The organism is Sphaerisporangium siamense (assembly GCF_014205275.1).
GTDB lineage: Bacteria > Actinomycetota > Actinomycetes > Streptosporangiales > Streptosporangiaceae > Sphaerisporangium > Sphaerisporangium siamense.
Genome location: NZ_JACHND010000001.1, coordinates 2,959,843 through 3,075,185 on the forward strand (window position 1 = coordinate 2,959,843; position 115,343 = coordinate 3,075,185).

98 protein-coding genes (2 of these 98 only partly in view) are annotated in these 115,343 nt (G+C 72.2%); 56 read left to right on the forward strand and 42 right to left on the reverse strand.

The window, feature by feature from the left end:
* Positions 1 to 2,470, forward strand: the 3' portion of a protein-coding gene (locus tag BJ982_RS13660; RefSeq protein WP_184880125.1) for an AfsR/SARP family transcriptional regulator. 608 nt of this gene lie to the left of the window's left edge; the window shows 2,470 of its 3,078 coding nt (coding positions 609–3,078); the start codon falls outside the window, past its left edge; it ends in the stop codon at positions 2,468 to 2,470.
* Positions 2,471 to 2,549: 79 nt separating this feature from the next.
* Here the strand turns inward: BJ982_RS13660 and BJ982_RS13665 are convergent, their stop codons facing one another.
* The 5 genes from BJ982_RS13665 to BJ982_RS13685 all read right to left on the reverse strand — a co-directional run bounded on the left by BJ982_RS13665 (position 2,550) and on the right by BJ982_RS13685 (position 6,723).
* A complete protein-coding gene (locus BJ982_RS13665) occupies positions 2,550 to 3,200 on the reverse strand; it encodes an SRPBCC family protein (protein ID WP_184880127.1) in 651 nt (216 codons plus the stop codon).
* 3 nt (positions 3,201 to 3,203) lie between these two features.
* Positions 3,204 to 3,560 carry an ArsR/SmtB family transcription factor gene (locus BJ982_RS13670; RefSeq protein WP_184880129.1) on the reverse strand — a complete coding sequence of 119 codons (357 nt, stop codon included), beginning with the start codon at positions 3,558 to 3,560 and terminating at the stop codon, positions 3,204 to 3,206.
* A 61-nt stretch (positions 3,561 to 3,621) separates the two neighbouring features.
* Complete coding sequence (locus BJ982_RS13675; RefSeq protein ID WP_184880131.1) at positions 3,622 to 4,701, reverse strand: prenyltransferase; 1,080 nt, start codon at positions 4,699 to 4,701, stop codon at positions 3,622 to 3,624.
* Positions 4,698 to 5,411 (reverse strand): class I SAM-dependent methyltransferase, encoded by a 714-nt coding sequence (locus BJ982_RS13680; RefSeq protein WP_184880133.1) that lies wholly within the window; start codon positions 5,409 to 5,411, stop codon positions 4,698 to 4,700. Before BJ982_RS13680 ends, BJ982_RS13675 begins: the two co-directional genes overlap by 4 nt.
* Positions 5,412 to 5,448: 37 nt before the next feature.
* Entirely contained in the window at positions 5,449 to 6,723 is a 1,275-nt protein-coding gene (locus BJ982_RS13685) for a glycosyltransferase family 4 protein (protein WP_239123367.1), read from the reverse strand.
* A gap of 305 nt (positions 6,724 to 7,028) precedes the next feature.
* Between BJ982_RS13685 and BJ982_RS13690 the strand changes: the two genes are divergently transcribed.
* Positions 7,029 to 8,054 carry a GDP-mannose 4,6-dehydratase gene (locus tag BJ982_RS13690; RefSeq protein WP_184612336.1) on the forward strand — a complete coding sequence of 342 codons (1,026 nt, stop codon included), beginning with the start codon at positions 7,029 to 7,031 and terminating at the stop codon, positions 8,052 to 8,054.
* 21 nt (positions 8,055 to 8,075) lie between these two features.
* Here the strand turns inward: BJ982_RS13690 and BJ982_RS13695 are convergent, their stop codons facing one another.
* The 4 genes from BJ982_RS13695 to BJ982_RS13710 form a co-directional block, all read right to left on the reverse strand.
* On the reverse strand, positions 8,076 to 9,341 hold the full coding sequence (locus tag BJ982_RS13695) for a mannosyltransferase family protein (protein WP_184880135.1): 1,266 nt from the start codon (positions 9,339 to 9,341) through the stop codon (positions 8,076 to 8,078).
* A gap of 127 nt (positions 9,342 to 9,468) precedes the next feature.
* Positions 9,469 to 11,589 carry a multicopper oxidase family protein gene (locus BJ982_RS13700; RefSeq protein WP_184880137.1) on the reverse strand — a complete coding sequence of 707 codons (2,121 nt, stop codon included), beginning with the start codon at positions 11,587 to 11,589 and terminating at the stop codon, positions 9,469 to 9,471.
* Positions 11,586 to 12,038: a DUF6220 domain-containing protein gene (locus BJ982_RS13705; RefSeq protein WP_184880140.1), complete on the reverse strand. Its 453-nt coding sequence runs from the start codon at positions 12,036 to 12,038 to the stop codon at positions 11,586 to 11,588. Before BJ982_RS13705 ends, BJ982_RS13700 begins: the two co-directional genes overlap by 4 nt.
* 216 nt (positions 12,039 to 12,254) lie before the next feature.
* A complete protein-coding gene (locus BJ982_RS13710; RefSeq protein ID WP_184880142.1) occupies positions 12,255 to 13,457 on the reverse strand; it encodes a cytochrome P450 in 1,203 nt (400 codons plus the stop codon).
* 351 nt (positions 13,458 to 13,808) lie between these two features.
* Between BJ982_RS13710 and BJ982_RS13715 the strand changes: the two genes are divergently transcribed.
* Positions 13,809 to 14,408 carry a superoxide dismutase family protein gene (locus BJ982_RS13715; RefSeq protein ID WP_184880144.1) on the forward strand — a complete coding sequence of 200 codons (600 nt, stop codon included), beginning with the start codon at positions 13,809 to 13,811 and terminating at the stop codon, positions 14,406 to 14,408.
* A 6-nt stretch (positions 14,409 to 14,414) separates the two neighbouring features.
* Here the strand turns inward: BJ982_RS13715 and BJ982_RS13720 are convergent, their stop codons facing one another.
* From BJ982_RS13720 to BJ982_RS13750, 7 genes are all read right to left on the reverse strand, one after another.
* Complete coding sequence (locus BJ982_RS13720; RefSeq protein WP_184880146.1) at positions 14,415 to 15,884, reverse strand: serine/threonine-protein kinase; 1,470 nt, start codon at positions 15,882 to 15,884, stop codon at positions 14,415 to 14,417.
* Positions 15,885 to 15,936: 52 nt separating this feature from the next.
* Positions 15,937 to 16,353: a DUF6157 family protein gene (locus BJ982_RS13725; RefSeq protein WP_203959323.1), complete on the reverse strand. Its 417-nt coding sequence runs from the start codon at positions 16,351 to 16,353 to the stop codon at positions 15,937 to 15,939.
* A 94-nt stretch (positions 16,354 to 16,447) separates the two neighbouring features.
* A complete protein-coding gene (locus BJ982_RS13730) occupies positions 16,448 to 16,915 on the reverse strand; it encodes a hypothetical protein (protein ID WP_184880150.1) in 468 nt (155 codons plus the stop codon).
* A complete protein-coding gene (locus BJ982_RS13735) occupies positions 16,912 to 17,472 on the reverse strand; it encodes a helix-turn-helix domain-containing protein (protein WP_311772273.1) in 561 nt (186 codons plus the stop codon). Before BJ982_RS13735 ends, BJ982_RS13730 begins: the two co-directional genes overlap by 4 nt.
* On the reverse strand, positions 17,442 to 17,741 hold the full coding sequence (locus BJ982_RS13740; RefSeq protein WP_184880154.1) for a hypothetical protein: 300 nt from the start codon (positions 17,739 to 17,741) through the stop codon (positions 17,442 to 17,444). Before BJ982_RS13740 ends, BJ982_RS13735 begins: the two co-directional genes overlap by 31 nt.
* A 460-nt stretch (positions 17,742 to 18,201) precedes the next feature.
* Positions 18,202 to 18,873: a FadR/GntR family transcriptional regulator gene (locus BJ982_RS13745; RefSeq protein ID WP_184880156.1), complete on the reverse strand. Its 672-nt coding sequence runs from the start codon at positions 18,871 to 18,873 to the stop codon at positions 18,202 to 18,204.
* Positions 18,874 to 19,017: 144 nt separating this feature from the next.
* Positions 19,018 to 19,659: a TetR family transcriptional regulator gene (locus tag BJ982_RS13750; RefSeq protein WP_184880158.1), complete on the reverse strand. Its 642-nt coding sequence runs from the start codon at positions 19,657 to 19,659 to the stop codon at positions 19,018 to 19,020.
* A 695-nt stretch (positions 19,660 to 20,354) separates the two neighbouring features.
* On the opposite strand from BJ982_RS13750, the gene BJ982_RS13755 reads away from it, so the two are divergent.
* A complete protein-coding gene (locus BJ982_RS13755; protein ID WP_221482310.1) occupies positions 20,355 to 20,762 on the forward strand; it encodes a hotdog family protein in 408 nt (135 codons plus the stop codon).
* A gap of 23 nt (positions 20,763 to 20,785) precedes the next feature.
* Here the strand turns inward: BJ982_RS13755 and BJ982_RS13760 are convergent, their stop codons facing one another.
* On the reverse strand, positions 20,786 to 22,414 hold the full coding sequence (locus BJ982_RS13760; protein ID WP_184880160.1) for a hypothetical protein: 1,629 nt from the start codon (positions 22,412 to 22,414) through the stop codon (positions 20,786 to 20,788).
* Positions 22,415 to 22,813: 399 nt separating this feature from the next.
* Here BJ982_RS13760 and BJ982_RS13765 point away from each other — a divergent pair, with 399 nt between their 5' ends.
* The 9 genes from BJ982_RS13765 (at position 22,814) to BJ982_RS13805 (ending at position 29,458) form a co-directional block, all read left to right on the forward strand.
* Positions 22,814 to 23,854, forward strand: a complete 1,041-nt coding sequence (locus tag BJ982_RS13765) for an ABC transporter ATP-binding protein (protein ID WP_184880162.1) — start codon at positions 22,814 to 22,816, stop codon at positions 23,852 to 23,854.
* Complete coding sequence (locus BJ982_RS13770; RefSeq protein WP_184880164.1) at positions 23,847 to 24,512, forward strand: ABC transporter permease; 666 nt, start codon at positions 23,847 to 23,849, stop codon at positions 24,510 to 24,512. The genes BJ982_RS13765 and BJ982_RS13770 overlap by 8 nt, the downstream gene beginning before the upstream one ends.
* Complete coding sequence (locus BJ982_RS13775; protein WP_184880166.1) at positions 24,509 to 25,180, forward strand: ABC transporter permease; 672 nt, start codon at positions 24,509 to 24,511, stop codon at positions 25,178 to 25,180. Before BJ982_RS13770 ends, BJ982_RS13775 begins: the two co-directional genes overlap by 4 nt.
* 35 nt (positions 25,181 to 25,215) lie before the next feature.
* Positions 25,216 to 26,133 (forward strand): ABC transporter substrate-binding protein, encoded by a 918-nt coding sequence (locus BJ982_RS13780; RefSeq protein ID WP_184880168.1) that lies wholly within the window; start codon positions 25,216 to 25,218, stop codon positions 26,131 to 26,133.
* Between the two features lie 87 nt (positions 26,134 to 26,220).
* Complete coding sequence (locus tag BJ982_RS13785) at positions 26,221 to 26,700, forward strand: flavin reductase family protein (RefSeq protein WP_184880170.1); 480 nt, start codon at positions 26,221 to 26,223, stop codon at positions 26,698 to 26,700.
* A gap of 121 nt (positions 26,701 to 26,821) precedes the next feature.
* Positions 26,822 to 27,976 carry an inorganic phosphate transporter gene (locus BJ982_RS13790; RefSeq protein ID WP_184880172.1) on the forward strand — a complete coding sequence of 385 codons (1,155 nt, stop codon included), beginning with the start codon at positions 26,822 to 26,824 and terminating at the stop codon, positions 27,974 to 27,976.
* On the forward strand, positions 27,973 to 28,176 hold the full coding sequence (locus BJ982_RS13795) for a hypothetical protein (protein WP_184880174.1): 204 nt from the start codon (positions 27,973 to 27,975) through the stop codon (positions 28,174 to 28,176). The genes BJ982_RS13790 and BJ982_RS13795 overlap by 4 nt, the downstream gene beginning before the upstream one ends.
* Positions 28,177 to 28,275: 99 nt before the next feature.
* Entirely contained in the window at positions 28,276 to 28,752 is a 477-nt protein-coding gene (locus BJ982_RS13800; protein WP_184880176.1) for an RrF2 family transcriptional regulator, read from the forward strand.
* A gap of 235 nt (positions 28,753 to 28,987) precedes the next feature.
* Positions 28,988 to 29,458, forward strand: a complete 471-nt coding sequence (locus BJ982_RS13805) for a carboxymuconolactone decarboxylase family protein (protein WP_184880178.1) — start codon at positions 28,988 to 28,990, stop codon at positions 29,456 to 29,458.
* A 40-nt stretch (positions 29,459 to 29,498) separates the two neighbouring features.
* On the opposite strand, the gene BJ982_RS13810 is transcribed toward BJ982_RS13805, so the two are convergent.
* Entirely contained in the window at positions 29,499 to 29,969 is a 471-nt protein-coding gene (locus BJ982_RS13810) for a MarR family winged helix-turn-helix transcriptional regulator (protein WP_203959321.1), read from the reverse strand.
* Positions 29,970 to 30,029: 60 nt separating this feature from the next.
* Here BJ982_RS13810 and BJ982_RS13815 point away from each other — a divergent pair, with 60 nt between their 5' ends.
* A complete protein-coding gene (locus tag BJ982_RS13815; protein WP_184880180.1) occupies positions 30,030 to 30,437 on the forward strand; it encodes a cupin domain-containing protein in 408 nt (135 codons plus the stop codon).
* A 92-nt stretch (positions 30,438 to 30,529) separates the two neighbouring features.
* Here BJ982_RS13815 and BJ982_RS13820 read toward each other — a convergent pair whose 3' ends face one another.
* From BJ982_RS13820 to BJ982_RS13845, 6 genes are all read right to left on the reverse strand, one after another.
* Entirely contained in the window at positions 30,530 to 32,221 is a 1,692-nt protein-coding gene (locus tag BJ982_RS13820) for a S49 family peptidase (protein WP_184880182.1), read from the reverse strand.
* Between the two features lie 92 nt (positions 32,222 to 32,313).
* Positions 32,314 to 34,659, reverse strand: coding sequence for a 1,4-alpha-glucan branching protein GlgB (gene glgB / locus BJ982_RS13825; protein WP_203959326.1), 2,346 nt, complete (start codon positions 34,657 to 34,659; stop codon positions 32,314 to 32,316).
* 152 nt (positions 34,660 to 34,811) lie between these two features.
* On the reverse strand, positions 34,812 to 35,258 hold the full coding sequence (locus BJ982_RS13830) for a hypothetical protein (RefSeq protein WP_184880184.1): 447 nt from the start codon (positions 35,256 to 35,258) through the stop codon (positions 34,812 to 34,814).
* A 47-nt stretch (positions 35,259 to 35,305) separates the two neighbouring features.
* On the reverse strand, positions 35,306 to 36,712 hold the full coding sequence (locus tag BJ982_RS13835; RefSeq protein ID WP_184880186.1) for a maltokinase N-terminal cap-like domain-containing protein: 1,407 nt from the start codon (positions 36,710 to 36,712) through the stop codon (positions 35,306 to 35,308).
* Complete coding sequence (treS, locus tag BJ982_RS13840) at positions 36,709 to 38,421, reverse strand: maltose alpha-D-glucosyltransferase (protein WP_184880188.1); 1,713 nt, start codon at positions 38,419 to 38,421, stop codon at positions 36,709 to 36,711. Before treS ends, BJ982_RS13835 begins: the two co-directional genes overlap by 4 nt.
* Positions 38,422 to 38,473: 52 nt before the next feature.
* Positions 38,474 to 40,501, reverse strand: coding sequence for an alpha-1,4-glucan--maltose-1-phosphate maltosyltransferase (locus tag BJ982_RS13845; RefSeq protein ID WP_184880190.1), 2,028 nt, complete (start codon positions 40,499 to 40,501; stop codon positions 38,474 to 38,476).
* Positions 40,502 to 40,929: 428 nt separating this feature from the next.
* Between BJ982_RS13845 and glgP the strand changes: the two genes are divergently transcribed.
* The 16 genes from glgP to BJ982_RS13925 all read left to right on the forward strand — a co-directional run bounded on the left by glgP (position 40,930) and on the right by BJ982_RS13925 (position 62,207).
* Positions 40,930 to 43,533 carry an alpha-glucan family phosphorylase gene (gene glgP, locus BJ982_RS13850; RefSeq protein WP_184880192.1) on the forward strand — a complete coding sequence of 868 codons (2,604 nt, stop codon included), beginning with the start codon at positions 40,930 to 40,932 and terminating at the stop codon, positions 43,531 to 43,533.
* Between the two features lie 164 nt (positions 43,534 to 43,697).
* The gene (locus tag BJ982_RS13855) at positions 43,698 to 44,471 is read left to right on the forward strand and encodes an enoyl-CoA hydratase/isomerase family protein (RefSeq protein WP_184880194.1); all 774 of its coding nucleotides are present in this window, start codon (positions 43,698 to 43,700) and stop codon (positions 44,469 to 44,471) included.
* 656 nt (positions 44,472 to 45,127) lie between these two features.
* Positions 45,128 to 45,445, forward strand: a complete 318-nt coding sequence (locus BJ982_RS13860) for a hypothetical protein (protein WP_239123365.1) — start codon at positions 45,128 to 45,130, stop codon at positions 45,443 to 45,445.
* Between the two features lie 201 nt (positions 45,446 to 45,646).
* Entirely contained in the window at positions 45,647 to 46,723 is a 1,077-nt protein-coding gene (locus tag BJ982_RS13865; protein WP_239123364.1) for a DUF6395 domain-containing protein, read from the forward strand.
* 8 nt (positions 46,724 to 46,731) lie between these two features.
* Positions 46,732 to 47,562 (forward strand): M55 family metallopeptidase, encoded by an 831-nt coding sequence (locus tag BJ982_RS13870; protein WP_239123358.1) that lies wholly within the window; start codon positions 46,732 to 46,734, stop codon positions 47,560 to 47,562.
* A gap of 4 nt (positions 47,563 to 47,566) precedes the next feature.
* Positions 47,567 to 49,222: a flavin monoamine oxidase family protein gene (locus BJ982_RS13875; protein ID WP_239123356.1), complete on the forward strand. Its 1,656-nt coding sequence runs from the start codon at positions 47,567 to 47,569 to the stop codon at positions 49,220 to 49,222.
* Between the two features lie 9 nt (positions 49,223 to 49,231).
* On the forward strand, positions 49,232 to 49,750 hold the full coding sequence (locus tag BJ982_RS13880; RefSeq protein ID WP_184888816.1) for a YbaK/EbsC family protein: 519 nt from the start codon (positions 49,232 to 49,234) through the stop codon (positions 49,748 to 49,750).
* A gap of 394 nt (positions 49,751 to 50,144) precedes the next feature.
* Entirely contained in the window at positions 50,145 to 52,520 is a 2,376-nt protein-coding gene (locus BJ982_RS40400; RefSeq protein WP_203959319.1) for a serine/threonine-protein kinase, read from the forward strand.
* A 7-nt stretch (positions 52,521 to 52,527) separates the two neighbouring features.
* A complete protein-coding gene (locus tag BJ982_RS13890; protein ID WP_184880202.1) occupies positions 52,528 to 54,681 on the forward strand; it encodes a protein kinase domain-containing protein in 2,154 nt (717 codons plus the stop codon).
* Positions 54,682 to 54,769: 88 nt separating this feature from the next.
* Positions 54,770 to 55,993: a serine/threonine-protein kinase gene (locus BJ982_RS13895; protein WP_184880204.1), complete on the forward strand. Its 1,224-nt coding sequence runs from the start codon at positions 54,770 to 54,772 to the stop codon at positions 55,991 to 55,993.
* 331 nt (positions 55,994 to 56,324) lie between these two features.
* Entirely contained in the window at positions 56,325 to 57,104 is a 780-nt protein-coding gene (locus BJ982_RS13900; RefSeq protein ID WP_184880205.1) for an electron transfer flavoprotein subunit beta/FixA family protein, read from the forward strand.
* Between the two features lie 10 nt (positions 57,105 to 57,114).
* Positions 57,115 to 58,068, forward strand: coding sequence for an electron transfer flavoprotein subunit alpha/FixB family protein (locus BJ982_RS13905; protein ID WP_184880207.1), 954 nt, complete (start codon positions 57,115 to 57,117; stop codon positions 58,066 to 58,068).
* Positions 58,069 to 58,292: 224 nt separating this feature from the next.
* Complete coding sequence (locus tag BJ982_RS13910; protein WP_184880209.1) at positions 58,293 to 58,868, forward strand: RNA polymerase sigma factor; 576 nt, start codon at positions 58,293 to 58,295, stop codon at positions 58,866 to 58,868.
* Complete coding sequence (locus BJ982_RS13915) at positions 58,865 to 59,746, forward strand: hypothetical protein (protein ID WP_184880211.1); 882 nt, start codon at positions 58,865 to 58,867, stop codon at positions 59,744 to 59,746. The genes BJ982_RS13910 and BJ982_RS13915 overlap by 4 nt, the downstream gene beginning before the upstream one ends.
* Before the next feature lie 270 nt (positions 59,747 to 60,016).
* Positions 60,017 to 61,390, forward strand: a complete 1,374-nt coding sequence (locus tag BJ982_RS13920; RefSeq protein ID WP_239123354.1) for a hypothetical protein — start codon at positions 60,017 to 60,019, stop codon at positions 61,388 to 61,390.
* 52 nt (positions 61,391 to 61,442) lie between these two features.
* Positions 61,443 to 62,207, forward strand: coding sequence for an SDR family NAD(P)-dependent oxidoreductase (locus BJ982_RS13925; RefSeq protein WP_184880213.1), 765 nt, complete (start codon positions 61,443 to 61,445; stop codon positions 62,205 to 62,207).
* A gap of 38 nt (positions 62,208 to 62,245) precedes the next feature.
* On the opposite strand, the gene BJ982_RS13930 is transcribed toward BJ982_RS13925, so the two are convergent.
* Together BJ982_RS13930 and BJ982_RS13935 are read right to left on the reverse strand one after the other, a co-directional pair.
* Positions 62,246 to 63,445 carry an MFS transporter gene (locus tag BJ982_RS13930; RefSeq protein WP_184880215.1) on the reverse strand — a complete coding sequence of 400 codons (1,200 nt, stop codon included), beginning with the start codon at positions 63,443 to 63,445 and terminating at the stop codon, positions 62,246 to 62,248.
* Positions 63,446 to 63,720: 275 nt separating this feature from the next.
* Positions 63,721 to 64,230: a TetR/AcrR family transcriptional regulator gene (locus tag BJ982_RS13935; RefSeq protein WP_184880217.1), complete on the reverse strand. Its 510-nt coding sequence runs from the start codon at positions 64,228 to 64,230 to the stop codon at positions 63,721 to 63,723.
* Between the two features lie 59 nt (positions 64,231 to 64,289).
* Here BJ982_RS13935 and BJ982_RS13940 point away from each other — a divergent pair, with 59 nt between their 5' ends.
* Positions 64,290 to 65,450: a cysteine desulfurase family protein gene (locus tag BJ982_RS13940; RefSeq protein WP_184880219.1), complete on the forward strand. Its 1,161-nt coding sequence runs from the start codon at positions 64,290 to 64,292 to the stop codon at positions 65,448 to 65,450.
* A gap of 13 nt (positions 65,451 to 65,463) precedes the next feature.
* Here BJ982_RS13940 and BJ982_RS13945 read toward each other — a convergent pair whose 3' ends face one another.
* Positions 65,464 to 66,405, reverse strand: a complete 942-nt coding sequence (locus BJ982_RS13945) for a helix-turn-helix domain-containing protein (RefSeq protein ID WP_184880221.1) — start codon at positions 66,403 to 66,405, stop codon at positions 65,464 to 65,466.
* Between the two features lie 55 nt (positions 66,406 to 66,460).
* Here BJ982_RS13945 and rplK point away from each other — a divergent pair, with 55 nt between their 5' ends.
* On the forward strand, positions 66,461 to 66,886 hold the full coding sequence (gene rplK / locus BJ982_RS13950; protein ID WP_184880223.1) for a 50S ribosomal protein L11: 426 nt from the start codon (positions 66,461 to 66,463) through the stop codon (positions 66,884 to 66,886).
* 90 nt (positions 66,887 to 66,976) lie between these two features.
* Here rplK and BJ982_RS13955 read toward each other — a convergent pair whose 3' ends face one another.
* From BJ982_RS13955 to BJ982_RS13980, 5 genes are all read right to left on the reverse strand, one after another.
* On the reverse strand, positions 66,977 to 67,357 hold the full coding sequence (locus tag BJ982_RS13955; RefSeq protein WP_184880225.1) for a hypothetical protein: 381 nt from the start codon (positions 67,355 to 67,357) through the stop codon (positions 66,977 to 66,979).
* Between the two features lie 41 nt (positions 67,358 to 67,398).
* The gene (locus tag BJ982_RS13960) at positions 67,399 to 68,133 is read right to left on the reverse strand and encodes a hypothetical protein (protein ID WP_184880227.1); all 735 of its coding nucleotides are present in this window, start codon (positions 68,131 to 68,133) and stop codon (positions 67,399 to 67,401) included.
* A gap of 1 nt (position 68,134) precedes the next feature.
* Positions 68,135 to 68,458 carry a hypothetical protein gene (locus BJ982_RS13965; RefSeq protein ID WP_184880229.1) on the reverse strand — a complete coding sequence of 108 codons (324 nt, stop codon included), beginning with the start codon at positions 68,456 to 68,458 and terminating at the stop codon, positions 68,135 to 68,137.
* Between the two features lie 10 nt (positions 68,459 to 68,468).
* Entirely contained in the window at positions 68,469 to 69,446 is a 978-nt protein-coding gene (locus tag BJ982_RS13970; RefSeq protein WP_184880231.1) for a hypothetical protein, read from the reverse strand.
* A gap of 476 nt (positions 69,447 to 69,922) precedes the next feature.
* Complete coding sequence (locus BJ982_RS13980; protein WP_184880235.1) at positions 69,923 to 70,969, reverse strand: DUF695 domain-containing protein; 1,047 nt, start codon at positions 70,967 to 70,969, stop codon at positions 69,923 to 69,925.
* Between the two features lie 119 nt (positions 70,970 to 71,088).
* Here BJ982_RS13980 and mnmA point away from each other — a divergent pair, with 119 nt between their 5' ends.
* Positions 71,089 to 72,159: a tRNA 2-thiouridine(34) synthase MnmA gene (gene mnmA / locus BJ982_RS13985; RefSeq protein WP_184880237.1), complete on the forward strand. Its 1,071-nt coding sequence runs from the start codon at positions 71,089 to 71,091 to the stop codon at positions 72,157 to 72,159.
* Between the two features lie 24 nt (positions 72,160 to 72,183).
* Here mnmA and BJ982_RS13990 read toward each other — a convergent pair whose 3' ends face one another.
* From BJ982_RS13990 to BJ982_RS39315, 3 genes are all read right to left on the reverse strand, one after another.
* A complete protein-coding gene (locus tag BJ982_RS13990; protein ID WP_221482314.1) occupies positions 72,184 to 72,828 on the reverse strand; it encodes an MBL fold metallo-hydrolase in 645 nt (214 codons plus the stop codon).
* Positions 72,825 to 75,002, reverse strand: a complete 2,178-nt coding sequence (locus BJ982_RS13995; protein WP_275411741.1) for a peptidase domain-containing ABC transporter — start codon at positions 75,000 to 75,002, stop codon at positions 72,825 to 72,827. The genes BJ982_RS13990 and BJ982_RS13995 overlap by 4 nt, the downstream gene beginning before the upstream one ends.
* Before the next feature lie 111 nt (positions 75,003 to 75,113).
* Positions 75,114 to 75,242, reverse strand: a complete 129-nt coding sequence (locus BJ982_RS39315) for a hypothetical protein (protein ID WP_260413769.1) — start codon at positions 75,240 to 75,242, stop codon at positions 75,114 to 75,116.
* A gap of 189 nt (positions 75,243 to 75,431) precedes the next feature.
* Here BJ982_RS39315 and BJ982_RS14000 point away from each other — a divergent pair, with 189 nt between their 5' ends.
* From BJ982_RS14000 to BJ982_RS14035, 8 genes are all read left to right on the forward strand, one after another.
* The gene (locus tag BJ982_RS14000) at positions 75,432 to 76,442 is read left to right on the forward strand and encodes a methionine synthase (RefSeq protein WP_184880239.1); all 1,011 of its coding nucleotides are present in this window, start codon (positions 75,432 to 75,434) and stop codon (positions 76,440 to 76,442) included.
* Positions 76,443 to 76,535: 93 nt separating this feature from the next.
* Positions 76,536 to 77,024 (forward strand): hypothetical protein, encoded by a 489-nt coding sequence (locus tag BJ982_RS14005; RefSeq protein ID WP_184880241.1) that lies wholly within the window; start codon positions 76,536 to 76,538, stop codon positions 77,022 to 77,024.
* A 253-nt stretch (positions 77,025 to 77,277) separates the two neighbouring features.
* On the forward strand, positions 77,278 to 79,494 hold the full coding sequence (ligA, locus tag BJ982_RS14010; protein ID WP_184880242.1) for an NAD-dependent DNA ligase LigA: 2,217 nt from the start codon (positions 77,278 to 77,280) through the stop codon (positions 79,492 to 79,494).
* A 447-nt stretch (positions 79,495 to 79,941) separates the two neighbouring features.
* Positions 79,942 to 82,014 (forward strand): putative bifunctional diguanylate cyclase/phosphodiesterase, encoded by a 2,073-nt coding sequence (locus BJ982_RS14015; protein ID WP_184880244.1) that lies wholly within the window; start codon positions 79,942 to 79,944, stop codon positions 82,012 to 82,014.
* A 122-nt stretch (positions 82,015 to 82,136) separates the two neighbouring features.
* Positions 82,137 to 82,436, forward strand: coding sequence for an Asp-tRNA(Asn)/Glu-tRNA(Gln) amidotransferase subunit GatC (gatC, locus tag BJ982_RS14020; protein WP_184612401.1), 300 nt, complete (start codon positions 82,137 to 82,139; stop codon positions 82,434 to 82,436).
* Positions 82,433 to 83,923, forward strand: coding sequence for an Asp-tRNA(Asn)/Glu-tRNA(Gln) amidotransferase subunit GatA (gene gatA, locus BJ982_RS14025; RefSeq protein WP_184880246.1), 1,491 nt, complete (start codon positions 82,433 to 82,435; stop codon positions 83,921 to 83,923). Before gatC ends, gatA begins: the two co-directional genes overlap by 4 nt.
* A 17-nt stretch (positions 83,924 to 83,940) precedes the next feature.
* A complete protein-coding gene (gene gatB / locus BJ982_RS14030) occupies positions 83,941 to 85,428 on the forward strand; it encodes an Asp-tRNA(Asn)/Glu-tRNA(Gln) amidotransferase subunit GatB (RefSeq protein WP_184888824.1) in 1,488 nt (495 codons plus the stop codon).
* A 218-nt stretch (positions 85,429 to 85,646) separates the two neighbouring features.
* Positions 85,647 to 87,986 carry a VanW family protein gene (locus tag BJ982_RS14035; protein ID WP_184880248.1) on the forward strand — a complete coding sequence of 780 codons (2,340 nt, stop codon included), beginning with the start codon at positions 85,647 to 85,649 and terminating at the stop codon, positions 87,984 to 87,986.
* Between the two features lie 84 nt (positions 87,987 to 88,070).
* Here BJ982_RS14035 and BJ982_RS14040 read toward each other — a convergent pair whose 3' ends face one another.
* Positions 88,071 to 89,195, reverse strand: coding sequence for a PQQ-dependent sugar dehydrogenase (locus BJ982_RS14040; protein WP_184880249.1), 1,125 nt, complete (start codon positions 89,193 to 89,195; stop codon positions 88,071 to 88,073).
* Between the two features lie 81 nt (positions 89,196 to 89,276).
* Between BJ982_RS14040 and BJ982_RS14045 the strand changes: the two genes are divergently transcribed.
* From BJ982_RS14045 to ilvC, 5 genes are all read left to right on the forward strand, one after another.
* The gene (locus BJ982_RS14045) at positions 89,277 to 90,185 is read left to right on the forward strand and encodes a 2-hydroxyacid dehydrogenase (RefSeq protein ID WP_184880251.1); all 909 of its coding nucleotides are present in this window, start codon (positions 89,277 to 89,279) and stop codon (positions 90,183 to 90,185) included.
* A gap of 276 nt (positions 90,186 to 90,461) precedes the next feature.
* Positions 90,462 to 93,050, forward strand: a complete 2,589-nt coding sequence (locus BJ982_RS14050; protein ID WP_184880253.1) for a putative bifunctional diguanylate cyclase/phosphodiesterase — start codon at positions 90,462 to 90,464, stop codon at positions 93,048 to 93,050.
* A 299-nt stretch (positions 93,051 to 93,349) separates the two neighbouring features.
* Positions 93,350 to 95,140: an acetolactate synthase large subunit gene (locus tag BJ982_RS14055; RefSeq protein ID WP_184880255.1), complete on the forward strand. Its 1,791-nt coding sequence runs from the start codon at positions 93,350 to 93,352 to the stop codon at positions 95,138 to 95,140.
* Positions 95,141 to 95,198: 58 nt separating this feature from the next.
* On the forward strand, positions 95,199 to 95,723 hold the full coding sequence (gene ilvN, locus BJ982_RS14060; protein WP_184880257.1) for an acetolactate synthase small subunit: 525 nt from the start codon (positions 95,199 to 95,201) through the stop codon (positions 95,721 to 95,723).
* A 31-nt stretch (positions 95,724 to 95,754) separates the two neighbouring features.
* The gene (gene ilvC / locus BJ982_RS14065) at positions 95,755 to 96,750 is read left to right on the forward strand and encodes a ketol-acid reductoisomerase (RefSeq protein WP_507763470.1); all 996 of its coding nucleotides are present in this window, start codon (positions 95,755 to 95,757) and stop codon (positions 96,748 to 96,750) included.
* An 86-nt stretch (positions 96,751 to 96,836) separates the two neighbouring features.
* On the opposite strand, the gene dacB is transcribed toward ilvC, so the two are convergent.
* Positions 96,837 to 98,408, reverse strand: coding sequence for a D-alanyl-D-alanine carboxypeptidase/D-alanyl-D-alanine endopeptidase (gene dacB / locus BJ982_RS14070; RefSeq protein WP_239123351.1), 1,572 nt, complete (start codon positions 98,406 to 98,408; stop codon positions 96,837 to 96,839).
* 239 nt (positions 98,409 to 98,647) lie between these two features.
* On the opposite strand from dacB, the gene BJ982_RS14075 reads away from it, so the two are divergent.
* The gene (locus BJ982_RS14075) at positions 98,648 to 99,190 is read left to right on the forward strand and encodes an RICIN domain-containing protein (RefSeq protein WP_184880259.1); all 543 of its coding nucleotides are present in this window, start codon (positions 98,648 to 98,650) and stop codon (positions 99,188 to 99,190) included.
* 54 nt (positions 99,191 to 99,244) lie between these two features.
* On the opposite strand, the gene BJ982_RS14080 is transcribed toward BJ982_RS14075, so the two are convergent.
* On the reverse strand, positions 99,245 to 99,784 hold the full coding sequence (locus BJ982_RS14080) for an FHA domain-containing protein (RefSeq protein ID WP_184880261.1): 540 nt from the start codon (positions 99,782 to 99,784) through the stop codon (positions 99,245 to 99,247).
* A 132-nt stretch (positions 99,785 to 99,916) separates the two neighbouring features.
* On the opposite strand from BJ982_RS14080, the gene BJ982_RS14085 reads away from it, so the two are divergent.
* From BJ982_RS14085 to BJ982_RS14095, 3 genes are read left to right on the forward strand one after another with little or no spacing between them, the layout of a single operon-like run.
* Entirely contained in the window at positions 99,917 to 100,492 is a 576-nt protein-coding gene (locus BJ982_RS14085; protein ID WP_184880263.1) for a PadR family transcriptional regulator, read from the forward strand.
* Entirely contained in the window at positions 100,482 to 101,210 is a 729-nt protein-coding gene (locus BJ982_RS14090; RefSeq protein WP_307784653.1) for an ABC transporter ATP-binding protein, read from the forward strand. The genes BJ982_RS14085 and BJ982_RS14090 overlap by 11 nt, the downstream gene beginning before the upstream one ends.
* Positions 101,207 to 103,909 (forward strand): FtsX-like permease family protein, encoded by a 2,703-nt coding sequence (locus BJ982_RS14095; RefSeq protein ID WP_184880265.1) that lies wholly within the window; start codon positions 101,207 to 101,209, stop codon positions 103,907 to 103,909. The genes BJ982_RS14090 and BJ982_RS14095 overlap by 4 nt, the downstream gene beginning before the upstream one ends.
* A gap of 2 nt (positions 103,910 to 103,911) precedes the next feature.
* On the opposite strand, the gene BJ982_RS14100 is transcribed toward BJ982_RS14095, so the two are convergent.
* From BJ982_RS14100 to BJ982_RS14110, 3 genes are all read right to left on the reverse strand, one after another.
* Positions 103,912 to 105,264, reverse strand: a complete 1,353-nt coding sequence (locus tag BJ982_RS14100) for an MFS transporter (protein ID WP_184880267.1) — start codon at positions 105,262 to 105,264, stop codon at positions 103,912 to 103,914.
* Positions 105,265 to 105,560: 296 nt separating this feature from the next.
* A complete protein-coding gene (locus BJ982_RS14105; RefSeq protein ID WP_184880269.1) occupies positions 105,561 to 106,181 on the reverse strand; it encodes a GNAT family N-acetyltransferase in 621 nt (206 codons plus the stop codon).
* A 45-nt stretch (positions 106,182 to 106,226) separates the two neighbouring features.
* Positions 106,227 to 107,186, reverse strand: coding sequence for a hypothetical protein (locus BJ982_RS14110; protein WP_184880271.1), 960 nt, complete (start codon positions 107,184 to 107,186; stop codon positions 106,227 to 106,229).
* 231 nt (positions 107,187 to 107,417) lie between these two features.
* Here BJ982_RS14110 and serA point away from each other — a divergent pair, with 231 nt between their 5' ends.
* Together serA and BJ982_RS39320 are read left to right on the forward strand one after the other, a co-directional pair.
* Positions 107,418 to 109,007 carry a phosphoglycerate dehydrogenase gene (gene serA, locus BJ982_RS14115; RefSeq protein ID WP_184880273.1) on the forward strand — a complete coding sequence of 530 codons (1,590 nt, stop codon included), beginning with the start codon at positions 107,418 to 107,420 and terminating at the stop codon, positions 109,005 to 109,007.
* A gap of 357 nt (positions 109,008 to 109,364) precedes the next feature.
* Positions 109,365 to 109,487: a hypothetical protein gene (locus tag BJ982_RS39320; protein ID WP_260324659.1), complete on the forward strand. Its 123-nt coding sequence runs from the start codon at positions 109,365 to 109,367 to the stop codon at positions 109,485 to 109,487.
* Between the two features lie 17 nt (positions 109,488 to 109,504).
* On the opposite strand, the gene BJ982_RS14120 is transcribed toward BJ982_RS39320, so the two are convergent.
* Positions 109,505 to 110,431, reverse strand: a complete 927-nt coding sequence (locus tag BJ982_RS14120; protein ID WP_221482319.1) for an ROK family protein — start codon at positions 110,429 to 110,431, stop codon at positions 109,505 to 109,507.
* A gap of 438 nt (positions 110,432 to 110,869) precedes the next feature.
* Between BJ982_RS14120 and BJ982_RS14125 the strand changes: the two genes are divergently transcribed.
* The 4 genes from BJ982_RS14125 to cimA form a co-directional block, all read left to right on the forward strand.
* Positions 110,870 to 111,802 carry an ROK family protein gene (locus BJ982_RS14125; protein ID WP_376697707.1) on the forward strand — a complete coding sequence of 311 codons (933 nt, stop codon included), beginning with the start codon at positions 110,870 to 110,872 and terminating at the stop codon, positions 111,800 to 111,802.
* Between the two features lie 77 nt (positions 111,803 to 111,879).
* Positions 111,880 to 112,944, forward strand: coding sequence for a 3-isopropylmalate dehydrogenase (locus BJ982_RS14130; protein WP_184880277.1), 1,065 nt, complete (start codon positions 111,880 to 111,882; stop codon positions 112,942 to 112,944).
* A gap of 213 nt (positions 112,945 to 113,157) precedes the next feature.
* Entirely contained in the window at positions 113,158 to 114,255 is a 1,098-nt protein-coding gene (locus BJ982_RS14135; protein ID WP_184880279.1) for a branched-chain amino acid aminotransferase, read from the forward strand.
* Between the two features lie 316 nt (positions 114,256 to 114,571).
* Positions 114,572 to 115,343, forward strand: partial view of a citramalate synthase gene (gene cimA / locus BJ982_RS14140; RefSeq protein WP_184880281.1) — the 5' end (the start) only. 803 nt of this gene lie beyond the right edge of the window; only the first 772 of its 1,575 coding nucleotides appear in the window; it begins with the start codon at positions 114,572 to 114,574; the stop codon falls past the right edge of the window.

The window sequence follows — 115,343 nt, forward strand, 5'->3', positions numbered from 1 at the left end:
CGAGGCGCTGGAGGCGTTCGACGAGGCGCGGCGCCTGCTCGCCGACGAGCTGGGCGTCGACCCCTCGCCCGAGCTGGCCGCCGTCCACCTGGACGTCCTGCGCGCCGAACGTCCCGCCACGCCGCGGCGGCCGGGCGTCGCGGCCCAGCTCACCAGCTTCGTGGGCCGCGACAGGGAACTGGAGCGGCTCGCCGCGCTGCGCGGCTCCCGCCTGGTCACGATCGTCGGCCCCGGCGGCACCGGCAAGACCCGGCTCGCCGTCGAGGCGGCCGGCCGCGACGCGCGCGAGTCCTGCTTCGTCGACCTCGCGCCGCTCGGAAGCGGCGACGACCCCGTGCAGGCGGCGCTGGGCGCGCTGGGGCTGCGCGAGTCGGGGCTCCAGCCACGTCCCGGGGCGGAACCCGCCGAACGCCTGGCGGCGGCGCTCGGCGACCGCGAGACGGTGCTCGTGTTCGACAACTGCGAGCACGTCGTCGGCGCCGCCGCGGCGCTGGCCCGCAGGCTGCTCGCCGAGTGCCCGAGGCTCCGCGTGGTCGCCACCAGCCGCGAACCCCTCGGCCTGACCGGCGAGACGCTGGTCCCGCTCGCCCCGCTGCCCACCCCGCCGCCGGGGACCTCCGCCTCCGGCGCGCTCGCCTACCCGGCCGTGCGGCTCTTCGCCGACCGCGCGGCGGCCGTGCGCCCGGGCTTCGCGGTGTCGGACGGCAACGTGGCGGCGGTCACCGAGGTGTGCGCCGCGCTCGACGGGCTGCCGCTCGCCATCGAGCTGGCGGCGGCGCGCCTGCGGTCGTTCACCGTCGAGGAGGTCGCGACCCGGCTGGCCGAGCACGGCCGGTTCCGGCTGCTGTCGCGCGGCGACCGCACCGCGGCGGCCCGCCACCGGACCCTGCGCGCGGTCGTGGAGTGGAGCTGGGACCTTCTGGACGCGCACGAACGCGCGCTGGCCGCCCGGCTCGCCGTCTTCGCCGGAGGCGCGTCCCTGGAGGCGGTCGAGGCGGTGTGCGGCGGGGACGACCCGGTCGAGACGCTGGCCGGGCTGGTGGACAAGTCGCTCGTCGAGGCCGACGGCGGACGCTACCGCATGCTCGACACGATCCTGCTGTTCTGCGCGGAGAAGCTCGCGGAATCGGGCGACGAGGACGCGTTGCGCGCCCGGCACGCCCGCCACTTCCTCGAACTGGCCCAGCGCGCCGACCCGCACCTGCGCCGCGCGGAGCAACTGGAGTGGCTGGCCCGGCTGTCGTCCGACCACGGCAACCTGATGGCCGCCCTGCGCTGGAGCGTGCGCGAGGACAGGGAGACCGCGCTGCGGCTGGTCGCGGCCCTGGGGGCGTACTGGTGGCTGAGCGGGCGGCATGGCCAGGCGGGAGCGGCCGCCGCCGACCTGCTCGGCACGCTCACGGGGCCCCCGGACGGTCTGGAGGAGGAGTACGTCGCGTGCGTGACCCACGCCGTCCCCCGGGCCTCGCCCGCCCACTGGAACCGGGCCGTGGAGGTCATGCGGGCCCTGGACCGGCCGCTGCGCCACCCCTTCCTCGCCGCCCTGTGGGGCATGGTCGCCGGGCCCTCGGACACGATGGACCCCGGGGACGCCGAGCGCGTGTTCGGCCAGGACGCGTGGACGTGGGCCCTGGCCCTGCTGAGCCAAGGGCTGCTCGCCGTCATCGACGGCCGTCCCGCCGAAGGCGAGCAGGTGCTCTCCGATGTCCTGACGCGTTTCCGTGCGCTCGGCGAGCGCTGGGGCACGGCCCAGGCGCTCGACTGGCTCGCCATGGTCGCCGGCCGCCGCGGCGAGTGGCCCCGCGCCCGCGCCCTGTGGACGGAGGCGCTCGGCCTGTTCGACCGGCTCGGCGCCCTGGAGGAGAGCGTGGACGTGCTCACCCGGCGGGCCGGCTGCCTGCTGAGCGAGGGCGACCCGGCCGCGGCGGCGGCCGACCTCGCCGTGGCCGAAGACCTCGCGCGCCGCGCCGGGCAGGTGGGCACGCCCGCCGTGGTCCTGCTCCGCCAGGGCGAGCTGGCCCGTCACCAGGGGGACCTGCCCGAGGCCCGGCGCAGGCTCGACGCGGCCCTGCGGGCCGCCGAGGGCGGCTCCTTCGGGACCGAGGCGCTGCGCGCCCGCGTCCTCGCCACGCTGGCCCGCGTCGCGCGTGAGGAGGGCCGGCTCGACGAGGCACGGCCGCGGTACCGTGAGGCCCTGGAGTGCGGGCGGACGTCCGTCCTCGCGTCGGATCTGGCCGACGCCGCCGACGCCGAGGCGGAGGCCGCCCTCCTGGACGGCGACGGCGCCCGCGCCGCCCAGCTGCTCGGCGCCGCGGTGGCCCTGCGCGGCACGACCGTGGCCGGCGATCGGGACGTGGCCCACGCCGTCGCGGCGGCCCGCGCCCTCCTGGGCCCGGGTGCGTTCACCGCCACCTACACCGAGGCCGTCGCCTTTCCGCACCCGCGGGCGCGCGCCCTGCTCGCCCCCTGACCCGAGCCGGCGGCGAGGCCCGTCCGAGTGGCGGGGTCGCCGGACCACGACCTCCGCCTCCTCGTGGGCGCCTGTTCGGTCAGGACTCCGCGGGCGCCTCGGGGGAGGCGGTGTAGGCGGCCGTGGAGCGGTCGGCGGCGGCGGTGGCGGCGGCCTCGTCGGTGCCGAAGGCGACGCTGGCGTCGCGCCAGCGCAGGCTGCTCTCGGCGACGAAGCTCTTGCCCTCGTCGGACAGGAGCCAGGCGGGGGCGTCCTCGGGCTTGAGGCTCTCGCCCGAGCCCAGGTGCAGGGCCAGGCCGAGCACGCCGAGGTCCCAGCCGATGCCCACGGCGCCGGGGCCGAAGGTGTCCCAGAACTCGTCGGAGCCGGCGACGGGGGCGATGTGCTGGAGCTCGAAGCGGGTCCCGTCGCCGTCCGGGGTCAGCCGGACCTCGATCCAGGACATGCCCTCGCCGTACTCCCAGGTGGCGGAGAAGAACTTCGGCGGGTCGCACCGCTCGATCGTGCCCCCGGCGTTGCCTTCGAGCTGGTAGCGGCCTCCGACGCGCAGCTCGCCGCTGATGGGCATGAACCAGCGGGGGATGCGCTCGGCGTTGGTGAGGGCGTCCCAGACGTCCTCGGGGGCGGCGTCGTAGGTCTGGGCGATGGTGAGGACGCGCCCCTCGCCCGCCTCCAGCGCGCGGTCGCCGATCCGGCGGTGGACGGCGTTGATCTGGCCGGTGACATCCATGGGTCATTCCTTCGTGTCGTTTGCTTGTTCCCGCAGCTGCCGTTCGCGCTTGCCGCGGGCCAGTTCGGTGCCCAGCGCGTCGAGCCGGGGGGCCCAGAAGCGGCGGAACCGGTCGAGCCAGGCGTCGATGTCGCGCAGCGGCTCGGTGTTCACCGCGTACAGCCGGCGGACGCCGTCGGGCCGCACGGTCGCGAAGCCGTTGTCCCGCAGGACCTTCAGATGCTGGGAGACGGCCGGCTGGGAGATGTCGAACTCCTGCTGGATGGCGGCGCAGACCGCCCCGGAGGTCCGCTCGCCGTCGGCGAGCAGCTCAAGGATCCTGCGCCGCACCGGGTCGCCGAGTACATCGAACGCGTGCACGAATACGTTCTACAGGCGTCGCCTTATATAAGTCAAGGCTTATATGTGCTCGTCGGAGCCCTCACGTCCGGCTCGGCGCGTGCGAGCAGCCGCAGCTCGCCGCGTCCACGACGGGGACGGCGTACCGTCCGGCCCGGCGGAACAGGCCCGCGCCCGGCGTCGTGTCCGACAGCGCGTCGGCCGCCAGGACCACCGCGGCGGCCGTGTACGCCGACTGCTCGTGGGGGAACCACGCCTCGTTCACGAACTGCCAGCCGGTCCAGTACGACCCGTCCTCGTGGCGCATGTGCTGCATGTCCGCGAAGACGGCGAGCGCCCGCGCGCGGTCCCCGGCCGCGTCCAGGGTCAGGGCCAGCTCGCAGGACTCCGCGCCCGTCACCCACGGCTGGTCGGAGACGCAGCGGGCTCCGAGGCCCGGCACGACGAACGTCTCCCAGCCCCGCTCCAGCCGCTCCCGCGCGGCTGGCCCGCGCACCGCGCCGCCGAGGATCGGGTAGTACCAGTCCATCGAGAACCGGCTCTTGTCGGCGAACGCCTCGGGGTGCGCGGCGAGCACGTGGCCGAGCCGGTCGGCGGCGAGCTCCCAGTCCGGGTGCGGGTCGCCGAGCCGCTCGCCGAGCAGCACCCCGCACCGGAGCCCCTGGTAGATCGAGGAGCAGCCGGTGAGCAGCGCGTACGCCGCGGGCGCCCCGGAGGCCGCGCGTTCCCACACGATCTCGCCGCGCGGGGTCTGCAGGTCGGCGGCGAAGTCCAGCGCCCGCTCCACGACCGGCCACATGGCGCGGGTGAAGCGCTCGTCCCCGGTCACCAGCAGGTCGTGCCACACCCCGACCGCGAGGTAGGCGGCGTGGTTGCTCTCGCCGTTCCCCTCCACGGCCACGCCGCCCGCCGTCTTCGCCGGCCACGAGCCGTCCTTCCGCTGGTGGCGGGCCAGCCAGTCGTACCCCTTCCTGGCCTCGGCGCCCAGCCCGGCCACGGTCATGGCCATCAGGCACTCGACGTGGTTCCAGGCGTCGACGTGGCCCTCGGGCCACGGCACCCCGCCGTCGGCGTCCTGGACCGCCGCGATGCTGCGCGCGGTCGCGAGGACCTGCTCCGCCGTGATGATCCCGGGGACGGCCGGCGTCCGGCCGGCGGTCAAGCGGGCTTCCGGACGTAGACGACCACGCTCTTGCCGATCAACGGGTTGAGCGCGGACTCCGCGATCCGGGTCAGCGCCGGGCGCTTCATGATGTCCCAGACGAGCAACCGGTGGTACGCCTTGACCAGCGGGTGGTCGTCGTCGTCCACGCCGACCGCGCACTTGAGCCACCAGTACGGCGTGTGCAGGCCGTGGGCGTGGTGGTGCGGGCCGACGCGCAGGCCGGTGGCCTTGAGCTTGGCCTTCAGCTCGGCCAGCGTGTAGACGCGCACGTGGCCGCCGGGCGCGGTGTGGTACGCCTCCGACAGCGCCCAGCAGACGCGCTCGGGCAGGAAGCTCGGCACGGTGACGGCCGCGACCCCGCCCGGCTTGAGCACCCGGTGGATCTCCCGCATCGCCGCCATGTCGTCGGGGATGTGCTCCAGCACCTCCGCCGCGATCACCCGGTCGAAGGAGGCGTCGGGGAACGGCATGGCGAGCGCGTCGCCCGTCACGGTCTCGGCGGTGGCCTCCAGTGGCGCCTCGCCCGCCGTCTCCATGGCCGCGAACATGGCCGCGACGCTCTTCAGCTCGTCGGCGTCCTGGTCGAAGGCCACCACGTCGGCCCCGCGCCGCAGCACCTCGAAGGCGTGGCGGCCGGCGCCGCACCCGAGGTCGAGCACGCGAAGGCCCGGTCCCACCGGCAGCCTCCGGAAGTCGACGGTCAGCACCTGCCGGTCCCCTTTCCCTCGGACGCCCGGGGCGTCCTCACCGCTTAGCCCGCCCGCCGGTGTGGGCGGCGATCGCCTCACGGTAGGCCTCGACCGTGCGCTTGGCGACGACGTTCCAGGTGAAGCGCTCCATCACCCGGTCGAATCCGGCCTTGCCGACCCGCTCCCGCTCGGCGGGGGAGTCGTGCAGCCGGCGCAGCACGGCGGCCAGCTCCTCGGCGTCGCCCGGCGCCACCTGGACGGCGGCGTCCCCGACGACCTCGGGCAGCGCGCCCGTGCGGCTGGCGACCAGCGGCGTGCCGCAGGCCATGTGCTCGACGGCCGGCAGCGAGAACCCCTCGTACAGCGACGGCACGACCGAGATCTCGGAGGTGGCGATCAGCTCGCCGAGCTCGTCGTCGGAGATGCCGTGCACGAAGCGCACCCGCTCGCCGAGCGCCAGCTCCTGAACCAGCTTCTCGGTGGGGCCGCCGGGGGTCGGCCTGCTGACCACGGTCAGGTTCACGTCGCGCTCGGTGGCGAGCTTGGCGACGGCGCGCAGCAGGGTGGCGACGCCCTTCATCGGGGAGTCGGCGCTGGCCACGGCGACGATCGAGCCGGGGCGCTTCGGCAGGTGCGGGCGCGGGTGGAAGTAGCGGGTGTCCACGCCGAGCGGGATGAGCCGCATGCTGCTCTGCGGCACGTTGAAGTCGCGGTGGATGTCGGCGAGGCTCGACTCGCTGACCGTGAGGATCGGCTTGAGCCGCGGCGCGACGATGGACTGCATGCGGACGAAGCCGTACCAGCGGCGCAGCGAGAGCTGCTTGCGCGGCGGCGCGGCCTCCAGCTCGATGCGCCGGTCGACGCTGATCGGGTGGTGGATGGTCCCGACCACGGGGAACAGCTTCTGGATGCCGAGCAGGCCGTAGCCGAGGGTCTGGTTGTCCTGGACGACGTCGAAGTCGCCGGCGCGCCTCTTCATCTCGCGCAGCGCGCGCAGGCTGAAGGTCAGCGGCTCGGGGAAGCCGGCCGTCCACATCGTGGCGACTTCGAGCACGTCGATCCAGTCGCGGTACTCGGCGAGCCGCGGGGTGCGGAACGGGTCCTCGTCGCGGTAGAGGTCCAGGCTCGGCACCCGGGTGAGGACGACGCCCTCGTCCAGCTCCGGGTAGGGCGGCCCGGAGAACACCTCGACGTGGTGTCCGAGGGCGACGAGCTCGCGGCTGAGGTGGCGCAGGTAGACGCCTTGGCCGCCGCAGGTGGGTTTGCTCCGGTACGACAGCAGGGCCACGCGCAGCCTGCCTTCGGACGCCTCGCCGTCTGGAACCCGCACGGACACCCCTTCCGGGAGCGGTGCTCGGCAGCCGCCCACGAGAGCCGATCTTATCCGTGACCCTACCATCCAGCAGCGGACCCACACTTAATATGGAATTGTGCCTCAAACCACCACGGCACCCCGCGAACTGGGCACTTACCCGGACCGAGCGGCGCTCGGTAGAACGTGTTCTACTCAGGTTCCGTCCCCGATCACGAACGCCCCATGGCGCTTGCCGGGGGCCATCGAGGTACATTCGCGTCTTACAGCTCATAGTTCGGGCGAAGCATGCCAAGCCGCATAGCCCGGAGAAGGAGGACCCGTTGGCCAGGCGTGCGCTGATCACCGGCATCACCGGGCAGGACGGCTCCTACCTCGCCGAGCACCTGCTGGACCGGGGATACGACGTCTGGGGTCTCGTGCGCGGGCAGGCCAACCCCCGCGTCGCCCGGGTGCGCCGGCTGCTGCAGAACGTCGAGCTGGTCCGGGGCGACCTGCTCGACCAGGGCTCGCTCATCTCCGCGGTCGAGCGCGTCCGGCCGGACGAGGTCTACAACCTGGGCGCCATCTCGTTCGTCCCCATGTCGTGGGAGCAGGCCGAGCTGACCGCCGAGGTCACCGGCATGGGCGTGCTGCGCATGCTGGAGGCGATCCGGGTCTGCTCGGGCATCACCTCCTCCCGCACCCCCGGATCCGGGCAGATCCGCTTCTACCAGGCGTCGTCCTCGGAGATGTTCGGCCAGGTGCGCGAGACGCCGCAGAACGAGCGCACTCCCTTCCACCCGCGCTCCCCGTACGGCGTCGCCAAGGCCTACGGGCACTTCCTCACCCAGAACTACCGCGAGTCGTACGGCATGTTCGCCGTCTCCGGCATCCTCTTCAACCACGAGTCGCCCCGGCGCGGCGCCGAGTTCGTCACACGCAAGGTCTCGCTGGGCGTCGCGCGGATCAAGCTGGGCCTCGCCTCGGAGCTGCGGCTCGGCAACCTGGAGGCCCGCCGCGACTGGGGATACGCCGGCGACTACGTCCAGGCCATGCGCCTGATGCTCCAGGCCCCCGCCCCCGAGGACTACGTGGTCGGCACCGGCAGGACCCACTCGGTGCGCGAGCTGGTCGCCGCGGCGTTCGCGGCGGCGGACCTGGACTGGGAGCGGTACGTCGCCGTCGACCAGGGCCTGCACCGGCCCGCCGAGGTGGACCTTCTGTGCGCGGACCCGAAGAAGGCCCGCGCACAGCTCGGCTGGGAGCCCTCGGTGTCGTTCGAGGAGCTCGTCGCGATGATGGTCGACTCCGACCTGCGCCTGCTGTCGGACGGCGGCGACCCGGAGCAGGACTCCTCCTGGCCGTGACCGCCTCCGGCGTCCGCTCGGTCAGCCGATCCACGCGCCGGTCGTGAAGTTCCCGACGTTGATCGCCATGACTGGCACCATGACGCCCATCGCCGCGTACCAGACCCACGGCCGCCGCACCCCGACCACGCCGAGCGCGATCCACAGCGGGATCCACGTCAGCGACGCGCGGCCCACCGACATGTAGAAGCTGGACAGCGTGAGGAACGACAGCGCCTGGGGCGCCATGTACGCCAGGCCGGGCCAGCGGCCGCGCACGGCCAGGTAGAGGGTGATGACGAGCAGCAGGGCCGCCGCGGCGATCTCCTCGTAGTAGGAGACCGTGAGTGTGGGCACGTCGTCGGACATGCTCAGGGTGTTGGCCAGCGCGTCCCACGGCCAGACGGCGTGCCGTCCCCAGTACCGGTCCTGGACGGTGTTGTAGGCCAGCCAGTCGCCGGTGCGCAGCCACTGGTAGAGGCTGTAGGCCACCGCCGGCACGCCGGGCAGCAGCAGCCAGGGGGCCTTGCGCCGGCCGCCCGGCGCCTTGCGGCCGTTCGCGGCCACCAGGTACATGACAAGGATGCCGAAGGCGAGGAACAGCCCGGAGATCCGCACGGTCACCGCCAGGGTGGCGCAGATCGCCGCGTCCTCCCACCTGCCCTTGCGGGCCAGCGCCCAGGCGGGGATGGCGAGCGCGAGGAACAGCGACTCGGAGTACCCCGCGTAGAGGAACGCGGCGAACGGGCTGAGGAACAGCGCCGCGACGGCGAACTTTCCGGCGCCCTCGCGGTAGGACTCGGCCAGCCGCGACAGCGAGACGGCGACGACCGCGCTCGCGACCAGGGAGATCAGGACGGTGGCCAGGCGGCCGTCGTGGACGACCGGGCTGAGGATCCTGATCAGCAGGGCCATGCCGGGGAAGAACGCGGGCAGCTTCTCGACGTCCGCCATGCCCGGCGGGCCGTCGTAGCCGTACTGGGCGATGGCGATGAAGTTCTCCGCGTCCCAGCGCGTCAGCCGCTGGAGGAACGGGTCGGTCGTGCGGCCCGGGCCCGCCAGGTAGGTGTAGATGAGGAAGCCGATGTGGGAGACCAGCCAGATGAGCAGGGCCCGCAGGTCCGCGGCGTCGGTGAGGAAGCGCGGCGGCCATCGGCGGCCGGCCGGCCGCCCGGCGTCGCCGGCTAAGTCGCCGGGGGTGGCTGCTGCCTGGTCCTCGGCCTGGGGGGTGGCCAGGGAGCCCTGGGAGGGGGTGTCCGTGCCGTCCGCCTCTGCGGCCTGACTGGGGGGTGGCGTGCGCTCCGTCACGGGCAAATACTGATATACACGGGAAAATCCTGGCAAGAGGGACGAGTCAGGACGAGCCATAGCTCATGGTCACGAGCCGGCGATCTCCGCGCGGGCCCCCCGGCGACCCGGCGTCAACGATCGAGGGTCAGCCGCCGTGCGCGCCGTGGAAGGGGCTCGTCACGCCGTCGTAGGCCAGGTGCAGGGCCATGCCGAGATCGGCGTGGCTGAGGTTGTGACAGTGGTTCATCCACAGGCCGGGGTTGCCGGCGCGGAACGCGACCTCCCAGACCTGGCCGGGCTGGACGTCGAAGGTGTCCAGCCACAGCGGCGCGCCCGCCGGGCGGCGGCCGTCGCGGGACAGGACCAGGACCGTGTGCCCGTGCAGGTGCCACGGATGGGTCTCGCGGCTCCTGTTCACCACGGTCAGGCGGACCAGGTCTCCCTCGCGCACCGTCTCGGTGGGGATGGACGGGAAGGCGCGGCCGTTCGCCGTGTGCGCGTAGGCCGGGCGGCCGTCGGTGATGGCCAGCCCCCGGTCCAGGACGAGGTCGAAGTCCCTGTCGAACCGGCTGGACGCGGTGAACGGCGTCGCGGCGGGCCGGCCGTAGGTCAGCGGGTCGAACTCGGGCCAGCCGGAGGTGTCGGCCACGGACATGGCGGCGCCCGGCGTCGCACCTGGCCCGAGACGGAGCCCCGGGCGACCGTCCACGAGCAGGACCACCGTGGCGGACGGCATGGGGAAGACGAGGTCGTAGCGCCCGCCGGCCGGCAGGCGCAGCAGCGCGCGGTCCAGAGGGCCCGGCTGGTTCAGGTTCCTGCCGTCGATGGCCGCCACCTGGTACGTCGTCCCGGTCAGCGCGAAACGGCGCGGGGTGTTGTCGGTGTTGATCAGCCGCAGCCGTACGGGAGCGCCGGGCTCGGCGGCGCGTTCGATCGGCCGGTCCTGATCGCCGAGCACGGTCGTCCCCGCGAACGTGTGAACGGGAAGGACCAGGTCGAGCTCCCCGGAAGCGCCGGCCTGCGAGGACATGGTCGCGCCGGATGGGTCCTTCTTGTCGGTCGCACCGGGCGTACCGGTCGCCGCCTCGCCCGTCGGGCGGGGTGAGACGATCAGGGTGCCGTACAGGCCCATGCGGACGCCCAGGTCGGAGACCTCGTGCGTGTGGTACCAGTACGTGCCCGCCTGCAGCGCGCGGAACCGGTAGACGAACTCCTGGCCGGGCATGACCGCGTCCTGGGTCAGGCCGGGGACGCCGTCCTCGCCCGAGGGGACGTCGTAGCCGTGCCAGTGCAGGGTCACCCCGGAGGCGATGTCGTCGTTGCGCAGCCGCACCTCGATGAGGTCGCCCTGGACGGCGGTGATCGGCGGGCCGGGCACGCGGCCGTTGAACGTCCACGCCTCGACCTGCTTGCCGGACGCGAGCCGGATCGTGGCGGTGCGGGCGGCGAGGTCGTACCGGCGGACCGTCCCCCCGGGCTCGGGCGTGGACGGCCCGCGCAGGGAGGTGACCGGGACCTCGGCGACCGCGTCCGCCGACACCGGGGACCTGCCGGACGTGTGCCCGTCCTGCGCACCACGGGCGGCGGCACCACCGCGTGACAGAGAGGCCGCCATCCCGTCGTGCGAAGGGGAGGCGGTGAGCTCGTCCGCGAGGGACGTGGCGCCGTGGTGCGAGAGGGACGCCGCCGTGCCGCCGCCCGCGTCGGTCGTCTCCGCCGGGACGAAGGCCAGCCCGGTTCCGGCGACGGCCGCGGCGAGCACGGTGGCCGTGGCGGCGCGCGCCCCCGGCAGGGACCCGGCGACCACGCGCCACGTGGTGAGGACGGCCCCCGCCACCAGGGCGAGCGTGACCAGAACGGTGCTCGCCGTCGCCGGATACCCGGCCAGCAACGTCACCGCGGGCCCGGCCGCCGCGGCGTACCCGGCCCCGAACAAGGGAACGAGCACCGCCGCGTCCGGGGCCGGCGAAGGGCGCCGTCCCCGGACGGTCGCGAGCAGGCGGGGTCCGGCGATCGACCCGGCGGCGAGGGCGGCGGCGACCGCGATCGGCAGGGTGAGGGTGATCTTCTCCTGGGCGAACCACCACCCGGCGCCCGCGAGCCCGAAGGTCGTCGCGCAGCGGGCGAGGGTCGCCACGAGCGCGACGGCGGCGAGCGCGAGCGCCACGCCCGCGCGCCGTGCCGCCGTCGCGCCCGCGCCGAGCCAGCCCGCCGTGGCGGCCACCCCGGCGAGCAGGTCGAGGACGATGAGCGTCTCGACCGTCATGACACGCGGGCGGTCGCGTCCGGGGCGGTCGCGGACGTGGCCGCAGGCATGGTCGCGAACTTGCGCGCCTGGGCGAACACCGTTCCCGACACGCCCATGACGGCCATCCCGTTGAGGGCGTGCAGGCCCAGGATGGCGAGGCTCACCGGGGTGGTGTTGTCGGCGCTGTCGTTGAACAGCCCGCCCAGGACGATGATCAGTACCTGGACGATGACCAGGCCGAGCGGGAGGATCGTCATCCCGATCATCCGCCCGGGCGCCTTGGCGACGGCGGCGGCGACCGTGGCGAGGATGGACAGGACGGGGATGATCATCATGCCGGTCATGCTGTGCAGCACGAACGAGTCGTCGTCGTGCGCGCTGTCGAACGCGCCGACGGCTGCGAAGTAGAACTGCGCGATCACGGCGAGCAACATGAGCCCGGCAACGGCGACGTAGACCTTGCGCATGGGGGTCTCCTCGGATAGTTGGCACCGAGAATCGTGTCCGAGGCCCCCGCCCCGGGGCGTCCCCCGCACAGCGACGTTCGGGCTACGCCCCCGGGAGTACGTTCGCCGGGGCCGGCTGATGCCGGGGGAGCAGCGTCACCCGGCGGTGAGCACGGCGAAGAGCCTCCGGAGCCGCGAGCACGCCCAAGGGTCCGCGGCCACCGGTGACCCGCGGGATCAGACCTCGACGGGGAGGCTCTTGATGCCGTTGATGAAGTTGGAGCGCAGGCGCCGGGCCTCGCCGGTTCCGCGCAGCCCGGGGATGCGTTCCGCGACGGCCTCGAACAGCACGCGGAGCTCCAGCTTGGCGAGGTGGTTGCCCAGGCAGAAGTGGGCACCGCCGCCGCCGAAGCCGATGTGCGGGTTGGGGTCGCGGGCGATGTCGAAGGTCCACGGGTCGGCGAAGACGTCCTCGTCGCGGTTGGCCGAGGTGTAGAACACCACGACCTTGTCGCCTTCCTTGATCTTCTTGCCGCGCAGGACCGTGTCGCGGGTGGCGGTGCGGCGGAACAGGTTCACCGGGGAGACCCACCGCACGATCTCGTCGGCGGCCGTGCGGGCGAGGGAACGGTCGCGGACCAGGCGCTCCCACTGCTCGGGGTGCTCGAACAGGGCCAGCATGCCGCCCGAGGCCGCGTTGCGCGTGGTCTCGTTCCCCGCCACGACGAGAAGCAGGACGAACAGGTCGAACTCGCTCTCGCTCAGCGTCTCGCCGTTCTCGTCCGGCTGGAGCAGCTTGGTGACGATGTCAGGGCGCGGGCGCGCGCGGCGTTCCTCCGCGAGCCTGTTGGCGTACGCGTAGACCTCCATGGCCGCGTTGGCGCCCACGGAGGGCTCGGTGGCGTACTCCGGGTCCTCGGAGCCGATCATGCGGTTGGACCACTCGAACAGCTTGTCCCGGTCCTCGGGGGGAGCGCCGAGCAGCTCGCAGATCACGTACAGGGGGAGGGGCGCGGCGACGTCGGTGACGAAGTCGATCGCGCCCTTGGCGGCGACCTCGTCCATCAGGGTGTGGCAGATCTCACGGATGTGGCCTTCGAGGGCGTTGATCTGCCGGGGCGTGAAGCCGCGGTTCACCAGGGAACGCCTGCGGGTGTGCTCGGGCGGGTCCTGGTTGAGCATCATCATGCGCTGGAGTTCGAGCTGCGGCTCCGGCAGCTCGTTGAACAGCGCCAGCCTGCGGCTGGAGGAGAAGAGGTCGGAGTTGCGCGAGACGTGGACGACGTCCTCGTGCTTGGTGACGGCCCAGAAGCCCGGCCAGCCGCGGGCGGCGTCGCCCTCGTGCCAGAACACCGGATCGTTCGCGCGCAGCCACGTGAGCTGGTCGTGCGGGGCTCCGTGCCGCGCGTAATGGTCCTGGTCGACGAGGTTGATTTCCATATGACCACCCGGGGCGTGCTCAAGCGCTTGCTCGGACTCGTTTCTGGAACGCGTTCTATTATGGCCCCCCTGGCGCGTCAAGTCGCACATCCGGTGACATGGCCGGGGTCCGCCGGATGGCCGTACGTGGCCGGGTCGTCACGTTCCGGATGGTGTCGGGGCAGGCGAGCGACGTCCCGCAGCGATATTTCGGCATTTATCCGATTCGCCGGATATGTGGAATGGTCCGAAACAAGGATTTCCATTGCACGCTTTTAACGCCACATTGGCCCGATGAGCTGTCATATCCGGGTATATCGGCGAAAAAGCCCGGCGGCTCGGCCGCGGTGACGGCGAGGAAAGGAAGCGCTCATGAAGGCGGTACGAGCGGGATGGGCGGGGACGGCCGCATTGCTCCTGGCGGTGCTCGGAACGGGCGCCGCGGCCCCCGGCGCGCACAGCGGCCACGACCCGGTGCGGCCCGCCGGACAGGACCCGATCCTCACCCTCGGCCGGTTCGGCCCCTACACGGCCGGGCAGCACGCCACCACCTACGACGCCAAGCTCGTCCCGCCCGGGGCCGTCGCCGCCGTCGCCTACCTGCCCGGCGCGGACGGGCACTCCGTCGTCCAGTTGCGCCTCCACGGGCTGCTCCCGGACCACTCCTACGGCGCCCACGTGCACATGAAGCCCTGCGGCGCCAAGGGCGAGGACGCCGGCCCGCACTACCAGCACAAACAGGACCCCAAGTCGCCGTCCACCGACCCCGCGTACGCCAACGCGGGCAACGAGGTCTGGCTCGACTTCACCACCGACGCCCACGGCGACGCCTCCGCGCGCGCCGCGCTGGACTGGAAGTTCACCGACAGGCACCCACGCTCGATCGTGATCCACGCCGAGCACACCCACACCGGCCCCGGCCGCGCCGGCACGGCGGGACCCCGCCTGGCCTGCGTCACCGCCGAGTTCTGACCCTGGTCACGACGCGCGGGTGGCCGTGCCCGAGTACCGGGGCGCCGTCTCGCCCGCCCGCGTGACCTGGAACGTCAGCCGTCGCGCGGCCGAGGGGCTGATCGCGACCGTGCCGGGATGGCACTCCTCGCCGCGCACCTGGTCCAGGCGGTACGTCACCGTCGTGGCGTCATGCCCGGTCCTGGTCAGCCGGCCCGTGCAGTGCAGATCGTCGCCCCACAGCATGCGGCCGGGTGAGGACGGACCGGACAGGCGCAGCTCCACGGGGAACGCCCGCCCCGCCGACGGGTGCTCGGCGTCGCCCACCCACCGGCCCGTGTACGGGAACACGCCGGCCTCCGGCACGCGGGAGTTCGACCACCACACCGCGCTGGCCGCCGCCACGGTCACCAGCACGGTCCCGCCCGCGATGACGCCCGGCCACCACGGCCCGCGCCGCCCTGCCCGCACGCCCTCCTCGCCGGCGGGTCCGGGCGCGGCCTCCCGGACGGCCGCGTGGACGTCCTGACGGGGCAGCGGAGCGGTCGACGCGGCGGCGTGGACGTCGTGGCGGGGCGGCAGCGAGATCGGCGCGGCGGTGTGGAAGTCCTGCCGGGGGAGGGGAGAGGTCGGCGCCGCCTCGGTGTCGCCGGCCCGCCCGCCCACCGCGGGCAGCGCCGCCGGGCCGTCCACGCCGCGGCCGATGAGGCGGCGCAGCACTTCCTCGGCGGTCGGGCGCCGCGCCGGGCTCTCCGCCAGGCACGCGACGACGACCTCCCGCAGCGGCCCGGTCAGAGGGTCCAGGTCGGCCTCGCCGAACAGGATGCGGCCGAGGACCGCCTCGTAGGAGTCGGCGGCGTACGCGTGCCGGCCGCCGGCCGCGAACGCGACCGTGAGGCCCCAGCCGAACAGGTCGCTCGCCGGGCCGGCACGCTCGCCCTTGAGCTGCTCGGGCGACAGGTACGCGGGCGTGCCCACCGGCACCCGGCCCGTCGTCACCGTCATGTCCATCAGACGCGAGATGCCGAAGTCGATGACCCGCGGGCCGTCCGCGCCGAGCAGCACGTTGCCCGGCTTGAAGTCGCGGTGGACGACCCCGGCCGCGTGGATCGCCGCCAGGGCGGTGGCCGTGCCGACCGCGATGCGGTCCAGGGCGCCGCCGGTGCGCGGCCCCTCGGCGCGGATGTGCTCCTGGAGGGACACGCCCTCGACGTACTCGCTGACGATGTACGGACGGTCGCCGTCGAGGTCGGCGTCCAGGACCTGCGCCGTGCAGAACGGCGCCACCCGCCGCACCGCCTCGACCTCGCCGATGAACCTGCGTCGCGCCTTCTCGTCGTCGAGGCGCGAGTGCATCAGCTTGACGGCGACCCTGGCGCCCTCGGGGGAGGTGCCGAGGTAGACGGTGCCCTGGCCGCCTGCGCCGATCCGGCCGGCGATGGCGTACCTGCCGAGCTCCCGCGGGTCGCCGCTCAGGAGGGGACTCGGCGGTGACATGTGTCCATCCCTACCATGACCCGCCCCGCGCGTGGTCGTGATCGCCAGGCCCTCAGGCGCGGCGCGAGCGCATCGCCTTGAGGACGGTCGTGTCCGCGTCGTCGCGCAGCTCGCCGTACTCTTCCGACTCCATCGCGCACAGTGCGATCCTGCCCTCGGCGTCGAAGGCCAGGCCCCATCCGTACTTCTTGGGCAGGGGCGAGGCCCGCAGGCACGCCTGCGACCGGGAGAAGAACTCGTCCCGCAGCGCCTGGCGGCGATCTTCAGAAATATCCGGCATGTCCTGTCGCCTGAGCCAGGACTCGAAGAGCACGTCCTCCTGCGTGTGGACGTACGGACTGCCGGCCAGCATCTCGTACTGGACGACGGCCACGGTCCTGCGCCCGCCCCGCCCCTCAGGAACGACAGCACTGCTCACCGGGCAGTCATCCGCCACCGCGATCAGCGTCTTGTAGTAATCGAGGTCCACAACCCCTCCCACACGACACCCGGAACCGGCGTCCTCGGATTCTAGACGGCCCTGTTCCACAAGGAGACCGCCGGTCCTGAAACGCCGGATCGGCTCAACCCGTCACGTCGGCTTCCAGGCCACTCGCGGGCCGTAGCATCGGCAGTTGGAACGCGTGGACGCGCAGACGGCCCAACACCGCCTGGACGGCCTCTCGCAGGTATGGATACACCTCCACCCAGGCGACCTGCTCCCCGAAGACCTTGAGCGCGGAGGTTTCCTCGGTCAACGCCTCATGGTCCGGATCGCGCGGAACATAGGTCACCACCATGGAGACGCTGAACGTGACGATGTCGTCGTCGTCGCCGCCCAGAACCTTGCCGGTCAGGTCGAACTTGTACGAGAGCGAGCCGTCGGCGGTGGCGGCCGCGGAGGCCAGCGCCATTTTCAGTTTGACGCCATCGCCGGGCTTGAGCCTCTCGGCGGAAAAGGCCACGGGCGCGATGTCCTGGAGTTCCACCCGGTCACTGATGCGTTCGACAAGGCCGGCGATGGCTCCTGGCGTTTCCTTACCGGTCGTCACGTCGTGACCAGCGGGGTCGTGCCGAGCGATACGTAGGTGTCGGGAGAGGGGACGCGCGGGTCCATGGGATGAACCTCCGCCACCAGCCGGATGCCGTTCGTGGTGCCGATGGGCGTCGAATTCCACTTGACGAGGATCGGCCGGCCCTCGCTCTCAGGGGTGAGGAACACGCCCGATGCCGTCGCCTGAGGAATCCGGACGCGCCAGTCCCGGGTGGCCGGGCGCACCGCACGTTGCTGGACAGTGGCGCTTCGCGGCTCGCCCGCCCGTACCAGCCGGACGTCGGCTTCGAAGCCCATGGCGTGCAGATAGTCCGCGAGGGTGTTGATCCTCACGTTCCCGTCTCCGCGGAAGACCTGGTTCACCGCTGATCGCCGGAGTCCGAGCTTTTCCGCGACGTCGCTTTGGGAAAGCCCGCACAACTGGAGCGCCTGATGGAGCGTCGCCAGGACCTCGTGACGAAGTCGCGCGGCGGCAAGAGCCCTCGCACCCCTGACAGTAGCCGCGAATCGGTCGTATAGGTTTCTCACGACGCGAGATCCTCCCTCCTGATCCACATGGCCTCGTCGATCTGCTTCCTTGGCGTCTTCCAGGACTTCTTCAGGAAGCCGCTGGTGAGCCGGATGGCCGCGGCAGAGGACTTGACGACGTCGAAGAAGGGCAGACGTACGTCTCCGGCCTTTATTTCCTTGATTCCATCGCGTAGGTCGTTGAGTTCCCGTGGCACTGGAAGTGAGCCGGTGTGAGCGTATCGCTCAAAACGGATCAAAATATCCGCGAGCCGTGTCTCGTCTTTCCTGCTACGTGAAGACTCGAGCATTCGCATGAACGAATCTGCTCTGTACTCTCCGTCGCGAGTTCGCGCTGCCTCGATCATCTTGGCGGGCCCCCACTCATAGTAGATGCGACCGCAGTCCGGGCACGTCCCTCGCTGTACAGTCAAAACTGTACCTCCTGTGGGTACGGTTTGTCTTCACTGATCTTCAAAGACTTAACCCTGCCACAGAAGATCGCGACTCCGCGATCGATTGACTTGAATGGATGGCTATAGGGGTTGTTGCGCTGACTCTTTTGTCCTTGTCGTGACTCCATGCGCTATGTAAGTGCTTTGGCTGCCCTTTTACCCGTCCGCAGCTCGCCCACTTCCAAGTCCGACAATAATGGGCATGCGCAAATATATATCTAGGTATTGTGAGATATGGGTGTGCGTTCGCCGGCGCCGGCGTCGGTGCCGCCCGTGCGAGTCGGCCGGTCTGGGGCGCGGGCGGTGGCCGGGATCTGGGGTGTCAGGAGGGGCGGCGGAGCCATTGCTCGACGCCGGCGACGTGGACCGTGGCCCAGGCGCGGGCGACGTCGGGCTGCCGGGCGGCGATGGCCGTGTAGATCGCGGTGTGCTGCTCCCTGAGCCCGGCCGCCGCCCCGTCCTGGGTGAGGCCGTGCCAGACGCGGGCGCGGGTGGCGGGGCCGGACAGGCTTTCCAGGAGCGCGGCCAGCACGGTGTTGCCGGACCCCTCGGCGATGCGCCGGTGGAACCGCAGGTCGTTGGCGGCGAGCTCCTCGGCGCTCGGCTCCTCGGGCAGCTCGTCGAGGATGGCGCGCAGCTCCTCCACGCCGACGTCGTCCATGTGGACGGCCGCCAGGCCCGTGGCCGACGGCTCCAGGATGCGGCGGACCTGGAAGAACTCCAGGACGGTCTCGTCGCGGTGGAAGTCGGCGACGAACGACAGCGCGTCCAGCAGGAGGCGGGGCTCCAGGCTGGTCACGTACGTGCCGTCGCCCTGGCGGACGTCGAGGACGTTGATGAGCGCGAGCGCGCGCACCGCCTCGCGCAGCGAGTTGCGCGAGAGGCCCAGGCGTTCGGCGAGGTCGGCCTCCTTCGGCAGCCGCGCTCCGGGGGCGAGCTCCCCCGAGACGATCATTTCCTTGATCCTGTCGATTGCGGCGTCCGTGACCGCCACGAACTCACCACCCCTGTGTTCTCGCGCTGAGCACCAGACGGCTGAGCACCAGACGTCGGATGTCTACGAGTCTATGCGGCGGGTCGTCCGGCGCCACGGGCCGGAACCCGAGCACCCGGAGCTCCAGGTGCGCCGAGGGACGTCTCAGAGGCCGGCGAACAGGCGGCCGGCGGCGATCTCGATGCGGCGCTGGAGCTGTTCGTACGTGCGCCGCCCGCGCAGCATTTCGAGCAGTTCGTGCACCCACACGCCCGCCAGCGACCCGGCGAGCGCGTACTGCTCCTCGGTGGCCGCCTCCAGCGTGAGCCCCCCGGCCGAGACGCGCAGCAGCAGACCGGCCATGCGGTCGCCGAACGGGGCCTCGACCTCGGCAATGATCAGGGAGCGGATGAGGGCGTCGGCGAGCTCGGGCTCGCGCATGAGGCCGCGCGTGGCCCGCATGAGGACGTCCACCGCGCGCCCCGCCGGGGTGGCGGCGCTCGGCGGGCGGCGCTCGATGCTCGTCTCCAGAAGGTCGAACTCATCGCTGACGACCGCGACGACCAGGTCCATCTTGGAGGGGAAATAGCGGTACAGCGTGCCGAGGGCGACGCCGGCGCGCTCGGCGACCGTTCTCATCTGCATGGCCTCGACCCCGCCGCGGGACGCCAGCGCGGCCGCCGCCTGGACGATGCGCTTGCGCCGCTGGTGCTGGCCGCGCGTGCGGACACCCGAGGCGGGGGGAACGGAGGAGTGCGCCGGAGGCGCGCCCTCGCCGGGAGGGGCCGCGGTATGCGGAGTTCGCATGAGAACACGTTACCGGATATCACCCAAGCGGGCTTTGTTACCGACCGGTTAGCCGGAATACCGGTCATGCTCGTCGTTCGGGCGACAGATCCATGTGCGGCCGTGTCTTCCGAAAAGCATTCCGGGCCAGGATTGAAATGTGTTCTATTCCGTGAGAGGACGAGATCATGTGGGTGTGCTGATCGGCTTCTCCTCGAACGGCGCGGGAACGGGCGGAGACGGCCGGCGGCGAGATGTTCTGTATGGAGAATGCCGGTCCGGGTGATGAAGTTTCGTCCCCGGGGGGACGAATTCGTGTCCGGGGGGCAGCGGTTCGTATACCCGGAAGCACAGGCCCGGCCAGGGGTGCGGATTTTCTGGGACGGTGTACGCGACGGCGCACCACGAATCCGGAAACGCCGCTCCGGCGGCGGGCCCCGCGCCCACCCGGGCCGTCCCGTCCCAGGTGATCGGCGGGGCGGACGTGCGCCGTGGCGAGCGAGGTCCGCGGCCTCCTCGTGTACCACGCGCCGCCTGTATCCCAGATCACGCCGCTTTCCGTCGTGGCCGTGATCCGATTACCGGAGGGTGCGGCGTGTTGCCGGGAACATGAGGAATGCGACCTTGAAAAGGTGGGTATCGCTATGCCGGTGCGGGTTGTCCGCCGCCCGATCGAACAAGTCGACTCTGCCCTTATGGGCGCCACGGGAGCCGTCATGCGCACACTGTCGGACGACGACATCGCCCGCGGCGCCACGCTCCCCCCGCGGCGCGTCGCGGTCACGCCCGCCACCGTCGCCTCGGCCGCGCTCGCGACCATGGAGCATGGACCGGTCCCGCACGAGGCCGGCCGGACCGTCGTCCACGGCTCCACCGACGTCGTCCTGAACATCCTGACCACGATGGGCCTGGTCGAGCGCTACGTCACCGACTGGGTGGGGCCCGAGGCGCTGATCCGCAGCATCAACGTCCGCCTGGGCGTGCCCGCCTACGCCGGGGACACCCTCACCTTCAACGGCACCGTCGCGGCCCGGGAAGGCGGCGAGGTCACCGTCGAGGTGCGCGGCACGGTCGGCATCGGCGACCACGCCACCGGCACCGTCCGTTTCCAGCTCCCGTACTGAGGTCCGGAGCGGCGCGACCGGCCTCAGGGCGTCACGAGCGTGGGGACGGCGAAGAACACGAGCAGGCCGATGGCCACGCAGAGAAGGATGCCGACCAGTTCCCACAGCCAGTCGTAGTGGCGCTCGCGGACCTTGACCGGCTTGGCCTTCTTGTGGCGGCACCGCCGCCCCTTGGCCCCCTCGTCCGGCGTGACGACGGCCTGGTCGGCGGGCACGACGGCCTCGGCCGTCACCGTCGCGGCCCCGGGTTCCTTCTCCGTCGTCACCTCGGCGGCCGGGGACTCCGGGACCTCCGGCGCCACCGTTTCCGGCTGTGCCGCCGGGTCGATCGCCACAGGCGCGGCCACCACGGGGTCACCGAGCGCATCGGCCGCTGCGTCGGCCGCCGTGTCGTCCGCGGTCTCACCCGCCGGCCCGGCCATGGTCTCGCTCGCCGTCGTGCCGGACTTCGGCTCCGCGGGCGGAGTCTCGGCGCGCCCGTCGGTCAGGGGGCCGTCCTCCGGGAGGTTCGCCTGGATCTCGGGCGTTTCGAACGTTCCCGTGCCGTCGGCGGCCGGTACGGCGGGGGACTCCTCGGCCGGTTCGCCCGCGACCGGCTTGTCGGGCGCCTTGGCCTGCCGCCGTCTGCGCGGCAGCGGCTTGAACGTGCGCCGCAAGGTGGGCCACTGCCCGGTGGCCAGCGCCTTGCCGAACGCCGAGTCCGGCGGCGAGGCGTGCTCGGACTTCAGGGGGATGTCGTCGTCCAGGGCCTCCAGCGGGACCGGCGCGGCGAGCGGCATCGCGGAAGCCGGAGCGGGGGCTGAGACCGGCGCGGCGAGCGGCGTCGCGGCGAGCGCGCCCGGGGGAGCGACGTCGCGCAGCTTCGGCATCGGCTCGGTCGTGGCCTCGTGCCGGGACCGCACGCCCGGCTCCGGCGGCGACAGCTCCGCGGCGGGGAAGACGCCGGTGGCGGTGACGGGGTTGGGCTCGGCCAGCGGCAGCGGCCACCGGGGCGTGGTCGGCCACAGGCTTTCGGCGTCCCGCCGGGGGGCGGGCGCGGCGCCGGCCTCGTCGGCGACGGCGTTCAGCACCTGGGCGCGCAGCGCCGTGGGCGGCGAGCGCCAGGGCAGGCGGGCCAGGGCGTCCTCGGCCGGGGCGACCGTGAGCGCCTCGTACACCTCGGCCACCGCGGCGGGGACCGGCGGGCCCGACCGGGCCGCGGCGACGGCGGAGGACAGCGACCGGGTGAACCGGTGCCGGGCGGTGATGTCGAGCTGCTCGGCCGTGTCGGCCGCGACGTCCAGCACCCAGGCCAGCTCGGGGGCGTCGAGCCCGCAGATCGCGGACAGCAGCAGCACCTCGCGCTGATGGGGCCGGATCTCGCGCACGACGCGTTCGATGAGCGCGGTCGCCGGGTCGGTGACGGCGTCGACGGTGGGGAAGGCGTAGGCGACGTCGCGCCGGTAGATCTCGCGGCGGGCGAGCGCGTACAGCGCCGCGCGCGGGGTCTCGACGGCCGGGACGCCCGTGAGGACCGCCACGAGCGCGTCGGCGGCGGAGGCGGTGTCACCGAGCTGGTCGTGGATGTAGGCGAACAGCCCCGTGGCGTGGCGGTCGTAGAGCTCGGCGATCAGCTCGGCCCTCGGGCGGCGATCGATGAGCGAAGGGGACACGGCCGGTTCCTCTGGAATTCTCTAGCGGGCTTGGGGGTTTGGCCTGGCTGAGGAGGTTAGAGAGGAGCGGGGGACTCAGGAGGCCCTGGTAACCAATCATGCCAAGCGTGTCACGACCGCCGCACCGATCGATGCAAGTTTGATAGATATCGCGAAATCACCGGTACGGAGCCGTCTCCCGGGGGGAGGCCGGTTCTTTCGGCCGTCCCGACAAATGGCCATGAGGAGTGTCCTGGGATAGATGGTGGAGATGATCGTAGGCTGTGCCCGGGGGAGATCAAGTGGACCCGCGGTCCGGCCGTCACCTACCGTGGGGGCTGCCGAGCGGGTGGTAGCCGTGTGCAACCGACTCGACGATTCCGGGTTAGCCATGCCCGGCCGAGAAGCACGAGGTCGTGCGTGATCACATTCGAAGGCGTCACCAAGCGTTACGGGGACGGCACGGTCGCCGTCGACAACCTCAGCCTCCAGGTCCCGACCGGGGCCATCACCGTCTTCGTCGGGCCCTCCGGCTGCGGCAAGACCACCTCCCTCCGCATGATCAACCGCATGATCGACGCGACCGAGGGCCGCATCCTCCTCGACGACCGGGACGTCAGGTCCATCGACCCGCCCACGCTGCGCCGGGGCATCGGCTACGTGATCCAGCAGGCCGGCCTCTTCCCGCACCGCAAGATCGTCGACAACGTCGCCACCGTGCCGTACCTGCTCGGCTGGGACAAGAAGAAGGCCCGCGCCCGGGCGATGGAGCTGCTGGAACGCGTCGGCCTCGACACCAAGCTGGCCGGCCGCTACCCCTTCCAGCTCTCCGGCGGGCAGCAGCAGCGCGTCGGCGTGGCCAGGGCGCTCGCCGCCGACCCGCCCGTGCTGCTCATGGACGAGCCGTTCAGCGCCGTGGACCCCGTCGTGCGCGCCAGCCTCCAGGAGGAGCTGCTGCGGCTGCAGGCCGAGCTGCGCAAGACCATCGTGTTCGTCACCCACGACATCGACGAGGCCGTCAAGCTCGGCGACCACGTGGCCGTCCTGCGGGTCGGCGGACGGCTGGCGCAGCTCGCCGACCCCGCGACCCTGCTGGCCGCGCCCGCCGACGCGTTCGTGGAGGGCTTCCTCGGCAAGGACCGCGGCATCCGCCGCCTGTCGTTCGTCCCGGCCTCCGGCCTCGCCCTGCGCGCCGAGCCGGACGTGCCCGGCTGGTCGGTCGCGCTGGACGAGGACGGCCGCCCGGTCGGGTGGCGCGCCGACGGCGGCGACGGCCTCCTGCCGTTCGGCGCCTTCGACGTGAAGAAGGACTCGCTGCGCACCGCGCTGGACGCCGCTCTGCTCGCGCCGTCCGGCTCGGCCATCGCGGTCGACGGGGACGGCCGCTTCGCGGGCGTCGTCACCCGGGAGGCCCTGGACGAGGCGCTGCTGCGCGCCCGGGCGGTGCCGGGCGATGGGTGACGCCGAGCCGCTGATCCGGTGGGACTGGATCGGCCGCAACCTGCCGAGCATCCAGCAGCAGGCCCTCGATCATCTGATCATGGCGGTCACCCCGGTGCTGCTGGGCCTGGTCCTCGCCCTGCCGATCGGCCTGGCCTGCGCCCGCTGGCGGGCGCTCTACCAGCCGACGGTCGGGCTGATGAACGTCGTCTACTCGCTGCCGTCCCTCGTGGTGTTCATCGTGCTGCTCCCGATCACCGGGCTCGCCGAGCGCTCCACCGTGATCATCCCGTTGACGTTCTACTCGCTGGCCGTGCTGATCCCGGGCGTGGTGGACGGGCTCGCGGCCGTCCCCGACAGCGTGCGGCAGTCGGCGGTGGCCATGGGCTTCAAGCCGATGCGGCGGCTGGTGCGGGTCGAGTTGCCCATCGCGGTCCCCGTGGTCCTCGCCGGGGTGCGGGTGGCCATGGTGTCCAGCATCAGCCTCGTCAGCGTCGGCGCGCTGATCGGCCGCGGCGGGCTGGGCTACCAGTTCATCGACGGCTGGCAGCGCCAGTTCTACACGCCGATCATCGTGGGCATCGTGCTCATCGTCGTGATGGCCGTGCTCGCCGACGGGCTGATCGTCCTCGCGCAGCGCCTGCTGACGCCCTGGGCCCGCGCGAGGAGGGGCACGTGAACTGGCTGACCGACTTCTTCGGCGACCCGGCGAACTGGTCGGGCCCGAGCGGCATCCCCGTGCGCCTGCTGGAGCACGTCGAGTTCTCGGTGGTGGCGTTCGTCCTCGCCATGCTCGTCGCGATCCCGCTCGGGCTGCTGGCCGGGCACACCGGCCGCGGCGGCGTGTTCGTGGTCGGCGCCGCCAACGCCGCCCGCGCCCTGCCCACTCTCGGCCTCGTCGTGCTCATCGTGCTGCTGGTGGGCGTCGGCACCACCTGGCCGGTGCTCGTGCCGCTCGTCGCCCTGGCCGTCCCGCCGATCCTGGTGAACACCTACGAGGGCGTGCGGGGCGTGGACGCGGACCTGCGTGACGCCGCGTACGGCATGGGCCTGCGCGGCGGGCAGGTGCTGGTCAAGGTGGCGGTGCCGGTGGCGCTGCCGCTGATCCTGCTCGGGCTGCGCCTGGCCGCGATCCAGGTGGTGGCCACCGCCACCGTCGCCGCCTACGTCGGCCTCGGCGGGCTCGGCCGCTTCATCATCGACGGCCTCGCCACCAAGGACTTCCCCAGCGCGATCGGGGGCGCGGTGCTCGTCGCCGGGCTCGCCCTGATCGTGCAGCTCGCCTTCTCGCTGGTGCAGCGAGTGGCCGTCTCCCCGGGAGTGAGCAGGCGGGTCACGGTCCGCTAGTCTCATTACCCCCCGAAATAGAAGGGAATTGCACGATGCGGCGAATCTTCGCCACCGTGGCGGTCACGGTGGCCGCGGTGCTGACTTTGGGAGCCTGCGGCGACGGGGGGGATCCGCTCGGCACGAGCGCCAGCGTGGCGCCGACGACCTCCGGTTCCGCGTCCGCCGGCAAGGTGGTCGTGGGCTCCGCCAACTTCCCCGAGAACGTCCTGCTCGCCTCCATCTACTCCCAGGCCCTGCAGGCCAAGGGCGTCCAGGTGGAGGAGAAGTTCAACATCGGCAGCCGTGAGGTGATCATCGACCAGATCAAGTCCGGCGGGCTGACCGTCCTGCCCGAGTACAACGGCGGCCTGCTCGGCTTCATCGACCCCAAGAGCACCGCCTCCAGCAAGGACGACGTCAACGCCGAGCTGAAGTCCAAGCTGCCCGCCGAACTGGAGATCCTGGACTCCTCCGCCGCCGAGGACAAGGACTCCCTCACGGTGACCAAGGAGGCCGCCGCCAAGCAGGGCCTGACCACCATCGAGGACCTCGCCAAGGTGGCGAAGGACTACGTGGTCGGCGGCCCGCCGGAGTTCAAGAAGCGCCGCGAGGCCCAGTTCAAGGACGTGTACGGCATCACGTTCAAGGAGTGGAAGGCGACCGGCGAGACCACGGCCGACGCCATCAAGAGCGGCGCGGTCCAGGTGGGGAACGTCTTCACGACCGACCCGAAGATCCTGATCAACGGCCTGGTGCCGCTGCAGGACCCGAAGAACGTCTTCAGCGCCCAGAACGTCACCCCGCTCGTCAACAAGGCGGGCGCCAACGACACCGTCCGCACCACCCTCAACGCCATCTCCGCCAAACTCGACACCAACGCGCTGGTCGACCTGATGAAGCGCGTCGCCGTCGACAAGGACGACCCGCCGGTCGTCGCCAAGGACTGGCTGACCAAGAACGGCCTCGCCTGATCGTGGCGGTGGACGGACCCCTCGCGGAGCTCCTCCGCGAGGGGTCCTCCGTCTCACGGCGGGCGCGGCCGGTGGTAGGAGTGGGCCATGAACGAGTTCACGGAGGCGATGCGGCAGCTCGCCGCGGGAGTGGCCGTGGTCACCGTGCGGGACGGGCGTGACGACATCGGCACCACCGTCACCACCTTCTCCTCCCTCTCCGCGGACCCGCCCATGGTGCTGCTCAGCCTGACCGCCTCCGGCTACCTGTGCGAGGTGCTGCTGCGCCAGGACCGCTGGGCGGCCAGCCTGCTGTCCGGCGGGCAGGCCGTGGTGGCGAGCCGTTTCGCCACGCCGGGACGCCCGAGCGCGCGCCTGCTGGTCGCCGGCACGCCGCACCACCGGGGACGCCACACCGGGGCGTTCGTCATCGACGGTGGCGTGGCCGCGCTGGAGGCGGAGACGGCCCGCGTCATCCCGGCGGGCGACCACACCGTGTTCCTGGCCCAGGTGCTCGGCGTGGATTACGTCGAGCCGTCCCAGGCCCCCCTGGTCCGCATGCGGGGCCGGTACCGGGCCGTCACCTGACCGGTGACCTCCTGGAAGTCACCTGACGGGCGGCCTCCCGGGAAGTGGCGCGATGCCCACACGCCGATGAATTTCACAAGCCGGGGGATTAGATCGAGGCAGGCGTGTCAGAGGTCGCGGTATGGACGCGAACACCGTGCTACTCGCAGTCGTCGTCGTCACGGCTCTGGCCTTCGACTTCACCAACGGTTTCCATGACACGGCCAACGCCATGGCCACGTCCATCGCGACCGGCGCCCTCCGCCCCAAGATCGCCGTCGCCCTGTCGGCGGTGCTGAACTTCGCCGGCGCGTTCCTGTCCCTGAAGGTCGCCGCGACGATCGCGACCGGCATCGTCGAGACCGGCGCCATCACGCTCACCGTGGTGTTCGCCGGCCTGGTCGGCGGGCTGGCCTGGAACCTCCTCACCTGGTACTTCGGCATCCCGTCGAGTTCCTCGCACGCGCTGATCGGCGGGGTCGTCGGCGCCACGCTGATCGCCGCGGGATCCTCGGCGGTCAAGAGCGCCGCGATCGTCGCCAAGGTGCTGATCCCCGCGCTGCTCGCGCCGCTCGCGGCCGTCCTCGTCGCCACGGTGGGCACGTACCTGGTGTACGCGCTGACGAGGAACGTCGCGGACGGCGTGCGCCGCCGGGGTTACCGGTACGGCCAGATCGGCTCGGCCTCGCTGGTGTCGCTCGCGCACGGCACCAACGACGCCCAGAAGACCATGGGCGTCATCACGCTGGCGCTGATCACCGCGGGCGCGATCGGCAAGGAGGCGGGCACCCCGCTGTGGGTGATCGCGTCCAGCGCCACGGCCATCGCGGCCGGCACCTGGATCGGCGGCTGGCGTGTCATCCGCACGCTGGGCAAGGGTCTCACCGAGATCGAGACCCCGCAGGGGTTCGCGGCGGAGAGCTCGTCGGCCGCCGTCATCCTGGCCTCTTCCCACTTCGGTTTCCCGCTGTCCACGACGCACGTCTGCACCGGCTCGGTCATCGGCTCCGGGCTCGGCAGGCGGCTGGCCGAGGTCCGCTGGGGCGTGGCCACCCGCATGGTCACCGCCTGGCTCCTCACGCTGCCGGCCGCCGCGCTCGTCGGCGCGCTGGCCTGGGGCGGCGCCGACCTGATCGGCGGCGCGGCCGGGGTCACCGTGGTGTTCGCGGTCACGCTGATCCTGTCCGGCGCCCTCTACCTGGCCTCGCGCCGCGCCCCGGTGCACGCGGGGAACGTCAACGACGACTGGGCCGGAGGCGTGGCCTCCGCCCCGGCCGTGAAGGGAGGCGTCGCGTGACCGAGTACATCGACCTCGACGCGCTGTGGAAGGTGCTCGTGGCCGCGCTGCTCGCCGGCGCGGGCCTGGTCGCCGTCTACTCGCTGGCCCTGGTGGGCCTGGCGAACGGCCGCGCCGCCGGCCGCGTGGCCGCCGGCCTGTGCTTCCTGGTGGTGGCCGCGGGCCTCGTCCTCGGCCTGTACGTCATGCTCGCCAAGTGATCGCGGGGAACGGCCCCCGCCTCGCGGACGCCGGCCGGCGTTCTCCGGCCGGGGGGTTCCTGCGGGGTAATCTGGAGGTGTAATGTCTAGGTTATGCGGATGGGTGAAGGGGTCGAGTGGGCGGTGCACTGCTGCCTGACGCTCGGCTGGCTCGGGGACGACCAGCCGGTGCCGACCGCCAAGCTCGCCGCGGGCTACGAACTGCCCCCCGCCTACCTGAACAAGCAGTTGCAGGCGCTGGTCCGCGCCGGCATCCTCACCTCCACGGCCGGGGCGCGTGGCGGCTTCCGGCTGGGACGTCCGCTGGACAAGATCACGCTGCTGGACGTGGTGGCGGCGATCGAGGGGCCGGACGAGGCGTTCCAGTGCACCGAGATCCGCCAGCGCGGCTCGGGGGCCGAATCGCCCGCGCGCAGCTTCCTCGCGCCGTGCGCGGTCGCGACCGCGATGCGCAAGGCGGAGCTGGCCTATCGCCGCGCGCTGGCGGCGCAGACCCTGGCCGAGGTCAAGGGGGCGGCTGAGCGGCACGTGCCGCGCCTGGGGGACTCCGTCCGGCGCTGGTACGGGCGCGGCTGAGATCGCGTGGGAGGGGAGCGGGGGACACGCAGGTCGTGAAACTGGATATGAAACGTCTAGATTTTGGCCGGACGCGCACGTCACGAAGTCCGAGCGGATGATCGCGGACCACGGGCGGCGGGGGCGGCCGTCCCGGTATGGCCCTTGTGGCGCCCGCGCCGCGCGGGAACACGTCCGTATGGCGGTTCCGCCGTACGGCACACCGACCGAACCACCGATGACAGGAGACACGACAATGCAGCCACGCATGGACAACTTCGCCAAGATCGCCGCCGAGGGCTACCGCGCGATGCAGGCCGTCGAGGCGTACCTCGGGCGCAGCGAGGTCCCCGACAGCCTGCTGGAGCTGGTGCGGATCCGGGCCAGCCAGATCAACGGCTGCGGGTTCTGCCTGGACATGCACCACCACACCGCCAAGCGCGCCGGCGAGACCGACGAGCGGCTCTTCGCCGTCGCCGGATGGCGCGAGGCGCCGTACTACACCTCGGAGGAGCGCGCGGCCCTCGCCCTGACCGAGGCCGTCACCCGGCTCGCCGACGGTGAGGGCGTCCCCGACGCGGTGTGGGACGACGCGGCCGACAACTTCGACGAGAAGTCGCTGGCCGCCCTGGTGGTCGCCATCGCCCAGATCAACTCCTGGAACCGCATCAACGTCACGATCCGCTCGGTCGCCGGCTCCCACCGCCACGCGGTCGCCGCGTCCTGACCCGTGACGGCCCGCGCCCCGGCCGAGGGCGCGGGCCGGCTCATTGGTAGCCGAACCAGCCGGGGACGTCCAGGCGGAACACGTCGTGCGGGGTGAGGGTGCGCAGGTCGGCCTCCATGGCGCGCAGGCGGTCCTCGCCGATGGTCTCGGCCCAGCGGGCGCGCAGGGCGTCGAAGACGCGGGCCGAGCGGGCCAGGCTGTCGGCGCCGCGGGCGGTGAGCCGGACGACCTTGCGGCGGGCGTCGTCCGGGTCGGCGGCGCGCTCGACGTAGCCGAGGCGCTCCAGCGTGTCGACGGTCTTGCCGGCGGCCTGCTTGGAGACGCCGAGCCTGCGGCCGAGGTCGGCGGCGGTCGTGCCGCGCACGCCGATGGCCTGCATGACGAACCCGTGCATCGGCCGTAGATCAGGATGGCCCTGGCGGGCCAGCTCGGCGTGCAGCTCGTCGATCAGCGTGCGAAAGCCCAGGAAGAGCCGCAGCGGCAGCTCGAAGCCGGGAGGGTCGCTTGACACGATGGACAACCTCGTTCACTATCTAGACAACCACATTGTCTATTGTACGAGGAGCACCCCGTGCCCGTCATCCGTCATGCGCAAAGCCGCAGGACCGAAACCCCCAACGCCGTCATGACCACCTACGCCTCGCCCACCCAGGGCGGCACCGGCCTGTCGCTGTGGCGCGTCGAGATGGAGGCCGGCCAGTCGGGGCCGGCGCACGCGTTCGACGCCGAGCTGGTGTGGACCGTGCTGTCCGGGGAGGGCGCCGTCGAGGTCGGCGCCGAGAGCTTCACGATCATGCCCGGCGACACCGTGGTGCTGCCCGCGGACGTGCCGCGCCGGCTGTCCACCGGCTCCGGCCTCACCCTGGTCGCCGCCGCGCCCGCCGGCGCCCGCGCCTACACCACGGAGGGCGCGCCGGACGTGCCCCGGGCGTGCGCCGCGCCGGAGGGGGACATGCTGCTGCCCGCCTGGATGGCCTAGGCGCAGGGGACGCGAACCGTCCACCGCCTCGCCGGCCCGGTTCCGTTGGCGGCCCGTTCACCACTGCGGCAGGAGGACGGTTCACCGCCCCGTCAGCGGATGGTCCACCACCCCGGGAGCATCAGGGGCCCGTAGGCCGGCAGCCCCAGCTCGGCGGTCAGCCGCGTCAGCGGGCCCCACGCCTCCAGGCGGACCCGCGTCAGCGCGGCGGCCCGGTCCTCGCTGGACTCGGCCGGGCGCAGGCGCTCCAAGGGGTGGACGCGCGGGTAGGTGCGCACCGGGGCGTTCTTGGGGAGGCCCGCCCGGCTCCTGGCCAGGTCGACGGCGTCCTCCAGGCCGCCGAGCCGGTCGACCAGGCCGCTGTCGCAGGCGTCGGCGCCCGTCCAGACCCGGCCGCGCGCCAGGTCGTGGGCGCGCTCGCGGTCGATGCCCCGGCCCTCGGCGACCTTGCCCACGAAGTCGTCGTAGATGCGGTCCAGCCAGGTGTTGACCCGCGCCCACTGCGCCTCGGAGTAGGAGCGGCTCGGCGAGAACATGCCCGAGTTGGCGCCGACGTCGACCGACTCGGAGGTGATGCCGGCCCGGCCGAGCAGCCCGGCCAGGGACGGCTTGCCGCCGAACACGCCGATCGAACCGGTGAGCGTGCCCGGCTGGGACACGATCACGTCGGCCGCCATCGAGACGAAGTAGCCGCCCGAGGCCGCCAGGTCGCCCATCGAGATGATCACCGGCTTGCCGGCCTTGCGGGTCAGCACGACCTCGCGCCAGATGACGTCCGAGGCGACGTACGACCCGCCGGGGCTGTCGACGCGGAAGACGACGGCCTTGACCGCGTCGTCCTTGCGGGCGGCGCGGAAGGCGGCGCTGATCGTGTCCGAGCCCATGGCGCCCCCGCCGCCGAGAGGGCTGCGCCCGCTGCGGCCGAGGCGGATCGCGCCGTTGCCGTGGATCAGCGCCACGACGCGCTCGCCGGGGTGGGGCAGCTTGCCGGAGATCGGCCCCTTGGCGTACCGCGAGACGTACAGCAGGAGGTCGCCGTCCTCGCGGATCTCGTCGTAGACCTCGTCCCGGTAGGCGAGCCGGTCGACCAGCCCGGCCTCCAGGGCCTCGGCGCCGATGAACGGCCCCTGGTCGATGAGCTCGCGCACGCGCTCGGGCGCGAGGCCGCGTCCCTCGGCGACGCCGGCGACGATCTGCTCGATGACCGACTCGGCGATCCGCTCGGCGGACTCGCGGTGCGCCTCGGTCATGTGGTCCTGGGTGAAGGTGTTGGCCGCGGTCTTGTACTCGTGCCGCTGGCCGATCTGGTAGTCGACGCCGAGCTTGCCGAGCGCGTTCTTCACGAAGCGCTGCTCCAGGCTGACGCCGGTCAGCCCGACGTCACCCGAGGGCTGCAGGTAGACCTTCTCGAAGGCGCTGGCCAGGTAGTACGGCACGGTGCCCGCGCCGAACTCGCCGAACGTCTCGCCGAAGGCCACGGTCATCTTGCCGGCGGCCCGGAGCTGGACGACCGCCGTGCGCAGCTCCTGCACCATGGCCAGCCCGATGGGACGCCCGCCGATCTTGACGACGAGGCCCTTGACCCGGGGGTCCCTGCGCGCGCGGCGCAGGCCCTCCAGCACGTCGGCGAAACGGGTCTTGCGCATGGACAGGATGGCGCCCAGCGGATCGGACGGGGGGCCCTCGGTGAGACCCTCGGTCAGGTCGAGTTCAAGGATCAAGGGGGCCGTGCGTCGCTGCCGGAACCGGTCGACCGATTCCATGATCGCCTTAGTCGCGTCCATAGCGACACCCTAGGCGACGTTTCCGGTAAAGAGGCGCAGGCTTTTCCCGGGGCGGGACGCGAGGCCGCCCCAGGACGGCCGATGAGCGAGGTTCATGCCCTTTCGCCGGGCTCTTCGCGAGGCTGTCCGCCGGGCGCGGTGACGCCCTCCCCAAGCTCGGCGGTGCCCCCGCCGAGGTCGGCGGCGTCCTCGCCCGGCTCGGCGGCGTCCCGCACGGCGCCGGGCCCGCTGGTGCGGACGGCCCGCGGGAGCTCCTCCGCGACGGGCCGGGCGGCCGGCCCGTCGTGGCGCAGCCACAGCGCGCCGAGCGGCGGCACCCGCAGCCGCGCCGAGTACGGCAGCCCGTGCCAGGGCTCCGCCTCGGCCTCGACGGCGCCGAGGTTGCCGACGCCGCTGCCGTAGTAGTCGTAGGCGTCGGTGTTGACGACCTCCTCCCAGCGGCCCCCGGCGGGCAGGCCGAGGACGTAGTCCTCGTGGGGGCGGCCGGAGAAGTTGGCGACGCACGCCACCATCGACCCGTCGTCGCCGTGGCGCACGAACGAGAAGACGTTGCCCGAGGCGTCGTCGGCGTCGATCCACTGGAAGCCGTCGGGCGTGTGGTCCTGGGAGTACATGGCCCGGGTCTCGCCGTACACGCGGTTCAGGTCGCGCATGAGCCGCTGCACCCCCTGGTGGGGCTCGAAGTCCAGCACCCACCAGTCCAGCCCGCGCTCCTCCGACCACTCCGAGCCCTGGCCGAACTCGCTGCCCATGAACAGCAGCTTCTTGCCCGGGTGCGCCCACATGAACGCCAGCAGGGCCCGCAGGTTGGCGAACCGCTGCCACTCGTCGCCGGGCATCTTGCCGAGCAGCGACCCCTTGCCGTGCACGACCTCGTCGTGGGAGAGGGGGAGCACGAAGTTCTCGGAGTAGGCGTACATCAGCGAGAACGTCATCTGGTGGTGGTGGTACTGCCGGAAGACCGGCTCGTGCTGCAGGTAGGCCAGCGTGTCGTGCATCCAGCCCATGTTCCACTTGAAGCCGAACCCGAGCCCGCCCAGGTAGACCGGCCGCGACACCCCCGGCCACGCGGTGGACTCCTCGGCGATCGTGACGATGCCGGGCTCCTCGCGGTAGGCCACCGCGTTCATCTCCTTGAGGAACTCCACCGCGTCCAGGTTCTCCCGCCCGCCGTGGATGTTGGGCGTCCACTCGCCCTCGCGGCGCGAGTAGTCCAGGTAGAGCATCGAGGCGACCGCGTCCACCCGCAGCCCGTCGATATGGAACTCCTTGAGCCAGTACACGGCGTTGGCGACCAGGAAGTTGCGGACCTCACGGCGGCCGTAGTCGAAGATGTAGGTCCCCCACTCGGGGTGGGTGCCGCGGCGGGGGTCGGCGTGCTCGTACAGGGGCGTGCCGTCGAACCTGCCGAGCGACCATTCGTCCTTGGGGAAGTGCGCGGGCACCCAGTCGAGCAGGACGCCGATGCCGGCCGCGTGCAGGCGGTCGATCAGGTACCGGAACTCGTCGGGCGTGCCGAACCGCGCGGTCGGGGCGTAGTAGGAGCTGATCTGGTAGCCCCACGAGCCGCCGAAGGGGTGCTCGGCGACGGGCAGGAACTCGACGTGCGTGAAGCCCATCTCCTGGACGTACTCGACGAGCTCGGTGGCCAGCTCGATGTAGGAGAGGCCGGGGCGCCAGGAGCCGAGGTGGACCTCGTAGGCGGCCATGGGCTCGGCGAGCCGGTCGCGGCCGGCGCGGTCGCGCATCCACGCGTCGTCGTCCCAGGTGTAGGCGGACTCCTCGACGATCGAGGCGGTGGCGGGCGGGATCTCGGTGCGCCGCGCCATCGGGTCGGCCTTGGACCGCCAGACCGAGTCGGCGCCGAGCACCGAGAACTTGTAGCGCTCGCCCGCGCCGACCCCGGGGATGAACAGCTCCCACACCCCGGAGGCGCCGAGCGAGCGCATCGGGTGGCCGGAGCCGTTCCAGTGGTTGAAGTCGCCCTCGACGCGCATCCCGCGCGCGTTCGGGGCCCAGACGGCGAAGGCGGTGCCGTCCTCGTCGCCGTGGCGCATGACCCGGGCGCCGAGGACCTCCCACAGGCGCTCGTGGCGGCCCTCTCCGATCAGGTGCAGGTCGATCTCGCCCAGAGTGGGCCAGTGGTGGTACGGGTCGCCCACGTCGTGCGGCTCGCCGCCCTCGTACGTCACGCGCAGGTGGTAGGGCGGCACCTTGTCCACGCCCGGCAACGTGGCCGTGAACACGCCGTGCGCCTCGTGACTCATCTCGTGGACGGTCTCCTGGCCGCCGTCGTCGAGCACCAGCTCGACCTTCTCGGCCAGGGGCTTCAACGCCCGCACCGTCATGCCGTCGGGTGAGGGGTGCGCGCCCAGGATCGAGTGCGGATCATGGTGTGCGCCGCCCGCCAATCGGTTCAGGTCCAGGTCCGCGTTCATCGAATCGCTCACCGCTCCTCAGGCGCCTTGCTCGTCACTACCTCTGCGTATCCCCTAACCCTGCCCCAGAACGGCCTGCCAACCCACGATCTCGGAGGTATCACACCTTGCCTATGGCAAACGTGTGGTCCAGGCGTTTCGGGCTGTATGTCTCACCAGTTCAGGACACGCAGCTCGCCGGTGGTCAGATCGGCGATCACCCGCCCCACGTCCAGCCACCGGCCGTCGGGAAATCTCACGAAGAGCTGCAGGCAGCGGTGGGCCTCGCAGCCGTGCCTGCGGAAGATCAAACTGTGCACGCGCAGCTCGGCGGGCGACGTCAGCGGCCGGCCCGCCGCGGCGGCGTACGAGCGCCTGACCATGGCGCCGAGCCGGGGATGGGCCAGCAGCACCTCGGTGGCCCTGGCCTCCTCCCCGCGCGTGGGCGCCGGGCGCATCGCCGCGCCCGCAGGAGCGGCGTCCGCGGTGGCCTCCGACCGCAGGGCCTGCCGCCGGGCGTCCACGACCGGGGGCCCGGCCGCCTGCGTCAGGCATGACGTCAGGACCAGTGCCGAGGCGACGGCCCCCGCCCCCACGACGGCGACCCGCCCTCGCCGCATCCTTCCACCGCCTCACGCTAGGCATGCGTGCGACTACGGATGGTAATCTACCGGGCGGCCTGCGTGAAGGCGGCGAGCGGGATCGGCAGCCACGTCGGGCGGTTGCGCGCCTCGTAGACCACCTCGTAGGCGGCCTTGCTCAGCTCCAGCGCCCGCAGCACGACCGCGTCGTCGCCGTGGATCCTGCCCCCCGCCGCCGAGTAGCCCGCGACGAACTCCGCGCGGTTGCGCTCGGCCCACTCGGCCGCGCACGGTTCCAGCGCCTCGGCGTCGGGACGGCCGAACAGCAGGTGGCGCGCGGCATAGTCGAACGAGCGCAGCATGCCGGCGACGTCCCTGAGCGGGGAGTCCAGCGCGCGGCGCTCGCGCAGCGGCTGACCGGGCTCGCCCTCGAAGTCCAGGACCACCCATTCGCTCGGCGTCCGCATGACCTGGCCGAGGTGGTAGTCGCCGTGGACCCGCTGGACCGTGATCGGCCGGCCGATGTCGGCCAGCCGGTCGAACGCCTGGTGCGCGACCCCGGCGTGCGCGGCCAGCTCGGGCACCTCGGAGATCGCCGACTCCAGGCGGCGCCTGAACCCCTCGACCATGCGCTTGACCTCGGGCGCCTCGATCGTGCTCGTGGGGAAGGCGTCGGCCATCTGGCGGTGCAGACGGGCGGTGGCCATGCCGAGCCGGTGCGACTCGGCGGCGAAGTCGCCGCCCGCGTCGCAGCACGGCGTGCCGGGCGGCGAGCCGTACAGGTCGCGGACGCTGGTCAGGGCGAGCGCCCAGCCGTCGCTGGCGGTCGACAGGAACTCCTGGACGAAGGCGAGCGTGGTGCTCTGGCCGTCGACGTCGGTCTCGACCCAGCCGTACGGGCGGGCGATGTTGCGCGAGCCCCGGCGGGCCAGGGCCGAGACGACCTCCACCTCGGGGTTGACGCCCGGGATCAGCTTGCGGAACAGCTTGCAGATGTAGGCGTCGCCGAACACCAGCGAGGTGTTGGACTGCTCGCCGCCGAGGACCAGGCTGCGCAGCGAGGTGTCGATCGTGGTACCCGGCATGCGCCGGAAGCGCAGCGGCCCGACGTCGGCGTCCCCGGCCATGGCCGCGAGCAGCACCCCGGTCACGTCGGCGTCGTGGACGGCGTCGTAGGCGAAGCCCTCCGCGGTCTCGCCGATCGCGACGTGGCGCAGGCGCTGGGGCAGCTCGGGGCGTAGCCCCACGAGCAGTTGGTAGCGGTCGACGGCGTCCCCCTGGGTGACGGTGATCACCACGTGGCGCACGGAGACCTGGTCACCCGTGGTCCTGGAGGAACCCGCCACATCGCTCTGGCGGGTTTCTTCAAGACCACGGAGGGGCAAAGGAGTGGCCGATTCCACGGCCAGCCCCGAGATCGCGCGGCTCTTGCCGGCGAACCACCGCTGTCCGGTGATCCAGCCGGCAAGGAGCTCTTCGAGAGTATGTGTCACGTCTCCTCGGCTGCTGCGCTCGTCGGCGGAAGGGTGAACCAATAGAACCCATGCCCAGGAAGCGTCAAAAGATACGGAAGTTCCCCGATTGGGGGGAAAGGAACCCCGCCCGTGCACTCCACCGGCGTGACCCCCTCGAACCTCCGCAGGTCCAGCTCCACGGGCTGCGGGAAGCGGGACAAGTTGTTGACGCACAGGACTCGATCGTCGCCGAGCTCGCGGACGAAAGCCAGAACACTGGGGTTGGAAGAGTTGAGTTCCGTGAACTCTCCGAGACCGAACACCGGGTGCCGCTTGCGGATCTCGATCATCTTCTTCGTGAAGTGCAGCAGCGACCCGGCGTTCTTCTGCTGCGCCTCGACGTTCAGCGCCTGGTACCCGTAGATCGGGTCCATGATCACCGGTAGGTAGAGCCGGCCGGGGTCGCAGTCGGAGAACCCGGCGTTGCGGTCGGGCGTCCACTGCATGGGCGTGCGGACGCCGTCGCGGTCGCCGAGCCAGATGTTGTCGCCCATGCCGATCTCGTCGCCGTAGTAGAGCACCGGGCTGCCCGGCAGGCTCATCAGCAGGGCGGTGAACAGCTCGATCTGGTTGCGGTCGTTCTCCAGCAGCGGGGCGAGGCGGCGGCGGATGCCGACGTTGGCCCGCATGCGCGGGTCCTTGGCGTACTCGGTGTACATGTAGTCGCGCTCTTCGTCGGTCACCATCTCAAGGGTGAGCTCGTCGTGGTTGCGCAGGAAGATGCCCCACTGGCAGTTCTCGGGGATCTTGGGTGTCTGGGCCATGATCTCGGAGATCGGGTAGCGGGTCTCGCGGCGCACGGCCATGAAGATGCGCGGCATGAGCGGGAAGTGGAACGCCATGTGGCACTCGTCGCCGCCGGTGACCGGGTCGCCGAAGTACTCGACGACGTCGGCGGGCCACTGGTTGGCCTCGGCGAGCAGCACGCGGTCGGGGTACAGGCGGTCCACCTCGCGCCTGACCCGCTTGAGGTAGGCGTGGGTCGGCGCCAGGTTCTCGCAGTTGGTGCCCTCCTGCTCGAACAGGTAGGGGACCGCGTCGAGGCGGAAGCCGTCGATGCCGAGGTCGAGCCAGAACCGCAGGACCTCCAGCATGGCGTCCTGGACGGCCGGGTTCTCGTAGTTCAGGTCCGGCTGGTGGTGGAAGAACCTGTGCCAGTAGTACTGGCCCCGGACCGGGTCGTAGGTCCAGTTGGACGCCTCGGTGTCGATGAAGATGATGCGGGCGTCGCTGTATTCGTCGCTGTTGTCGGACCAGACGTAGAAGTCGCCGAACGGCCCGGTGGGGTCGTGGCGGGACGCCTGGAACCAGGGGTGCTGGTCGCTGGTGTGGTTCATGACCAGGTCGGCGATGACCCGCATTCCCCGCTTGTGCGCCTCGTCGACGAGCTTGATGAAGTCCCCCAGGTCTCCGAAATCCGGGAGGATCTTCATGAAGTCAGAAATATCGTATCCGCCGTCTTTGAGGGGAGATTCGTAGAGCGGCAGGAGCCACAGGCAGTCGACGCCGAGCCACTGGAGGTAGTCCAGCTTGTTGATCAGGCCCCGGATGTCTCCGGTGCCGTCGCCGTTCGAGTCCGCGAACCCTCGGATGAGGACCTCGTAGAAGACGGCACGCTTGTACCAGCGCGGGTCGCGCGGCTTTTCGTGGGTGAAAGTGTCAGGAACCGGCTGAGGCGTCAAGCTCACCTGTGGACTCCCCGCTGTGCTTATGCGCGCGTACGCCGACGCGGCCGGGCGTCTATGACCGGCCGGCCGGCGTCGCTCGCAGTGTGAGGACGTGGGCTGGATTGATATGTGGATCGAGGCGCACGTAGTTGGCATGCCGCCAGTGGTACGACTCGCCCGATAGCTCGTCGTCCACGAGGAACTCCGCGCCCCAATCGAGGCCGAGGCCCGGCATGTCCAAGGTGACCGTCGCCTCGTGCGTGTTGTGCGGATCCAGATTGACGACGACCAGGACCACATCGCCCAGACCGTGCCGTCGTGTGGACGGGTCGTAGGCGCCGGGCAGCCGCTTGGAGAAGCAGATCATGTCCGGGTGGTCGACGCTGTGGAACCGTAGGTTACGCAGTTCCTGGACCGCTGGGTGTGCTCTTCTGAACAAATTGAGGGTCGTGATGAACGGCGCGAGGCTGCGGCCGTCGCGTTCCGCGCCCGCCCAGTCACGAGGCCGCAGCTCGTACTTCTCGCTGTTCAGGTATTCCTCGCTGCCCGGACGCACCGGGGTGCCCTCGGCGAGCTCGTAGCCCGCGTACATGCCCCACGAGGGGGACCCCAGGGCGGCGAGGACGGCCCTGATCTTGAAGGCGGGCACGCCTCCGGTCTGGAGGTATTCGTGCAGGATATCCGGGGTGTTCACGAAGAGGTTCGGCCGCAGGTAGTGGCTCGTCTCATGGGACAGCTCGGAGAAGTAGCTCTCCAGCTCCCCGGCGGCGGTCCGCCACGTGAAATAGGTGTAGGACTGGTGGAAGCCGACCTTGGCGAGGGCGCGCAGCATCGGGGGCCTGGTGAACGCCTCCGACAGGAACACCACGTCGGGGTCGGTGGTGTAGATCTCGCCGAGCAGCCGCTCCCAGAACTCCACCGGCTTGGTGTGCGGGTTGTCGACGCGGAAGATGCGCACGCCGTGGTCGATCCAGTGGCGCACGACCCGCAGCACCTCGGCGTAGATGCCCTCGGGGTCCTTGTCGAAGTTCAGCGGGTAGATGTCCTGGTACTTCTTCGGAGGGTTCTCGGCGTAGGCGATCGACCCGTCGGCGCGGATCGTGAACCACTCCGGGTGCTCCTTGACCCACGGATGGTCGGGGGAGCACTGCAGCGCCAGGTCCAGCGCGACCTCCAGGCCCAGCTCCCCGGCACGCTTCACGAAGGCGTCGAAGTCCTCCATGGTGCCGAGGTCGGGGTGGATCGCGTCGTGGCCGCCCTCCGCGGCGCCGATCGCCCACGGGGAGCCCACGTCGTACGGCTCGGGGTGCAGGGTGTTGTTGCGGCCCTTGCGGTAGGCGTCGCCGATGGGGTGGACGGGCGGCAGGTAGACGACGTCGAAGCCCATGGCGGCCACGGCCGGCAGCCGCTCGGCGGCCGTCCGGAAATTTCCGGACTTGGGGGGAACGTCCTGCTCGATCACCGCGCCCTCGGAGCGAGGGAACAGCTCGTACCACGAGCCGAACAGCGCACGGCGGCGATCCACCCGGACCCGGTAGCGTGGCCCCCGCGTGACCAGGTCGCGCAAGGGATGGGCGGTCAGGGCGCTCGCGACGTCCGGGAGCTGCGCGTACGACAGGCGCGCCCGCGGGTCGAGCTCGTCGTCGCGCAGGCGGTCCGCCACCTCCTGCAGCGCGGCGCGGTGGGCGCAGTCGTCGCACCCCGCCTGCCGGACGCCCTTCGCGGCCCGCTCGAAGACGCGGGCCCCCTCCTCGCACATCAACTCGACGTCGATGCCCCGGGGGATCTTGATGCCCGCGTCGTGCAGCCAGGTGGCGACCGGGTCGCTCCAGGCCTCGACGCGGAACTGCCAGGTGCCCTCCGTGGGCAGCGTCACCTCCACCGACCACCGGTCGGTCCCCGGCTCGCCTTCCCGCATCAGCAGGAGCGGCCTTCGAACGCCGTCCGGGTCGAAGAGCACGACCCCGGCCGCCACCGCGTCGTGTCCCTCACGGAACACGACGGCGCTTATCTCGAAAGTCTCGCCCGCCGCGGATTTCGCGGGCCACCGCCCGCAATCGACGACTGGGTGAATGTCCTGTATTGGGATTCGTCCGATCATCGCGTCTCAAGGTAGCGGCGACGCACCGGGCGTCACCGGGAATTGTGAGGGCAAGGATTGATCTTTGCTTCCGGTAGGTTCCCGGGCACGGCGCCTGGGATATGCGGGCATGGTCGGCTCCGGCCGGGAGTGACCGTGCCATCCCGAGTCCGGAGAGGTAGAGGTGAGGCTCTTACATGGGACTGCCCCCATAGTCCATCCTCAAGCATCCCCGGGGGAAGTTAGGGGCCCACGGCGCGCCTTTTCTCCATCATGTTGCCGGTGTGCGCGACAGTCGTACATGATCGAGTTGAGATCACTGTGCCGTGTCGGCTTTAGTGAGGTTTGAGCATGTTGGCTAGTGGTGAGAGCGAATCGCAGTACATCTGGCAGACGCGAAGAGCGTTCCGGTCGCGCGTCGTGGCGCTGAGTAACTAGGGTCTGGCCCCGTGAGAGCAATCCGCAGATTCACCGTCCGTACCGTCCTTCCCGCAGAGCTGGCCGCCTTGGGCGAGCTGGTGCACAACCTGCGCTGGTCCTGGCATCCCGAGACCTTGGACCTCTTCGCGGAGGTGGACCCAGCCACCTGGGAGCGGGTCGGCCACGACCCGGTCGCCCTACTGGGAGCGGTGGAAGCCGACAGGCTCGCCGAGCTGGCACGTGATCGCAGATTCCTCCGCAGGCTGGCCGACGCCGCCGACGACCTGCGGGAGTACATGACCGCCCCGCGCTGGTACCAGACGCTGCCGGACGCCCCCGCCGCCATCGGCTACTTCTCGCCCGAATACGGCATCGCCGCGGCGCTCCCGCAGTACTCCGGGGGCCTCGGCATCCTCGCCGGCGACCACCTGAAGGCCGCCAGCGACCTCGGCGTGCCCATCCTCGGCGTCGGGCTCCTCTACCGGCACGGCTACTTCACCCAGTCCCTCTCGCCCGAGGGCTGGCAGCAGGAGCACTACCCGAGCCTCGACCCCGGCGGCCTGCCCCTGTCCCTCCTGAAGGAGGCCGACGGCACGCCCGCCCGCGTCGCCATCCCGCTGCCCGGGGACCGCACGCTGCACGCCCAGATCTGGGTCGCCCAGGTCGGCCGGGTCCCGCTGCTGCTCCTCGACTCCGACGTCGCCGAGAACGACACCGCCGCCCGCGACGTCACCGACCGGCTGTACGGCGGGGGCACCGACCACCGCCTCATGCAGGAGCTGCTGCTCGGCATCGGCGGCGTGCGGGCCCTGCGCGCCTACTGCAGGATCACCGGGCACCCCGAGCCGGAGGTCTTCCACACCAACGAGGGCCACGCGGGCTTCCTCGGCCTGGAGCGCATCCGCGAGCTCACCGAGCACAGGCTCTCCTTCGACGAGGCCCTGGAAGCGGTGCGCGCCGGCACGGTGTTCACCACCCACACGCCGGTCCCCGCGGGCATCGACCGCTTCCCCGTCGAGATGATCGAGCGGCAGTTCGGCGGCGCCAACGCCTGGCCGACGGTGCCCGTGGAGCGCATCCTCGCGCTCGGCGCCGAGCCGGGCACGCCCGAGTCCACCGGCGAGGGCGCCCTGTTCAACATGGCCGTCATGGGCATGCGGCTCGCCCAGCGGGTCAACGGCGTTTCCGAGCTGCACGGCGAGGTCAGCCGCGAGATGTTCCAGGGGCTGTGGCCGGGGTTCGACCTCGACGACATCCCGATCGGGTCGATCACCAACGGCGTGCACGCCCCCACGTGGGTGGCCCGCGAGGTCATGGAGCTGGCCGGCGAGGAGCTCCCGTCCCTGATCGAGAAGGCCCAGGGCTGGGAGGGCGTCCAGAAGCTCTCCGACGAGGACATCTGGGGCATCCGCGGCAGGCTGCGGGCCCGGCTGGTCGAGGGGGCCCGCGAGCGGCTGCGGTCCTCGTGGCGGGCGCGCGGCGCCTCCAGCGCCGAGCTCGGCTGGATCGACGAGGCCCTGTCGCCGGACGTGCTCACCATCGGCTTCGCCCGGCGCGTGCCGTCCTACAAGCGGCTCACGCTCATGCTCAAGGACGCCGACCGGCTCAAGCACCTGCTGCTCGACCCGGAGCGGCCCGTCCAGATCGTCATCGCGGGCAAGGCACACCCGGCCGACGAGGGCGGCAAGAAGCTGATCCAGCAGATCGTCAGGTTCGCCGACCGCGAGGACGTCCGGCACCGCATCGTCTTCCTGCCCGACTACGACATGAACCTCGGGCGGCTCATGGTGCAGGGCTGCGACGTGTGGATGAACAACCCGCTGCGCCCGCTGGAGGCCTGCGGCACCTCCGGCATGAAGGCCGCGCTCAACGGCGGGCTGAACCTGTCCATCAAGGACGGCTGGTGGGACGAGTGGTACGACGGTGACAACGGCTGGGCGGTCCCGACCGCCGACGGCGTCGAGGACGCCGACCGCCGTGACGAGCTGGAGGCGTCCGCGCTCTACGACCTGATCGAGCGCGAGGTCGCCGCCCGCTTCTACGACCGCTCCGGCGGCGGGTACCCGCGCCGCTGGCTGGAGATGGTCAAGCACACCTTCAGCTCCCTCGGCCCGAAGGTCCTGGCCGGGCGCATGCTCCGCGACTACGTGGTCGACCTGTACGCCCCCGCGGCCACGTCGGCCCGCGAGCTGTCCAAGGCCGACCACGTCCGGGCCCGCGAGTTCGCGGCGTGGAAGCTGCGCGTCAGCCGTGCCTGGCCGGGCGTCCGCGTCGAGCACGTCGAGACCTCGGGCATCGGGGACACCCCGCAGCTCGGCGCGGCCATGGAGGTCCGCGCCACCGTCGCGCTCGGCGAGCTGTCCCCCGACGACGTGTCGGTGCAGGCCGCGTACGGCAAGGTCGGCGGGCACGACGAGCTGATCAAGCCCTCGTACGTCACGCTGTCGGTCGACTCGGTGGGCGACGACGGCAAGGCCACCTACACGGGCGTCGTCCCGCTGGACCGCACGGGCGCCTTCGGCTACACCGTCCGCGTGGTGCCCGCCCACGTCCTGATGTCCTCCCCGGCCGAACCGGGCCTGATCACCGCCCCCGAGGAGCCCGTCGGCATGACCAATGGCACCCTCCGCTGAGCTCTGCCCGTTTCGTTCGAGCGAGAGGGCAAGGAAGCCGCACATCCACGACGCTCCCGGGGGACGGCCAAGGTCATCCCCCGGCGGCGTCGTCGATCGCCGCGCCCGTATCGTGGTGGTGCCGTGCCGCCGGGGCGCGGGGTCGTACCACCGAGGAGGGCGTCATGGGAGAGTTCGTACGCGTCGAGTCCACCGGCGGCGTCGCGACCATCCGGCTCGACCGGCCGAAGATGAACGCCATCAACATCCAGATGCAGGCAGAGCTCGGCGACGCCGCCCGCCAGGTCGACGCCGACCCCGGCGTCCGCGCCGTCGTCATCTACGGCGGGGAGCGGTCCTTCGCGGCGGGCGTGGACATCAAGGAGATGGCCCACATGGGATACGCAGAGATGTCCGCCCACTCCGGCGGCCTCCAGGCGTGCTTCACCGCCATCGCCAAGATCGGCAAGCCCGTCATCGCGGCGGTCACCGGATACGCCCTCGGTGGCGGCTGCGAGCTGGCCCTCTGCGCCGACTTCCGCGTCGCAGGGGAGGGCGCCAAGCTCGGCCAGCCCGAGATCGCCCTCGGCATCATCCCCGGCGCCGGCGGCACCCAGCGCCTGCCCCGCCTGATCGGCCCCGCCCGCGCCAAGGATCTGATCTTCACCGGCCGCCACGTCGACGCCGCCGAGTCCTTGGCCCTCGGCCTGGTCGACAAGGTCGTCCCCGACACCGACGTCTACACCGCGTCCCTCGCCCTGGCCGAACGCTTCGCCGACGCCCCGCCCCTGGCCTTGCGCGCCGCCAAGCAGGCCGTGGACCACGGCCTCGAAACCGACCTCGACACGGGCCTCGAAATAGAACGCCTCCACTTCTCCGCCCTCTTCGCGACGAAAGACGCCCACACCGGCTTGACCGCCTTCACCGAAAAAACAAAGCCCACCTTCACCGGCCACTGAATCGCCCACCGATCCGACCAGGGAACCCCTCCTCTCCGGTTCGGTCCGTTTCTGGTCAAGGAGAGCGCCGGTGAGATGGTCCCCGCGAACGACCAGACGCGTATGCCTAGCCCTGTGCTGCGGTCTCGTCTACATAGGGACAGTGGGAAACGCCGTCCTCGGTGACGACCAGCCCTGGTCCACAGCCCTGCTGAGAGGAATCGTCCCCACATCATTGGCCGCCGCACTGGCAATCGCCACCGAATGGAGGACCGGCCGCTGAACCTCGCGCGACACGCGCGCGAGGTTAACACCGTCATATGACCGCACCAGGGGCGTCCTCTCTTGGGGAGTGCGCGATCTCGAACGCGCGTGATCCCTTGATCTGTTGGATCAGTCCGTCTTCGCCAGACTCCCATGCGGACACGCTGCGTATCACGGGATTGACGGAAAGTCCTATACGCTGCTCGGCGCGTTTGCCCAGGAGACGGCCGCGATCACGTGCGAGCCGGCTGTGGCGAGACGGGGGCTCGGCCGGCTGCGGGGCGGATGGATGAGTGGTTCGGGTAGATCATGGTTTGGCGCTAGGGTTGCCGGTCATGGCGCGGTTTGGGGTGCGGGCTTTGGTGCCTTCCGGGGTGTGGCGCGCTGTGCTCCGGCGGTTTGACGGGCGGTATGTGACCAGGGCCGATCATCGGCAGGACGTCAAGGACGCCCTGTGGGAGGTGCAGGCGCTCAAGCGGGAGTTGGCCGAGGTGCGCCGGGAGGTCGGGCAGCTGCGGAAGCGCGTGGAGAGCGCGGCGGCGGCGCCGGTCAAGGCCACTGATCCCGCGCTCGGGGCCAAGGTCGCGGAGACCCATCGCCTCGCGAGCGAGACCGCCTCGGCCGTCGATCATCTGCTTCAGGCCGATGTGCTGCTCTGGCAGGCCGTCGAGGAGATCCGTGAGGGTGACCGGCCGGCCGCGGATGGACCCGCGCCGCGCGGGGACGCGTGAGGACGGCGTCATGACGGTCTCGCGGGTTGCCGGGGTGGCGTCATGAGGGTTGCCTGGGTTGCTGAAGGTGGGGAGTGGCGGCTGCGCTTGCGGCTGGGGGGTGGGGAAGGGCTCGTCGGGAACGTCACCGATGGGCAGGAGGTCGAGTTGGCGACCGACTCCTGCCGGGTTCGGACGCCGTTCCCGGCCGATCCTGATTCTGTGCATCCTGATCTGCTCGCGCTCGCGGCGTGGACGGTCGTCGCGCCCTGGGCTCGGGGGAGGATCGAGTTCGATCGGCCTGTGTCCCAGGGGTTCGCCGAGGCTTTGTACGGCGGGTGGGGGATCGAGGCCGGGCCGGTCGGCGCGCCCGGGGTCCGGCAGGGGAGTCGGCTGGCGATTTCCTACAGTGGTGGGGCGGACTCGGTGGCGGTGGCGGCGTTGCTGCCGGAGGCGCCGCTCGTTCACTTCCGCCGGGTGACCCATCCCAGGATTCCGAACCGCTGGACGCATTACCGGTCCGATGTGCTGGCCGAGCTGGCGGTCAAGACGGGGCGGGACGTCACCGTCGTCGAGTCGGATCTGGAGTTCCTGCTCAGGAGTCCTCGTCCCGGATATCCCGAGCACCACGCGGTGACGGTCGGCGCGCTGCTGTTGGCCGACGCGATGGATCTCGGGGGGATCGCGCTCGGGTACGAGATCGGGTCCCGGTGGCTCGGTGGGGGCAGGTACGTGCACCGGTACACGCCCGACAACCCGATGTGGTCCGGGCGCGGCCCCTGGGGACGCTTGTTCGCCGCCGCGGGGCTGCCGATCGTGCTGCCCGTGGCGGGGATCAGCGAGGCGATGACGATGCGGATCGCGCTCGGCTCGGAGCTCAAAGATCAGGTTCGCTGGTGTCTGCGCGGGGACCTCGACGGGCCGTGCGGGCGGTGCGGGAAGTGCCTGTACAAGGAGCTGATCCAGGCGGCGATCGAGCGGCGGCCGATGCGGACCGCGATCACCGCCGACCGTCCGGTGGCGCGCAAGTGGCAGCAGCCCCCGCCGTACGGCGGCCAGGAGATGATCGAGTACGGCTGCGCGCACGTCCCCGGGATCGAGAGCACGCCGTTCGCCAGGGCGGCCGGGTACCTTCAGGCGACGCGGGAGTCCACGGAATGGCTGGAGCGGTGCTACCCTCCGGCCGTCGAGGAGGTGCCCGAGCCGTGGCGGAAGACCATCGGCGCCATCATGGTCAACAAGTTCGGCTTTATGGGCGCTGAAGACATCAGAAGGGTGGAAAACTGGGGACGGCGATGAAGGTTTACGTGTCGGTCGATATGGAGGGCGTGACCGGGCTCACCGACCCGGAGGAGATGCACGCCGGTGGCCGCGGCTACGAGCGCGGCTGCGAGCTCATGACCGCCGACGCCAACGCCGTCATCGCCGGGGCCTGCGAGGCGGGCGCGACGTCGGTGGTCGTCAACGACGCCCACGGCTCGACCAAGAACCTGCGGATCGACCTGCTCGACCCGCGCGCCTCCCTGATCCGCGGCCCCGGCAAGCCGATGCGCATGGGCCAGGGCCTCACGGCCGACTGCCAGGCCGCGATCTTCGCCGGGTACCACGCCCGCGCGGGCGTCCAGCACGGCGTGCTCAACCACACCTGGATGGGCAAGGAGATCCAGAACGTCTACCTCAACGGCGAGGTGTGCGGCGAGACCGCGCTCGTGGCCGGGTTCGCCGGCTTCCTCGGCGTGCCGGTGGCGCTGGTGACCGGCGACGAGGCCGTGTGCGAGGAGGCCCGCGCGCTGCTCGGGGACGTCGAGACCGTCGCGGTCAAGAAGGGCGTCGACCGCTTCTCCGCCGAGCTTCTCACGCCGGCCGTCGCGCAGGCGCTGATCCGCGAGGGCGCGGCCCGCGCGCTGAACCGCCTGAGCGACTTCCGCCCGTACGTCGTCCCCGCGCCGTTCACGCTCGGCGTGGAATGGAACTCCACGGCCATCGCCGCCGGCTGCGCGCTGGTGCCGGGCACGCGGCAGGCCGGCCCCCGCCACACCGAGTTCACGACCGAGGACTTCCGCGACATCATGGCGCTGCTCGGCCTGTTCGCGACGATCGCCGGCCGGGTGGCCTGCGACAGCGGACGGTACGGCTGAGCGCGTGGAAGAGAACGAAGGGTTACCGCGCCGCGCCGCGGACGGCCTGACGCGGCGTGCCCTGCTCGTCGGCATCGGCGCGGCGGGCGGCGCGGGCGCCATGTACGCGGCGATGGGCGTGCTCGGCCTCGCCCCGTCGAAGACCACGACCCCGGTGCCCGTGACGCCGGGCGCGACCGCCCCGACGCCGTACGTGCCGCCGCAGCGGTCGGACTTCGCGCTGCGCGGCGGGCGTGCCGGGACCGTGCTCGTGCTGGGCGCGGGCGTGGCGGGCCTGGCGTGCGCGTACGAGCTGGGCAAGGCCGGGTACGACTGCACGGTCCTTGAGGCCAGGGACGGGATCGGCGGGCGCAGCATCACCCTGCGCGGCGGCGACACGTTGACCGAACTGGCCGCGAGCCCGGTCGCGGGGGTGGCCGACGGGGCGCTGGGGGAGACCCAGCGCGTGGGCTTCGGCGCGGGGACGTACTTCAACGCGGGCCCGGCCCGCATCGCCCAGTGGATGGTGACGCTCGACTACTGCCGCGAGCTGGGCGTGCCCCTTGAGGTGTTCGTCAACACCAACGCCTCCGCCTACGTCCTCACCGCGGGCATGCGGCGCCCGGTGCGCGTCCGCACGGCCCGCGCGGACGCCTACGGCTACATCTCCGAGCTGCTCGCCAAGGCGACCGACGCGGGGGCGCTCGACGCCAGGCTCACCAAGGCCGACAAAGAGCGCCTGCTGGACTTCCTCTCCGACTTCGGTGCGATCGGCCCCGAGCACGAGTACACCGGGAGCGAGCGCCGGGGGTTCCGGGTGGACCCCGGGGTGCGGCCGGGCACCGATCTCGGGACGCCGCCGCCGCTGACCCAGGTGCTCGCCGAGGGCCTCGGACGGGTGCTCACCATGGACGCGGGCTACGACCAGGCGATGCCGATGTTCCAGCCGGTCGGGGGCATGGACGCGATCGTGCGCGCGCTCGCGGCCCGCGTCGGGGCGGGCCGCGTCAGGACCGGCGCCCGCGTCACACGGATCATGAACAGGCCGGACGGCGTGGAGGTGACCGTCGAGGGCGGCGGCGTCCTCCGGGCGGACTACTGCGTCGCGGCGCTGCCCCCGCATGTCATGGCGAAGATCCCGGGCAACCTCGGAACCGACGTCGTGGCCGCGCTGGCCACGCCGACACCGATGTCGGCGGGCAAGCTCGGGCTGGAGTACCGCCGGCGTTGGTGGGAGATCGAGGACCGCATCTACGGCGGCGCCACCGAGACCGACCTGGACATCGGGCACATCTGGTACCCGTCGTACGGGTTCCACGGCGAGCGGGGCCTGGTCGTCGGCTATTACAACACCGCCCAGGACGCCGAGATCTACGAGGGCCTGCCCCACGCCGAGCGGCTCCGGCAGGCGCTGGACCAGGGCGCGAAGGTCCACGGCCCGGCCTATGCCAAGGGCATTCTGGCCTCGGCGTCGATCGCCTGGCGGCGCCAGCCGCACATCGAGGGCGCGTGGGTGAGCTGGCCGTCGAGGAACGGCTTCTCGCTGCTCCAGCGCCCGGCCGGGCGGGTCTACTTCGCCGGCGACTGGCTCAGCCACCTCGTCGCCTGGCAGGCGGGCGCCTTCGAGTCCGCCCGTAAGGTGGTGACCGAGATTCATCACCGCGTACTGAAGGAGGCATGACCCGTGAGGCTGGGCACGCTCGACTGGGTGCCGGCGAAGGATCGGCGCGACCTGCTCGCCGCGCCCGTGGCCCGCGCCGTGGACTCCCTGACCGAGGACGTCGTGGTGACGCCGATCGACCCCGAGCTGGCCGACACCGCCGCGTTCTGCGAGCGGTACGAGGTGGCGCTGGAGGACTCGGCGAACTGCGTGATCGTCGCGGCCAAGCGGGGAGGGGAGACGCGGTACGCGGCCGTCATGGTGCTGGCCACCATGCGCGCCGACGTGAACGGGGTGATCCGCCGCCATCTGGACGCGCGCAAGACCTCCTTCGCCCCGCAGCCGGAAGCCGTCGAGATGTCGGGTATGGAGTTCGGCGGCATCACGCCGCTCGGGCTGCCCGACGACTGGCCCGTGCTGGTGGACTCCGAGGTCGCACGCCGGCCGCTGGTGGTCATCGGCAGCGGGATCCGGGGCTCCAAGCTGGCGCTCGCGGGTGAGGCCCTGACGCGGCTGAAGACTGCGGAGATCCTGTCCCTGGCCAGGTAGAAGGAGCCGCGGCGAAGTTTTTCCGGTTCCGGGAAACCGTTGGCACCGGTTGGGCCGTTGTATTACCGGGAATGTGGCCTCATGGTTCACTTATGTGTGGGGTTTAAGCCGGTATGGTGCTACGTGCCGTCAAGGACCACGGGCGTTCGTCCGTGGGGCACTCGCATGTCCACCGGAGGCTGGGAGGGCGAACCGGTGGCCGCCGTCAGGGGTGGGGCCGCCGATCGGCCGGTGACGTGGGGCGTCCGCGGGGGTGGCACGTGGTTCGGGCGGCGGGCCATGTCGTCGATCGCCGGCCGATGCTCTTGGGCATTGCGCTCGGTACACGAAATGTGACAATTGGAGCAAGGCGCTTTCCTCCGGGCATGAATACCGGGGCACCGCCGGAGATCAGATGAAACATGACGACCGATTGGGCCCTTACCGGCTGCTCCGGCGGCTCGGCGAGGGCGGCATGGGCGTGGTGCACCTCGCACTCGACTCCCAGGGGCGGCAGGTCGCCGTCAAGGTGCTGCGCGCCGAGGTGACCGGGGACGACGTCGCGCGCCGCAGGCTCGCGCGCGAGGTCGAGACCATGCGGCGCGTGCGCAGCCGCAACATCGCCGAGGTGCTCGACGCCGACGTGACCGGCAGCCGTCCCTACATCGTGACCCGGTACGTGCCGGGAATGCCCCTGGACGACACGGTCAAACGTGACGGCCCCCTCGCGGTCGGCCCGCTGGTGCGGGTGGCGCACGGCGTGGCCGAGGCGCTGGCGGCCGTGCACGCGGCCGGGGTCATCCACCGCGACCTCAAGCCGGGCAACGTCCTGCTGCTGGACGGCGAACCCGTCCTCATCGACTTCGGCATCGCGCAGGCCGTCGACGCCACCCGGCTCACCCAGACCGGCATGTTCATCGGCACGCCCGGATACCTCGCGCCGGAGATCATCGAGGGCCACGAGGCCGGGCCCGAGGTGGACGTGCACGCCTGGGCGGGCACCGTGCTCTACGCCGCGACGGGCCAGCCGCCCTTCGGCAAGGGCACGCTGGAGATGATCTTCTACAACATCACGGCGGGACGGGCCAACGTCGACGCCGCGCCCGCGCTGCTGCGCCCGCTGCTGCGCGCGGCCTTCCACCGCGACCCGGCCAAACGTCCCACGGCGTCCCAGCTCGCCACCCAGCTCGTCCGGCTGGTCCCCCCGCGCGGAGGCCGCGCGAACGTCCCCGACGACATCATGACCGTCCCGGACATGGGGGACGGCCCGCCCCAGATGGGCCCGCCCCCGGGCACCCGCCCGGTGCGCACGGGGCCGTCCCGCACGGGCGGCCCCCTGACGAGCAGCCCGGCCGCGGGCCCGCTGGGCCCGGGGACTCCTGTCGCGGGGACGCCGGTCACCGGGCACTCCCTCCTGCCCGGCCCGGCCACCGGAGCGGCGGCCCGGCCTCCTGGCACCCCGGGCGTTCCCGGAGCCGCGGGGCCCGGTGGGGGCGTGGGGACGCAGGCGGGGGAGTACGTCTCGTTGCTCGGCGACGTGCCCAAGGGGGACGGTCCCGGCGACCCGTGGCCGACGGTCCGGGTCACCGGTGAGGAACTGCGCGACGTGGGGCTGTCCCGCGAGGCGCCGACCGTACGCCCGGGCGCCGACGCCGCACGCGCCGCCGAGGGTGACCTGCCCACGCGTTTCGCGCCGCCCGCGCCGTCCCGCCCGTGGACCGAGGCCCGGCCCGGCTCCTACGACCAGGGCGAGGTGCCCACCCGCAGGGTGCGGCCCGGTGAGGTGGACCCGGCCGGGCACCGCTCCCCGCCGGGCGTCACGCCCGGAGCGGCGACCGGCCCGGCGGCCCGGCACGCCGCCGGCACCTCCTCCCAGCAGGTGCCCGGCGCTCCGCACGCCCCAGGCTCCACGTCCCCGCACGCCCCCGGTTCCCCGTCTCAGTACGCCCCGGGCACCGGTGCGCAGCAGGCGCACGGCGGTTCACGGGACCGTGCCGCCGGGGCCGCCGGGGCCGCTCCGGCGCAGGGACGGCACGCCGCCGGGCAGCCGCCGCAGTCCTACCATCAGGCGTTGTTCGAGGCGTCGCCCGACATCTTCGAGAAGACGCCGCACGTCCGCCAGCAGCACGCCCCCGCGTACGTCCCGACGATGCGCCTCCCCTCGGACGCGCGGGACCTGGCCGCGGAGGTCCTGGCCTCCGGACCGGTGTACGGGGTGGCGAGCCTGCTCACGTTGCTGATCGTCATCGGCGCCGCCGTGGCGGCGCCCGTGGTCGTCGCGGCGCTGGTGGTCGTGGCCGCCGTGCTGCTGCGCGCCGCCGACATCGCCCAGCCCGACCTGAACGCCGCCCGCCCGCTCAAGTCCGCCGCGGGCGACGTGCTGCGCGTGCTCGGACGGCCGGGCGCGCTGGTCAAGTCCGTCGGCCTCACCGTCGCGCTCCTGCCGTACGGCCTGATCCTCGGGGCGCCCGTCGCGCTCGTGCTGGCCTTCCTGGCCAGGTCCGTCCCGATGGGGACGGTGATGAGCTGGGGGGTCGCGGTGAGCCTCGCGGTCGTCTGCGCCGGGCCCGGCGTGGTGGGGCCCGGCCGCCAGCTCACCAGGACGTTCGCCTCCGCTTTGCCCTCCAAGGGCGCGGCCGTCGCCGTAACCTGCGTGCTCGGGGTCCTGGCCGCGGGCGCGGCGCTGTATGCCGTCGGCTCGCTCATCAGGCCGATGGGCGATGCAGTCTGGAGTCCAGTGGACGTAAGCGAGTTGCTGACGAGGCTCGGCGAGCTTCGAGGGAAGGCATGACGGGGGAATGACGAGCGAAACGGCACGGGAGACGATGGACAGACTCGGCCCTTACCGGCTGCTGCGCCGGCTGGGCGAGGGCGGCATGGGCATCGTCCACCTGAGCCTGGACGAGGAGGGCAGGCAGGTCGCGGTCAAGGTGTTGCACCCGCACGTGGCCGCCGACCTCAAGGCCCGCGACCGGCTGACCCGCGAGGTCGAGACCATGCGCCGGGTGCGCAGCCCGCGCGTGGCCGCGGTGCTCGACGCCGAGCTCGTGGGGCGCACTCCGTACATCGTGACCAGGTTCGCCGCGGGCCGCACGCTGGAGGAGACCGTGCTGACCGACGGGCCCCTGCCGGCGGCGGGGGTCGTACGGCTGGCGCGGGGGCTGTGCGAGGCGCTGCTCGCGATCCACGCGGCGGACGTCATCCACCGGGACATCAAGCCCGCGAACGTCATGCTGGTGGACGGCGACCCGCTGGTGATCGACTTCGGCATCGCACACCTGGTCAACGCGACGCGGCTGACCCAGACCGGCATGTTCGTCGGCACCCCGGGCTACCTGGCCCCCGAGATCATCAGGGACGAGGAGATCACGCAGGCGGCGGACGTGCACGCGCTGGCCGCCACGGTGTTCTTCGGCGCGACCGGCAAGCCGCCGTACGGCACGGGCTCGTTCGAGTCGGTCTGCTACAACATCATGGAGGGCCGGGCCAACATCGACCAGGCGCCGGTCTGGCTGCGCGGCTGGCTGCGCGCGGCGCTCGCGGTCGAGCCGGGCTCCCGCCCGGACGCCCGGCGCCTGCTGGCGATGACCCGGTCGCTGGACCCGACCCTGACCGCGCTGCAGGAGACCCCGGTGCGCGGCGGCGACACCCGCAAGCTCGGTAGCTCGCCCGGCAACGGCCAGGGCGCGGGCCGGGTGCGGGGCGTCATGGCCCCGCCCGCGCCCGGCGCGGACGACCGCACGCGCGCCCTGGACGAGGGCACTCCCGTCCTCGGCGACGGCACTCGTGTCCTGGACGACGGCACGCGTGTGCTGGGCGACGGCACCCGCGTCCTGAGCGACGGCACCCGTGTGCTGGGCGACGGGACGCGTGTCCTGGACGAGGCCGCCGTGGAGGAGGGGCCGCGGACCACGCGGGAGAAGCTCGCCAAGGACGACAGCTTCTCCGACCTCCTGCCGCCGGTGCGCTACGCCGAGCCCGATCGCCGGCGCGGCCGGCTGACGGCGTCCGCCTCGTCCCCGCCCGCCACCTCGCCACCCCCGGCGCCACCCCCGGCGCCGCCGCCGGCCTCCCCGGCCGCGTTCGCGCCGCCGCCGGCCTACCCGCCCGCCCCGTACGGGCCGCCGCCATACCCGGACCAGCGGGTCGCCTACCCGCCGCCTCCGCCCGCGCCGGGCGCGACCCGGGGCTCGGCGCCGCCGCCGAACGCCCCCCGGCCGTACCAGCCCGACCCCTACCGGCCCGACCCGCGTCGCGGCCCCGAGGGGGAGGCCAGGCCCGACCGTCCCCGCTACCGTGCCGGGCATCCGGTGCTGGCCGCGGCCCTGCTGGTGGTCGCGGTCACCGGCGCGCGCATGCTGCCCGTGCTGGTCGGCGTCTTCATGGTGATCGTGGTGCTGTGCCTGCGCGTCGGCGAGAACCTGTGGGGCGACCTGGCCGAGCGCCGCTCGGTGCGGGGCAGCAGCGCGAGCGATCCTCTGCTGGCCGTGCTCGGCACCCCGTGGGCGCTGGTGAAGGCCACGCTCGCCACGATCGTGATCACGCCGCTGGCGGCGATGCTCGGCGTCTGCGTCTGGGGCGGGCTGCGCTTCCTCGGCGACATGAACGCCGATTCGGCGGCGGCGTGGGGGGTCTCGGCGTTCGTCGCCGGACTGTTCCTGCTGCCCGGGGGAGGCAAGCCGCGCAAGGCGGTGGCCCGCACGCTGACCGCGGTGATCCGCAGCCCGGGGGCGGGCATGATCGCGACGATCATCGTGGGCACCGTGGCGTTCTTCGCGGTGGTGACCGCCGTCTCGGCGGTGCCGTCGTGGATTCCCTGGCGGCCGCCGTCGCAGGTCATCGCGTCGCTGAGCGCGTCGGCCCAGAGCAGCGCGACGGGCCTGATCGGCGGCTTGGTCAAGAGCCTCTTGAAGGATCTGGGCCTTGGTTTTCTGGCGTTCTGGGGGAAATGACCCGGGAGGGTCATCGTTTCCTCCGGGGTGAGTGTGGAAATGAGGCTGCCGAAGGCACGATGGGAACGGGTGGGCCGGAAGGAGTCGCATGAGCGTGCCGGCGGCCGGGCAGCTCGGTCCCTACCGCCTGCTCTCCAGGCTGGGGGCGGGCGGGTTCGGCGAGGTCCACCTGGCCCTCGACCCCGAGGGGCACACGGTGGCGGTGAAGGTCCTGCATCCGCACGTCGCCTCCGACGAGGTCGCGCTCGCCAGGCTCGGCCGCGAGGTCGAGACCATGCGGCTCGTGCGAGGCCCGCACATCGCCGAGGTGCTGGACGCCTCGATGTCCGGCCCGCGGCCCTACCTGGTCACCCGGTACGTCCAGGGCCGCGCGCTCGGCGCGGTCGTGGCGGCGGGCGGGCCGGTCAGAGGGGACGATCTGCAGCGCCTCGCCGCGGGGCTCGCCGAGGCGCTGGCGGCCGTCCACGCGGCGGGGGTGGTGCACCGCGACCTCAAGCCCGCGAACGTGATCATCGCGGACGGGGAGCCGCACGTCATCGACTTCGGCATCGCGTACGCGCTCGACTCGGCCTCGGTGACGGCGTCGGGCGCGGTGCTCGGCACCCCCGGCTACCTGGCCCCCGAGGTGCTGGAGGGCCGCGCGACGGGCCCGGCGGCCGACGTGTTCGCCTTCGGCGCCACCATGGCCTACGCCGCCTCGGGCCGCCAGCCGTACGGCACGGGGCCCGCGCCCGCGGTGGCCTACCGCGTCGTGCACGGCGAGCCGGACCTGGCCGACGTGCCGTCCTGGCTGGCCCCGCTGCTGGAGGAGTGCCTGCGCGCCGACCCCGCCGCGCGGCCCACCGCGCGTGACCTGTGCGCCCGGCTCGGCGCCGCGCCCCCGCCGGTCGTGGTGCCGCCGCCGCGCAGGAGCGTTCGCGGCGACGAGCCTCCGACCGAGGAGTGGCGTCCCGCCGCCCGGCGCGAGCCCCTGGGCACGGTGGACGCCGCGCACGCGCGGCACCGCGAGAAGGTCAGGAAGCGCTGGGTGGTGGGCTCGGGCGTGGTGTCCGGCCTGGTGGCCGCGGCGGCGCACGGCTACGTCTCCGAGCTGTCGGTGCTGGTCCTGGCCGCGTACGGGGTCGGGGTGCTGGTGGACACCGGGTTCGGCGTCGTGGCCAGGTCCAGGCCGCGGGTGGTGTTCGACCTGGTCGCCGGGGCGGGTACCGTCGGGCTGTACGCGCTGCTCACCGCCCTGTTCAGCCCGTTCACGCTGGTGCTCGCGCTCGGCACCGTCATGGTCGTGCTCGTGACGATCGCGTTCGCGAGCTGAGGACGGTCCCCTAGCAAGCTTCTGGAATAAAGTTCGGTAGGGTGGGGAAGGGAAGTCCCCGAGGCCCGTGCGGACCGTACGACCGTGGGGTCTGCCGCTGGGCTACTGGCCGGTAACATGAGGCCGGGAAGCGGGGCGGCGCCGGGCGGATCGCCCTGGGGCACCCGCTGTCATGGCGCTTCCGGGCCCATGACAGGCTGAAGGAGCCTCCGGTGCCGATCACCGGGGCGGCTCGTACGACGTGCGCGTGCCCCGCGCGCACGTGCCGAGGGAATCGACGCCATCCCAGCGATGCGGTGGCGCCAGCGAAACGGGAGGTCGGCCACCGGCCATGAACATCGTCGTCTGCGTGAAGCAGGTCCCCGACACGGCGACCGAGCGCAAGCTGAACGCCAAGGACAACACGCTCGACCGTGACGCCGCCGACGGCGTCATCAACGAGCTGTGCGAATACGCCGTCGAAGAGGCGCTCAAGATCAAGGAAGCCCACGGCGGCGAGGTGACCGTCCTCACCATGGGGCCGGCCAAGGCCACCGACACGATCCGCAAGGCCCTCGCCATGGGCGCGGACAAGGCCGTCCACCTCGTCGACGACGCCCTGCACGGCTCCGACGCCCTCTCCACCTCCTACGCGCTGGCCCAGACGCTGAAGAAGATCGGCTTCGACCTGGTCATCCTCGGCTCGGAGTCCACCGACGCGCGCACCGGCGTGCTCGCCGCCATGCTGGCCGAGCGCCTCGGCGCCCCGCAGCTCACGCTGGCCCGCAAGGTCGAGATCGACGGCTCCTCGATCACCATCGAGCGCCTCACCGACTACGGCTTCGACCGCGTGCAGGCCTCGCTGCCCGCCGTCGTCTCCGTGGTCGAGAAGATCAACGAGCCGCGGTACCCGTCCTTCAAGGGCATCATGGCCGCCAAGAAGAAGCCGGTGCAGACGCTCGGCATCGCCGACGCCGAGATCGACGCCGCCCAGGTCGGCCTCTCCGGCGCCTGGAGCGAGGTGGCCGACTTCGCCGTCGCGCCCCCGCGCGCGGCCGGCACCATCGTCAAGGACGAGGGCGACGGCGGCGCCAAGGCCGCCGAGTTCCTCGCGTCGAAGAAGTTCATCTGAGGGGGCCCCGATGGCTGAGATCCTGGTTCTCGTCGAGCACGTCGACGGAGAGGTCAAGAAGGTCACCCTCGAACTGCTGACGCTGGCCCGCTCGCTGGGCAGCCCGTCGGCGGTGTGGGCCGGTCCCGGCTACTCCGAGGCCGCCAAGGCGCGGCTGGCCGAGTACGGCGCCGACAAGATCTACGTGGCCGGCGCGCAGGACATCGCCGACCACGTCGTCGCGCCGAAGGCCGAGCTGCTCGCCCGGCTCGTCTCCTCCGCCTCCCCGGCGGCGGTCCTGGTGGCCGCGACCGCCGAGGGCAAGGAGGTCGCGGGGCGCCTGGCGATCAAGACCGACTCCGGCGTCCTCACCGACGCGGTGGGCCTGAGCGACGGCCTCGTGGCCGAGCAGTCCATCTTCGGCGGCGGCGTCAACGTCAAGTCCAAGGTCGTCAAGGGCACCCCGATCGTCGCCGTGCGGCCGAACTCCACCGCGCCCGAGGCGTCGGCGGGGGCCGCGGCGGAGGAGCAGGTCGAGGTGGAGCTGTCGGACGCCGCCAAGGCCGCCCGGGTGGTGGAGCGCGTCGCCCAGGACAAGGGCGCGCGTCCCGAGCTGACCGAGGCCGCGATCGTCGTCTCCGGCGGGCGCGGCGTCGGCTCCGCGGAGAACTTCGCGATCATCGAGAAGCTGGCCGACGCGCTCGGCGCGGCCGTCGGCGCCTCGCGCGCCGCCACCGACGCCGGGTGGTACCCGCACCAGTTCCAGGTCGGGCAGACCGGCAAGACCGTGTCGCCGCAGCTCTACATCGCCGCGGGCATCTCCGGCGCCATCCAGCACCGGGCCGGCATGCAGACCGCCAAGACCATCGTGGCGATCAACAAGGACCCCGAGGCCCCGATCTTCGAGCTCGCCGACTTCGGCATCGTCGGCGACCTGCACCAGATCGTTCCTAACCTCACCGAAGAGGTCCAGAAGCGCAAGTGACCGCCGCCGCCCCTTCCAGATCCTTGGGGAGGGGACGGCGCCACGCGGCTCCAGGACGGCGCCGCACCCGGCCACGGTACGGGTGCGGCGCCGTTCGCGTGCGCGCCGTCGTCCCGGACGGTGACGTCGTCGTCGCTCACCGAACTTTCTGATTTTCGGTGGAAACGCCGGTCCTTGTGCGGACACGTACATAGTGATGGTGTCCACCGACGAGAGGGCGCGGCGTGCTTCCCGAAGACCTCAGCAGGCGACGCTTCGAGGAGATCTACACCGCGCACTATCCCGACATCCTCGCCTATGTCCGGCGGCGCACCGGTTCACCCGACGACGCCGCCGACGCGCTCGCCGAGACCTTCACCGTCGCGTGGCGCCGCGTGGCGGAGATCCCCGCGGACGGCAGGGCCCGCCTCTGGCTGTACGGCGTGGCCCGGCGGGTGCTCGCCAATGGGCGCAGGGCCGAGTCCCGCAGGAGCGAACTGGTCGAACGGCTCGGCGCGCAGCTCGCCGTGTGGTCGGAGTCGATCGGCCCGCCGGGCGGCGACGACCTGGACGGGGTCCGCAAGGCGTTCGGGCGGCTGAGTCCGGACGACCGCGAGGTCCTCTCCCTGGCCGGCTGGGAGGGCCTCGACTCCGAGGAGATCGCGACCGTCCTCGGCTGCTCGCGCGGCGCCGTACGCCTGCGGCTGCACCGGGCCCGCAAACGCCTCGCCGCCGAGCTGCGCGCCGCCGGATTCGACGTGGCCGTGTACGGCCCCCGCGCGCTCGCGTTGACCAGGGACATCAAGGGAATGGCGTCATGAACGAAGCCGACCGCATGATCGACCGGCTGGTCGCGGACATCGCCCCCGACCCCGGCCCCGGCATGACCCCGCTCGCCCGGGAACTGCTCGACGAGATCACCATGGCCCGTCCCGCCGCCCCCGCACGGCCGCGCCGCCGATGGCTCGCCGTTCCCCTCGTCGCCGGGCCGCTCCGCCGGTGGTCCGCCGTTCCCGTCGCCGCCGCGCTGGCCATGATCGCCATGGTCGCGGGCGTGGCGCTGACCTCGCCGCCCGCCTCGGCGGCGCTGGAGTTCAAGCGCGAGAAGCGCTTCTACGTCATCACCGTCAAGGACCTGTTCGCCAATCCAGGGGTCTACCAGGCCGAGTTCGAGGCCAGAGGATTCGACATCACCCTCAGCGTCGCGCCCACGTCGGAGGGCAACGCCCGGAGCATGTTCGTGCTCAACGGGGTGGACAGGGTCACGGGGCGCGCCTACGCCGACGGAGCGATCACGACGATCATGACACCCGGCCCGTGTCTGCGCCGCATGCAATGCGCGGCCAAGGTGAAGGTGCCCGTGGACTACCGGGGGACGGCCGAGATCGTCCTCGGCCGGGTGGCCCGTCCCGGCGAGGAGTACGAACTGCCGCCCCCCATCGACGGTCCCGGCGAGCCGTTCCACTGCGTGCGCTACGTCAACAAGACGGTGGCCGACCTGATGCCGATGCTCCGGGCACGCGGTGTCATGCCGGAGTTCTTCTCCTACGGTGCCAAGGCCCCCAAGCCGGCGGCTCCCCTTGGCTGGTATGTCCACGACGGGGTGATGAGCGCGGCCGGCAAAGCGCGCATCCTCGTCCAACCCACGCCCAACCCCACCCCTCGCCCCTTCGAGGTCCTCTGCCCGAACGGCCCCTGATCCTCCCGCCCTCGTCCGGCGGCCCGGACCCGCGTCCCGGCTCCCGGCCGCCGTCGAGGCCCTCCGTGCCGGAAGGCTGAACCGCCGAGGTCACGCGACACGGGCGCGCGCATAAGCCGCCCGCGTGCCGCGCCTCCTCCGCGCCCGTTCCCCGCGCCCGGATTCCCGCGCTCACACGCGAACACCGTCCCACTCGCCCGCGCCATGCGCGCTGTTCCGCGTGCCCGCGTGCGGCCCTCACGACTTTCACCGACGACGATCGGATTCCGCGTGCTCACAGACATCCCCACGCCCGCGCCGCCCCGGCCTCGCTCCCCCTGGCTCGCCGCGCTCGCGGACCACCGCCTCTTCGCCGTGGTCGTCGCGCTCGCCGCCGGGCTGCGCGTGGTCACGATGCTGGGGTTCCGGCCGGCCAGGACCTACTGGTACGACTCGTTCACCTACCTTGACACGGCCGTCCACCTCGCGCCGAACGGCGCCTTCCACCCGGTCGGCTACTCGCTGCTGCTACGCGTGCTGTGGCCGTTCCACGACGTGAACGTGATCGCGGCGGTCCAGCACGGCCTCGGCCTGGCCATGGGCGTGATGATCTACGCGGTGCTGCGCCGCCGCGGGCTGCCGGCCTGGGGAGCGGCGGCGGCCACCGTGCCCGTCCTGTTCGACGCCTCCTTCCTGCAGTTGGAGCAGGCGATCCTGTCCGACACGCTGTTCATGTTCCTGATCGTCGCCGGGCTGACCACGCTGCTGTGGTCGCCCCGCCTGTCGGCACGGGCCGCCGCGGGGGCGGGCCTGCTGTTCGCGGCGGCGGCGGTCACCCGGACGATCGCCGTGCCGCTGATCGTGCTGGTCCTGGTGGTGCTGGCGCTGCGCAGGGTGGGCGCGCGGCGCCTGCTCGCGGTGGCCGTGGCGGGATTGCTGCCCGTGGCCGCCTACGCCGGCTGGTACGCCGCGCACCACGGCAGGTTCGCGCTGAACGAGGCGGACGGGGTGGCGCTGTGGGCGCGCACGATGACCTTCGCCGACTGCTCGGTCATCAAGCCCCCGCCTCGTGAGGCCGTCCTGTGCCCGAACGGCACCGTCGTGGACGCGGCCTCCGAGTACGTCTGGGCGGCCGGCGCGTCGCTCAACCGGCTGCCCGGCGGCCGGTTCGCCCACAACGACCTCGCCCGGTCCTTCGCGGTCAAGGCGATCCTGGCGCAGCCGTTCGACTACCTGCGCGACGTCGCCCGGGACACCGCGATCGCCTTCTCATGGACACCGATCGCCCACCCGAAGCGGACGACCCCCGCCTTCGGCTGGGCCAACGGGGTGGGGGGACTGCCCGCGCAGCCGCTGATCGACAAGGTCAGGCGCGAGTACGACCCCGGTATCCGCGGCGTGTCCTCCGTCAGCCCGTACTCGGACTTCCTGATCGCCTACCAGTACCCCGCCTACCTGCGGGGACCGATGCTGGCCGCGATCCTGCTCGCCGGGGCGGCGGGGGTGCTCCGGCGGCGTCGTGCGGCGCTGCTGCCCTGGTCGGTCGCGGTGGCCCTGCTGGTCGGGCCGGTGGCCGTCCTGGATTTCGACCACCGCTATGTCATGCCCGTCGTCCCGGTCGCCTGCCTGGCCGCCGCACTGGCGCTGCGCCCGCGGAGCGATTGACATCGTTAGCCGACTAGGGAACTCTGTTAGTCGGCTAACGAAAGGTGAGATCATGGATCTGGGCTTGTCGGGAAAGACGGTGCTGGTCACCGGGGCGTCGCGCAACATCGGGCGGGCGATCGCGGCGCACTTCGGCGCGGAGGGGGCGACGGTGGCCGTCGGCTACCACGCCGACGAGGCGGGGGCCGCGCGTACCGCCGAGATGGTGGAGAAGCGCGGCGGGCGGGCGAGCACCGTGCGGATCGACCTCGGGGACCAGGCGTCCGTCGAGGCCGCGGCGGCCGAGGTCATCGGCACCTACGGCGGGGTGGACGTGCTGGTCAACAACGCGGTGGCCTGGCCCGGGTTCCCCGCGCCCGGCGAGGTGTTCGAGACCGCGCCGATCGAGATGATGCGGGCTTCGCTGGAGGCCAACCTCCTCGGCCACTACGTGCTGTCCCGGGCCGTCGTCGGGCCGATGCGCCGTACCGGCTGGGGCAGGATCGTCCACATCTCCACCGGCCTGGTGGAGGACGGCCGGCCGGGCAGCTCGTCCTACGTCACGCCGAAGTCCGGCCTGCACGGGCTGGCGCGGACGATGTCACGTGAGCTGGCCGGAGCCGGAATCCTCACGAACGTGGTCATGTCCGGGTTCGTCGTCGACGAGCATGACATGCCCGAGGAGGTCATCGCCAAGGCCGCGGCCGCCGCCGCGACGAGGAAGACGACCACGGCCGCGGAGGTCGCCGCCGTGGTCGTCTTCCTCTGCTCGGCGGCCAACGGCGCGGTGACCGGCGAGCTCGTGCGGGTCGACGGCCACCTGCTCGCGCCGCTCTGACCGCAGGCCGTCGCCCGGCGGTCAGAGCGGCCCAAGCGTCAGGCGGCCAGCTTGACCGGTTCCGCGCGGCGCTCCGGGATCGGTGCGATCTCGGCCGCGGCGGGGCCGCGGGGCAGGAACCTGGCCGCCACCGCGATGAGCGCGCCGAGCACGACCACCACGCCGAGCGCGGTCCGCAGCGTCGCGGCGTGGCTCAGGAAGCCGATCGCCACGGGGCCGAGGAGCAGGCCGGCGTACCCCATGGCGCTGGTCTGCGCGATCGCCGGGCCCGGCGTGGCGGTGGCCGAGCCCGCCAGCGAGATCGCCATCGGCGAGACGGTGGCGACGGTGAGGCCGATGAGCAGCATGCCCGGCACGGCGACCAGCGCGGACGACGTGGCGATGACCAGCGCGAACGCCGCGGCCGTGCCGAGCCCGGAGACGATGATCAGACGGCGGGTGCCAAGGCGGGTGCGCAGCCCGTCGCCCGCGAGGCGGGCGGCCAGCATGCCGGCCTCGAAGATCGGGTACCCCAGCGCGGCCACCGCCTCGGGCGCGCCCACGGTGTCCCGCAGGAACAGCCCGTTCCAGTCGGCGATGGCCCCCTCGACCATGAACGCGCAGAACGCGATGACGCCGAGCAGGTACACCACCGGAGGCATCCGGCGCCGCGCGCGGTCGGCGGCCGGGGCGGGGGCGACGGGGTCGGGCAGGTAGCCCCGGCTGAGCAGGAACGCCATCGGGGCGGACACCACGGCGACGGCCACGAGGTTGGCGGAGAAGGACACGCCCGTCGCGATCGCGGCCGTGCCGAGCGCGCCCGCCGCCATGGCCCCCACGCACCACCCGGCGTGCATGCCGTTCATCAGCGGACGCCCGAACGCGCGCTCCACCGTCGAGCCCTGCGCGTTCATGGCGATGTCCACCGCGCCGAACGCCATGCCGAACACCGCCGCCGCGGCGATCACCCACGGCACCGAGGGGGCGAAGGCGACGCCCGCCAGGGACACCGCGGTCAGCGGCGCCCCGACGCGCAGGACCGCACGGCTGCCGGCCCGTGCCATCACGCCGCGCATCGCCTGCATCGTCACGAGCGCCCCGACCCCCCACGCGAGGAGCACGACGCCCACCGACGCCTCGGACATGCCGAGTTTGTCGGTCAGCGCCGGGATGCGGACGGTGAACGTCCCGCACATCAGGCCGGCCAGGACGAAGGTGAGGAGCGCCCGGTTCCGGGCGACCCTCAGGTCGCGCGTCATCACGAATTCCTTTCAACAGTGGTTCGGTCGGCTGCCGAGCCGTCCGAAGCGGGGGCGGGGGGCGTACGGGCATGGGGGAGCGGCGGGACCGAGGGAACCGGGCACGCCGATGCCGGGCCGCTGGACGGCTCGGGAGTGGAGGGGAAGTGGGGAAATAGGGGGAAGGTGACGTGGACGCCTAGGGGGAGGGGCGGCGTGCCGGGGAGGCGGCGCGCGGCGGCGGACCGGCGGGAGGGGGCTCCGGCCGGGTCACGGCGTCCGGGACGTCGGAAAGGTCAGGAGCCGGGGAGGATCGCCAGGAGCCTGCGGTGCAGCTCCTCGTACTGCTCGTCGGCGTAGAAGGCGGGATCGTGGGTCACGACGTCCCACAACCCCTCGCAGGCGAGGCGGACGATGCCGGCGGCGACGGGGTCAGGCTCGGACTCCATGCCCTCGCGATGCCATCGGGCCATCGCCTCGCGCATCGGGGCCAATAACTGGGGGTCCCCCGCCGCGCCCGTGACGACGGCCCACCGCCGGAGCCGCCCGCTGCGGACCGCCGTGAGCGTCGCCGCGAGGTAGGCACGGGTGTAGGAGCTCTCGTCCTGGGCGGCGACCAGCTCGTCGAAGTCGGCGACCAGCCGCTCGATCATGCCCTTGATCAGGGCTTCCTTCGTGCTGAAGTGGTAGAGGAGACCGCCTTTGCTGACGCCGGCGCGTTCGGCCACGGCCGACAGCGTGAGGCACGTGGCCCCCTGCTCGGCCAGCAGCTCCTCCGCCGCGTTCAAAAGCTCGTCTCTCCGCACATCCGTGACTATACCGTCCGGACGGTATAGTCGGCAAACGTGGGTACCCTGAAGGGGCCATGGCATACCTAGACCACGCGGCGACCACGCCGATGCTCCCCGAAGCGATCGAGGCGATGACCGCTCAGCTCGCGCGGGTCGGAAACGCCTCCTCCCTCCACGCCGCCGGCCGCCGCGCGCGCAGGGTCGTCGAAGAGTCGCGCGAGACCGTCGCCGACGCCCTCGGCGCGCGGCCCAGCGAGGTCGTCTTCACCTCCGGTGGCACCGAGGCCGACAACCTCGCCATCAAGGGCCTCTACTGGGCCCGCCACGACGCCCGCGGCGCCCGTCGCGTCCTGATCAGCGCCGTCGAGCACCACGCCGCCCTCGACCCCGCGCACTGGCTCGGCGAACGGCAGGACGCCGTGGTGGAGTCGCTGGAGGTGGACGAGCACGGCCGCGTCCATCCGGACACGCTGCGCGCGGCCGTCGAACGCGACCCCGAGGGCGTGGCGCTGGTCAGCGTGATGTGGGCCAACAACGAGGTCGGCACCGTCCAGCCCGTCGCCGAGCTGGCCGTCGTCGCCGCCGGGCACGGCATCCCCTTCCACACCGACGCCGTGCAGGCCGTGGGGCAGCTCCCGGTGTCCTTCGCCGCCTCGGGCGTCCAGGCGCTGGCCCTGTCCGGGCACAAGGTCGGCGGCCCCATGGGCGTGGGCGCGCTGCTGCTGGCCAGGGGGGCCGACCCCGTCCCCGTGCTGCACGGCGGCGGCCAGGAGCGCGACGTGCGCTCCGGCACGCTCGACGCCCCCGCCATCGCCGGGTTCGCCGCCGCCGTGCGCGCGGCCGTGGACCACCGCGAGGAGCACGCCGCGCGGCTGACCGCCCTGCGCGACGAGCTGATCGCCCGGGTCAGGGCGGCCGTCCCCGACGTGATACTCAACGGCCACCCCGAGAACCGCCTGCCCGGCAACGCGCACTTCTCCTTCCCCGGCTGCGAGGGCGACGCGCTGCTGATGCTGCTCGACGCCAAGGGAGTGGAGTGCTCGACCGGCTCGGCCTGCTCCGCCGGCGTCGCCCAGCCCTCCCACGTCCTCCTCGCCATGGGCTCCGACGCCACCCGCGCCCGCGGCTCCCTCCGCTTCTCCCTGGGCCACACCTCGACCCGCGACGACGTCGACGCTCTGCTCGCCGCCCTCCCCGCCGCCGTCGAACGCGCCCGGCGGGCCGGGCTGTCCTAGCGGCCCGGGCCCGTCAGAGGGTAGGGACGGTCACGCCGAGGGCCTTGGCGATCCAGTGGTGGACGGTGGTCTCGGGTGGCGGCCAAGGGGTGCCGTTGACGATGGCGACCAGGTGCCAGTGGCGTTCGGCGCGGGGGTCGTGTTCCTCGTAGCCGCGGGTCAGCGTGGCGCGGAGGGCGGGGCCGTCCTCGGCTCCGTGCATCCCTGCGAGCAGGGCCACCACCCGGTCGAGGACGGGGGCCGCCTCGGGCGTGCCGGGGGCGACGCCCTCGGCGATGGCGTCCTGGACCACTTGGGTGACGGCGTCGTTGGTCTCGCGCCACGCCTCGGCGTCGAAGCCGCCCTCGCGCCGTTCCCAGAAGTCGTCGCTCTGCCGGCGCAGCGTGGCGCGGTAGTCGTCGTCGGAGAGCAGGTCGACCAGCTCCAGCCAGGCGTCGAGCTGCTCGATGGTCGGTTCGGCGGGCAGCTCGGGCACCATGGCGTCGCGCAGGCACGTCAGCCACTGCTCGCGGGCGCGGTTGCCGCCGCCGACCTCGGCCACGAACGCGTCCATCAGGGCGTCGCGTTCGGCGGCGCCGATGCGGCCCAGGGTGTTGAGCCTGCGCAGGTCCTCCTCGGCGGGGTCGCCGCGCTCCAGTGTCGCGCGCAGGACGGCGCGGGTGCGCTGGAGGCTCTTGAGCTGCGCCTCCACGGTGCGCAGGTGCAGGTCGAGCACCTGACGGAGATCGCGCTCGCCCAGGGAGCGGATCGTGGCGAGGCCGACGCCGATCTCGCGCAGCGTGCGGACGAGTTCGAGGCGGGCGACGTCGGCCTCGCCGTACAGGCGGTAGCCGGCGGGGGTGCGGTCGCGTTCCGGTAGGACGCCGGCGTCGGAGTAGAAGCGGATGGTCTTGACGGGCAGGCCGGACAGCCGTGAGAGCTGACCGATCGTGTACGTGTCAGGCGGCCTGGTCATACGCCCGATTATTCCAGTTGAGCCTCCAGTAACTGGACACTTTACGGTTTCCGACATGGCGAAGAACAAGGTCACCAGAGTCGTGAAACTGCAGGTCAGGGCGGGTGAGGCCAGTCCCGCGACGGTCGGGAAGGACCTTGGGCCGCTCGGCATCAACCTGATGGACTTCTGCCGCAGGTACAACGCCGAGACCGAGGGCCGGCGGGGCTTCGTGGTCCCCGCCGAGATCACCGTGTACGAGGACCGCTCGTTCGACCTCGTCACCAAGATGCCCACCACGGCCTCGCTGCTGCGCCACGCCGCGGGACTCCAGGCGGGCAGCCCCCGCCCGGGGCATCAGGACGCCGGGGCGATCACCCGCGAGGCGCTCCGCGAGGTCGCCCGCACGAAGATGCCCGACCTGAACACCACCGACCTCGCCCAGGCCGAGAAGATCGTCGCAGGCACCGCCCGCTCCATGGGCCTCACGATCAAGGACTGACACCGCCGGTCAGACCAGGGTCGTGCGTGCCGATCGCGCGGATCGCGCCGCTCTGTGCGATCGGGCGGGACCCGTATGGAGCAGAGCGGGTCAGGGCCGACGGCTGTAGGCGAGATGGTTCCGCAGCATCAGAGGCGGGCGGGAGGCCAGGAGCACCAGACCGCCGATCAGCAGCGTTCCCCAGGCCCGGCCGCCCTCGTTCACCGCGACGGCGACGGTGAAGAGCACGCCGGCGGCCCAGAGGGCGAGTGCCGGGAGGACGAGGGCCGGGACCGGGCGGCGCGCCAGGCCCGTGCCCGCGGCCAGCGACAGCACCAGGCAACTCGCCGTCGCCGTCGCACAGGCCGCGACGAAGGGCTTCGCCGTGCCGGGGACGTCGGCGGCCGTGAAGAGGAAGGCCGTGGCGGCGATCGCGCCGAGCACCAGGAAGCGGATCAGGCAGAACCACAGGTACCGGCGGGCCGTCGCCATATCCGGCGGGTGCCACCGCAGGCGGACGGGGCGCGACGGGGTCACCAGGCGGCCACTCCGGACGGCGGCCACTTGCCGGCCGGCAGATGATCGTTGCCGTTGTTCTGCGTGCGGAAGGTGCTCGCCGCGTCGGACATCTCACTGATCGCGTACGCGGCGGCGGCGGCGACGCTGAGCAGGAACTGGCCGATGATCCCGACGGTGTAGAGGATGGCGGGGAGCGTTCCCGCGATGCTGACGAGCCCGGCGATCGCGGCGACCACCTCGCCGATGAGGATCGCCAGGGCGGTGCCGAACGCGATCCAGAATATGATCAGCGCCCAGCGGCAGCTGTTCAGCGCCTTGGAGACCTCCAGCACGGTGCTCGCGTACTGGCGGAGCGCCGAGCTCTGCGGGGCGTCCGGCTTCAGGACCTTCTTGTACGCCTCGGCGGCGTCGCCCTTCCACTTGTCGTCCACGTGCATGTAGGTCTCGGTGAACTTGCCGGCCTGAGCGCTGACGCCGGCCTGGACCTTGTCGCTCAGCGTCTTCGCGGCGTCGTGCAGCCGCCCGGGATCGCCGCGGTCGCTGAAGAAGTCCGAGACCTCCTTCCACAGCTTTTTGCACTGCTCGCAGAACTTGTCCCAGGCGCGCTTGATCGGTTCGATCACCGGCGCCAGCACGCGGGGAACCTCGCGGAGGAAATGCTCGACCTTGCGGCGCAGTTCGTCGAACGTCGACTCGAGTTGGATCATCTGACGGTTGATGTTGCCCATCAGCAGGCTGAACTCGGTCATCTCAGAAGTTCCAGCCTTTCTTGACGCGGGAGACCAGTTCCTTGTTGCGTTCCTCGGTGCCCTCGTACACCCGGATCACCGTGTTCAGCTTGCCCTCCACGTCCTTGAAGGTCGCGTCGGCCTGCTGTGCGAGGCTCCGCAGGGTGTCGTTGAGCGTCGCGTAGGTGGTGTCCGCCTCGCCCCGCTTACCGAGGTAGCCGAACGCGGTCTGCACGCTCTTGAGCTCGCCCACGATCTGCGCCACCTTGTTCATCTCCGCGGCGGCCTGCCGCCACGCTTCGACGTCCTCGCGCATCTCTTTGAGGCGCGCTTCCAGTTCGCTCATGTCGTCCTTGTCAGGAGAGGAGGCCGAGGCTGCGGGTCAGCGCCTGGAGTTCGCGCGTCGCCTTGGTCAGTTCCCGAAGGCCGGGGACGGTTTCCGTCGCGGGCCGTGCGGAGCGGTCGCCGATGACCTGGTTGACCGCCTTGAAGGCGGTGTCGAACTCCTCGGTGACGCGGGTCTCGTCGGCGGTGCGCAGCCAGGAGGGGTGGGTGGCCACCCTGGTGACGAGGTCGCCGGTCAGGGTCAACGTGACCCTGCCGGTATCGCTCTTGATCTCGACGCCGGTCGGCACGGCCCGGGTGGCCTCCTGCCGGGCGGTGGTCAGCGCGGTCGAGAACTCGGCGAACAGCAGGTTGGCCTGACGCAGCACGGCCTCCGCGTCGAGGTCGGGCGGGGCGGGAGCGCGGAGCGGCGGAACCGGCGGAGGTTCGGTGGTGGGACGGATCATGTCGTCCGCGGGGAGCATGGTGGTGAACCGCGCCAGCACCGCGTTGGAGATCGCCTCCAGCACCGCCGGGTCGAACGCCTCGAACGGAAGTACCTTGCGCCACGGCCGCCGGAAGGAGAGGCGGTCGAACGTCCCGTCCGGGGCCAGCGTGACCGCGATCGTGCCGGAGTGGTCCTCACCGGTGGACGGCTCGGCGTGCTGCCGGGCCGTCCTCAGGGCGTGGGTCAGGCCGCCGATCTCGGCGAGGATCTCCCGCGCGCCGCCGAACAGGTCGAGCGCATCGAAGGGCGGGGGAGGAGGTGGGGGCGGTGTGGCCGAACCGCCGGACGGCGGACGCCGCCTGGGCTCCGCCTCCGCGACAGGAGCCGGCTCCGGCTCCGAGGCGGCCGTCTCCACCGCTTCGGCCGGCGCGGAGACCTCCTCCGCCCGCGACTCGTTCACGGTCAGTCGTTCGCGGACCTCCTCCGCGGTGTCCGGGGCGAAAGGGGTGCTCGTATTGAGCAGGCCGTCGAACCTTTTAGCTAAACCATTTTCAGACTCCATGTGGACCCTTCAGCGGTAAATCAGCACAGACCCACAAATTACCGGGAGTTCCATCGGGTGCGCCGGTCTATTGACATTTTCTTGGCGCCGTTCACCGGATCTGTTCGACGTTCAGACGTGGAAGAGCGCGAGGCCGCACACGTGGTGGCCCACGGCTGCGGCCGAGGGTGGGGGTGCCGATCCACGGCGAACGAGGGCCGTGAAGTGCCCAGTGACCGGGGGCCCAAAGGGATAGCCGAGCCATGCCACGGTACTGCGAAACCTATAGGGTCGGGAAAATATCCCGGCTGTCCGGAATTCCCGTGAGGGCCATCCGATTCTCCGTCGACGCCGGCGTCCCGCCCTGGCGCGAAAACGCACCGCGTCCGGCTACCGGTTGGACGGAGACGCGGACGTGGCGCGGCCCGAATGCGCACGCCGGCCCAAGGCCACCAGGAGCTTGACCCGTGCGCCGAGCGTCACCGGCGGTCGGTGGCTCAGGTCAAGAAGGGGGAGACGACGAGCCAGCCGGGGTCGGGGGTGGATTCGACGGTCGGGGTGCCGTCGGTCCAGGTCTCGGCGACCTCCTCGGCGCGCTGGACGGCGTCGGTGGACGGGTCGCCGTAGACGTGCAGGACCCGGTTGCCTTCGCTGCTCATGTGGACGGCGAGCACGGCGGTGTCGCCGAGTCGCGCGGTCAGCCGCTCCTCGAAGGCGCGCAGCGCCTCGGCCGCGTCTCCCGCGGGCAGGCCGTCCGGGTCGCGCTCGGCGTACGGCAGGGTGATCGCGATGTGCCGGTCGAAGAGGGGGTGGTCGACGGGGCGCAGGGGGTAGCGCGTGGCGGCGACCAGGGGCGCCCCGCCGGCCGTCTGCCCGGTCAGCACGGCCCACTGTTCGCCCTGGTGCTCGGCGGCGAGGTCGGCGACCATGGCGGGCAGGTAGACGGCCGGCACCGCGTCGATGGGCGGGGCGGTGGCGGCGGTGAGGTCGCCGATCCAGCGGGCGACCTCGTCCTCGCCGATCAGCCGGTCGAGCGCGAGGAAGGCCGCCTCGGTACGGCTCTCGTCCCCCAGGTCCGGAAAAATCGGGTGATAGGCGGAGACGTCCATGCGGGGCGCGCCGGGCGGCACCCGCAGGCCCAGCACCAGCTTGCCGAGCGCGAACTCGCGCCCGTCCACCTCCAGCACGAGATCGGCCGGGTGTGAGGACGCCTGCCGCGACGGGTGGAACTCCCACAGCGCGTCCGGTGGCGGCGCCGCGAGCGCCCAGCGGTGCGCGAGCGGGCGCAGCTCCGGATCGCCGTCGCAGGACACCACCAGCGACCGCAGCGCCTCGCGGCCCGGCGTGATCTCGGCGACCAGCCCGGGGTGGACGGCCGCGATCGCCGGCGCGAGCAGCTCGTCCGCCGCCGCAACGCCCCCGGCCTCCAGCAGCGCGTCGACCTCCGGCCGCGTCGCCGCCCACCACGCCCAGAAACCGGCGATGGCGGCGTCCCCCGCCCGGCCCGCCCCGGCCTCGTCGCTCTCGTGCCCGAACAGTCGCATGAGCAAGCATCCTCCCAGCCCCCGGGCCCGAACGCCAACGCGGACCCGCCCCCACCGCCCGCCGAGCAGGGTACGGAGATACCCGTGGGGGGTCGGGGGGAGGGTAGTCTCGGAGTGTTATGAGTCTTCGTGTGCTTGCCGCCATGTCGGGCGGCGTCGACTCCGCGGTGGCCGCGGCGCGGATCGCCGAGGCCGGGTACGACGTCACCGGCGTTCACCTGGCGCTGTCGTCGAACCCCAAGTCGTACCGCACCGGCGCCCGTGGCTGCTGCACGCTGGAGGACTCCCGCGACGCCCGCCGCGCCGCCGACGTCATCGGCATCCCTTTCTATGTCTGGGACATGGCCGAGCGCTTCCACCGCGACGTCGTCGAGGACTTCGTCAGCGAGTACGCCGCGGGCCGCACCCCGAACCCCTGCCTGCGCTGCAACGAGAAGATCAAGTTCGAGGCCGTGCTCGACCGGGCGCTGGCCCTCGGCTTCGACGCGGTCGCCACCGGCCACCACGCCCGCCTGGAGGACGGGGTGCTGCGCAGGAGCGTCGACGCGGGCAAGGACCAGTCGTACGTCCTCGGCGTGCTGACGCGCGACCAGCTCTCCCACGCGATCTTCCCGCTGGGCGGTTCCACCAAGGCCCAGGTCCGCGAGGAGGCCGCCGCCCGCGGCCTGACCGTGGCCGACAAGCCCGACAGCCACGACATCTGCTTCATCGCCGACGGCGACACCCGCGGTTTCCTCGCCGAACGGCTCGGCGCCGAGCGCGGCCCGATCGTCGACGAGACCGGCGCGGTCCTCGGCACCCACGAGGGGGCGTACGGCTACACGGTCGGCCAGCGCAAGGGCCTGCGGCTCGACCGTCCGACCGCCGACGGCCGCCCGAGGTACGTGCTGTCCATCGAGCCGGTGTCCAACACGGTCACCGTGGGCCCGCGCGAGTCGCTGGCCGTGAGCACGATCGTCGCCGAGCGCCCGATCTTCAACGGGCCGGTGGCGGAGCCGCGCGAGCCGCTGGCCTGCCAGGTGCAGCTCCGCGCGCACGGCGAGGTGTACGGCTGCCGTGCCCAGCTCTCCGGCGGCGTGCTGCACATCGCGCTGGACTCCCCGGCGACCGGCGTGGCGGCGGGTCAGGCGGCCGTCCTCTACAGCGGGGACACCGTCCTCGGCTCCGCCACCATCACCTCGTCGTCCTGAGCCGTCGCGCGGCCCGGCGGCGGGTCAATCGCCGATGACGACGCTCTCGCCCGGCTTCAGGCGGCGGAAGTCGCCGCCCTGGGCCTGCGCGCTCCGGTCGAGCAGCCCGTCCACCAGCGACAACCCCACGTCGTTGTACAGGCCGTCGTGGATGGAGAACGCCCGCGTGGGGTTCACGGCCTTGAGGTAGTCGAGCATCTCGGCGGCCTTCATCCACGGCCCGCCGGTCGGGGTGAGCAGCGTGCCCACCGGGCTCCCCGGGACGGTGAAGGCGTCGCCGGGGTGGAAGACCTCGCCGTCGATGAGGAAGCCGATGTTCTGCACCGGGGGCATCTCGGGCCAGATCTTGGCGTGCTCCTGACCGGCCACGCCCACCTCGAACCCCGCCGCGGTGAACGCGTCGCCCTCGCCGACGACGTTGACCTTCGCGCTCAGCCCCTCCAGTTGCGCCGCGACCGCCGCGCACGTCCAGATCTGGACACCGGAGGCGAGCGCGGCGAGGCGCTTGACCTCCAGGTGATCGAAGTGCTCGTGAGTGATCAGCACGGCGTCGGCGCCCTCGACGGCCGACTCCTCGGTGAGACCGCCGGGGTCGATCACCAAGGTCGAGCCGTCCTTCCGCAGGCGCACGCACGCGTGTCCGTGCTTGGTGAGTGTGATGGGATTCATGTTCCCATCATGACCCCCGGCGCCGTCCGGCCGCCGACCAGCGTGGCGTACTCGCCGCCGAGGGCCAGCAACTCCGCGTGGCCGCCCTGCTCGACGATCCGCCCGTCGCGCAGGACGAGGATCAGGTCGGCGTCCCTGACGGTGCTCAGCCGGTGCGCGACCACGATCCTCGTCTGGCGAAGCCCGGACAGGCGCGCCTCGATGGCGGCCTCGGTGGCGGTGTCCAGGTGGCTCGTGGCCTCGTCCAGGACGAGCAGGCGCGGCTCCGACAGAAGGGCCCTGGCCAGCGCGATCCGCTGCCGCTGGCCGCCGGACAGGCCGTGCCCCTCCGGCAGCGGCGTGTCATAGCCGAGCGGCATGCGGGCGATCTCGTCGTGGACGCAGGCCAGCCGGGCGGCGGCGACCACCTGTTCCAGCGGCGCGTCCGGGTCGCCGAGGGCGATGTTGTCCCTGATCGTGCCGGAGAACAGCGCGGGCTCCTGGGTGACGACGCCGAACCGGCGGCGCAGCGCGGGCGTCCACGCGGCGGGCGGGGCCACGCCGTCGTAGCGCACCTCGCCCTCCTCGGGCGCGTACAGCCCGAGCATGATCCGCGCCAGCGTGCTCTTGCCGGAGCCCGAGCGTCCGACCAGCGCGATCTTCTGGCCGGGCCGGGCCAGCAGCGACACCTCGCGCACGGTCCACGCCCCGCGCGGGTCGTACCGGAAGCCGACCCCGCGCAGCTCGACGGCGCCCTGAAGCTCGGGCAGGCGCGGCTCGTCCGCGGCGCCCGGCTCGGGGCCGGTGTCCAGGATGTCGGCGAGCCTGCGAACCGCCGCGCCGGCGACCTGCATGCGCTGCACGGCGCTCATCAGGGAGTTCAGCGGCGTGATCGCGGCCAGGGCGACGGCGTTCAGGGCGAGCAGCGTGCCGAGCGTCATGTCGTGGCCGAGCACGCGCCAGGCGCCGGCCCACAGCAGGACCATGGGCGTCATCACGTGGAGCGAGGTCTGCGCGGCCACCACGCCGCCGACGGCCCGCGTGCCGCGCGCGGCGGCGTCGAGCTGGGCCTCGAACAGCGCCGCCCACCGGTCGATCACCCGGCGCTCGGCGCTCATCGCCTTCAGCGACTCCACGCCCCGGATGGACTCGATCAGCCGTCCCTGGGCCTCCGCCTGGGCGGCGAGCTGCCGCTGGGCCAGCGCGGCGGTGCGCCGCCGCGTGCCGAACAGCAGCAGGGCGTGCGCGGCGACGATGCCGAGCAGGCAGAGGCCGAGCACACGGTCCCCGGCCATGACGAGGGCGATGTAGACGACGGCGAGCGGGCCGTCCAGCATCGCGGGCAGCACCTGGCCGGTGGCCAGCTCCCTGATCGCGGTGACGCCCTCGGCCCTGGCGACCAGGTCGCCGGTGCCGCGCAGGGCGAAGAACCGGTACGGCAGCGCGAACAGGTGACGCACGGTCTCGGTGGTGAGGCGGCGGTCGACGCGCGTCTGGAGCGCCGCGAGCACGCGCACGCGCGCGAGGCCCAGCGCGAGCTGGGCGCCCGCGGCCACCGCCACGCCGGCGCCGATCAACGGCAGCGGGTCCGCCGAACCGGACGGCAGCACCCGGTCGACGATCAGGCCGGAGCCGAGCGGCAGCACCAGGCCGAGCGCCTGGAGCAGCACCGAGGCGAGCACGACCAGCGCGACCAGGCCGCGTGAGCGGCGCAGCGCGTCCAGGAGCATGCGCCGCCGCCAGGGCCGTACGGGAAGGTCGATCCGTCCCGGACGGAAGCCGGGGCCGGGCGTGGGGACGATGACGACGCCGGTGAAGCCCGCGGCGAACTCCTCGCGGGTGAGCCGCAGACGGCCCCGGGCCGGGTCGGCGACCTCCACGCCCCGGCGCCCGTGGCGCTCGACGACCACGAAGTGGCCGGACCTCCAGTGCGCGATGGCGGGCAGGGCCACCCGGCCGAGTCCGTCCGGCGCGATCCGCATGGCGACCGGCGCGAGGCCGTACTCGCGGGCGGCGGCCACCAGCGCGCGTGCGGTGGTCCCGTCGCGGGACGGGCCGATCCTGCCGCCGACCTCCCGGAGCGTCGTGCGCAGCCCGTGGTGGCGCAGGACCATCGTCAGGCAGGCGGCCCCGCAGTCCGTCATGGTGTTCTGCCGCACCACCGGGACGCGGCGGCGCCGGGCCCGTCCGGACACCCGTCTTCCTCTTCCTGGGTCTTGGCGATGGGCGGGCCCGGGGCGGGTACCCCCGTCCCGGGCCCGTTCGTGAACGGATCGGCGGCCCGCCGGGCGTGGCGGGCGGCCGTCTCAGACGGAGACGCAGATGCCCGGCGGGTCGATGTAGAGGCCCATCGAGACCTCCACCTTCTGACCTCCGCTGAGCTGCTCCAGCTCCTCGTCGCCGAGCACCTGCCCGGTCGTCTCGTTCTGGTCCACGCTCACCCCTCCTTTCGTCGATCTTTCACGGGCCGCCGGATCGCCCGGCGGCGTTCCCGGGGGTCGGCCCGGTGATCCAAGGAATATGGGGCCGCTCTTGGAATCGGCTTGGACAGGACTGAACAGGACGGGACGGCTCCCGCGGCGGCGCGTCACCCGTTCGCCCGGCAGTCCCTAAGCTTGCGGCTTGTGAGCGAGTTTCCGTGGGGCCAGGCCAGCGCGACGGGGGTGGGGTCCCACCCGGGCGCCGACCATGTCGAGACGTTGCGGGTGGTGTTCGGCGAGGTCCCCGACCTGCCGTATCTGCCCGAGCTTCCCGACCGCGGCGTCGGCGCCGACATGGTGGGGCGCACGGCGTCGCTGCTGGTCGACCTGGCGGTGGAGGTGCAGCCGTCCGGGTGGCGGTTCACCGACAGGCCGGGCCGCGACCTGCGCAGGGCCAGAGAACACCTCGCCCGCGACCTCGACGGCCTGGAGGAGGTCGCCCAGGGGTACGAGGGCCCGCTGAAGATCCAGGTCTGCGGGCCGTGGACCCTCGCGGGCACCGTCGAGCTGCGCTACGGCGACCGCACGCTGGCCGACCCCGGCGCGGTCCGCGACCTGGCCGACTCGCTGGCCGAGGGGCTCGCCGCGCACATCGCCGCCGTGCGGTCCCGCGTGCCGGGCGCCACGGTGGTGGTCCAGGTGGAGGAGCCGGGCCTGCCGGGGGTGCTCGCCGGGACGGTGCCGACGGCCTCGGGGTTCGGGCGGCTGGCCGCCGTGGAGCCCCCGGTCGCGGCCGAGCGGCTGCGCGCGGTGCTCCCGTCCGACGCGTTCACGGTCGTCCACTGCTGCGCGCCCGAGGTGCCGTTCGACGTGCTGCGCTCGGCCGGGGTGCGGGGCGTCTCGCTGGACGCGGGGCTGTTGCGGCGCAGGGACGAGGACGCGATCGGCGAGGCGATCGACCGGGGGACGGCCCTGTTCCTCGGCGTCGTGCCCGGCACGGACGCCCGGCTGCCCGACGTCGGCGTGGTGGCCAAGCCGGCCGTCGAGCTGTGGCGCAGGCTCGGCTTCGCGCCCGCGGACCTGGCGCGCCAGGTGGTGCTCACCCCGTCGTGCGGGCTGGCCGGCGCCTCACCCGGGTACGCCAGGGCCGCGCTCGCCCGGTGCCGCGAGGCCGCCCGCGTGCTGCGCGAGGACCCCGAGGACGAACGCGACTGATCCGGCCGGACGAGTGCGCTTCAAGTGCCTCGCAAGCGGCGTGCCCTATTCCTGGATGGCGTGGAACCACCCAGGAATCCGGGAGAGAAAGTCATGCGCAGCGGTCTTCGCGTCCTGCTCGGCCTCACCACCGCCGCGGCCCTCGGCCTCGGCCTGCCCGCCGCGGCGTCGGCCTCTGTATCGGCTCCTGTATCGGGCTCTGTATCGGGCTCGGTGTCGGCCTCCGGTGCCGCGGTGAGCTCGGCCGCCGAGAGGTGGGAATGGGGGCCCACCGCGTCCACGGACTTCAAGGGCTGGGCGTCGGGCGAGATCCGGACGACGCGGTCCGGCCTGCGGATCAGCGGCGACGTGTACGACGCCGGGGGCGCCCGCACGTGCACCTGGCTGAAGATCAAGTGGCTGACCGACCGCGGCAAGTGGCGCACCGCGACGTACAAGAACTGCTCGCAGTCCAGGACGCGGTCCTTCCGGATCAACGCCGGGTACATGCTGACGTCCTCCGCCAAGGTGTGCCGGGGCACCTCGACCCGCGTCACCGGCAAGTGCTCGCACTGGGAGGGCGTGTGGTCCCAGGGCGGCTGACCACGAAAGCCTGATAAGTCGGCAAATAGTGGTTGTGCCGGTCTTTGCCGGACACCCTGATTCTTCAGGCGATCCCGGGGGGACGACGCCCGGGATCGCCTGTTGCCGTCCGGGTCCGTTTCATGGGGAAATGTCGGTGCCAGATGGCATGGTGGAGGTAACGATTGCCCAGGTAGAGCGCCGATGCGCGGGCGCGAGCACGCGCCGCTGCCCGTAGCGTTCTCCTTGGGCCGCACGAACGAGGGGAGACGGCATGACCGCCGAGGTGGAGGGCGTTCCGGTGTCCGCACTGGACCGCCATGCCGAGCTGGCCGAGCTGGCCGAGGAGGCCAACTGGCGCTACTACGTGCTCGACGCGCCCACCGTGAGCGACGGCGAGTACGACTCCTGGATGCGTGAGCTGCGGGAACTCGAAGAGGCGCATCCGTCCCTCGTGACGCCGGACTCGCCGACGCAGAAGGTCGGCGCGCCCATCTCCACCGACTTCACCCCGGTGCGCCACCTGCGGCGTCTGGAGAGCCTCGACAACGCGTTCAACGACGCCGACCTCGCGGCCTGGCAGGCCAGGGCCGAGCGGCTCCTCGAACGCGACCCGGCCCCCTACCTGTGCGAGCTGAAGATCGACGGCTTGGCCATCGCCGTGGTGTACGAGAAGGGCAGGCTGGTCAGGGCCGCCACGCGCGGCGACGGCCGGGTGGGCGACGACGTCACCGCCAACGTGCGCACGATCGCCAACATCCCGCACCGCCTGCACGGCGACGACGTGCCCGACGTGCTGGAGGTCCGCGGCGAGATCTACCTCACCGTCGACGGCTTCGTGAAGCTGAACGAGCAGCTCGTCGCCGCGGGCAAGCCGCCGTTCGCCAACCCCCGCAACTCCGCGGCCGGGTCCCTGCGCCAGAAGGACCCCCGGATCACCGCCCAGCGCGACCTGAAGATGATCGCGCACGGCGTCGGCGTGTGGGAGGGCTCGGCCCCGCTCCCCGCCACCCAGTCCGGCGTGTACGAGAGGCTGCGCGACTTCGGGCTCCCGGTCAGCCCCCTCTACAAGGTGGTGGACACCCTCACCGAGATCGAGGAGTTCATCGAGAACTACCGGCAGCACCGTCACGACACCGAGTACGAGATCGACGGCGTCGTGGTGAAGCTCGACCGCATCGAGCTGCAGCGCCAGCTCGGCTCCACCTCACGGGCCCCCCGGTGGGCGATCGCCTTCAAGTACCCGCCGGAGGAGGTCAACACCAAGCTGCTCGACATCCAGGTCGGCGTCGGCCGCACCGGCCGCGTGACGCCGTACGGCGTGATGAAGCCCGTGGTCGTGGCCGGGTCCACGGTCGAGCGCGCCACCCTGCACAACGCCTCGGAGGTCGTGCGCAAGGGCGTGCTCATCGGCGACACGGTCGTGCTGCGCAAGGCCGGGGACGTCATCCCCGAGATCGTCGGGCCGGTCACCGCGCTGCGGGACGGCGGCGAGCGCGAGTTCGTCATGCCCGCCCACTGCCCCGAGTGCGGCACCGAGCTGCGGCGCATGAAGGAGGCGGACGTCGATATCCGCTGCCCCAACGCCCGGTCCTGCCCCGCTCAGCTCCGTGAGCGCATCTACTTCGCGGCCGGGCGGAAGGCGTTCGACATCGAGGGCCTCGGCTACGTCGCCGCCACGGCGCTGACCGCTCCGTTGCCGCCGCAGCAGCCTCCGGTGCGCACCGAGGCCGACCTGTTCGACCTCACCATGGAACAGCTCCTGCCGATCAAGTCCGTGGTCCGCGACCAGGACACCGGCCTGCCGAAGACCGATCCGGAGACCGGCGAGCCCAAGATCGTCACGTTCTTCGCCAACATGAACGGCGAGCCCAGCAAGAACGCCGAGCACATGCTCGCGGAGCTGGAGCGGGCCAAGTCGCAGCCGCTGTCGCGGGTGCTCATCGCGCTGTCGATCCGGCACGTCGGCCCCACGGCGGCGCAGGCCCTGGCCACGACGTTCCTGTCCCTCGACCGCGTCTTCGGCGCGTCGGAGGAGGAACTGGCCGCCGTCGAGGGGGTCGGCCCGACGATCGCCGCGTCGATCCGCGAGTGGTACGCCGAGGACTGGCACCGCGAGATCGTCGACCGGTGGCGCGCCGCCGGGGTCCGCATGGAGGACGAGCCGCCCACCGGGCAGGGCTCCCAGATCCTGGCGGGCCTCACGCTCGTGGTCACCGGCACCCTGGAGGGCTTCACCCGCGACGAGGCGGGCGAGGCCATCCAGGCGCGCGGTGGCAAGGTGACCGGCTCGGTGTCCAAGAAGACCGGCTTCCTGGTCGCCGGCGAGAACGCCGGGTCCAAGTACGACAAGGCGCTCAAGCTCGGCGTCCCCATCCTGGACGAGAAGAATTTCCGCGTCCTGCTCGACAAGGGCCCCGACGCCGTCGTCCCGGTCTCGGCGGACGCCCCGGAGGCGGCTCCGGAGGAGAGCGCCACGGGCGCCGGCTGACGGACGGAGGTCCCAGAAGCGGCGCCCGCCCGCGCCGTCGAGCAGGGGAGACGCGGCCCGACGCCCGGCGGGCCGCATGCTCGACTTGCCGATGGGCGGCCCGCGCCACACCGCGGCCCCCGCTGACCCTCGCAGGCCCGTGCGCGGCCGGTCCGGCGTCGTCGGACGCCCTGCGCGGCCGTGCCGAGCGTGAACACCTGCGCGGAAGCCGCGCGGCGCGGGCGCCGGTGAATCAGAATGGTCAAGTGCGGGTCAAACCGCGTGTGGACTCTTGTGGAGGGTTCCAGGGGGCATTTCACGGGATCCGGACCGGCTGGGGGAGCCGGAGGAAGGGTGACGTAACACGAGGTCCCGAAATATTCGGTGACGCAACGTGCCCAACCGGTTTCGCGAAGTGGCCCAAAGGCCGTACCCTCCCATAGTGACCTCTTGGGGGTTTACTTGCCTATGACGGACCCATCCGACACACGCGACACCGCTCCGCGCCCGTTGTCCCCGCTCTGGACCTACATCACGGGAGTCGTGCTCACAGGGCTCGCGGCGCTGGTCGTCGCCGAGGTGCGGCTCGGTGCCTGGGAACTCGTCACGCTGGCGCGCACCTCCCTGTTCTGGGTGCTGGTGGTGCTGGTCGTGCTCGGGGAGCTCCGCCCGCTCGTCGTCTCCACCTCGCGCCTGGTCGGCGGCACTGCCACCTCGACCATGTTCACGTTCGCCATATTGCTCTACTACGGCCTCTCGGTGGCCGTGCTGGTCCACGGGCTCGCCCTGGTGGTGAGCGGCCTGTCCCACCGCAGGGCCTGGCACCGGGTGGCGTTCAACGTCGCCCAGGTCACGCTGGCGTCCACCGCCGCCGGGGTGGTCCTCAGCCTCTTCGGGCACCATCCGCGCCCCGCCGTCCCGTGGGTGCCCGAGGGCGTCGACATGACGGCGGTCGCGCTCGCCGCCCTCGCCTACTTCGCCGTGCGCGGCGTGCTGGTCTGCGGCGCCGTCGCGCTGCACGAGCGCCGCTCGCTCACCCGCGTGCTGCGCACCACGATCGGCCACCAGAGCGTGGTCTACGCCGCGCTGCTCGGCCTCGCGCCGCTGGTCGTGGTCGTGATGAGCCGCTCGCCCGCGCTGGTCCCGCTGTTCGTGGCGCCGCTGGCCACCATGTACTTCACCGCCTCGATGTCGGTGCGCCGCGACCACCAGGCCATGCACGACGGCCTCACGTCCCTGCCGAACCGCAAGCTGCTGATCCTGAGCACCGAGGAGGCCCTGGCGGAGGCCCGCGACGACACGCGGGTGGGCCTGCTGCTTCTCGACCTGGATCGCTTCAAAGAGGTCAACGACACGCTGGGGCACCCCGTGGGGGACCGGCTGCTGCAGATCGTCGCCCACCGCCTCACCCACAGCGTGCGGCCGGGCGACGTGGTGGCCCGGCTCGGCGGCGACGAGTTCGCCGTCCTGCTGCCGACCGTGCGGGACGCCATGGCCGCCCGCGAGGTCGCCGCGCGACTGCGCGCCGCGCTCACCCAGCCGGTGCGCCTGGAGGGCATGACCTTCGACATGGACGCCTCGGTCGGCATCGCGCTCTACCCCGACCACGCGCCCGACTTCGAGCTGCTCCTCCAGCGGTCCGACGTGGCCATGTACTTCGCCAAGGAGGGCCGCACCGGCGTCGAGGTCTACAACGCCGAGAAGGACCGCAACTCGCCCGAGCGGCTCAACCTGCTCGGCGACCTGCGCAGGGCCATCGGCGGCAGCGACCTGCGCCTGCACTACCAGCCCAAGGTGAACCTCGCCACCGGCATGGTGGAGGGGGTGGAGGCCCTGCTGCGGTGGTGGCACCCGGAGCGCGGCCCGATCTCCCCGTCCGACTTCATCCCCCTGGCCGAGCAGTCCTACCTGATGCACCAGATCACCCAGCACGTGATCGACGCCGCGCTGGAGCAGGCCGCCGACTGGTGGCACGCCGGGCTTGAGGTGCCGATCTCGATCAACGTCTCGGCCCGCGACCTGCTCGACTCCGCCCTCCCGGACACGCTGGAGGCCGGGCTGGACCGCCTCGGCCTGCCGCCGCGGGCGATCCAGCTGGAGGTGACCGAGCGCATCCTGATGACCGACCAGGCGTACACCTCCGACTCGGTCCACGCCCTGGTCGAGCTGGGCATCCCCCTGTCCTTGGACGATTTCGGCACCGGGTACTCCTCGCTGGTCCGGCTCCAGCGCCTCCAGGTGTGCGAGGTGAAGATCGACGCCTCGTTCGTGCAGCAGCTCGGCAAGTCGATGGACGACGAGCGCATCGTCCGCTCGATCGTCGACCTGGTCCGCTCGCTCGGCCTGCGGTCGGTGGCCGAGGGCGTGGAGACCGAGGAGGTCGCGCGCCGCCTGCGCGACATGGGCTGCGACGCCGCCCAGGGCTGGCGGTTCGCCGAGCCGATGCCCGCCGAGGACGTGACCGGCTGGCTGCGGGCGCGCATGGGCGGGACCCCCGACTCCTACGACCGCCGCGGATCCGCCGAGGTGACGGCCTGCTAGCCCGGGGCGCGGCGGTTCGTCGAGGCCGGCCGAACGGAGGTTAATGGTTCGGCCACGTTCGGTCACGCGCCCTAGGATGATGTCACTGTCCGATTGCCATCCATGAAACGGGTTAACGACTCATGTCCGCCATAACCCGCGACGAGGTCGCTCACCTCGCCCGGCTCTCCCGGCTGGCGCTGAACGACGCCGAGCTCGACCACTACGCCACCCAGCTCGACGCCATCATCGGCGCGGTCGCGCGCGTGTCCGAGGTCGCCACCGACGACGTCCCGCCGTCCTCGCACGCGCTGCCGCTCACCAACGTCTACCGTCCCGACGAGACGCGGCCGAGCCTGACCCCGGAGCAGGCGCTGGCGGCCGCCCCGGCCGTCGAGGACGACCGCTTCCGCGTCCCGCGCATCCTCGGGGAGGAGGCATGAGTCTCACCCGCAAGACCGCAGCCGAGCTCGGCGCGCTCATGGCCTCGGGCGAGGTCTCGGCCGTCGAGGTCGCCCAGGCCCACCTCGACCGTGTCGCCGAGGTCGACGGGCAGGTCCACGCCTTCCTGCACGTCGCCACCGAGTCGGCGCTGGCCCAGGCCCGCGCGGTCGACGCCCGCCGCGCCGCCGGCGAGGAGCTCGGCCCGCTGGCCGGCGTGCCCATCGCCCACAAGGACGTCTTCACCACCACCGACATGCCGACCACGGCCGGGTCCAAGATCCTCGAAGGCTACCGGCCGCCCTACGACGCGACCGTGACCGCGCGCCTGCGCGAGGCGGGCCTCGTGATCCTCGGCAAGACGAACCTGGACGAGTTCGCGATGGGCTCCTCCACCGAGAACTCCGCCTACGGCCCGACCCGCAACCCGTGGGATCTCGGCCGCATCCCCGGCGGGTCCTCCGGCGGCTCCAGCGCCGCGGTGGCCTCCTACCAGGCGCCGCTGTCCACCGGCACCGACACCGGCGGCTCGATCCGCCAGCCCGCCGCCGTCACCGGCATCGTCGGCATGAAGCCCACCTATGGCGGCTCCTCGCGGTACGGGCTCATCGCGTTCGCCTCCTCGCTGGACACGCCGGGCCCGTTCGCCCGCACCGTCCTGGACGCCGCGCTGCTGCACGAGGCGTTCTCCGGCCACGACGTGATGGACACCACCTCCATCCACGCCGAGGTCCCGCCGGTGGTCGAGGCCGCGCGCCAGGGCGACGTCGCCGGGCTGCGCGTCGGCGTGGTCAAGGAGTTCGGGGGCGAGGGCTACCAGCCGGGCGTGCTGGCCCGCTTCCACGAGGCCGTCGAGCTTCTGGAGTCGATGGGCGCCAAGGTCGCCGAGATCTCCTGCCCGAACTTCGCCTACGCGCTCCCGGCCTACTACCTGATCGCCCCCTCGGAGTGCTCCTCCAACCTCGCCAGGTTCGACGGCATGCGGTACGGCCTGCGCGCCGGCGACGACGGCTCGCGCAGCGCCGAGGAGGTCATGGCACTCACCCGCGCCGCCGGGTTCGGCCCCGAGGTCAAGCGGCGCATCATGCTCGGCACCTACGCCCTGTCCAGCGGGTACTACGACGCCTACTACGGCTCGGCGCAGAAGGTCCGCACGCTGATCGCCCGCGACTTCGAGGCCGCGTTCCACCAGGTCGACGTGCTGATCTCGCCGACCACCCCGACCACCGCCTTCCCGATCGGCGAGCGCGCCGACGACCCCATGGCGATGTACCTGGCCGACCTGTGCACGATCCCGGCCAACCTCGCCGGCAACGCGGCCATCTCCGTACCGTGCGGCCTCGCCGACGAGGACGGCCTCCCCGTGGGCCTCCAGATCATGGCCCCGGTCCTCGGCGACGACCGCTGCTACCGCGTCGGCGCCGCAATGGAGAAGGCGTTCGAGGACCGCTGGGGCGGCCCGCTGCTGAAGGAGGCTCCGTCCCTGTGACCACCACCCACACCTCCATGCCGTTCGACGAGGCGCTGGAGCGGTTCGAGCCGGTGCTCGGGCTGGAGACGCATGTCGAGCTCGGCACCGCGTCCAAGATGTTCTGCGGGTGTCCTACGGCGTTCGGGGCGCCGCCGAACACGCATGTGTGTCCGGTGTGCCTGGCGCTGCCGGGGGCGTTGCCGGTGGCCAATGACAAGGCCATCGAGTCGACGATCCGCATCGGGCTGGCTCTGAACTGCACGATCGCGGAATGGTGCAGGTTCGCCCGGAAGAACTACTTCTATCCGGACATGCCGAAGAACTACCAGATCAGCCAGTACGACGAGCCGCTCTGCTCCAACGGCTACCTCGACGTCGAGGTGGACGGGCGCCCGTTCCGCATCGAGATCGAGCGGGTGCACCTGGAGGAGGACACCGGCAAGTCCACCCACGTCGGCGGCGCCACCGGCCGCATCCACGGCGCGGACTACTCCATCGTCGACTACAACCGGGCCGGCATCCCGCTCGTCGAGATCGTCACCAAGCCGATCCCCGGCACCGACGGCCTCGCGCCCGAGGTCGCCCGGGCGTACGTCACCGAGCTGCGCGAGCTGATGCGCGCCCTCGGCGTGTCCGACGTCCGCATGGAGGAGGGGTCTCTGCGCTGCGACGTCAACGTCTCGCTGATGCCGCGCGGGTCCTCCGCGTGGGGCACCCGCACCGAGACCAAGAACGTCAACTCGCTGCGCAGCGTCGAGCGGGCCGTGCGGGGCGAGATCGAGCGCCAGGCCGCCATCCTCGCCGAGGGCGGCAAGATCGTGCAGGAGACCCGCCACTTCCACGAGGACACCGGCGCCACCACCTCCGGCCGGTCCAAGGAAGAGGCACAGGACTACCGCTACTTCCCCGAGCCCGACCTGCTGCCCATCGCCCCCGCGCCGGAGTGGGTCGAGGAGCTGCGCGCGGCCCTGCCCGAGCTGCCCTCGGCGCGGCGCAGGCGCCTGCAGGGCGAGTGGGGCGTCTCCGACCTGGACATGGCGGCGATGCACAACGCCGGCGCCATCGACCTGGTGGAGGCCACGGTGTCCGCCGGGGTGCCCGCCGCCGACGCGCGCAAGTGGTGGATGGGCGAGCTGGCCCGCCGCGCCAACGAGTCCGGCACGGCCCTGGCCGACCTGCCGATCACGCCCGCGCAGATCGCCCGGGTCGTCGAGCTGGTCGCCTCCGGCGCGCTGAACGACAAGCTGGCCCGCCAGGTGCTGGAGGGCGTGCTCGCGGGCGAGGGCTCGCCCGACGAGGTCGTCGAGGCCCGGGGCCTGCGCATCGTCAGCGACGAGGGCGAGCTGTCCTCGATCATCGACCAGGTTCTCGCCCAGAACGCCGACGCGGCCGACAAGGTGCGGGCCGGCAAGATCGCCGCGGTCGGCGCCCTGGTCGGCGGCGTGATGAAGGCCAGCAGGGGCAAGGCCGACGCCGGACGCGCCCGGGAGCTGATCCTGGAGAAGCTGGGCGTCCAGGCGTAGCCCGGCCGCCGCACACCCGTCCGAGCGGGCCCCGCGACACGGTCGCGGGGCCCGCCGCCGTTTCCGGCGGGCGTGGTCCCATTGCACGAGGTATGGGTTTCACTCTCCGAACGTCCGTCCGTGGGGCGGAATTCATCCGTTGATGTAGAAGAATTTGCGCGTGCCCGTGGTTTAGGGTGAGGCGGGGGAACAGGTACGGAGCGGGAGGAGACGAGGGCGTGCGGAACGCCGGAGCGTCCATCGACCCGCCGCCCGACCCGTACTCGGCGGTGCGACCGGACAAATCCAATCCCTCGTCCGGCACCCCTTCTTCTTCGTCGTCCGGTTCGTCGTCCACGGGCCGGCGGGGCCGATCCGGCGACGACAAGGAGCCCGTCTCCCAGCCGACGCGCAAGAAGCTTCCCCGCGGCGTGTCGCCGCTGCCTCCGGGCGTGTCGCCCGAGGTGTTCGCGCCCACGCCGCCGTCCTCCTCGTCCGGCAGGCCGCCGACGCTGCCGCCGCCCTCGCCGCCCGCCGAGCCGTGGCCGATGACCGGCAGCCCGCGCGTGCGCTGGAGCATGGACGACCCGGCCGCCCAGCCGTCGATCGTCATGGTCCCCGACCCGCCCGGGCGCCGGAGCCGCCTGCGCCGCATGCTCATCCTCGTCGGCGGCCTCGCGATCCTGTTCATGTTCGGCTACTGCATCCCCGCGACGTACATGTGGGGGAAGGTGCTGCCCGGCACCCAGGTCGCCGGCATCGCCATCGGCGGCATGACGCAGACCGAGGCGCTCGACCTGGTCCACGCCCGCTTCGACGTCAACGACCAGCGGGACGTCCCGCTGCTGCTCGGCGGCAGGCCCGTCGGCAAGATCAGGCCCAGCGAGATCGGGCTCGCCGTGGACGCCCAGGCCACGGTCGCCGACGCCGAGACCGGCTTCCCGAGCCCCGCCGACGTCTGGCGGGCCTTCACCGGCAGGCGCGAGTTGCCGCTGCGGCTCACGTCCAACCAGGTCAAGCTCGCGCAGGAGATCCGCAAGGTCGCGCAGGTGATCGACAGGCCCGTCCGCGAGGGGCGCATCGTCTACGACGGCGTCACCCCGCGCCTGATCCCGCCGCGCGAGGGCCTCGCGCTGGACCGGCGGGCCGCGGAGGAGGCCGTCAAGGCGGCGTTCGTCAGCGCCCCGTCCTCGGCCCCGCTCTCGGTCACGACCATCCTCCCCAAGGCCCGCGAAAACGCCTTCGCCCCCTTCATGGACGACGCGCGGCGCGCGGTGGCCGCGCCGATCCTCCTCACCAACGGCGGCAGGCGGGCGACGCTGACCCCGGCGGCCGTCGCCGCGAACCTGGTCTTCGCGCCCGGAGAGCAGGGCGACGTGGGCCCCCGGTTCGACACCCACAAGGCGATCGGCGGCCTGGAGGCCGGGCTCGTGGGCGTCGCCGAGGCCGCGCGGGCGGCCGGGTTCGTCATCGAGAAGGACACCCCGAAGCTCGTCCCCGCCCGCACGGGCAAGGGGGTCGACGTGACCGGGCTCAACGCGGCGCTGGCGCGGCTGATGGAGCACGGCGGGCGCCGGGTCATCCCGGTGTCGCTGGCCCTCACGCCGCCCGCGCTCACCGACGAGGACGCGCTCGGGCTCGGCGTGAAGGAGAAGGTCTCCACGTTCACGACGACCTTCCGGTGCTGCGCCGCCCGGGTGACCAACATCCAGCGGGCGGCCAGGCTCGTGGACGGGCGGCTGGTCAAGCCGGGGGAGACGTTCTCGCTCAACGACGCCGTGGGCCGTCCCGAGTCGTCCCGGGGGTTCGTGTCGGCCCAGGCCGTGCAGGGCGACCGGCTCGTGCTGATCATGGGGGGCGGCATCTCGCAGCTCGCCACCACCATGTACAACGCCGTCTACCTCGCGGGGCTGGAGGACGTCGAGCACTCCCAGCACGTCATCCACATCCCGCGCTACCCGCCCGGGCGTGACGCGGCGGTGTTCTACCCCGAGCCCGACCTGCGGTGGCGCAACGACACCCGGTACGGGATCCTCGTGACGGCCGAGGCGACGGGCATGTCGATCACCGTGAACCTCTGGAGCACCAAGCTCTACGACGAGATCAAGGCCGAGACCTCGGCGAAGACGGCGATCACCCCGCCGCAGACCTTCACCTACGACGGCGGTGACTGCGTTCCCTCGGACGGCGCGCCCGGGTTCACGGTCACGGTGACCCGCGTGTTCTCCAAGGACGGCGAGGTCGTCCGGCGCGACCAGCCGCAGACCATGACCTACGACCCGCAGGCGCGGGTGATCTGCAAGGGGGACCGCTCGCTGACGTCGGATCCGGAGCTGCGCCGCACGCCTCCGGCGGGGGACGGTTCGACACCCACGGCCACACCATCCCCCACCGGACAGAAACGATTAAAGAACAAAAATAAGGACAAAAATAGCGAATCCGTCAAAAACCCCAAAGCCACCCCGAATAAGACTAAGAACATCGGCAATCCCGCACCCAAGGCGAAGCCCGACAAGACCGCCACGCCGAATGGCAACGGGAACGGGAACGGCAACGGCAACGGCAATGGGAAGAAGTGAGCCGGGCCCCGAGACGCCACACCTCCCCCCGCAGACCACCCACCCCTCCTGAGAACACCTGGCCAGGACCCGCCGCCTCCGGGCCTACCTCAACGGGACGACCAGAATGCGATCGTCGCCCGGCCTCGGACTTCCCCGCCCGTCCTTGTTGCTCGTCCCCACGTACAGGTTCCCGTCCGGGGGCGCCGCCACCGCGCGCAGCCGCCCGTACTCTCCCTTGAACCTGGCGATCGGCCTGCCCGCCCGGCCCGCCGGGGTGAGGGGGATCTGCCACAGCCGCTGCCCCCGCAGCGCCGCCGCCCACAGGGACCCGCCCGCGTAGGCCAGGCCCGACGGTGAGGACTCGCTGGTGGGCCAGGTGAGCAGCGGGTCGGTGTACTTCTTCCCGCCGCCGAAGCCCTCGACCTCGGGCCAGCCGTAGTTGCGCCCCTTCTCGACGAGGTTGACCTCGTCGTAGGTGTTCTGGCCGAACTCGGTGGCGTACATGCGGCCCGCGCGGTCCCAGGCCATGCCCTGCACGTTGCGGTGGCCGTAGGTCCAGACGACGTTGCCGAACGGGTTGCCGGGCGCGGGCCTGCCCTCGGTGGTCATGCGCAGGATCTTGCCGCCCAGCGAGCCGAGGTCCTGGGAGAGGGGACGGTCGCCCGACTCGCCGGTCGAGGCGTACAGGTAGCCGTCCGGGCCGAACTCCAGGCGCCCGCCGTTGTGGATGGCGCCCTTGGGGATGCCGCTCAGGATCGTGACGGGGTTCGACAGCGTCCGGTCGTAGCGGTAGCGCACGATGCGGTTGTCGTCCGCGGCCGTGAAGTACACGAACACCGACCGGTCCTGGGCGAACCTGGGCGAGACGGCGACGCCGAGCAGTCCGCCCTCCCCGGCGGGGGACACGTCACGGATCACCCCCGCCTCGCTCACCCGCCCGGACGGGGTGACGCGCAGCAGCCGGGCCGAGTCGCGCTCGGTGACCAGCGCGTCGCCGGAGGGCAGGAAGGCGACGGCCCACGGCACGGCCAGGTCCGCGGCCAGGGTGCGGGGCGCCTTGGGTTGACGCTCGGGCGTGACGGCGGGCGGCGCGGGCCGCGTGGCGGGCGGATCTCCCGCGTCGGCGCGCCCGGCGCCGTCCGCGGCGCACCCGGCCGCCAGCGCCCCGGCGAGCACCCCGGCGGCGGCGCGCCGGCGGGCCCCGCGGCGGAACGTTCGGTTGGACATGTGACCTCCTCCGTGAACTCCATACTCGCCCGCGGACCGCGAGGTTCCCGGCTCGCGGGGCGGTCGTTAGGGTTGACGGTCATGAAGATTTGGGCTCCGTCCCAGGACGTCGTGGACGTCCTGGCCGATCTGCCGGGCGTGGAGTGCGAGGTCTACGACGGCGGCCCCGAGCCGCCCAAGGGCGTCGACGAGGTGGAGGTCTGGATCCCTCCGCTGATGCCGCCGCGCGCCACGGCCGAGATGCTCGCGCGCATGACGAGCCTGCGCCTGCTGCAGACCGTGTCGGCCGGCGTGGACGCCTACGTCCCGCATCTGCCGGACGGCGTGGTCCTGTGCAACGCCCGTGGCGTGCACGACGCCGGCACCGCCGAGTGGGCCGTGGGCGCAATGATCGCGGTCCTGCGCGAGTTCCCCGGATTCGCCCTCGCCCAGGAGCGCGGCGAGTGGACCTACCACCACACCGGCGTGCTCGCCGACGCCACCGTGCTGATCGTCGGGTACGGCTCGATCGGCCAGGCGCTGGAGCGCCGCCTGGACGGCTTCGAGGTGGACGTCGTGCGCGTGGCGCGGACGCCCCGCGAGGGCGTGCACGGTGAGGACGAATTGCCCCGCCTGCTGCCCGAGGCCGACGTGGTGGTGCTGCTCGTGCCGTCCACCTCCGGCACGGCCCGGCTCGTGGACGCCCCCTTCCTCGCGGCGATGAAGGACGGCGCGCTGCTCGTCAACGCCGCCAGGGGACCGGTCGTGGACACCGAGGCACTGGTCGCCGAGCTGCGCGCCGGCCGGCTGCGCGCGGCGCTGGACGTCACCGACCCCGAGCCGCTGCCGCCGGACCACCCGCTGTGGTCGGCGCCGGGCGTGTTCATCACCCCGCACGTCGCCGGCAGCACGCCCGCGTCCCGGCGGCGGCTGCGTAAACTCCTGAGGTCTCAGATGCTGAGATACCTGTCCGGGGAACCGCTGAAGAACGTCATCACGGGCTCGTACTGACACGCTTGACATTCATTCCTGACTCGGAACGATAAGAAAGCAAAGTCAGACCGTGGCTGCCTCGTGACCTCCGCTGCGTACGGTGAATCTCACCGCGCGACCGTTCGGAAGGCACGGCGGTTATCAGAACGGTGACGACCGGACGGTTGTCGCCTCCCGCGCCACCAGTCGGGCGGGACACTGGCGACGTGACAGGGATGAGCCGCATGGGCGACGACGTTGAACGGCCTACGTGACCCGAGGGTCCCGTTGACCGCCGCCGCCGGTCTCGGTGCGGTGGCACTCGCGGCCGCCCTCCTGGTCAACGGGTCCTCCGTGGTCGTCACCGCGGTGGCGGGGGTCGTCGCGGGCCTCGTGGCCGCCGCCGGCCTGCTGGTCGGCTCCGTGCGCGCCGCGCGCCGCTCGCGCCGCCACCGCGCCTCGTCCCTGCGCCGCCTGGCCTTCGGGTCGATCATCTGGCTCACCGGCGAGGGGGTGCGGCCCATCGCCGAGGGCACGCCCTTCGTGCTCACCTTCGCCGACGTGCTGTTACTCGTCGGCGTCCTGCTCCTCGCCTTCGGCTGCGGGAGCACCGCGCGCCGCACCGCCTACGGCCGGTCGCTGCTCCACTACGCGGCGGGCGCCTACGTCGGCGCGGCGTCGCTGTTCACGATCTGCTGGGTCACGCTGCTCGCCCCCGTCTACGCCAAGACCGACGAACCCGGCTCCCTGGCCTCGCCGGTCGTGTGCCTGCTCGCGACCTGCGCCGTCGCCCCGGCCGTGCTGGCCTCGCGCTCGCCCGAGCGGCGCGTGGGCCTCGGCGCGCTCGGCGTGCTCGCCGCGATCACCGTCCAGGAGTTCGCCACCTCGGTCGGCCGGGCCGCCGCGAACGGCGAGCCGTCACTCATCGTGGGCATGCTGGCCCCGGTCGCGTTCCTGCTCCTCGCGGTCACGCCCTGGTCCGGCCGGGCCCGCCCCCGCCGCGGCTGGCCCGCCGCCGTGGTGGACGCCGCGCCGCTGGCCCTGGTCGCCGTCGCGACCGTCGTCGTCGCGGTACGGGTGATGACCGGCGGGCCGGGGCCGTGGACTCCCGCGCTGCCGCTCGTGGCCGGGTCGGTCGTCCTGGTGCTGCTGGTCAAGGTGTTCGTCCTGGACATCTCCACCGCCAGCATGCGCGGCAGCCTGGAGTCGGGGGAGCGCCAGCTCGTCCAGCTCGCCGAGAACGCCGGGGACGTCGTCCTGGTCGTGGATCTCGACGGCGTGATCCGCGAGATGGGCGCCGGCGTGGAGGCCATGTACGGCTACCGCTCGCAGGACCTTCTCGGCCAGCCGGTCTACGGCTACGTCCACTCCGAGGACGTCCCCGCCATCCAGGCCGCGCTGCGCGCCATGGCCGTCGAGGAGGACGCCGACCGCCCCGGCGCCTGCCGCATCGACTGCCGGGTACGCGCGGCCGACGGCACGTGGCGGCCCGCCGAGTCCGTCGCCACGCGCCACCCGCGCGAGGGTGAGGACCTGGTGCTGATCTCCACGCGCGACGTCAGCGACCAGGTCGCGCTGCGCAACCAGGTCGCCCACCTGACCTTCCACGACGGCGTGACCGGCCTGCCCAACCGCGCCTACTTCGAGGAGCGCACCCGCGAGGTCCTGGCCCGCAGGGGCGCCTCGCGCACCGCCGTGATCTTCATGGACCTGGACGGCTTCACCGGCGTCAACGACTCGGTGGGGCACGCCAGCGGCGACTACCTGCTCAGCCAGGCCGCCCGGCGGCTGCGCGCGGCCGTCAGCACCGACGACACGCTGGCCCGGTGGGGCGGCGACGAGTTCGCCCTCCTGCTCGAATCCGGCGGTTCCGGGTCCGCCGACGCGCAGTCGGCCATCGACCTCGCCGAACGCCTGCTGCGCGCGGTGTCCACCGAGCCGTTCCGCGTGGCCGACCGCGACATCGCGCTGACCGCCAGCGTCGGCGTGGCCTTCGCCGAGGACGGCCTGCCCGCCGGCGACCTGATCCGCAACGCCGACGTCGCGATGACCCGCGCCAAGGAGCACGGCGGCCGCCGCGTCGAGGTCTTCGCCGCCCACATGCACGCCGACGTCGTACGCCGCCTCGAACTGGCCGCGGACCTTCAGCGTGCCCTGCTGGCCGAGCAGTTCGCGGTCGAGTACCAGCCGGTGGTGGACCTCGCCACCTCGCGGATCACCGCCGTGGAGGCCCTGGTGCGCTGGTGGTCGGGCGGGGCGTTCGTCCCGCCGCAGCAGTTCCTCGGCGCCGCGGAGGACACGGGCCTGATCGTCCCGCTCGGCGAGTGGATCCTGCGCGAGGCGTGCCGCGAGGTCGCGGCCTGGCGGGCGTCGTCCTCCGACATCGGCCTGTCGCTCAACCTGTCCAGCCGCCAGATCACCGCGCCCCGGTTCGTGGAGACCGTCGAGGCCGCGCTGGCCGACAGCGGCCTGCCCGCGAGCGCCCTCACCCTCGAAGTGATCGAAGAGATGCTCGTCGAGGACGCCGAGGAGGTCATCGAGCGGCTCGGCTCGCTGCGCGCGCTCGGCGTGCGCCTGGCCATCGACGACTTCGGCACCGGCTACGCCTCCCTGGCCCTGCTGCGCACGCTGCCCGTCGACATGATCAAGATCGACCCGTCGTTCGTGTCGGGCCTGGGCAGCGACGAGGCGCTCACGCTGCTGACCCGCACCATCGTCCGGCTCGGCCACGACCTCGGGCTGACCGTCGTGGCCGAGGGCATCGAACGGCCCGAGCAGCTTGAGCTGCTGCGCGAGATGGGCTGCTCGCGTGGCCAGGGCTACCTGGTGGCGCGGCCGATGGCGCCCCGGGGCGTGGACACCCTCATGCGCACGGACTGCCCGCCCCTGCAGAACACCGCCTGATCGTCTGCGGCGGGCGCGCGGGCGTCCCGGCGACCGGACCCGGGCCGGGTCCGGCGTGGCGTCCCGCGCCGGTGCCGGCCACCGTCCGAGATCCCATATCGTGAGACTTGTTGTCCGGGGATTTGACACGTCGGTTGTGTCAGGGGCTATCGTTGCGGCATGCGTAACACTGGGGACCAGATCGCCGGGCTCGTCCGGCTCGATGGCGTAGTACTTCGCCGGCGCGCGGGTCGCTGACGAAGAGTCCCCAGCCTGCGCGCAGCCCCAGCACCGCCTCCCGGCGGGGCGGGGCATTTTTTATGGCCACACCCAGCTCAGCCACGCGAGGAAACGAGCCGATGACCGAAGAATTGACAGGTGCGCAGGCCCTGGTTCGGGCGCTGGAGCACGTCGGGGTCGACACGGTGTTCGGAATTCCCGGCGGCACCATCCTGCCCGCCTACGACCCGCTCTACGACAGCACCAAGGTCAGGCACGTCCTTGTACGGCACGAGCAGGGCGCCGGCCACGCGGCCGAGGGATACGCCCAGGCCACCGGCCGTGTCGGGGTCTGCATGGCCACCAGCGGCCCGGGCGCGACCAACCTGGTGACCGCCATCGCCGACGCCTACATGGACTCGGTGCCGATCGTCGCCATCACCGGGCAGGTCGCCACGCCGCTGATCGGCACCGACGCGTTCCAGGAAGCCGACATCTGCGGCATCACCATGCCGATCACCAAGCACAACTTCCTGGTCACCGACGTCGCCGACATCCCGCGCATCGTCGCCGAGGCGTTCCACATCGCCGCGACCGGCCGGCCGGGGCCGGTCCTGGTCGACATCCCCAAGGACGTCCTGCAGACCAAGGGCACCTTCTCCTGGCCGCCCACCATGCGGTTGCCGGGCTACCGTCCGGTCACCCGGCCGCACTCCAAGCAGATCAGGGAGGCCGCGCGCCTGATGGCCGAGGCCAGGCGGCCGGTGCTGTACGTCGGCGGTGGCGTCCACAAGGCCGGCGCCGCGGCCGAACTGGCCCAGCTCGCCGAGCTGACCGGCATCCCGGTGGTCACCACGCTGATGGCCCGGGGCACCTTCCCCGACAGCCATCCGTTGCACCTCGGCATGCCGGGCATGCACGGCACGGTGGCGGCCGTCGGGGCGCTCCAGCGCAGCGACCTGATCGTCGCGCTCGGCACCCGCTTCGACGACCGCGTGACCGGCAGGCTGGACAGCTTCGCCCCGCACGCGAAGGTCATCCACGCCGACATCGACCCGGCCGAGATCTCCAAGAACCGGCACGCCGACGTCCCCATCGTGGGCGACTGCCGCGAGGTCCTCACCGACCTGATCGGGGCCGTGAAGAACGAGCAGGCCGAGGGGCACGCCGGCGACTACGCCGCCTGGTGGAGCATCCTGAACGGCTACAAGGAGACCTACTCCCTCGGGTACGACGACTTCGCCGACGGCTCGCTCGCCCCGCAGTACGTCATCAAGCGGCTCGGCGAGATCGTCGGCCCGGACGCCCTTTACCTCGCCGGCGTGGGCCAGCACCAGATGTGGGCCTCGCAGTTCATCTCCTACGAGCGGCCGGGGGCGTTCATCAACTCCGGCGGCGCGGGCACGATGGGCTTCGCGGTGCCCGCGGCCATGGGCGCCAAGATGGGCAGGCCCGACGCCGTGGTGTGGGCCATCGACGGGGACGGCTGCTTCCAGATGACCAACCAGGAGCTCGCCACCTGCGCGCTCGAAGGTGTGCCGATCAAGGTCGCCGTGATCAACAACGGCAACCTCGGCATGGTCCGGCAGTGGCAGACGTTGTTCTATAACGAGCGCTATTCCAACACCGACCTGCAGGCGGTCCGCCGCATTCCCGACTTCGTGAAGCTCGCGGAGGCGTACGGTTGTGTCGGCCTGCGGTGCGAGCGCCCCGAGGACGTCGACGCGACGATCCGCAAGGCCATGGAGATCAACGACGTGCCGGTGGTCGTCGACTTCGTCGTCCACAAGGACGCCATGGTCTGGCCCATGGTCGCGGCGGGCACCAGCAACGACGAGATCAAGATCGCGCGGGACATGGCTCCCGTGTGGGACAACGAGGAGGACCTGTGACCGGGCATCTGCCCCGCGCGCGGTCCGGACGCCTGACAGGTTTCGCGGGAGGGAACGCATGAGCCGCCACACGCTGTCGGTTCTCGTCGAGAACAAGCCGGGCGTGCTGGCCCGGGTCGCCTCGCTGTTCAGCAGGCGCGGGTTCAACATCGACTCGCTCGCGGTCGGGCCGACCGAGCACGACGACGTGTCTCGCATGACCATCGTCGTCAACGTCGCCGAGCTCCCGCTGGAACAGGTCACCAAGCAGCTCAACAAGCTGGTCAACGTCATCAAGATCGTTGAGCTGGACCCCGCGCAGTCCGTGCAGCGCGAGCTCACCCTGATCAAGGTCAGGGCCGACGCCGAGACGCGGTCCAACGTGCTGGAGCTCGTCCAGCTCTTCCGCGCCCGCTGCGTGGACGTCGCCACCGACGCGGTGACCATCGAGGTCACCGGCACGCCGGACAAGCTCGACGCCTTCATCCGGGTGCTCGAACCGTTCGGCATCAAGGAGCTCGTCCAGTCGGGCATGGTGGCCATCGGCCGCGGCGCCCGTTCCATAACCGACCGCTCGCTGCGGGCCCTGGACCGCAGCGCGTGAGCCGTACGAACCCACGAAAGGCAACAAGCTAGTGACTGAGATCTTCTACGACGACGACGCCGACCTGTCGATCATCCAGGGCCGGCACGTGGCCGTCCTCGGATACGGCAGCCAGGGCCACGCCCACGCGCTGTCGCTGCGCGACTCCGGTGTGGACGTCCGCGTCGGCCTGCCCGAGGGTTCCAAGAGTCGTGAGAAGGCCGAGAACGACGGCCTGCGCGTCGTGACCCCGGGGGAGGCCGCCGAGGAGGCCGACCTCATCATGATCCTCGCGCCGGACCACATCCAGCGTCACCTGTACGCCGAGCACGTCGCGCCGAACCTCGTCGAGGGCGACGCCCTGTTCTTCGGTCACGGCCTCAACATCCGCTACGGCCTGATCGAGGCGCCCGAGGGCGTCGACGTCGCCATGGTCGCGCCGAAGGGCCCCGGCCACCTCGTGCGCCGCCAGTTCACCGCCGGACGCGGCGTCCCGGTGCTCGTCGCCGTCGAGCGCGACGCCAGCGGCGACGCCTGGCCGCTCGTGCTCTCGTACGCCAAGGCCATCGGCGGCACCCGCGCCGGCGCGCTGAAGACCACCTTCACCGAGGAGACCGAGACCGACCTGTTCGGCGAGCAGGCCGTGCTGTGCGGCGGCGTGTCCGAGCTGATCAAGACCGGCTTCGAGACCCTGGTCGAGGCGGGCTACCAGCCCGAGGTGGCCTACTTCGAGTGCCTGCACGAGATGAAGCTGATCGTCGACCTCATGTACGAGGGCGGCATCTCCAAGATGTACTGGTCGGTCTCCGACACCGCCGAGTACGGCGGCTACAGCCGTGGCCCGCGCGTGGTGACCAGCGAGACCAAGAAGGAGATGCAGCGCATCCTCGGCGAGGTCCAGTCCGGCGCGTTCGCGCGCGAGCTGGTCGAGGAGTTCGACGGCGGCCAGGGCAACTTCCGCAAGTACCGCGAGGAGCTCTCCGAGCACCCGATCGAGAAGACCGGCGCCAAGCTCCGCCCGATGATGAGCTGGCTCAAGGAGAAGTGACCTTCTCCCGGTCGCGCGTCGTCTGACGAGGCCGGTCCTCTTCCCGATGGGAAGAGGACCGGCCTCGTGGCGTCATCGGCGGTCGTTCAGCACGGGGCGGGCTTGCGCCAGGAGCATTCGAGGTCGCCGTCCGGCGCCTGGCGCGGGTCCGCGCTCCTGAGCGCGCCGGTCGCGTCCGCGGGCGTCGTCCGGGAGAACCTCGCCAGCCGCACCGCCACCGCGTCCTCGAAGTCCTTCGGGCTCGCAGACAGATAGTTGTTGGTCAGGATCGAGAAGACGAGCGGCTCGCCGTCCGCGCCGGTCACATAGCCCGACAGGCCGCTGACGCCGGTCAGCGACCCGGTCTTGGCGTGGACGTTGCCGGCCGCGGGGGTCCCGGCCATGCGACCGCGCAGCGTGCCCCCGGTGAGGCGGTCGGAGACGCCCGCGACGGGCAGTGCGTCGTACCAGGCCGGGAACCACGGCTTGGCGCGCAGCGCTATCAGGTACGCCGTCAGCTCGCCCGGCGTGACGCCGTCCGCGCGCGACAGCCCCGAGCCGTCGCGCAGGCTCAGCGCCTTGACCCCGTTGGCGGCGGCGAACGCCCGCGTCACGGCCAGCCCGGCGCTCCAGCCGCCCGCGCCGGACACCTTTCGGCCCATGGCCTTCGTGAGGATCTCGGCGTGCATGTTGTTGCTGAGCTTCATGAACGGCACCAGCAGCTCGCGCAGCGGCATCGACGCGCGCGTGGCGACGCTCGTGGCCGTCGCCGGCGCCGCGCCCCGCGACGTGCGGCCGAGCACGCGCACGCCGTGCCGGGTCAGCGCCTTCCTGAACAGCGACGCGGCGTACCCGGTGGGGTCGTCCACGGCGATCCACTCGTCGTAGGCGCCGGCGCCGGCGACGGTGCCGGTGACGACGATCGTGTTCGTCCCGTGCTCGCGGGTCACCGCCACGTCGGTCTTCGTGCCCGTCGTGGCGTGGTTCTCGATCGTGACGTGGTCGGTCTCCGGCGTGGTGCTCACCTTGGCCGGCGAGCCCTGCGCGCCACCCGGCGCCACCGACACGATCAGCGACCCGGCGTCGTAGTCGGTGTCCGGCGCGGCGGTCAGCGCCGAGATCTGCGCCGCGTAGTAGTACGGCTCGTCGTCCTGCGCCCAGTCGGTGCCGAGGCGTGAGGCGTCGAACCACGTGTCGTCCGCCACCAGCCTGCCGGTGACCACCTTGACCCCGGCCGAGGCGACCTTGGCCGCGAGCGCGTCGTAGTCCGAGGCGAGCATGGTCGGGTCTCCGGTCCCCTTCAGGTACAGGTCGCCGGTCAGCGTCGCCCCCGCGCGGCGGCCCGCGCTCAGCACGCTCGTGGTGAAGCGGTAGTCGAGGCCGAGGGTGTCCACGGCCGCGGCCGAGGTCAGCAGCTTGGTGTTGGACGCCGGGGCGAGCACCTTGCCCGCGTCCTTGGCGTACAACTGCTCGCCGGTCGCGGCGCTCCTGACGACCAGGCCGGAACCGGCCACGACCAGGCGCGGATCGCCGAGCAGCCGGTCCAGGTCCTGGACGAGGTCCGTGACCCCCGGCGCGGGATCGGCGGCCGTGGCGGTGGCCCCGCCGGTGGCCTGCGTGAACGTCGCGGCCAGGGCCGCCGCCATCGACAGGGTGATCCATGGTCTGCGCTTGCGCACGGCATGCCTCCGAGTGGGGGGTTGCACGGATCATCGGCAAGATCGTCGGCGTGGGCAATACGAAAACCTACGTATGTCCCGCGCGACCGCGCGGCAGGCGCCGCCGCCGGCGTGACCGGCGGCGAGAGGACAACCTGTCGCTACGGAAAGTAGCGTATCGGCTTCCGTGCGTGAAAACTCGGTGACGGCATCCTCACGAACACCGGCACCACCGGTGGTCACAGAAGATCGGAGTACTCATGCGACGAGCCGCACCGACGGCCGCCCGGCGCCCCCGGGCCGCCGCCCTGGCCGTGCTCACGGCGCTCGCCCTCGTCCCCGGCGCGGGCGCCGCCCGGGCCGCGAACGGGCCCGCCCCCATGAAGCCCATGAAGAGGGACGCGACCGGCTACTGCCTGGACAGCGGCGGCGACAGCTCCCGCGTCAAGGTCCCCGCCTACCTGTGGCGCGGTTGTGCCGACCCCTCGCCGAACCTGCGGTGGGTGATCGAGAACGGGCGGATCAAGAACGTCGCGACCGGCTACTGCCTGGACAGCGGCGGCGACAGTTCCCGGAGCAAGGTCCCCGCCTACCTGTGGCGCGGCTGCGCCGACCCCTCGCCCAACCTCCGCTGGGTGATCCAGAGCGGGCGGATCAGGAACGTCGCGACCGGGTACTGCCTGGACAGCGGCGGCGACAACTCGGGCGCGAAGGTGCCCGCCTACCTCTGGCACAACTGCTCGGACCCGTCCACGAACCTCCGGTGGGTCGTGGAGAACGGGCAGATCAGGAACGTGGGCTGACCCAGCCCGCGGACGCCCCGGGACCGCCTTCCCCGGCGCGGTCCCGGCCGCGTCTCAGGTCGCCGTCGCCAGGACGAACGCGCACTCGCCGAACGACACCTCGTCGCCGATGCGCACCCGCGCGGGCCCGACCAGCCGCCAGCCGTTCAGGCGCGTCCCGTTGAGCGACCCGAGGTCGATCAGCATCCAGTCGTCGCTGTCCCGCCGCAGCTCGGCGTGCACGCGCGAGACCGTGAGATCGCTCAGCACCAGATCGCACTCCGCTCCCCGGCCGACCACGTACCGCACGCGGCTGTCCCCCGGCAGCGCGAGCCGGGGGAGCCGGGGCCGCCTCCAGGCGCTCTCGACCCGGTTGGTGAACTCGGAGATCGCCGAGACGGACTCGGTGAGCCTGCGCCGCCACTTCCCGCGCGGCGGCAGGTCGGACACGAGGTCGGTCAGCTCGACCTGACTGCGCGCCCGCAGCGCCTGGTCGACCCGTCCGAGGAACGTGTCGTGTGAGATCTTCCCCTCGACGGCATGATCGCGCAGTTGATCGATCGCGCGATCACGGTCCCCATCGGAGGCGCGCACAGGCGGGTGCGTCGAACTCATGTCCCGAGTATCGGTCTGGCAACGGCAGGGTGTCCAGAATATGCGGGATCTCGGGCATTACGGCGCGTCCACATACCCGGGCTCCGGTAGAACGGTTGTGCGGAGCATACTGCGTATGCATACTCAGTATTCATGTCGGTCCGTCATGGTCTGCTGGCTCTTCTGACGCAGGGGCCACGGTATGGGTATCAGCTTCGCGCCGAGTTCGAGGCGTCCACAGGGGCGACCTGGCCGTTGAACATCGGCCAGGTCTACACGACCTTGTCGCGCATGGAGCGGGACGGGCTGGTGGCGCCCGGGGAGCAGGACGAGCAGGGGCGCGTCGTCTACGCCATCACGGAGGAGGGCCGGGCGGAGCTGCGGCGATGGTTCGGCACCCCCGTCGCGCAGGCCGACCGGCCCCGCGACGAGCTGGTGATCAAGCTCGCCATGGCCGTCACCGCGGGAGAGGTCGACGTGCGGCAGGTGGTCGGGGCGCAGCGCACCGCGACCATGCGCACGCTGCAGGACCTGACCCGCGCCAAGCGGGCGCAGTCCGGGGCGGCGCAGCGGCTCGTGCTCGACTCCATGATCTTCCAGGCGGAGGCCGAGCAGCGCTGGCTGGACCACTGCGAGGCCGTGCTCGCCGAGCCGCCGTCCTCAGGGCGGGCACCGGGCCGGTCCGCGTCCAACGGCAGGACTTCTCAGGAGACGAGTGATGATGAGTGAGCGTGTCGTGCGGCTCGCCGAGGTGACCCGCGTGCACGGGGAGGGTCCACAGGCGGTCCGCGCCCTGGACGGCGTGAGCTTAGAAGTGGCCGCGGGCGAGCTCGTGGCCGTCATGGGCCCTTCGGGGTCGGGCAAGTCGACGTTGCTGAACATCGCCGGAGGGCTCGACCGGCCCACCTCGGGCACGGTCGCCGTGGAGGGCGCCGAGCTCGGGACGCTCTCGGCCAAGGCGCTGGCCAGGCTGCGCCGCAGGCACGTCGGATACGTCTTCCAGGACCTCAACCTGATCCCGTCGCTGACGGCCGAGGAGAACGTCATGCTCCCGCGTGAGCTGGACGGCGTCGCGGCCCGCCAGGCACGGCGCGAGGCCAGGGAGGTCCTGGACGAGGCCGGGGTTCCCGGGGCCGGCCACCGGTTCCCCGACGAGCTGTCCGGCGGGCAGCGGCAGCGGGTGGCCATCGCGCGCGCCCTGGTGGGGCGGCGCAGGCTGCTGCTGGCCGACGAGCCGACCGGCGCGCTGGACACCGCCGCGGGGGAGGAGATCCTGGCCCTGCTCAGGGCGCGGTGCGACGCGGGCGCGGCGGTGCTCCTGGTCACCCACGAGCCCCGCCACGCCGCCTGGGCCGACAAGGTGATCTTCCTGCGGGACGGTGCCATCGCCGACCGCACGGACGAGGGCGTGGAGCAGGTCCGTGCGCGTTCCGGAGGGGCGAGGTGAGCGGGGCGCGCGCCGCGCTGCGGATCTCGCGCCGGGACGCCTGGCGCGCCAAGGGCAGAAGCTCGCTGGTGGTGGCCATGGTCGGTCTGCCCGTCCTGGCGATCACGGCGATGCTGACCCTGCTCGTCACGTTCGACGTCTCCCCCCAGGAGGGGCTGGCGGCTCAGCTCGGGTCGGCCGACGCGCTGATCCGGACCAACGCGTGGTCGGACGAGGAGGGCGTCGAGCAGGACCACACCGGCACCTACGTCACGAGCACCGGCTCCGGGAGGCCGGGGAAGGAACCGACGCCCGCGCGGCCGTGGACGGCTGAGGAGGTCGCGCGCCTGCTGCCCGCGGGCAGCAAGGTCGTCCCATGGACGGGCTCGGCCGAGTATTACCGGAGCAGCCGATGGCTGGGGGACGCCTCGGTCAGCGAGCTCGACCTGCGGGAGCCGATGACCCGCGGCCTGTTCGTCCTCCGCGACGGCCGGTTGCCGGGCGCCACGGACGAGGTGGTGGTCTCGCCCGACTTCGCCGCGCACGGCGTCACGGCCGGATCGACCCTCACCCTGCTGGGGAACCCGCGCGCGTACCGGGTGGTCGGCACCGTCACCGCGCCTCAGGCGGTTCGCACGGGCCTCGTGGTGGGCCTGCCCGGCGGCCGGCTGGCGGTCCACACGCCCTCGACCGAGTGGCTCGTCGACACGTCGAGGCCCGTGACCTGGGACGACATCAAGCGGTTCAACGCGCGGGGGTCGGTCGTCGTCGCGCGCGCGATGGTCATGGACCCGCCCCCCGAGGCCCTGGAGTCCGACGCGGCGCCCGCTCCGCGGTCCGGCCTCCAGATGCTGCTGTCCGGGATGGGCGTGATGATGATCGTCCTGGAGGTCGTCCTGCTGGCGGGGCCCGCCTTCGCGGTCGGGATACGGCGGCGCCGCCGCGAGCTCGCCCTGATCGCCGCCCAGGGCGCGTCGGCGGCGCAGCTGCGACGGGTGGTCCTCGCCGACGGCCTCGTGCTCGGCGGCCTCGCCGCGGTGCTCGGCCTGCTCGGCGGGCTGGGCCTGGCCCGGGCGACGCTCGCGGTGGGGCTCTGGACCGCGTTCGTCCCCTCCTCAGGGCCGTTCGAGGTGCCGTGGGTCCCGGTCGCGGGCGTGGCCGTGCTCGGGCTGGTCAGCGCGCTGCTGGCCGCCGTGGTGCCGGCGCGCCAGGCCGCCCGCGCCGACGTCGTGGCCGTCCTGGCCGGACGGCGCGGCGCCGTGGCCGCCCGCAGGGGGTGGCCGGTGGCCGGCCTGGTGATGACGGTGGCCGGCCTGGCGCTCACCATCGGCGGCACCAGGCAGGGAGCCCTCTGGGTCACCGGTCCCCACAGGTCGCCCGGCGTCTGGGCCACCTCCTATCTCGGCGTCATCGCCGGATCCCTGCTCGCGATGCTCGGCCTGGTGGCCATGACGCCGATGCTGGTGGGCCTCGCCGCGCGGGTCACCGTACGCCTGCCGCTGCCGTTCAAGCTCGCCGGACGCGACGCCGCGCGCAACAGGGGCCGCACGGCGCCGGCCGTGGCCGCGGTGATGGCCGCCACGGCGGGGCTGGTCGCCGTGTCGATCCTGTCCGCCAGCGAAGGGGAACGGTACGCCCGCCAGTACCGTCCGGAGTGGACGCGCGGATCCCTGGTGATCCAGGGCACGAGCGGCACGGGCGCGGAGATGCCGCTCGTGCGGGCCGCCGTCGAACAGGCGCTGCCTGGTGTTCCGACCATGCTGGTCTACACGCGTTTCACAGACGCGGGCCGGTCCAGGAACGTGGCCGTGGTCGAACCTCGGTGCGCCGATCCGAGCGCCTGTGCCGGTCAGTGCGATGAGCCGGAGCCGTGCGGCCGCCTGTACGGCCGCGTCATGGTCGGCGGCGCCGACCTCCTGCGGTACCTGGTGGGCCGCGAAGACCCGGCGTCGGCCGCCGCGCTGGCGGACGGGAAGGCCGTGCTGCTCGCCGCGCTCGCCCGCGACGGCAAGGCCACGCTGAGCATCTCGGAGAGCGACGCGCTGGGCCGCCGCTCCGCGCGGCGGGTGCAGGTGCCGGCGGTGACCGTGAACCCCGAGCGCAGGCCGGCCGCCGACGCCCTGCTGCCGCTCTCCCTGGCCGCCACGCTGGAACTCGACGCGCGCCCGTCGGAGCTGGTCATCGACCCCGCGGTGCACCAGGTGACCTCCGAGGAGGAGGCGCGGATCACGCGCCGGGTGGCGGCGGTCACCTCCCTCACCTACATCACCCTGGAGCAGGGCCCGCGGCGCAACGAGCTCCCGTTCCTGGTGCTGATGGGGGCCGCCGTCATCCTCGTCCTCGGCGGCACCTTCGCCGCGACCGGGCTCGCCGCCGCCGACGCGCGGCCCGACGTGGCCACGCTCGGCGCGGTGGGGGCGCCGCCCCGGCTGCGGCGCCTGGTGACTGCCGGGCAGGCGTGGTTCGTCGCGGCCACGGGCGTCACCCTCGGGGCCCTGGTCGGGCTGGTGCCCGGCATCGCCACGACCTGGCGGATGAACGTGTTCCCCGGCTACGGGGGCTGGGTGTCGTACACCCCCGTCTCCCGGATCCCCACGCCGGTCGTGGTGATCCCGTGGCCGTCCATCGTCGCGCTGGTGGTGCTGCTTCCCGTGGTCGCCGCGCTCGTCGCGGGGCTGTTCGCGCGGACGCGGATCCCGTTGGCGCGCCGCATGGAGTGACGTCAGGTCGTGCGCGGGGCCGCCGTGGCCAGGTGGGCGGCGGTCAGGCGGTACTTCAGCGTCATCAGGACGCCGGCGAAGGTGATGAGCGCGGGGACGACGGTCTGTACGAGCAGGACGGCGGTCACCGCGCCGCCGGGCTGGGTGACGGGGTTCTCGGGGTCGGAGGAGACGAACCCGCCCATCGCCAGCCCGGCGCCGACCACCAGGGCGCCGAGGGCGGTGACCACGTTCTCGGCGGCGGTCCACAGGCCGGTGAAGACGCCGCCCCTGCGCTTGCCGCTGACGGCGGAGTCGTGGGCGATCACGTCGGCCAGCATGGAGAACTGCAGGAGCTGGAGCCCGGCGTACCCCACGCCGACGATGACGATCATGGCGTGCGCGTACACCATGCCGAGCAGGGGGGTCAGCACGGTCAGCAGCGCCCCGCCCATGAACAGCAGCCCGGCGAGCACCATCGCGCCGCGTTTGTCCATCCGGCGGGCGATCCGCACCCACAGCGGCATCGTGACGAGCATGGGTCCGACGAGGGCGGCGAACAACGTGCTGGTGGCCGAGGTGTCCCCGGCGATGTAGGCGGCGAAGTACGGGGCCGCCGCGAGCATGACCCCGGTGGCCAGGGTCTGCGCGCATGACAGGCCGAGCAGCCACAGGAACGGGCGGCTGTCCCTGGCGGCGGCGAGCTGGGCGCGCAGGCCGGCCTCCGGCTCCGCGTTTCCGGTGAACGGCGCCCTGGCCGTCCCGAGGAACGATCCCACCATGGCGGCCAGCAGCACCGCGCCGCAGACGATCCCCATCAGCCGGTAGCCGTCCACGGAGTGCGCGGCGATGCCGGGGGCGATGATGCCGCTCAGGGCCACCGCGAGCGCGACGAAGATCATGCGCCACTGCAGCAGGGACGTGCGCTCGTGGTAGTCCTCGGTCATCTCGGCGGGCATCGCCTTGTACGGCACCTCGTACAGCGCGTACCCGGTGGCCGCGAGCAGGAAGAACACCCCGACGAACAGGGCGGCGGGCACGCCTCTCAGCGGCGGGCCGGCGAACGTGAGCGCGAAGCTCACCGGGAGGACCAGCGCGCCGGCGAGCATCCACGGGCGGCGCGGCCCCCAGCGGGAGACCGTGCGGTCCGACCACTGGCCGACCAGCGGGTTGGCGAACAGGTCCCACGCCTTGGGCGCGAAGACGATCAGCCCGGCCAGCCACGCGGGCACCGCGAGGATGTTGGTCAGGTAGAACAGCAGCAGAAGGCCGGGGACGGTGGTGAAGGTGGCCGTGCAGAAAGATCCGACGCCGTAGCCGAGCCGGACGCCGCGCGAGACGCCGCCGACCCCCGGCGCCTCAGGGGGAGGGACCATTGCGTCATTACAGCCCACCCCTCCCCAGCCCCGCCAGCCCCCAGAACCACACATCCCGCAATAGATCCATGTTTCCGGCGTGGGGAAGGCGCGAGTCCTGGAAGAACCGGCCGCCGCGGACGCCGGCCGTGACGGCGGCACGGGACGGTGAGCGAGCCGGGCGGCCCGAGCGAACACGCCGATCGTCAGCAGCCGCCGCACCACTCCTCCTCGTCCCGGCCGTCTCGGCCGGTGCCGACGATGCTGCGGCCTGCCCCAAGGGCAAGGTCAACCACGGTCTCAGGAGCGACGGAGGCTCAGAGGCCCTGACGTGGTGAGCCGTCCCGGCCCTCGGCCGCCGGTGCCGGCTCCGGGACCCGCCCTTCGCCCGTCCGGTGGCGGCCAGGGTCCGGCTTCCAGTCCTGGACGAGGAGACCGAGCAGCACCAGGTCCAGGAACTCGCCCATCACCCAGGCCGAGGAGCGCAGCACGCCCTCGCGGACGAAGCCGTTGCGCTCGGCCGAGCGCAGCATCGCGACGTTGTCCGACAACGTCTCGGCCTGCAGCCGCCACAGGCCGCGCACGACGAAACCGTAGTGGCACAGCACCGCGACCACGTCGGTGCCGTAGCCCTTGCCGCGGGCCGACGGCAGCAGCCCCAGCCCGATGTGCGCGGACCGGTTGTGGTCGTCGATGCCCCACAGCGTCGCGACGCCGACCAGCGTGCCGCCGTCCAGCTTCACCACGGAGAAGGCGACGTCCCGCCGCTCCTTGTCGTCCACCGCGAACGGCGACTCCTTCGAGCCGGGCGTGATCGGCCGCCACGGACGGCCCGCGGCCCGGGAGGAGGTGACCACGTCGTCGTGGAGCTCGGTCTGCAGGATCGGGATGTCGTCCTCGTGCCGGGCCCTGAGCCCGATTTCGCTGCCTTTCAACACGCAAGCTTCCTAGCCGACCGGGGCGGTCGGCGGCAAGCCGATAAGTCAGTGGTCGCGGACGTCGGCGCAGACCACGTGGGCGGCCAGTTCGATCATGCGGCGTTCGGTGTAGGCGTCGGCGACGCGGGCCATCAGGACGGGCGCCTCGCTGGCCGCGAGCTGCGGCAGGCGGGCGCGGACCATGCGGTGCAGGTCCCTGACCATGTCCTCGGCGGCCCTGGTGTGGACCTTGACGTGCAGCATGATCCCCGACGAGCCGGACACCGTGCGGGCCTCGGAGATCCACACGTGGTGGACCAGCGGGAAGTCGCGGAGCAGCTCGGCGATCGCCACGCGCAGCGCCGGCAGGATCGGGTGCCCGCACCGCTTGTACCCGGGATCGACCTGCTGCATCGGGCCCGACAGGTGGGGCCGCGGGGCGGGGATCCACGGGGTGGACGGCGCCTCGGGCACGTTGTTCGGCACCGGGGCGGTCAGCGTCTCGTCGCCCCGGTAGGAATCACGGCCGTAGGAGCTCCCCGCATAGGAGTCCCGGCCGTAGGAGTCGCGGCCGTAGGAGCCCTGTGCCGTCCGCTCGCTGACCGTCGCCATGGCGCCGGTGGCGTACGCCGTCGGGGTGGCGCTGGACATCGCGGGCGCGGCGGCGGTGTTCCGTCCGCCACGGGTGGAGGCGAGGTACCGCTGGAGGTCCTCGATGGGGACGGCCGCGGCGGCGGGCCCCGCGGCGTCGATGACGATCTCACGCACGCCCGTGACGCGCTGGATGTCCAGGATGGTGTCGGCGTCGCAGGCCGACAGCGAGTGGTTGCCGCGGTGCCGCGCGTAGGTGCCCGGGCCGGTGTACCCGAGCAGGACGCGCTCTCCCGCCTGCGTCGTGCCGAGCACGACGGAGCGGTCAGGCCGTACGGCGACCAGGATGCCCCACTCGGCGAGCGCCGCCAGAAGCCGGTGCGGGCTGCCGTGCTGCGCGAGCACTTCTCCGAGGGAGGGGTTCCCGATGCTCATACGACACACGATAGGTAGTAGGGCACGGCTAATGAGCCTAATCGTCAAGAAATGTTGCGATCAATACCAAGATGGCGGCATGGGGGTGGAATGCCCACCAGGTGGGTACCCCGCCCGGCGTGCGGAAAACCCCCTCCGGCGTCTCGTATGGCGGACGCTCGTGAGAGCTTTCACAAGCACGGATAGACTCGAACCTTGTCCGTGCATCCGCACTTCCCAAAGGACCCACCCGTGAACAAGCCCGTCGTGTTGGTCGCAGAGGAGCTCTCCGAAGCAGGTCTCGCCGTGCTCGGGGCGGACTTCGAGGTCCGTCACACCGACGGCGCCGACCGCTCGCAGTTCCTTCCCGCCCTCGCGGAAGTGGACGCCCTCATCGTCCGCAGTGCCACCCAGGTGGACGCCGAGGCGCTGTCCCACGCGCCGCGGCTGCGGGTCATCGCCCGCGCCGGGGTCGGCCTGGACAACGTCGACGTCGAGGCCGCCACCAAGGCCGGCGTCATGGTCGTGAACGCGCCCACCTCCAACATCGTCAGCGCCGCCGAGCACACCGTCGCCCTGATCCTGGCCAGCGCCCGCAACGTCGCCCAGGGGCACGCCGCGCTGAAGGGAGGGGAGTGGAAGCGCTCCAAGTACACCGGCGTCGAGCTCGACGGGAAGGTCGTCGGCGTCCTCGGCCTCGGCCGCATCGGGCAGCTTGTGGCCCAGCGCCTGGCGCCGTTCGGCGTCGAGCTGATCGCCTACGACCCCTACCTGCAGCCCGCCCGGGCGGCGCAGATGGGCGTGCGGCTGGTGTCCCTTGAGGAACTGCTGAAGCAGGCGGACTTCATCACCGTCCACCTCCCCAAGTCCAAGGAGACCATCGGTCTCATCGGCGACCGCGAGCTGCACACGGTCAAGCCCTCGGTCCGCATCGTGAACGTCGCCCGTGGCGGCATCGTGGACGAGGCCGCGCTGTACTCCGCGGTCAAGGAGGGCCGGGTCGCCGGCGCCGGCATCGACGTGTTCTCCAAGGAGCCCGTCACCGACAGCCCGCTGTTCGAGCTGGACGGCATCGTGGTGACCCCGCACCTGGGCGCCTCCACGCACGAGGCGCAGGAGAAGGCGGGCACCCAGGTCGCGCGCAGCGTCAAGCTGGCCCTCGCGGGCGAGTTCGTGCCGGACGCCGTGAACGTCCAGGGCGGCGCCGTCGCCGAGGACGTCAAGCCGGGCCTGCCGCTGGCCGAGAAGCTCGGCCGGGTCTTCACCGCGCTGGCCGGCGAGGTCGCGACCCGCCTGGACGTCGAGGTCCGCGGCGAGATCGCCTCCCAGGACGTGCGGGTGCTGGAGCTGGCCGCGCTCAAGGGCGTGTTCACCGACGTCGTCGAGGACACCGTCACCTACGTCAACGCCCCGCTCCTCGCCAAGGACCGCGGCGTCACGGTCGAGCTGGTCACCAGCGACGAGAGCCCCGACTGGCGCAACGTGCTCACCGTCAGGGGCGTGCTGGCCGACGGCCGCACGGTCTCGGTGTCGGGCACGCTGTCCGGGCCGCGCCAGATCACCAAGATCGTCGAGGTCAACGGCTACCAGATGGAGATCGAGCCGACCGACCACCTGGCGTTCTTCACCTACGCCGACCGCCCCGGCATCGTGGGCATCGTCGGCAGGATCCTCGGCGAGCGCGCGGTCAACATCGCCTCGATGCAGGTCTCGCGGGACGCCAAGGGCGGCAAGGCGCTCATCGCGCTCACCGTCGACACGGCCATCACCGCCGAGGTCACCGAGCAGATCGCGCAGGAGATCGGCGCCGAGGGCGGCCGCACGGTCGACCTGGGCGACTGACCTTCCCATCCGTCGGCGCACGAGGCCCGCTCCCGTCCGGGGGCGGGCCTCCGTCATGTCCGGCCGTCTCAGATAGTAAGATGGTCGGCCGTCCTGCGAGACAGCGCTTTCGTCGCCAGGTAGCCTGGAGGGTGATGACGCGCCAGGTTCTCGTACTCATTACCTGCCGCGGCGGGGCCTGATCAAGGGCAGGCCGGCTACCCGCCGCGGTGTGTGGCGTTGGTCGGCTGTGAGTCCCCCCTCCTGATCCGTGACCCGGACGGGAAGGAGCCCCGGTCCGGATTCGCGACCGGAATCCGAACGTTCCCGACCATCGCACGCGCCCGGCGCGCGTGCTTCTCAGCGAATGAGAGAAAAATGTACGAGATGTATCCCTGGGACGCCCCCGAAGAGCAGCAGCACCACGAGGACGAGGCCCCGCGCGCCGTCCAGACGGCGCTGGACCGCCGCGACAACGGCGGCGCCTCCGCCGCCTACTGACCCCGCCCGGACGTCCCTCAGGTCCCGCCACAGGCGCTCAGGGCGAGCGCGAGCGCGCCGTACAGAGGGGCGTCGTCCACGAACCGCGCGGAGACGAGCTCCGGGGGGAAGGGGACGGCCCGCCGCACCTCGGCCGCGAGCCGGGGCATGATCTGCTCGGCCGCCCCCATCATCCCGCCGCCGACCACCACGCGCTCGGGGTCGAGCACCACGCAGACGTTGGCGATGGCCATCGCGAGCGACTCCACGGCGCCGTCCAGCAGGGCGCGCACGGACGGGTCGGCGCGGGCGCCGAAGAGCGAGGCCGCGCTGACCTGCCGGCCGAGCAGGGTGGAGCCGCGCCGCGCCAGCGCCTGCCCGGAGACCACCTCCTCCAGGGGCGCCCGCCCGTCGGCGAAGGCGGACTCGCCCGGCCTGCTCAGCAGGTAGCCGATCTCGCCCGCCGCGCCGTGCGCCCCCGGCACGACCCGCCCGCCGACGACCAGCGCGGCCGCCAGGCCCGTGCCGAGGTTCAGGTAGAGCGCGGTCGAGGCGCCGCGCAGCGCGCCCCAGCGCAGCTCGGCCGACGCCGCCGCGTTGACGTCGTTGTCGATGGCGACCGGCGTGTCGCCGAACTCCTCACGCAACAGCCGGGGCAGCTCCAGGCCCTCCCAGCCGGGGACCGTCGGCGCCAGCCGCACCGTGCCGCCCCGGACCACGCCGAACGTCGACACCCCCACGGCGTGCAGCGCCCCCCGGCCCGCCAGCGCGCGGGCCGCGTCCAGCGACCTGCGCAGCACCCGCTCGGCGCCCTCCGCGCCGCGGGTCGGGAGCCGCGCCGTGCGCAGCGGCCGGTCCACACGGTCGGCGGAGGCGGTGGCGAGGGCGACCTTGGTGCCGCCGAAGTCGATGCCGAGGACGACCTCCCGGCACACCGGACGCTGGGGGAAGAGGGTGGCCACCACGCCGAGGTTCTCACAGAGTGCGGGATCTCGGTAGACGACGGCGTGTCCGTTCCGGGCGATCAGGCGTACTTGCGCATGCCGGATCCCTTCCGCGCCCTTCCGTGGGTGTCCCGTGGACTTCGTTCGCGACCTTGCCTGGGCGGATGATGTGCGAGTCTGGGGGGCGTGGTGACTATCGGCGGCACGGCCAGTACGACAGCGGTGCTACGCGTCATGAACGAACGCGCGGTCTTCGCGGAGATCTTCAAACGCGGCAAGGTCTCCAGGCCCGAGCTGGCCCAGGCCACAGGACTGTCCAAACCGACCATCTCCATGGCCCTGGCCGACCTCGAACGCGCGCGCCTCGTGCGGCCGATCGGCCTGCGCACCGGCAACGCCGGGCGCGCCGCCCTGCTGTACGAGATCCGGCCCCAGGCGGGGTACGTCCTCGCCGTCGACATCGGCAGGGAGTTCGTCCGGCTGGCCATCGCCGACCTGGTGGGCGACATCGCCGCCCGCAGGGACGAGCACCGCAGGGGCGGCGAGACGCCCCGCGAGCTCGTCGCCTGGCTGTCCGGGCTGGCGCGCGCCCTCGCCGACGAGGCCGGCGTCGCGCTCGCCGACATCACCCTCACCGTCTTCGGCACCCCGGGCGTCCACGACAAGGGCACCTCCTCGCTGCAGCTCGCCCCGAACCTGCCCGGCTGGGACCGGCCGGGGTCGATCGGCCTGTTCGAGGGCGTCGCCGGCGACGCGCCCTACCTCGTCGAGAACGACGTCGATCTCGCCGCCGTGGGCGAGGGGGCGTACGGCCTCGGCCAGGGCATCGCCCATTTCGCGCTGGTCTGGATCGGCACGGGCATCGGCATGGGCATCATGATCGACGGCAAGCTGTACCGCGGGTGCCAGGGGGCGGCGGGCGAGATCTCCTATCTCCCGGTCGGCGAGGGCGATCCGCTGGTGAACCGGGGCAGGGGAATGCTGGAGTCGGTGGCCTCCGCCGACGGCGTCGTGGCGCTCGCCGGCCGCCTCGGCATGCGCGGGGTGGACAGCGCCAAGGACGTCTTCGACGCCGCGCGCGCCGGGGACGAGACCGCGGGCAGGGTCGTCGCCGCCGAGGCCGACCACATCGCGCACGCCCTGGCCGGCATCATCGCCGTGCTGGACCCGGAACTTGTGGTGCTCGGCGGCGGCATCGGCGTCCAGGCGGGCGACATGCTGATCGGCCCGGTCACCGAGTTCCTGGGCGACCTGGTGGCCCTGCGCGTCCCCATGATCAAGGCCTCGACGCTGGGCACCGACGCCGTGCTGCTCGGCGCGATGGCCGTCGGCCTCACCAGGGCCCGCGATCTCGTCTTCGAGCGCGCCGTCGCCCAGGCGCCCCCCGGCTGACCGCTTCCCGCGTCTCCGCGTGTCCGTTTGGTGAGACGCCGTGTTCGACCTCCGAGACCGCCCGGTAAGGTACCTGCATGCGGGATTCTCTCAACATCCGTCTGGCTGTCATCCCCGGGGACGGCATCGGCCGTGAAGTGGTCGCCGAAGGGCTCAAGGTCCTGGACGCGGTCGGCCTCAAGCTGGAGACCACCACCTACGACCTCGGCGCCGCGCGCTACCACGCGACCGGTGAGACGCTGCCCGACGAGACCCTCGCCGAGCTGCGCGGGTTCGACGCGATCCTGCTCGGCGCGGTCGGAGACCCGAGCGTGCCGCCCGGCGTCCTGGAGCGCGAGCTGCTGCTCAGGCTCCGCTTCGAGCTCGACCACTACGTCAACCTGCGCCCGGTCAAGCTCTTCCCCGGGGTCGAGACCCCGATCGCCGCGGCCCGCCCCGAGGACATCGACATGATCGTCATCCGCGAGGGCACCGAGGGGCCGTACGCGGGCGCGGGCGGCATCATGCGGCGCGGCACCGCCCAGGAGATCGCCACGCAGGAGAGCTTCAACACCGCCTACGGCGTCGAGCGCGTCGTGCGCTACGCCTTCGACAAGGCGGTGGCGCGGCCGCGAAAGAAGCTCACCCTGGTCCACAAGACCAACGTCCTCACCTACGCGGGCGACCTGTGGTCGCGCGTGTTCGAGCGGGTGTCGGCCGAGTACCCCGAGGTCACCACCGACTACTGCCACATGGACGCCGCCTCCATGTTCTTCGTCACCCAGCCGCAGCGCTTCGACGTGGTCGTCACCGACAACCTGTTCGGCGACATCCTCACCGACCTCGGCGCCGCGGTCGCGGGCGGCATCGGCCTGGCCGCCAGCGGCAACGTCAACCCCTCGCCGAAGGGCTCGGAGTCCTGGGCGCCCAGCATGTTCGAGCCGGTCCACGGCAGCGCGCCCGACATCGCGGGCCAGGGCAAGGCCGACCCGACCGCGACCATCCTTTCCGTCGCCATGCTCCTGGACCACCTCGGCCTGGCCGAGGAGGCCGCCCGCGTCGAGCAGGCCGTCGCCGACGACCTCATCGGACGCCAGACGGTCTGGGCGCAGCGCTCGACCCGCGAGATCGGCGACGACATCACCGCACGAGTAACCGGCTAGGGGTCGCCCCCGACGCCGACAGACGCGCATGGCGGCCCCCGGACGGGGCGCCATGCGCGTTTTCGCGTCTCCGGGGCGCCCGATCCCCACCGTCCGCGTCGAGGTCCCTGAGGACACACTCCCGTGTGTCCAAATGATGCAGTAGTTTCCCGTTACCCGGTCAGTCGCACAATGGATGCAGGCGAGACCACAGAAAAGAGAAGGATCTTCGACATGACCACCGCTCCCAAGCTCAGCTTCGACGTGCAGCAGTCCCACGCCGCTCGTACCCCGGCCGAGCGCGAGCGGGTACTGGCCGCCCCGGGGTTCGGGCAGACCTTCACCGATCACATGGTCAGCATCGACTACACCGAGGGCCAGGGGTGGCACGACGGCCGCCTCACGGCGTACGGGCCGCTCACCCTCGATCCGGCGACCTCGGTGTTCCACTACGCCCAGGAGCTGTTCGAGGGCCTCAAGGCCTACCGGCAGGAGAACGGATCGATCGTCGCCTTCCGCCCGTACGCCAACGCCTCCCGCTTCAACATCTCGGCCCGGCGCATGGCCATGCCGGAACTGCCCGAGGAGACGTTCGTCGAGGCGCTGGAGCTCCTGGTGCAGACCGACCGCGACTGGGTGCCGTCCACCGAGGGGCACAGCCTCTACCTGCGTCCCTTCATGATCGCCACCCAGGTGGGGCTCGGGGTCAACTACCCCTCGAAGAGCTACCGGTTCATGGTGATCGGCTCGCCCGCCGCCGCGTACTTCGCCGGCGGGGTCAAGCCGGTCTCGGTGTGGCTCTCGCAGGACTACACCCGCGCGGCCCCCGGCGGCACCGGCTTCGCCAAGTGCGGGGGCAACTACGCCGCCGCCTTCGTCGCCCAGCGGCAGGCCGTCGAGAACGGCTGCGACCAGGTCGTGTGGCTGGACGCCGCCGAGCACCGCTACGTCGAAGAGATGGGCGGCATGAACCTGTTCTTCGTCTTCGGCGACCGTCTGGTCACCCCCGACCTCACCGGCACCCTGCTCCCCGGCATCACCCGCGACTCCCTGCTCACCCTGGCCGCCGACCTCGGGCTCGCCGCCGAGGAGCGCAAGATCGGCATCGACGAGTGGCGGGACGCCTGCGCCTCCGGCGAGCTGACCGAGGTCTTCGCGTGCGGCACCGCCGCCGTGATCACTCCCGTCGGCTCGGTCAAGGGCGTCGACGGCGGCTGGACCATCGGGGACGGCGCCCCCGGCCCCGTCACCCTCCGCCTGCGCGACGAGCTGATGGGCATCCAGTACGGCACCCGCCCCGACCCGCACGGCTGGGTCCACAAGATCTGCTGACGACCTCGCCCCGAAGGACCCGGCCGGGCCACGGCCGGGTCCTTCTCGCGTCTAAGGGCAGGTGAGAGGCTGTTTCCGGCCGCCACGGCTTCCAGATGGTGAGACCGATGTGCCACATGGTGATGGGATGTGGCAGACTTCCAGACACCATGTTCTACGGTCTGCTCATTATCGGCAGGCGCGCCGGCTGACATACAGGGACACCGCCGGCGCGCAGACCTCTCACGTCCGTGAGGGGTCTTTTTGTTTGGGTCCAGACCTCCCGCCCCAGGGCCCGCGCGCGGCGAACGATCGCACCCGCGAAGGAGACGAAACCATGGCCGATGACCGATTCCACGTCTACGACACGACGCTGCGCGACGGCGCTCAACAGGAGGGGCTGTCCCTGACCGTCGCCGACAAGCTGGCCATCGCCCGTCAGCTCGACGACCTCGGCGTCGGCTTCATCGAAGGAGGCTGGCCCGGCGCCAACCCCAAGGACACCGAATTCTTCCGGCGGGCTCGAACAGAGCTCGACCTGAAGCACGCGCGGCTCGCCGCGTTCGGCGCGACCCGCCGGGCGGGCGTGAAGGCGGCCGACGACCCACTGGTCGCCGCGCTGCGCGAATCCGGCGCGCCGGTCGTGACCCTTGTCGCCAAGAGTCACGACCGGCACGTGGAGCTGGCCCTCCGCACGACTCTCCAGGAGAACCTCGCGATGATCCGCGACACGGTCTCTCACCTTCGTGCGGAGGGACAGCGAGTTTTCCTCGACGCCGAGCACTTCTTCGACGGGTACAAGTCCAACCCAGCGTACGCGCTGGAGGTTCTGCGCACCGCCGCCGAGGCGGGGGCCTCGGTGGTCGCCCTCTGCGACACCAACGGCGGCATGCTGCCCGACGAGCTGGCCGAGGTCGTCCACGAGGCGGTGAGCACGGGCGCCCGCGTCGGCATCCACTGCCACGACGACACCGGCTGCGCGGTGGCCAACTCGCTGGCCGCCGTCAAGGCCGGCGCCACCCACGTCCAGGGGTGCGCCAACGGGTACGGCGAGCGCTCCGGCAACGCCAACCTGTTCACGGTCGTGGCGAACCTGCAGCTCAAGCGCG

What these genes read in the sequence shown, in the direction of transcription:
- BJ982_RS13665 (WP_184880127.1), bottom strand. Translation starts at nt 3,200, where the DNA reads ATGGATGTCACCGGCCAGATCAACGCCGTCCACCGCCGGATCGGCGAC.
- BJ982_RS13700 (WP_184880137.1), bottom strand. Translation starts at nt 11,589, where the DNA reads ATGACGGTCGAGACGCTCATCGTCCTCGACCTGCTCGCCGGGGTGGCC.
- BJ982_RS13705 (WP_184880140.1), bottom strand. Translation starts at nt 12,038, where the DNA reads ATGCGCAAGGTCTACGTCGCCGTTGCCGGGCTCATGTTGCTCGCCGTG.
- BJ982_RS13710 (WP_184880142.1), bottom strand. Translation starts at nt 13,457, where the DNA reads ATGGAAATCAACCTCGTCGACCAGGACCATTACGCGCGGCACGGAGCC.
- BJ982_RS13715 (WP_184880144.1), top strand. Translation starts at nt 13,809, where the DNA reads ATGAAGGCGGTACGAGCGGGATGGGCGGGGACGGCCGCATTGCTCCTG.
- BJ982_RS13720 (WP_184880146.1), bottom strand. Translation starts at nt 15,884, where the DNA reads ATGTCACCGCCGAGTCCCCTCCTGAGCGGCGACCCGCGGGAGCTCGGC.
- BJ982_RS13740 (WP_184880154.1), bottom strand. Translation starts at nt 17,741, where the DNA reads ATGCGAATGCTCGAGTCTTCACGTAGCAGGAAAGACGAGACACGGCTC.
- BJ982_RS13750 (WP_184880158.1), bottom strand. Translation starts at nt 19,659, where the DNA reads ATGCGAACTCCGCATACCGCGGCCCCTCCCGGCGAGGGCGCGCCTCCG.
- BJ982_RS13755 (WP_221482310.1), top strand. Translation starts at nt 20,355, where the DNA reads ATGCGCACACTGTCGGACGACGACATCGCCCGCGGCGCCACGCTCCCC.
- BJ982_RS13770 (WP_184880164.1), top strand. Translation starts at nt 23,847, where the DNA reads ATGGGTGACGCCGAGCCGCTGATCCGGTGGGACTGGATCGGCCGCAAC.
- BJ982_RS13780 (WP_184880168.1), top strand. Translation starts at nt 25,216, where the DNA reads ATGCGGCGAATCTTCGCCACCGTGGCGGTCACGGTGGCCGCGGTGCTG.
- BJ982_RS13785 (WP_184880170.1), top strand. Translation starts at nt 26,221, where the DNA reads ATGAACGAGTTCACGGAGGCGATGCGGCAGCTCGCCGCGGGAGTGGCC.
- BJ982_RS13790 (WP_184880172.1), top strand. Translation starts at nt 26,822, where the DNA reads ATGGACGCGAACACCGTGCTACTCGCAGTCGTCGTCGTCACGGCTCTG.
- BJ982_RS13800 (WP_184880176.1), top strand. Translation starts at nt 28,276, where the DNA reads ATGGGTGAAGGGGTCGAGTGGGCGGTGCACTGCTGCCTGACGCTCGGC.
- BJ982_RS13805 (WP_184880178.1), top strand. Translation starts at nt 28,988, where the DNA reads ATGCAGCCACGCATGGACAACTTCGCCAAGATCGCCGCCGAGGGCTAC.
- BJ982_RS13820 (WP_184880182.1), bottom strand. Translation starts at nt 32,221, where the DNA reads ATGGACGCGACTAAGGCGATCATGGAATCGGTCGACCGGTTCCGGCAG.
- glgB (WP_203959326.1), bottom strand. Translation starts at nt 34,659, where the DNA reads ATGAACGCGGACCTGGACCTGAACCGATTGGCGGGCGGCGCACACCAT.
- BJ982_RS13830 (WP_184880184.1), bottom strand. Translation starts at nt 35,258, where the DNA reads ATGCGGCGAGGGCGGGTCGCCGTCGTGGGGGCGGGGGCCGTCGCCTCG.
- BJ982_RS13845 (WP_184880190.1), bottom strand. Translation starts at nt 40,501, where the DNA reads ATGATCGGACGAATCCCAATACAGGACATTCACCCAGTCGTCGATTGC.
- BJ982_RS13855 (WP_184880194.1), top strand. Translation starts at nt 43,698, where the DNA reads ATGGGAGAGTTCGTACGCGTCGAGTCCACCGGCGGCGTCGCGACCATC.
- BJ982_RS40400 (WP_203959319.1), top strand. Translation starts at nt 50,145, where the DNA reads ATGAAACATGACGACCGATTGGGCCCTTACCGGCTGCTCCGGCGGCTC.
- BJ982_RS13890 (WP_184880202.1), top strand. Translation starts at nt 52,528, where the DNA reads ATGACGAGCGAAACGGCACGGGAGACGATGGACAGACTCGGCCCTTAC.
- BJ982_RS13895 (WP_184880204.1), top strand. Translation starts at nt 54,770, where the DNA reads ATGAGCGTGCCGGCGGCCGGGCAGCTCGGTCCCTACCGCCTGCTCTCC.
- BJ982_RS13900 (WP_184880205.1), top strand. Translation starts at nt 56,325, where the DNA reads ATGAACATCGTCGTCTGCGTGAAGCAGGTCCCCGACACGGCGACCGAG.
- BJ982_RS13905 (WP_184880207.1), top strand. Translation starts at nt 57,115, where the DNA reads ATGGCTGAGATCCTGGTTCTCGTCGAGCACGTCGACGGAGAGGTCAAG.
- BJ982_RS13915 (WP_184880211.1), top strand. Translation starts at nt 58,865, where the DNA reads ATGAACGAAGCCGACCGCATGATCGACCGGCTGGTCGCGGACATCGCC.
- BJ982_RS13925 (WP_184880213.1), top strand. Translation starts at nt 61,443, where the DNA reads ATGGATCTGGGCTTGTCGGGAAAGACGGTGCTGGTCACCGGGGCGTCG.
- BJ982_RS13930 (WP_184880215.1), bottom strand. Translation starts at nt 63,445, where the DNA reads ATGACGCGCGACCTGAGGGTCGCCCGGAACCGGGCGCTCCTCACCTTC.
- BJ982_RS13940 (WP_184880219.1), top strand. Translation starts at nt 64,290, where the DNA reads ATGGCATACCTAGACCACGCGGCGACCACGCCGATGCTCCCCGAAGCG.
- BJ982_RS13945 (WP_184880221.1), bottom strand. Translation starts at nt 66,405, where the DNA reads ATGACCAGGCCGCCTGACACGTACACGATCGGTCAGCTCTCACGGCTG.
- rplK (WP_184880223.1), top strand. Translation starts at nt 66,461, where the DNA reads ATGGCGAAGAACAAGGTCACCAGAGTCGTGAAACTGCAGGTCAGGGCG.
- BJ982_RS13955 (WP_184880225.1), bottom strand. Translation starts at nt 67,357, where the DNA reads ATGGCGACGGCCCGCCGGTACCTGTGGTTCTGCCTGATCCGCTTCCTG.
- BJ982_RS13960 (WP_184880227.1), bottom strand. Translation starts at nt 68,133, where the DNA reads ATGACCGAGTTCAGCCTGCTGATGGGCAACATCAACCGTCAGATGATC.
- BJ982_RS13965 (WP_184880229.1), bottom strand. Translation starts at nt 68,458, where the DNA reads ATGAGCGAACTGGAAGCGCGCCTCAAAGAGATGCGCGAGGACGTCGAA.
- BJ982_RS13970 (WP_184880231.1), bottom strand. Translation starts at nt 69,446, where the DNA reads ATGGAGTCTGAAAATGGTTTAGCTAAAAGGTTCGACGGCCTGCTCAAT.
- BJ982_RS13980 (WP_184880235.1), bottom strand. Translation starts at nt 70,969, where the DNA reads ATGCGACTGTTCGGGCACGAGAGCGACGAGGCCGGGGCGGGCCGGGCG.
- mnmA (WP_184880237.1), top strand. Translation starts at nt 71,089, where the DNA reads ATGAGTCTTCGTGTGCTTGCCGCCATGTCGGGCGGCGTCGACTCCGCG.
- BJ982_RS13990 (WP_221482314.1), bottom strand. Translation starts at nt 72,828, where the DNA reads ATGAATCCCATCACACTCACCAAGCACGGACACGCGTGCGTGCGCCTG.
- BJ982_RS14005 (WP_184880241.1), top strand. Translation starts at nt 76,536, where the DNA reads ATGCGCAGCGGTCTTCGCGTCCTGCTCGGCCTCACCACCGCCGCGGCC.
- ligA (WP_184880242.1), top strand. Translation starts at nt 77,278, where the DNA reads ATGACCGCCGAGGTGGAGGGCGTTCCGGTGTCCGCACTGGACCGCCAT.
- BJ982_RS14015 (WP_184880244.1), top strand. Translation starts at nt 79,942, where the DNA reads ATGACGGACCCATCCGACACACGCGACACCGCTCCGCGCCCGTTGTCC.
- gatC (WP_184612401.1), top strand. Translation starts at nt 82,137, where the DNA reads ATGTCCGCCATAACCCGCGACGAGGTCGCTCACCTCGCCCGGCTCTCC.
- gatA (WP_184880246.1), top strand. Translation starts at nt 82,433, where the DNA reads ATGAGTCTCACCCGCAAGACCGCAGCCGAGCTCGGCGCGCTCATGGCC.
- gatB (WP_184888824.1), top strand. Translation starts at nt 83,941, where the DNA reads ATGCCGTTCGACGAGGCGCTGGAGCGGTTCGAGCCGGTGCTCGGGCTG.
- BJ982_RS14040 (WP_184880249.1), bottom strand. Translation starts at nt 89,195, where the DNA reads ATGTCCAACCGAACGTTCCGCCGCGGGGCCCGCCGGCGCGCCGCCGCC.
- BJ982_RS14045 (WP_184880251.1), top strand. Translation starts at nt 89,277, where the DNA reads ATGAAGATTTGGGCTCCGTCCCAGGACGTCGTGGACGTCCTGGCCGAT.
- BJ982_RS14055 (WP_184880255.1), top strand. Translation starts at nt 93,350, where the DNA reads ATGGCCACACCCAGCTCAGCCACGCGAGGAAACGAGCCGATGACCGAA.
- ilvN (WP_184880257.1), top strand. Translation starts at nt 95,199, where the DNA reads ATGAGCCGCCACACGCTGTCGGTTCTCGTCGAGAACAAGCCGGGCGTG.
- BJ982_RS14075 (WP_184880259.1), top strand. Translation starts at nt 98,648, where the DNA reads ATGCGACGAGCCGCACCGACGGCCGCCCGGCGCCCCCGGGCCGCCGCC.
- BJ982_RS14080 (WP_184880261.1), bottom strand. Translation starts at nt 99,784, where the DNA reads ATGAGTTCGACGCACCCGCCTGTGCGCGCCTCCGATGGGGACCGTGAT.
- BJ982_RS14085 (WP_184880263.1), top strand. Translation starts at nt 99,917, where the DNA reads ATGTCGGTCCGTCATGGTCTGCTGGCTCTTCTGACGCAGGGGCCACGG.
- BJ982_RS14090 (WP_307784653.1), top strand. Translation starts at nt 100,482, where the DNA reads ATGATGAGTGAGCGTGTCGTGCGGCTCGCCGAGGTGACCCGCGTGCAC.
- BJ982_RS14100 (WP_184880267.1), bottom strand. Translation starts at nt 105,264, where the DNA reads ATGGTCCCTCCCCCTGAGGCGCCGGGGGTCGGCGGCGTCTCGCGCGGC.
- BJ982_RS14110 (WP_184880271.1), bottom strand. Translation starts at nt 107,186, where the DNA reads ATGAGCATCGGGAACCCCTCCCTCGGAGAAGTGCTCGCGCAGCACGGC.
- BJ982_RS39320 (WP_260324659.1), top strand. Translation starts at nt 109,365, where the DNA reads ATGTACGAGATGTATCCCTGGGACGCCCCCGAAGAGCAGCAGCACCAC.
- BJ982_RS14130 (WP_184880277.1), top strand. Translation starts at nt 111,880, where the DNA reads ATGCGGGATTCTCTCAACATCCGTCTGGCTGTCATCCCCGGGGACGGC.
- BJ982_RS14135 (WP_184880279.1), top strand. Translation starts at nt 113,158, where the DNA reads ATGACCACCGCTCCCAAGCTCAGCTTCGACGTGCAGCAGTCCCACGCC.